This window comes from Johnsonella ignava ATCC 51276 (genome assembly GCF_000235445.1).
Taxonomy (GTDB): Bacteria; Bacillota; Clostridia; order Lachnospirales; family Lachnospiraceae; genus Johnsonella; species Johnsonella ignava.
In genome coordinates this window covers 87,128-202,470 of the sequence record NZ_JH378832.1, presented here as the reverse complement: position 1 = coordinate 202,470, position 115,343 = coordinate 87,128, and the positions used below count along the sequence as shown (strand labels likewise).

The 115,343-nt window shown below is 36.6% G+C and carries 87 protein-coding genes (2 of these 87 running past the window's edge); 78 read left to right on the top strand and 9 right to left on the bottom strand.

Going from position 1 to position 115,343, the window contains the following annotated elements:
* The 19 genes from HMPREF9333_RS06740 to HMPREF9333_RS06655 all read left to right on the top strand — a co-directional run.
* Positions 1 to 542, top strand: the 3' portion of a protein-coding gene (locus HMPREF9333_RS06740; RefSeq protein WP_005540855.1) for a response regulator. Its footprint begins 1,072 nt before the window's first position; only the last 542 of its 1,614 coding nucleotides appear in the window; the start codon falls outside the window, past its left edge; its stop codon occupies positions 540 to 542.
* 5 nt (positions 543 to 547) lie between these two features.
* On the top strand, positions 548 to 2,455 hold the full coding sequence (locus HMPREF9333_RS06735) for a sensor histidine kinase (protein WP_005540854.1): 1,908 nt from the start codon (positions 548 to 550) through the stop codon (positions 2,453 to 2,455).
* Positions 2,456 to 2,458: 3 nt separating this feature from the next.
* Positions 2,459 to 3,460, top strand: coding sequence for a sugar ABC transporter substrate-binding protein (locus HMPREF9333_RS06730; RefSeq protein ID WP_005540852.1), 1,002 nt, complete (start codon positions 2,459 to 2,461; stop codon positions 3,458 to 3,460).
* A 15-nt stretch (positions 3,461 to 3,475) separates the two neighbouring features.
* A complete protein-coding gene (locus tag HMPREF9333_RS06725; RefSeq protein WP_005540850.1) occupies positions 3,476 to 4,546 on the top strand; it encodes a galactose ABC transporter substrate-binding protein in 1,071 nt (356 codons plus the stop codon).
* Positions 4,547 to 4,739: 193 nt separating this feature from the next.
* Positions 4,740 to 5,837, top strand: a complete 1,098-nt coding sequence (locus tag HMPREF9333_RS06720; protein WP_169311758.1) for a substrate-binding domain-containing protein — start codon at positions 4,740 to 4,742, stop codon at positions 5,835 to 5,837.
* Positions 5,838 to 5,862: 25 nt separating this feature from the next.
* Positions 5,863 to 7,521 carry a putative manganese-dependent inorganic diphosphatase gene (locus HMPREF9333_RS06715; protein WP_005540838.1) on the top strand — a complete coding sequence of 553 codons (1,659 nt, stop codon included), beginning with the start codon at positions 5,863 to 5,865 and terminating at the stop codon, positions 7,519 to 7,521.
* Positions 7,522 to 7,559: 38 nt separating this feature from the next.
* Complete coding sequence (locus tag HMPREF9333_RS06710) at positions 7,560 to 8,123, top strand: shikimate kinase (protein ID WP_005540836.1); 564 nt, start codon at positions 7,560 to 7,562, stop codon at positions 8,121 to 8,123.
* A 15-nt stretch (positions 8,124 to 8,138) separates the two neighbouring features.
* Positions 8,139 to 8,657 carry a QueT transporter family protein gene (locus HMPREF9333_RS06705; protein WP_005540834.1) on the top strand — a complete coding sequence of 173 codons (519 nt, stop codon included), beginning with the start codon at positions 8,139 to 8,141 and terminating at the stop codon, positions 8,655 to 8,657.
* A gap of 158 nt (positions 8,658 to 8,815) precedes the next feature.
* A complete protein-coding gene (gene murC, locus HMPREF9333_RS06700; protein WP_005540832.1) occupies positions 8,816 to 10,195 on the top strand; it encodes a UDP-N-acetylmuramate--L-alanine ligase in 1,380 nt (459 codons plus the stop codon).
* Between the two features lie 232 nt (positions 10,196 to 10,427).
* Positions 10,428 to 11,576, top strand: a complete 1,149-nt coding sequence (locus tag HMPREF9333_RS06695; protein WP_005540830.1) for a DnaD domain-containing protein — start codon at positions 10,428 to 10,430, stop codon at positions 11,574 to 11,576.
* 155 nt (positions 11,577 to 11,731) lie between these two features.
* Positions 11,732 to 12,712 (top strand): ATP-binding protein, encoded by a 981-nt coding sequence (locus HMPREF9333_RS06690; protein ID WP_005540828.1) that lies wholly within the window; start codon positions 11,732 to 11,734, stop codon positions 12,710 to 12,712.
* A gap of 82 nt (positions 12,713 to 12,794) precedes the next feature.
* Positions 12,795 to 14,009, top strand: coding sequence for a ribose-phosphate pyrophosphokinase (locus HMPREF9333_RS06685; RefSeq protein ID WP_005540826.1), 1,215 nt, complete (start codon positions 12,795 to 12,797; stop codon positions 14,007 to 14,009).
* A gap of 78 nt (positions 14,010 to 14,087) precedes the next feature.
* Positions 14,088 to 14,804 (top strand): LytR/AlgR family response regulator transcription factor, encoded by a 717-nt coding sequence (locus HMPREF9333_RS06680; protein ID WP_005540825.1) that lies wholly within the window; start codon positions 14,088 to 14,090, stop codon positions 14,802 to 14,804.
* A gap of 21 nt (positions 14,805 to 14,825) precedes the next feature.
* On the top strand, positions 14,826 to 15,659 hold the full coding sequence (locus tag HMPREF9333_RS06675; protein ID WP_005540823.1) for a hypothetical protein: 834 nt from the start codon (positions 14,826 to 14,828) through the stop codon (positions 15,657 to 15,659).
* Position 15,660: 1 nt separating this feature from the next.
* Positions 15,661 to 15,822 (top strand): hypothetical protein, encoded by a 162-nt coding sequence (locus HMPREF9333_RS12910; RefSeq protein ID WP_005540821.1) that lies wholly within the window; start codon positions 15,661 to 15,663, stop codon positions 15,820 to 15,822.
* 105 nt (positions 15,823 to 15,927) lie between these two features.
* The gene (locus tag HMPREF9333_RS06670; RefSeq protein WP_040882465.1) at positions 15,928 to 18,087 is read left to right on the top strand and encodes a Cna B-type domain-containing protein; all 2,160 of its coding nucleotides are present in this window, start codon (positions 15,928 to 15,930) and stop codon (positions 18,085 to 18,087) included.
* A gap of 281 nt (positions 18,088 to 18,368) precedes the next feature.
* The gene (proS, locus tag HMPREF9333_RS06665; RefSeq protein ID WP_005540816.1) at positions 18,369 to 19,808 is read left to right on the top strand and encodes a proline--tRNA ligase; all 1,440 of its coding nucleotides are present in this window, start codon (positions 18,369 to 18,371) and stop codon (positions 19,806 to 19,808) included.
* A gap of 254 nt (positions 19,809 to 20,062) precedes the next feature.
* Positions 20,063 to 21,298 (top strand): CCA tRNA nucleotidyltransferase, encoded by a 1,236-nt coding sequence (locus HMPREF9333_RS06660; RefSeq protein WP_005540814.1) that lies wholly within the window; start codon positions 20,063 to 20,065, stop codon positions 21,296 to 21,298.
* 52 nt (positions 21,299 to 21,350) lie between these two features.
* Positions 21,351 to 23,087, top strand: a complete 1,737-nt coding sequence (locus HMPREF9333_RS06655; protein WP_005540813.1) for a phospho-sugar mutase — start codon at positions 21,351 to 21,353, stop codon at positions 23,085 to 23,087.
* Positions 23,088 to 23,245: 158 nt separating this feature from the next.
* Here HMPREF9333_RS06655 and HMPREF9333_RS06650 read toward each other — a convergent pair whose 3' ends face one another.
* Positions 23,246 to 24,349 (bottom strand): putative ABC transporter permease, encoded by a 1,104-nt coding sequence (locus HMPREF9333_RS06650; RefSeq protein ID WP_005540810.1) that lies wholly within the window; start codon positions 24,347 to 24,349, stop codon positions 23,246 to 23,248.
* A 525-nt stretch (positions 24,350 to 24,874) separates the two neighbouring features.
* Between HMPREF9333_RS06650 and mreB the strand changes: the two genes are divergently transcribed.
* The 4 genes from mreB to HMPREF9333_RS06630 all read left to right on the top strand — a co-directional run bounded on the left by mreB (position 24,875) and on the right by HMPREF9333_RS06630 (position 30,019).
* A complete protein-coding gene (mreB, locus tag HMPREF9333_RS06645) occupies positions 24,875 to 25,891 on the top strand; it encodes a rod shape-determining protein (protein ID WP_005540809.1) in 1,017 nt (338 codons plus the stop codon).
* Between the two features lie 111 nt (positions 25,892 to 26,002).
* Positions 26,003 to 28,360 carry an SF1B family DNA helicase RecD2 gene (gene recD2 / locus HMPREF9333_RS06640; RefSeq protein ID WP_005540808.1) on the top strand — a complete coding sequence of 786 codons (2,358 nt, stop codon included), beginning with the start codon at positions 26,003 to 26,005 and terminating at the stop codon, positions 28,358 to 28,360.
* Positions 28,361 to 28,535: 175 nt separating this feature from the next.
* Entirely contained in the window at positions 28,536 to 29,294 is a 759-nt protein-coding gene (locus HMPREF9333_RS06635) for a ComF family protein (RefSeq protein ID WP_408611221.1), read from the top strand.
* A gap of 179 nt (positions 29,295 to 29,473) precedes the next feature.
* Positions 29,474 to 30,019, top strand: coding sequence for a prolyl-tRNA synthetase associated domain-containing protein (locus tag HMPREF9333_RS06630; RefSeq protein ID WP_005540803.1), 546 nt, complete (start codon positions 29,474 to 29,476; stop codon positions 30,017 to 30,019).
* 124 nt (positions 30,020 to 30,143) lie between these two features.
* Here HMPREF9333_RS06630 and HMPREF9333_RS06625 read toward each other — a convergent pair whose 3' ends face one another.
* Complete coding sequence (locus HMPREF9333_RS06625; protein ID WP_005540801.1) at positions 30,144 to 30,917, bottom strand: SanA/YdcF family protein; 774 nt, start codon at positions 30,915 to 30,917, stop codon at positions 30,144 to 30,146.
* Positions 30,918 to 31,041: 124 nt separating this feature from the next.
* Complete coding sequence (locus HMPREF9333_RS06620) at positions 31,042 to 31,446, bottom strand: PH domain-containing protein (RefSeq protein ID WP_005540799.1); 405 nt, start codon at positions 31,444 to 31,446, stop codon at positions 31,042 to 31,044.
* Positions 31,447 to 31,738: 292 nt separating this feature from the next.
* On the opposite strand from HMPREF9333_RS06620, the gene HMPREF9333_RS06615 reads away from it, so the two are divergent.
* From HMPREF9333_RS06615 to HMPREF9333_RS06570, 10 genes are all read left to right on the top strand, one after another.
* Positions 31,739 to 32,416, top strand: coding sequence for a TIGR00266 family protein (locus HMPREF9333_RS06615; RefSeq protein WP_005540790.1), 678 nt, complete (start codon positions 31,739 to 31,741; stop codon positions 32,414 to 32,416).
* A gap of 835 nt (positions 32,417 to 33,251) precedes the next feature.
* Positions 33,252 to 34,574, top strand: coding sequence for a replication-associated recombination protein A (locus HMPREF9333_RS06610; RefSeq protein WP_005540788.1), 1,323 nt, complete (start codon positions 33,252 to 33,254; stop codon positions 34,572 to 34,574).
* A gap of 25 nt (positions 34,575 to 34,599) precedes the next feature.
* Positions 34,600 to 36,150, top strand: coding sequence for a transcription termination factor Rho (gene rho / locus HMPREF9333_RS06605; RefSeq protein ID WP_005540786.1), 1,551 nt, complete (start codon positions 34,600 to 34,602; stop codon positions 36,148 to 36,150).
* A gap of 166 nt (positions 36,151 to 36,316) precedes the next feature.
* Entirely contained in the window at positions 36,317 to 38,344 is a 2,028-nt protein-coding gene (locus HMPREF9333_RS06600; RefSeq protein ID WP_005540785.1) for an O-antigen ligase family protein, read from the top strand.
* A gap of 55 nt (positions 38,345 to 38,399) precedes the next feature.
* Entirely contained in the window at positions 38,400 to 39,827 is a 1,428-nt protein-coding gene (locus HMPREF9333_RS06595) for an exopolysaccharide biosynthesis polyprenyl glycosylphosphotransferase (RefSeq protein WP_005540783.1), read from the top strand.
* 22 nt (positions 39,828 to 39,849) lie between these two features.
* Positions 39,850 to 40,953, top strand: coding sequence for a UDP-galactopyranose mutase (glf, locus tag HMPREF9333_RS06590; RefSeq protein ID WP_005540781.1), 1,104 nt, complete (start codon positions 39,850 to 39,852; stop codon positions 40,951 to 40,953).
* A 72-nt stretch (positions 40,954 to 41,025) separates the two neighbouring features.
* Positions 41,026 to 41,916 carry a glucose-1-phosphate thymidylyltransferase RfbA gene (gene rfbA, locus HMPREF9333_RS06585; protein ID WP_005540780.1) on the top strand — a complete coding sequence of 297 codons (891 nt, stop codon included), beginning with the start codon at positions 41,026 to 41,028 and terminating at the stop codon, positions 41,914 to 41,916.
* 78 nt (positions 41,917 to 41,994) lie between these two features.
* Positions 41,995 to 43,020 (top strand): dTDP-glucose 4,6-dehydratase, encoded by a 1,026-nt coding sequence (gene rfbB, locus HMPREF9333_RS06580; protein ID WP_040882462.1) that lies wholly within the window; start codon positions 41,995 to 41,997, stop codon positions 43,018 to 43,020.
* A gap of 117 nt (positions 43,021 to 43,137) precedes the next feature.
* On the top strand, positions 43,138 to 44,073 hold the full coding sequence (locus HMPREF9333_RS06575; protein WP_040882461.1) for a sugar phosphate nucleotidyltransferase: 936 nt from the start codon (positions 43,138 to 43,140) through the stop codon (positions 44,071 to 44,073).
* Positions 44,066 to 44,887: a glycosyltransferase gene (locus tag HMPREF9333_RS06570; protein ID WP_005540777.1), complete on the top strand. Its 822-nt coding sequence runs from the start codon at positions 44,066 to 44,068 to the stop codon at positions 44,885 to 44,887. The genes HMPREF9333_RS06575 and HMPREF9333_RS06570 overlap by 8 nt, the downstream gene beginning before the upstream one ends.
* Positions 44,888 to 45,084: 197 nt before the next feature.
* Here the strand turns inward: HMPREF9333_RS06570 and HMPREF9333_RS06565 are convergent, their stop codons facing one another.
* From HMPREF9333_RS06565 to HMPREF9333_RS06555, 3 genes are all read right to left on the bottom strand, one after another.
* On the bottom strand, positions 45,085 to 46,794 hold the full coding sequence (locus tag HMPREF9333_RS06565) for a glycoside hydrolase family 25 protein (protein WP_005540776.1): 1,710 nt from the start codon (positions 46,792 to 46,794) through the stop codon (positions 45,085 to 45,087).
* A 153-nt stretch (positions 46,795 to 46,947) separates the two neighbouring features.
* Entirely contained in the window at positions 46,948 to 48,042 is a 1,095-nt protein-coding gene (locus HMPREF9333_RS06560; RefSeq protein WP_005540774.1) for a cell wall-binding protein, read from the bottom strand.
* Positions 48,043 to 48,218: 176 nt separating this feature from the next.
* On the bottom strand, positions 48,219 to 50,024 hold the full coding sequence (locus tag HMPREF9333_RS06555) for a sugar phosphate nucleotidyltransferase (RefSeq protein ID WP_005540768.1): 1,806 nt from the start codon (positions 50,022 to 50,024) through the stop codon (positions 48,219 to 48,221).
* Positions 50,025 to 50,518: 494 nt separating this feature from the next.
* Here HMPREF9333_RS06555 and HMPREF9333_RS06550 point away from each other — a divergent pair, with 494 nt between their 5' ends.
* From HMPREF9333_RS06550 to HMPREF9333_RS06455, 20 genes are all read left to right on the top strand, one after another.
* Complete coding sequence (locus HMPREF9333_RS06550; RefSeq protein ID WP_005540767.1) at positions 50,519 to 52,108, top strand: hypothetical protein; 1,590 nt, start codon at positions 50,519 to 50,521, stop codon at positions 52,106 to 52,108.
* Between the two features lie 287 nt (positions 52,109 to 52,395).
* Positions 52,396 to 53,022: an NUDIX hydrolase gene (locus HMPREF9333_RS06545; protein ID WP_005540765.1), complete on the top strand. Its 627-nt coding sequence runs from the start codon at positions 52,396 to 52,398 to the stop codon at positions 53,020 to 53,022.
* Positions 53,023 to 53,262: 240 nt separating this feature from the next.
* On the top strand, positions 53,263 to 55,296 hold the full coding sequence (locus HMPREF9333_RS06540) for a sodium-translocating pyrophosphatase (protein WP_005540764.1): 2,034 nt from the start codon (positions 53,263 to 53,265) through the stop codon (positions 55,294 to 55,296).
* Positions 55,297 to 55,633: 337 nt separating this feature from the next.
* Positions 55,634 to 57,157 carry a hemoblobin-interacting domain-containing protein gene (locus HMPREF9333_RS06535; RefSeq protein WP_005540762.1) on the top strand — a complete coding sequence of 508 codons (1,524 nt, stop codon included), beginning with the start codon at positions 55,634 to 55,636 and terminating at the stop codon, positions 57,155 to 57,157.
* A gap of 130 nt (positions 57,158 to 57,287) precedes the next feature.
* Positions 57,288 to 58,520, top strand: coding sequence for an FMN-binding protein (locus HMPREF9333_RS06530; protein ID WP_005540760.1), 1,233 nt, complete (start codon positions 57,288 to 57,290; stop codon positions 58,518 to 58,520).
* A gap of 325 nt (positions 58,521 to 58,845) precedes the next feature.
* Positions 58,846 to 59,508 carry a response regulator transcription factor gene (locus HMPREF9333_RS06525; RefSeq protein ID WP_005540758.1) on the top strand — a complete coding sequence of 221 codons (663 nt, stop codon included), beginning with the start codon at positions 58,846 to 58,848 and terminating at the stop codon, positions 59,506 to 59,508.
* Positions 59,505 to 60,512 carry a sensor histidine kinase gene (locus HMPREF9333_RS06520; protein WP_005540753.1) on the top strand — a complete coding sequence of 336 codons (1,008 nt, stop codon included), beginning with the start codon at positions 59,505 to 59,507 and terminating at the stop codon, positions 60,510 to 60,512. The genes HMPREF9333_RS06525 and HMPREF9333_RS06520 overlap by 4 nt, the downstream gene beginning before the upstream one ends.
* Before the next feature lie 172 nt (positions 60,513 to 60,684).
* Positions 60,685 to 61,212 (top strand): VanZ family protein, encoded by a 528-nt coding sequence (locus tag HMPREF9333_RS12250; protein WP_005540752.1) that lies wholly within the window; start codon positions 60,685 to 60,687, stop codon positions 61,210 to 61,212.
* A gap of 156 nt (positions 61,213 to 61,368) precedes the next feature.
* Entirely contained in the window at positions 61,369 to 62,130 is a 762-nt protein-coding gene (locus HMPREF9333_RS06510; RefSeq protein WP_005540751.1) for an ABC transporter ATP-binding protein, read from the top strand.
* The gene (locus HMPREF9333_RS06505; protein WP_005540750.1) at positions 62,123 to 64,111 is read left to right on the top strand and encodes an FtsX-like permease family protein; all 1,989 of its coding nucleotides are present in this window, start codon (positions 62,123 to 62,125) and stop codon (positions 64,109 to 64,111) included. Before HMPREF9333_RS06510 ends, HMPREF9333_RS06505 begins: the two co-directional genes overlap by 8 nt.
* A 365-nt stretch (positions 64,112 to 64,476) precedes the next feature.
* A complete protein-coding gene (gene thiS, locus HMPREF9333_RS06500; RefSeq protein ID WP_005540749.1) occupies positions 64,477 to 64,677 on the top strand; it encodes a sulfur carrier protein ThiS in 201 nt (66 codons plus the stop codon).
* Positions 64,678 to 64,688: 11 nt separating this feature from the next.
* A complete protein-coding gene (gene thiF, locus HMPREF9333_RS06495) occupies positions 64,689 to 65,375 on the top strand; it encodes a sulfur carrier protein ThiS adenylyltransferase ThiF (RefSeq protein WP_005540747.1) in 687 nt (228 codons plus the stop codon).
* A gap of 178 nt (positions 65,376 to 65,553) precedes the next feature.
* Entirely contained in the window at positions 65,554 to 66,381 is an 828-nt protein-coding gene (locus tag HMPREF9333_RS06490; RefSeq protein ID WP_005540746.1) for a thiazole synthase, read from the top strand.
* 136 nt (positions 66,382 to 66,517) lie between these two features.
* Entirely contained in the window at positions 66,518 to 67,753 is a 1,236-nt protein-coding gene (gene thiH / locus HMPREF9333_RS06485; RefSeq protein ID WP_005540745.1) for a 2-iminoacetate synthase ThiH, read from the top strand.
* A gap of 2 nt (positions 67,754 to 67,755) precedes the next feature.
* Positions 67,756 to 68,484 (top strand): thiamine phosphate synthase, encoded by a 729-nt coding sequence (locus HMPREF9333_RS06480; RefSeq protein ID WP_005540744.1) that lies wholly within the window; start codon positions 67,756 to 67,758, stop codon positions 68,482 to 68,484.
* Between the two features lie 396 nt (positions 68,485 to 68,880).
* Entirely contained in the window at positions 68,881 to 70,380 is a 1,500-nt protein-coding gene (locus tag HMPREF9333_RS06475) for a DUF2828 family protein (protein ID WP_005540743.1), read from the top strand.
* A 308-nt stretch (positions 70,381 to 70,688) separates the two neighbouring features.
* Positions 70,689 to 71,579 carry a fructose bisphosphate aldolase gene (locus tag HMPREF9333_RS06470; RefSeq protein ID WP_005540742.1) on the top strand — a complete coding sequence of 297 codons (891 nt, stop codon included), beginning with the start codon at positions 70,689 to 70,691 and terminating at the stop codon, positions 71,577 to 71,579.
* Between the two features lie 237 nt (positions 71,580 to 71,816).
* On the top strand, positions 71,817 to 73,955 hold the full coding sequence (locus HMPREF9333_RS06465) for a hypothetical protein (protein WP_005540741.1): 2,139 nt from the start codon (positions 71,817 to 71,819) through the stop codon (positions 73,953 to 73,955).
* A gap of 589 nt (positions 73,956 to 74,544) precedes the next feature.
* Positions 74,545 to 75,687: a hypothetical protein gene (locus HMPREF9333_RS13300; protein ID WP_040882458.1), complete on the top strand. Its 1,143-nt coding sequence runs from the start codon at positions 74,545 to 74,547 to the stop codon at positions 75,685 to 75,687.
* Between the two features lie 50 nt (positions 75,688 to 75,737).
* Positions 75,738 to 76,073, top strand: coding sequence for a hypothetical protein (locus HMPREF9333_RS06455; protein WP_005540736.1), 336 nt, complete (start codon positions 75,738 to 75,740; stop codon positions 76,071 to 76,073).
* A 264-nt stretch (positions 76,074 to 76,337) separates the two neighbouring features.
* Here HMPREF9333_RS06455 and HMPREF9333_RS06450 read toward each other — a convergent pair whose 3' ends face one another.
* Positions 76,338 to 77,483 carry a PTS transporter subunit IIC gene (locus HMPREF9333_RS06450; protein WP_083816602.1) on the bottom strand — a complete coding sequence of 382 codons (1,146 nt, stop codon included), beginning with the start codon at positions 77,481 to 77,483 and terminating at the stop codon, positions 76,338 to 76,340.
* Between the two features lie 485 nt (positions 77,484 to 77,968).
* On the opposite strand from HMPREF9333_RS06450, the gene HMPREF9333_RS06445 reads away from it, so the two are divergent.
* From HMPREF9333_RS06445 to HMPREF9333_RS06345, 21 genes are all read left to right on the top strand, one after another.
* Complete coding sequence (locus HMPREF9333_RS06445; protein WP_005540732.1) at positions 77,969 to 79,330, top strand: MATE family efflux transporter; 1,362 nt, start codon at positions 77,969 to 77,971, stop codon at positions 79,328 to 79,330.
* Positions 79,331 to 79,655: 325 nt separating this feature from the next.
* Positions 79,656 to 80,258, top strand: coding sequence for a TetR/AcrR family transcriptional regulator (locus HMPREF9333_RS06440; protein WP_005540729.1), 603 nt, complete (start codon positions 79,656 to 79,658; stop codon positions 80,256 to 80,258).
* Positions 80,259 to 80,292: 34 nt separating this feature from the next.
* Entirely contained in the window at positions 80,293 to 82,761 is a 2,469-nt protein-coding gene (locus tag HMPREF9333_RS06435; protein ID WP_005540722.1) for a PEP/pyruvate-binding domain-containing protein, read from the top strand.
* Position 82,762: 1 nt separating this feature from the next.
* Positions 82,763 to 84,109: an MATE family efflux transporter gene (locus HMPREF9333_RS06430; protein ID WP_040882456.1), complete on the top strand. Its 1,347-nt coding sequence runs from the start codon at positions 82,763 to 82,765 to the stop codon at positions 84,107 to 84,109.
* A gap of 273 nt (positions 84,110 to 84,382) precedes the next feature.
* Positions 84,383 to 86,098: an ABC transporter ATP-binding protein gene (locus tag HMPREF9333_RS06425; RefSeq protein WP_040882455.1), complete on the top strand. Its 1,716-nt coding sequence runs from the start codon at positions 84,383 to 84,385 to the stop codon at positions 86,096 to 86,098.
* Positions 86,099 to 87,847: an ABC transporter ATP-binding protein gene (locus tag HMPREF9333_RS06420; protein WP_005540716.1), complete on the top strand. Its 1,749-nt coding sequence runs from the start codon at positions 86,099 to 86,101 to the stop codon at positions 87,845 to 87,847.
* Between the two features lie 131 nt (positions 87,848 to 87,978).
* A complete protein-coding gene (locus HMPREF9333_RS06415; protein ID WP_005540714.1) occupies positions 87,979 to 88,950 on the top strand; it encodes a helix-turn-helix domain-containing protein in 972 nt (323 codons plus the stop codon).
* A 137-nt stretch (positions 88,951 to 89,087) separates the two neighbouring features.
* Positions 89,088 to 90,500 (top strand): extracellular solute-binding protein, encoded by a 1,413-nt coding sequence (locus HMPREF9333_RS06410; protein ID WP_005540712.1) that lies wholly within the window; start codon positions 89,088 to 89,090, stop codon positions 90,498 to 90,500.
* A 19-nt stretch (positions 90,501 to 90,519) separates the two neighbouring features.
* Positions 90,520 to 92,133 carry a helix-turn-helix transcriptional regulator gene (locus HMPREF9333_RS06405; RefSeq protein ID WP_005540703.1) on the top strand — a complete coding sequence of 538 codons (1,614 nt, stop codon included), beginning with the start codon at positions 90,520 to 90,522 and terminating at the stop codon, positions 92,131 to 92,133.
* A gap of 216 nt (positions 92,134 to 92,349) precedes the next feature.
* Positions 92,350 to 93,039 carry an AIM24 family protein gene (locus tag HMPREF9333_RS06400; protein WP_005540702.1) on the top strand — a complete coding sequence of 230 codons (690 nt, stop codon included), beginning with the start codon at positions 92,350 to 92,352 and terminating at the stop codon, positions 93,037 to 93,039.
* A gap of 147 nt (positions 93,040 to 93,186) precedes the next feature.
* A complete protein-coding gene (locus tag HMPREF9333_RS12565; protein WP_005540701.1) occupies positions 93,187 to 94,416 on the top strand; it encodes a HEAT repeat domain-containing protein in 1,230 nt (409 codons plus the stop codon).
* Positions 94,417 to 94,448: 32 nt separating this feature from the next.
* Entirely contained in the window at positions 94,449 to 95,720 is a 1,272-nt protein-coding gene (locus tag HMPREF9333_RS12240; protein WP_050798117.1) for a YARHG domain-containing protein, read from the top strand.
* A 41-nt stretch (positions 95,721 to 95,761) separates the two neighbouring features.
* On the top strand, positions 95,762 to 96,919 hold the full coding sequence (locus tag HMPREF9333_RS06385) for a hypothetical protein (RefSeq protein WP_005540699.1): 1,158 nt from the start codon (positions 95,762 to 95,764) through the stop codon (positions 96,917 to 96,919).
* A gap of 281 nt (positions 96,920 to 97,200) precedes the next feature.
* Complete coding sequence (locus tag HMPREF9333_RS06380; protein ID WP_005540695.1) at positions 97,201 to 98,574, top strand: SPFH domain-containing protein; 1,374 nt, start codon at positions 97,201 to 97,203, stop codon at positions 98,572 to 98,574.
* 372 nt (positions 98,575 to 98,946) lie between these two features.
* Complete coding sequence (locus HMPREF9333_RS06375; protein WP_005540692.1) at positions 98,947 to 99,309, top strand: hypothetical protein; 363 nt, start codon at positions 98,947 to 98,949, stop codon at positions 99,307 to 99,309.
* A gap of 392 nt (positions 99,310 to 99,701) precedes the next feature.
* Entirely contained in the window at positions 99,702 to 100,916 is a 1,215-nt protein-coding gene (locus HMPREF9333_RS06370; RefSeq protein ID WP_005540690.1) for an RNA-splicing ligase RtcB, read from the top strand.
* A gap of 236 nt (positions 100,917 to 101,152) precedes the next feature.
* Positions 101,153 to 102,226 (top strand): DUF5722 domain-containing protein, encoded by a 1,074-nt coding sequence (locus HMPREF9333_RS06365; RefSeq protein ID WP_005540688.1) that lies wholly within the window; start codon positions 101,153 to 101,155, stop codon positions 102,224 to 102,226.
* A 428-nt stretch (positions 102,227 to 102,654) separates the two neighbouring features.
* Complete coding sequence (locus HMPREF9333_RS06360) at positions 102,655 to 103,485, top strand: GIY-YIG nuclease family protein (RefSeq protein ID WP_005540686.1); 831 nt, start codon at positions 102,655 to 102,657, stop codon at positions 103,483 to 103,485.
* 342 nt (positions 103,486 to 103,827) lie between these two features.
* Complete coding sequence (locus tag HMPREF9333_RS06355) at positions 103,828 to 104,418, top strand: MptD family putative ECF transporter S component (protein WP_005540684.1); 591 nt, start codon at positions 103,828 to 103,830, stop codon at positions 104,416 to 104,418.
* The gene (locus HMPREF9333_RS06350; protein WP_005540682.1) at positions 104,415 to 105,146 is read left to right on the top strand and encodes an energy-coupling factor transporter transmembrane component T; all 732 of its coding nucleotides are present in this window, start codon (positions 104,415 to 104,417) and stop codon (positions 105,144 to 105,146) included. Before HMPREF9333_RS06355 ends, HMPREF9333_RS06350 begins: the two co-directional genes overlap by 4 nt.
* Before the next feature lie 99 nt (positions 105,147 to 105,245).
* On the top strand, positions 105,246 to 106,679 hold the full coding sequence (locus HMPREF9333_RS06345; protein ID WP_005540680.1) for an ATP-binding cassette domain-containing protein: 1,434 nt from the start codon (positions 105,246 to 105,248) through the stop codon (positions 106,677 to 106,679).
* A gap of 128 nt (positions 106,680 to 106,807) precedes the next feature.
* On the opposite strand, the gene lepB is transcribed toward HMPREF9333_RS06345, so the two are convergent.
* The gene (gene lepB / locus HMPREF9333_RS06340) at positions 106,808 to 107,410 is read right to left on the bottom strand and encodes a signal peptidase I (RefSeq protein ID WP_005540678.1); all 603 of its coding nucleotides are present in this window, start codon (positions 107,408 to 107,410) and stop codon (positions 106,808 to 106,810) included.
* A 422-nt stretch (positions 107,411 to 107,832) separates the two neighbouring features.
* On the opposite strand from lepB, the gene glgB reads away from it, so the two are divergent.
* The 3 genes from glgB to malQ all read left to right on the top strand — a co-directional run bounded on the left by glgB (position 107,833) and on the right by malQ (position 112,973).
* Positions 107,833 to 110,352, top strand: coding sequence for a 1,4-alpha-glucan branching protein GlgB (gene glgB / locus HMPREF9333_RS06335; protein WP_005540676.1), 2,520 nt, complete (start codon positions 107,833 to 107,835; stop codon positions 110,350 to 110,352).
* On the top strand, positions 110,349 to 111,287 hold the full coding sequence (locus HMPREF9333_RS06330; RefSeq protein ID WP_005540674.1) for a mechanosensitive ion channel family protein: 939 nt from the start codon (positions 110,349 to 110,351) through the stop codon (positions 111,285 to 111,287). Before glgB ends, HMPREF9333_RS06330 begins: the two co-directional genes overlap by 4 nt.
* A 174-nt stretch (positions 111,288 to 111,461) precedes the next feature.
* Positions 111,462 to 112,973, top strand: coding sequence for a 4-alpha-glucanotransferase (gene malQ, locus HMPREF9333_RS06325; protein ID WP_277352362.1), 1,512 nt, complete (start codon positions 111,462 to 111,464; stop codon positions 112,971 to 112,973).
* A gap of 217 nt (positions 112,974 to 113,190) precedes the next feature.
* On the opposite strand, the gene HMPREF9333_RS06320 is transcribed toward malQ, so the two are convergent.
* Positions 113,191 to 114,372 carry a hypothetical protein gene (locus HMPREF9333_RS06320; RefSeq protein WP_005540671.1) on the bottom strand — a complete coding sequence of 394 codons (1,182 nt, stop codon included), beginning with the start codon at positions 114,370 to 114,372 and terminating at the stop codon, positions 113,191 to 113,193.
* Positions 114,373 to 114,741: 369 nt separating this feature from the next.
* Here HMPREF9333_RS06320 and HMPREF9333_RS06315 point away from each other — a divergent pair, with 369 nt between their 5' ends.
* Positions 114,742 to 115,343: the 5' portion of an ABC transporter substrate-binding protein gene (locus HMPREF9333_RS06315; protein WP_005540669.1), read on the top strand. The gene runs 565 nt beyond the window's last position; only the first 602 of its 1,167 coding nucleotides appear in the window; the start codon lies at positions 114,742 to 114,744; the stop codon falls past the right edge of the window.

The following is a 115,343-nucleotide window of genomic DNA, read 5'->3' as shown; positions in this document are numbered from 1 at the left end:
GCCAGTATCATGCATATATGCTTAGTGTGGCAAATTGTATAGTACAGCTTATGCAGCAGTATGAGATTAATTTTGATGTTGTAAATTCACAAGATTCAGGTGAATATACCGATATACTTGAAATAATTAAAAATATGGAAGAATTTAAAATATGGTTTAAATCTATAAGTATAAAAATCCATGAATATATGCGTGAAAAGCGTGAGAATACTACAAAGAGGGTTATTGAAGAGGCAAAACGCTATATACAGGCAAACTTTACAAACCCCGATCTCTCACTTGAAATGATATGCAAAGAGCTGCATATGAGCACGGCATATTTTTCAACCATATTTAAAAAGGAAACCGGACAAAGTTATATAGGCTATCTTACCGAGCTTAGACTTAAACTTGCTATGGATCTTTTGAAAAATACAGATAAAAAAACCTACGTTATTGCAGGTGAGGTGGGATATCCGGAACAGAACTATTTCAGTTATGTATTTAAAAGAAAATTTGGAATGAGTCCTACTAAATTCAGGTCAGGAGATAAGAAAGCTTAATAATTATGACAGACGGCATGAATGCCGGGAATGATAAAGAAAATAATATAAAGAAAAAAAAAGAAAATTCAAATTCTCTAAATAAAGGAATATCTACCGGCAAAAAAAAATATAATATAATCAGCAAAAATTTCCTATATAGGCAAGGTATAAGACTTGTGCTGTTATTGTACAGTTTACTGGTAACCAACGCTTCTGTGGGGGCAACTATTTTTTTCGTTTCAAAAAGAATGGCTGAAGCCTCACAAAAAGAGGTGAATGAAGGCAATATGAATGTATTAAACCAGGCTGGGAGTTTATTTGATATATATCTAAGAGATGTAATGAAGCTGTCAAATACGATATATTACAATGTATTTAAAAACTCCAATGAAAATGTTGATATACATAATATGCTTAATTTATTATATGACAGTTACAGGGGAAAGATTGAAAATATTGCGATTTTTTCTCTTGACGGTAATCTTATGTATGCCGCACCTGCCGCAAGGATGAAAACAGGATATGATGTAAAAGATCAGGAATGGTTTACAAATACATTTAAAGACACTGAAAACAATCATTTTTCACTGCCGCATCTGCAGCAGATATTCGAATCCGGTGATTACCGATACAAGTGGGTGGTATCAATGTCAAGGATTATTGAGCTGACAAGGGATGGAAAAAGTGAGCAGGCGGTTTTATTGATTGATATGAAATATGATGAGCTTGTGGGAAACTTGTCAGATATAAGCTTTGGCAGCAAGGGATATGTATATATGATTGATAATAAGGGGGAAGTCATATGGCATCCTAAGATGGGACTGCTATACTCAGGCAGGCTGTTTGAATACAATGCTGAAGCGGCTCAATGCAGCGACGGGGTTAATAAATACAAGGATAAGTCGGGACGCATATTATATGTAAAGACCATAGGCTATACAGGTTGGAGGATAGCAGGTGTCGGCTATTCTGTGGAAAGTATTTTTAACAGTCCATATACAGGTCCGTTTATTTCTGTAATAATATTTGCGGAGTTTTTTGCAATAACACTTATATATACATTTATGTTTGACAAAATAAGTGATCCTATAAGTCGGCTTCAGGAAGCGGTGCAGACTATTGAAGAAGGAAACTTTAACCAAAAAGTACCTGTCGGCGGTGTTTATGAGATAGAGAGCCTCGGCAAGGCAGTTGAAAACATGAGGATCCGTATAAATCAGCTTATTGAAGATAAGCGGATAGAGAACCAAAAAAGGGTTGAAGCGGAAGAGATGAGGGTACAGGCGGAATTTGATGTTCTTCAGGCACAGATTAATCCTCACTTTTTATATAATACACTAAGTATAGTTATATGGCTTATAGAAGCAGGTAAGACAGAAGATGCTAAAAAAGTTGTAACGGCAGTCGGTAATTTTTTTAGGATATTTTTAAGCACTGACAGGAAATTTATACCTGTAAGTGAGGAGATAGACTATGTAAAAAATTATATTTTAATACAGCAGATGAGATTTAAGGATAAGTTTGTATATGAATTTGATATAGATGAAAATGTTAATCAAATGTCAACCCTAAAGCTTATTCTTCAGCCGATAGTTGAAAATTCGATTTACCATGGTATGGAATATATGGATGATGAGGACGGTCGTATACTGATTAAGGCATATATAAAGGATGATAAGGTATATTTCAGCGTTAAGGACAATGGAGCGGGTATGACTAAGGAGAGGATCGCAGAGATAATGTCTGCCGATATGACAAGAGTTTCAAAACCACGTGGTTCAGGAATAGGATTTAAAAATGTGAGAAACCGTATATTAAAACAATATGGCAGTGAAGGCGGTGTGGAAGTAATATCCGAGCCTGATGAGGGCACTGAAATTATCATTTATTTTCCTGCTGAGATATATACAAAAAAGGATGTCGAGGCTTAGTAAATGGATAAAAAAATAAATAGCAGAACAGTAAATAATGCAAATAATAAGATGTTTGTTGTCATGGCTATGTATTTTACACTGCTGGCATTGTTTTTAATTATGTCAATGACCAATTTTTTTGTACGTGATGAAGATACCGATACAGTGTGCAGAATGACTGTGATAATTTGTGAAGGTGAAGATGAATATTATACCAGATTTAAAAAGGGAGTAGAAAAAGCTGCCGAGGATGAGAGAATAGATGTAAATTTCAGCAGTATATATAAAGACTCCGGATTGGAACAGCTTAAATCTCTTATAATAAAGGAATCTGACCTCGGAGCGGATATTATAATGGTTCCGGGTATAGACTGTGCCGAACTTTTAAATTTAAGCAATACATCAGGGAAAAAAATACCTGTTGTTATGCCTGATTCAGTATATGATGAAGGGGGAGGCTATGTCGGTGTAAATTATCGGAGTGCCATAGACAGCCTTGTTGAAAGAATAAAAGAATCGCAAGACACATCAGTGCCTGTATATATTATTCCCGGAAAAAATTATATCAAGAAGCTTTGCGATATACTTAAAGAGGATTTAGAGCGGGCAGGCTTTAATGTTGTTTTTAAGCAGGATGAAGCTGATGAAAATTTTTACAGCAGTTTTTTTGACACTGAGTGCAGCAGATGGTATCAGCCTCCTGCCGTAATAGCTCTGTCAAGAAGCGGATTTACTGAAATGGCGTATATGGCTTCAATGAAAGAGACGGAAAATTTGAGGCTATACGGTATAGGTACAACAACTTATATCTTAAACAAGATGGAGCAGGACTATGTTTTGGGCATAGTTACATGGAATGAATATGATGAGGGGTATGTCGCAGTGAACAACTCATACAAAGCGATATTTTCAAAAGATAAGAAGGGACTTAAAATCGAAGATAAAACCATACCTAGTTATTTTATAGATAAGGATATATTAAAATCAGGCAAATATACAAAGATGCTTTATCCGATTAATTAAATTATAGGGGTAACTATGCAGGAAGAAAATAATAAATTCAGTTTGCTGAAAAAAATATCATTAAGAACCTGTCTTATCATAGGGATAGCACTTGAGCTTATAGCTATGGTTGCTATAGCTAACTCCAGTTCTTTTACCCGAAAGGCGGTTAAAGATGATGCGGTTTTTATAGGCATAAGTGTTTACAGCGGTGATGATACTTTTGTTAATTCAATATGCACTGAGATAGACTCATTGCTTAATGAAAGTCAGTACAAAGGTATAAGGGTAAGGTATGAAATGGTAGATGCCGGGCAAAGTCAGCTTATACAAAACAGGCAGGTTGAAAAATTTGTATCTTTAAAATATAATGCAATATGTGTAAATCCGGTCGAAAGAACAGAGGTCTCAACGATAATTGACAGAGCGGTGGAGGCGGATATACCGCTTATATTTTTTAATCGTGAACCTGTAAAAAGTGATATAAACAGAAGTAAAAATATATATTATGTAGGTAGCGATTCAAAAGATGCGGCTATACAGCAGGCGGGTATGATATCGCAGCTATATGCCTCAGATCCGGCTTCACTTGATTTAAATAATGACGGCATGGTAACTTATGTAATACTTGAGGGAGAGGCAAATCATCAGGATACTCTTATAAGGACGGAGTGGGTTATAAAAAATTTGCAGGATAAAAATGTTCCTGTACATAAAATTGCCGCCGCTTCTGCAAACTGGGATAGAAATCAGGCCTCAGTAATTATGGAAGACTGGCTGACAAAATATGCCGATAATATTGAACTTGTTATAGCCAATAATGACGATATGGCACTTGGAGCCGCTGATGCCATAGAAAGATGCCATGATACAAGGGGAGTGAAGATATTCGGTATGGATGGAAGTAATGAGGCAATTAAGGCGGTTGATGAGGGAAAAATTTACGGAACTGTGAAATGTGATTTTAGTGAATATGCCAGACTTATACTTGATATTGCAGTTGATAATGCAGTACAAGGAAATATCTCAAATGAAAGCTCTAAAAAACTTATACAAGATAAATATGCCTATATAAAATATTCTGCATATAATAAAGCTTCACCCTGATTCTATAAGCAGAACAGGGTGGTTTTATCGTCAGGTGTGTGTTATTATATTAGTTAAATATTTTGACTGATATGCTTTATGGGCTTTTTACATGCTGACAGCAGACCTTTTGCAAATATGCAGGTATGCTGTTTTAAGCTGTATACACATAAATAAAATATTGATACAGATAAATGAGGAAGGAAAAACAGGGATGAAGATTAAAAAAAGAATTATGGCATTAACAGCCATACTGATTGCAGCCAATATTCTGGCAGGCTGTTCCGGAAAAGGAGATAAAGGCTCAGGAGCATCTTCCAAAGCACAGCAGGAAAACGGAGGCTCGGCAGCTGCACAGGACAGTCTGCAGGAGGGAATAAAAGCCGGGGAGCTTAAGATAGGTATATCTATGTATAATATAGAAAATGCTTTCAGTGCATCATATAAAGAAAAACTTCAGAAAAGTTTTGAGGATATAGGCTGTAAAGCGGAAAATATAATTATTAAGGATGCGGCAGGAAGTCGGGACGAACAGACAAATAATGTGAATGAATTTATAAGTTCCGGATTTGATGCAATTATAATAGAACCGGTAAAACCTTCTGAGACTGAAAATTATGTAAAACAAGCCGATGCTGCAGGGATCCCTGTTATAATCATAAATCGGGAACCGTCATATGCGGAAGAAGGCAGATGGGCAACTGAGGGCATAAGGGCGGCATATGTAGGCGGTGATGTGGAAGAAGCAGGGAAAATGCTCGGCAACATGATAGCGGCATATAGCAATAAAGGTGATATAAATGGGGACGGTACAGTAAGCTATGTACTTTTACAAGGCGATGCTGATATAATAGATACAGGATTAAAAAGTGATGACTGTGTTAAGGCGATCGCAGATGCGGGTCTTGGAAGAGAAGAACTTTTTAAAATAGGTGTAAACTATAATCGTGCCGCTGCAAAACAGGCTATTATAGATGTAATTGCAAAATTCGGGGATAAGGCGGAAGTGGTATTTTGTGCCGATACAGAGGCTGCACTTGGGGCTGTTGAGGGTGCACAGGAAGCAGGAAGAAGCCCCGGAGAAAATATTTATATAGTTGCTGTAAATACTACTAAAGAAACATGCAGCAGCATCTCTTCAGGAAAGCTTGGCGGAACTTTATATGAAAACAGTACGCTTCAGGCACAGACGGCGGCAGAATCAAGCATTTCACTTATAAACAAAAAAGCGGTTGAAGCAAGAAATGCATTTGGATATACTGAGGTTACAAAGGATAATGTAAGCGAGATTCTTGAGCAGCTTAAGAATTGATTATATATAAGGGAAATTAAAGTAAGTGGAAAAGAAGACTATAATTATAGGTCATAAAAATCCTGATACCGACTCAATATGTTCGGCAATAGTTTATGCCTATTTTAAAGAACAAACTGAAAAAAAAACATTTGAACCTGCAAGAGCAGGTGAGCTCAATGAGGAAACCGGCTTTGTGCTTAATTATTTCGGAGCTGAGGTTCCAAGGCTTATAAAAAATGTAAAAACTCAGGTGAAGGACATAGAATTTCGCCGGACAAAGGGTGTTGACAGGGGCATTTCAATAAAAAGAGCATGGAACCTGATGAAAGAGCTTGATGTGCCGACTCTGCCGGTAGTAAACAGCAAGGGAGGGCTTGAAGGTATAATAACCGTAAAGGACATAGCAAGCTCATATATGAATATATACGATAATTCAACCTTGTCAAAAGCCAATACAAAATATGAAAATATACTCGATACCCTTGAGGCTGAGCTTATAACAGGAGATGCACAGAAATACTTTAACAAAGGAAAAGTTCTTATAGCCGCAGCCAATCCTGATATTATGGAGCAGTATATATCAGAGGGGGATCTTGTAATACTAGGAAATCGTTATGAATCACAGCTTTGTGCCATTGAAATGGGTGCGGCATGTATAGTTGTATGTGCAGGTGCCGATGCTTCAAAAACGATAAAAAAACTTGCACAGGCAAACAATACAACAGTGATGACAACGCCTAATGATACCTTTGCGGCGGCAGGTCTTATAAACCAGTCAATGCCTATAAGCTTTTTTATGACTTCTGAAAATCTTATAACCTTTTCAGAAGATGATTATCTTGATGATATAAAGGAAATAATGGCAAGTGTAAGACACAGGTATTTTCCTGTACTTGATAAAACCGGTAAATACAAGGGAATGATATCAAGGCGTAATTTGCTTGGGGCAAAAGGAAAAAATATAATTCTTGTAGATCATAATGAAAAGATCCAGGCGGCAGAAGGCGTTGAAAGTGCCAATATACTTGAAATAATAGATCATCACAGACTTGGCACTATAAGTACCGCAGGACCTGTATATTTTAGAAACCAGCCTCTTGGCTGTACATCAACTATAATATATCAGATGTTTAAGGAAAAGAATATTGATGTACCGCCTCAGATGGCAGGTCTTATGTGTTCGGCTATAATATCGGATACACTTTTATTTCGCTCACCTACATGTACTGATATTGATAAAGAGGCAGGTCTCAGTCTTGCAAAAAAAGCAGGCATAAATATAGAAGAATATGCAAATAAGATGTTTGCAGCAGCAAGCAATCTAAAAAACAAGACTGATGAGCAGATATTTAAACAGGATTATAAGAGATTTACTCTTGGGAAGATAAATATAGGTATAGGTCAGATAAGTTCACTTAATGAGGATGAACTTTCAGATATAAAAGACAGGCTTGTACCTTACATGAGCGATATACTTAAGGATATTGAGGAAGATATGATATTTCTTATGCTTACCAATATACTTGAGCAAAAAACAAGGCTTATATGTGTAGGAAACGGTGCGGGTAAGCTTGCATGCGAATCATTCAGAGTCGCAGCTGAGAGTCTTACAGAGAATGAAGTTCTTGAACTGCCCGGTGTTGTATCAAGAAAAAAACAGCTCGTACCGGCACTTACATCTGGTGCACAGGCAATGCTTTGATAAAGTTTTAAAATATATTGAAAGTAAATTATAACAATATGGATGAAAATATAAAATCTGTTCAGAAATTTGGTCAATCTGTAGAAACTGATCGCTCAAAACTTCCAAGAAATATAACTCTTATAGGTATGCCGGCATCGGGAAAAAGCTCTGTCGGTGTGGTTCTTGCAAAAAGACTTGGAATGAAATTTGTAGATGTTGATATTATAATACAGGAAAAATATAATAAGCTGCTTAAGGAGCTTATTGAAGAATACGGTGATGACGGTTTTAGGAAGATAGAAGAACAGGTAAATGCAGAGCTTGATATAAGCGGTTATGTAATTGCACCCGGCGGAAGCGTTATATATGGTGAGTCTGCCATGAAAAATCTAAAAAAAATAAGCACCGTGGTATATCTTGAACTTCCATACGGTGCATTAAAATCAAGACTTGGAGATCTCAGGGCGAGAGGTGTGAGCTTTGCACCTGGACAGACCTTAAAAAGCCTTTATTATGAAAGGCTTCCTTATTATGAGAGATATGCCGACATCACTGTAAATGAGGTTAAAAAGAGCATAAAAAAGGTTGTTGAAGAGATAACCTGTAAGCTTTTAACATAAATTTTGGAGAGAAATATGTTTGAAAATAATAGTAAAAATCCTGCACTCTGGATAGCGTATGCGGCTATGACGGCAGGTATTTATACAGCACTTACACTTGTATTTGCACCTATAAGTTTCGGGCCGGTGCAGTTTAGAATAAGCGAAGTCCTGTGCGTACTGCCTATATTCTTTCCGGCAGCTGTGCCGGGACTTTTTATAGGCTGCTTTATAGCAAATTTTCTTGCAGGTGCAGTGGCTGCCGATATTGTATTTGGAAGCCTTGCGACACTTATAGGTGCCGCAGGTACCTATATGCTTAGAGAAAAAAAATATATTGCCAGCCTCCCCCCTGTAATTGCCAATATACTTATAATACCGTTTGTGCTAAAATATGCTTATGGAATGAATGATTTTATACCATTTATGATGCTGACGGTAGGTGCCGGAGAGTTTATCGCAGTATGCGTACTTGGCAATATGCTGAGCTTTACACTTTCAAAATATAAAAAATTTATATTTACGGCAGAACATTCAAATTCCAAGAGGCTGTAAGAAAGTTAAATTTCAGAAAAACACCGGAAGTACTAAAACAGTGTTTTGAAGTACTAAAACAGTGTTTTTCTGAACAAATAATATAATCACAAATATCTGAGGCAAGTTAAGGAGATTTTTAAATATTTCATATACCAGGGAATATAACTTAAATTATTATGTATAGAATAGATTTTAACAAACCGGAGCATATTCATTTTATAGGAATAGGCGGAATAAGCATGAGCGGACTTGCAAAAATTCTTATTAAAAGGGGATTTAAAATAAGCGGTTCCGACACCTTGCCGGGCAGTATATGCACTGAGCTTGAAGGTGAAGGTGCATATATATGTTACGGGCATAAAGCAGAAAATATAACCGCTGATACAGGCTGTGTAGTATTTACTGCGGCTATAAAAGAAGATAATCCCGAATATGGAAGAGCCATTAGTTTGAATATACCGCTTTTAAGCAGGGCTGAGCTTCTTGCTCAACTTATGGAAAATTATAAATATTCTATTGCAGTAAGCGGGACTCACGGTAAAACAAGCGTAACTTCAATGTTAAGCTATATTTTGGTAAAGGCGGGGCTTGATCCTACTATATCACTTGGAGGGATGCTTGATCTTATAGGAGGCAATATACATATAGGAGCAGGAGAGATATTTTTAACAGAGGCATGTGAATATAAAAACAGCTTTCTTGAATTAAAGCCGTATATAGGAATTATTTTAAATATAGAAGAAGATCATCTTGATTTTTTTGATAATATAGATGATATAAGAAACTCGTTTAAAATCTTTATAAATAACATATCCGATAACGGCATCCTGGTTATAAACTCTGAAATTAAGGATATAGATGAGCTGACTGCCGGATTTAAAGGCAGTGTAGTGCTTTACGGAGGCAAAGAAAGTGATATTTATGCGGATAATATAGATTTTGATTCTCACGGCATTGCTTCATATAACATTACGGCTTTTAAAGATGAACTTGGACATGTACAGCTAGGTGTGATGGGCAGGCATAATGTTGATAATTCACTTGCCGCCGCTGCCGCATCATTAAAACTTGGTATAGGGATTGAGGATATTTTAAAAGGCTTGCAGGAATATAGAGGTGTAGGCAGGAGGCTTGAATTTAAGGGGTGTATAGGAGGCAATATAAATATATTTGACGACTACGCACATCATCCGCAGGAGATAATGGCGTCGCTCAGTGCGATTTCAAAATATCCGCATAAAAGACTTGTATGTGTATTTCAGCCGCATACTTACAGCAGGACAAAGGCTTTTTTAAATGACTTTGCAAATTCTTTAGCAATGGCGGATCTTGTAATACTTTCAGATATATATGCAGCCAGAGAAAAGGATAATAAGGAAGTAAGCTCGGAAGATATAGTTAATTTATTACTTAAAAAAGGTGTTGAAGCATATTATATAAATTCATTTGATAACATAGAAAATTTTTTACTTACAAATCTTCTTCCGGAAGATTTGTGCATAACTATGGGTGCAGGAGATATTGTTAAGGTGGCTGAACACCTTACAGGAAATTAAACTATCAACATTTCCACATCATCAACACACAAAAGAATCCACAATGTCGATAATATTGTGGATTCTTTTGTGCTTCACAACTATTTTATTTTGCTTTAAGCTATGGTATTATTTACATAGACATAGGCAAAAATTAATTCAGAAAATGATGATTTAGTCATTGTTTGCTGAGGATTTGCAATTTATGCAAAGCCTGTACTACTTGGGATAATACTGCGGAAGAAGGCATGATATGAAGATATTTTTTAACAGTCTTGATGTAGGTGATGTTACGCTTATATCAAATACTTTTATTAATAAATATATGGTAAAAGCTAATGGTGAATATATAAAGGTTTACCTTTATTTGTCATGTCATGCAAAAGAGGAACTTAATATAGATGCTATGGCTGAAGTTCTCTGTCTTACTTTTAAAGACATTATAAGGGCAGTTGACTACTGGAAAAAAGAGGGGCTTATAAGGGTATATGAGGATACCTGTAATAACTGCGGTATGTATTTGCCTGATAATGAATCTGAAGCTGAGAGCAAAAATATTGAGCATGATATTAAGGAAATACGGGGAATAAAAAATGCCGTATCACTTTCTAAGAATGATGTAATAGGGTATGATTATGATATGGCTGACAATAATATATCTGACAATGATATATCTGAGGGGGTTATATCCGGGAGTGATATATCCGAAATACCTGACAAGTCAAAGGTCAATCTTATAGACCTTGAAAATGATAAAGATTTCGCAACCCTGATTTACTGTGCACAGAAATACCTTGCAAAACCTTTTTCCTCTGCCGATACTTTAAGTATGGCATATATGTATGATGTGCTAAATATGTCCTCAGAGCTTATAACCTATCTTATAGAGATATGTGTGCAAAACAGGAAAACTTCGATGAGGTATATAGAAACGGTAGCATTGAACTGGAAATCAAAGGGCATAGACAGTATAGAAAAAGCAAAGAGTGAAAACATCGCTTTTAACAGGAGCATAAATCTTATAATGAAATCATTTGGCATAAAGGGAAGGGCTTTGGGAAGAATTGAACAGGAATATGTTGATAAATGGTTTAATGAGTGGAAATTTACAGCGGATAAAATTGTTGCCGCCTGTGATAAGACAATGGAACTTATACAGACTCCGAGCTTTAAATATGCCGACAAAATACTTTCAGGATGGCTGCATGAGGAGGCAGGTTATTCAGATGATACTGAAAGTTCACATGATATTTATGCTGTTAAAAAAGCTAAGTCTTTAAAGCCTGTAAAGTATAAAAACTGGACCTGTGCAAAAACAGGTTTTAATAATTTTGAGCAGAGAAATGATGACCTTGACAGTGCAGTGCTTGACAGGCTTAATCTTAAACTTAACCGTAATTAATTCGGTTTTTTATCTAAAAAGTTTTACGGTAATGCTGATTAAATGTTTTTTAAGTACTGAAATTGCAGGTATTTTTCACCATTATGAATATTATTTTCTTTAACATTTGTGATTTTATTTGGATATAATTGTTTTACGGCTTGTAAGGAGGTACTATGTCAATTAGCAATTCACAGTACAATGCTATAATGCGGGAATATGAAAAAATACGTTCTGATGCGAGATGGGATTTGCAAAAGAGAAAGGCTCAGGTATATAAAAAAATACCTTATATGAAAGAGCTTGATTCAAGACCTGCAGCTTTAGCACTTGAAAAGTATAAAAGTATAATGCGTGGAGGCGATGCCGATGAACTTGATAAATTTTCAGCAGAAATTGATGATATAAAAAATAAAAAACAGCTTCTCCTTAAGAAAAACGGTTTTCCCGAAGATTATATGCAGATGCACTACATATGCGGTGAATGTCTTGATACGGGCTTTAAGGAAGGGAAAAAATGCCGCTGCTTTAAGAAGAAGATAAATAAACTTCTTTATTCACAGTCCAATATGGATAATATATTGAAAAAGGAAAATTTTAATACCTTTTCATTTGAATATTTTGATGATAAAAACATAATACCGGGTGTAGGAATGACACAGAAGCAGTATATGAGTAAGGTGTTTGATATATGCAAAAAATTTTCCGATAATTTTCCGGACTCAGGTGAAAATATATTATTTACGGGAAGTACGGGGGTAGGAAAGACTTTTCTTTCACACTGCATCGCAAAGGAGCTTCTTGACAGAAATTATAGTGTCATCTATATGAGTGCAACTGATTTTTTTGACAGAGCGGGTAAGGCTAAGTTTGATACCGAACCTGAAAATGATGAGCAGCAGCTTAATGAAGATTTCTCACAGACTGATATGCTTATAATAGATGATCTTGGAACTGAGCTTGTAAATAACTTTACTATATCACATTTTTTTTATATAATTAATCGTAGAATGAGTCTTGGGAAGTCTACTGTTATATCTACAAACCTGTCAATGAAGATGCTCAGGGATACATACAGTGAAAGGATAACATCAAGGATATCAGGCTTATATACTGTACTTCCGCTGTATGGAAGTGATTTAAGGAGGAAACTGTAACTTAAAAAAGCCATGAGGTAAATATGTACCGGAGGCTGTATAATAATAATTAATAATAGCAGTTTATAAAACAGGAGAAATTATGCCAAATACTGAACTTAATGATGAGAGTATATTTTATACAAACTCAGACGGTAAAATTGAGACAATACCGGTAGGACCGCTCGGTCTTGTTCCTCTTAAAGGTTGTGATATGCTTGCAAAAAAAGTGGATAAATATCTTGTGCAGTGGAGAAATGAAAAAGAGAGCGAACATAAATCCAATATAATCTTTACAGGTTATGAAAGAGACAGCTATATAGTTCCGTCTACCATAAGCAGGTTCGGCTCAGGTGAGGCAAAGGGTACTATTGATGCTTCTATAAGAGGCGGAGATTTATATCTTATGGTTGATGTATGCAATTACAGCCTTACATATTCACTTTTCGGTATGACAAACCATATGTCTCCTGATGACCATTTTCAGGATCTAAAAAGGATTATAGGTGCTGTAGGCGGAAAGGCAAGAAGAATCAATGTAATTATGCCGTTTTTATATGAGGGCAGACAGCTTCTCAGACTTGCAAGGGAATCACTTGATTGTGCAACGGCACTTCAGGAACTGGCAAGGATGGGGGTGGATAATCTGATTACATTTGAGGCACATGATCCCAGAGTGCAGAATGCTATACCTTTTAAAGGTTTTGAAACAGTACAGCCTATATATCAATTTATAAAGGCGCTTCTTAAATCTCAGCCTGATATTGCAGTTGACAGTACACATATGATGGTTATAAGCCCTGATGAGGGCGGTATGAAAAGGGCGGTTCATTTTTCAAATATGCTGGGACTTGATATGGGTATGTTTTATACAAGACGTGATTATTCGATATTTGTAGAAGGTGTAAACCCTGTGATAGATATTGAATTTTTAGGCAGCTGCGTAGAGGGCAAGGATATGCTTATAATAGATGATATGATTTCATCAGGCAGGACAGTGCTTGAGGCGGCAAAGCAGTTAAAGGCGAGAAAGGCAGGCAGGATATTTATATGTTCTACTTTCGGATTGTTTACAAACGGCTTTGCAAAGTTTGATGAGTATTATGAAAAGGGGCTGATAGACAGACTTTTTACAACCAATCTTGTATATCAGTCGGCTGAACTTCTTTCAAAGCCCTACTATGTAAATGTTGATATGAGTAAATATATAGCTCTTATAATAGACAATTTAAATCATGATGCTTCACTTAGTGCTCTTCTTACTCCTGCTGACCGTTTAAATAAACTGCTTGATGAACATAAGAAAAAAATAGGTTAAAAAATTTTATAATATTTTGACATATTCTAAGATTTATATTAAAATATGTATAACTATATACATAAGGAGTATTCATAGATGAGAATCATAATTTGTGATGATAATCCTCATGATATACATACTTACTCAATAATTGTAAAGAATGTGCTTAAGCAGGCTGATATAGATGCTGAGCTCCTTCTTTATGAAAGTCCTAAAAAGTTGCTGTTTGATATGGAAGACAGCCTTTTTGAAGCTCAGGTGCTGATACTTGATATCAATATGCCTGAACTGGATGGAATGGAGGTTGCTAAAAAGCTTAGAGCGGCAGGATATAAAGGTGAGATCGTTTTTCTTACATTTTCCACATCACATATGCTCGGAGCTTTTGATGTAAGAGCATTTAATTATATCGTAAAAGGCGAAACCAAGGAGTCGAAAGTGCAGACAATACTTCAGGAAGTATTTGAAACGGCAATTGACAAGGAAAAGGAATATATGCTTTTTACCGGTATCGGTGAGTATAGGAATATTGCTTTATCAAGTATAAAATATTTTGAGATTAACGGCAAGATAATAACAGTGTATTACGGGCATAAGAAATTTGAATTTATATCAACTATCGGAAAGCTTGAAAATACTCTTTACGGGAAGGGATTTATAAGAATACACCGTTCTTACCTTGCCTCTGAAAAATCTATAAAAAGTTTTTCATATACGGAAGCCGTATTATATGACGGAGTAACAATACCTGTTGGAAGGAAATATTACTCAAAATTAAAGGAAGCCATGTCAGGTGGTGTCAAGGTTGGTTAGATGCAATAGAGGAGCGATTATATGATTGTTAAGAAAAGTAATTATAGTTGGATTTTGATATTTGCCTTTATACTATGTATGTATGCGGCATTTGAAGTAAATGCGCAGACCTGTGATGAAGGCGAGCATAAGTTTAAAGTAACCCTTGTACATAAAGCCGGTGAACATACGCCCGGAGAAAGGGTATACACCTGTGAAATATGTGGATACAGTTATAGTGAAGAAATATCGCCTACCGGGCATGTATGGAGCGAGTGGGTAGTTGATAAAGAACCTACTTTGAATCTTCCCGGGCATAGATACAGATATTGTATAAAATATTCACATAAAGCCCATTATCAGGAAGAGGAGATACCCCCACTTGCTGATTCGACTCAGAAAGATATTTTGACAGGAAATAAGACGGTTAAAAATGCAAAGCCGGGTATAGGCTCAGGCGGCATTAAGAACAAGTCTGAGAGAGGATTGTCGGTTCCAAAAGGGAAAAAGAGTGCAAATTCACCTCCCTTTTTGATTAAAAAAGATACAAAAACTTCAGATAAAATGCCTCCGGATTCAGAGGAGAACAGCGTGCCGTCTTCTGAAGAATATACTACAAAAGAAGATACAGATAAAATGCTCTTTAAAGATCCAGTTTTAGCAGCTTCGGATATTGAGAGAAATAACCCTCTCGCTTTTATCTTGAGCACATTGCCGGGAAATATAAATATCATAGATGTTATGGCTTCGATTACAGCCATAGGCACAGCATTCTGGTATGTGATAGTATTAGAGCCGCTGTACAATGCACTTAAGTGGATTAAAAAGAAAAAGGCACAGGCGGATAGGCGGATAGAAAAATCACAGGAGAGATAATATGCCGCTTAGAAATAAATTGGAGATAATAATAGTAGGGATATTCCTGCTGTCAGGATTAGTTATATATCTTTATGCAAGTCATAAGGTAAAGGATGTTGAAAGTGATTTAAGTATAAGAAAAAAAGAAGATATACTTGGAAAGCTTGAAGATGATGAATAGGCATATCATAGGATGGTCAGTCTGTTTTAAGTATATACCGAAGTGCTAAGAGGTTGGATTAAAAAGTATATCAGGTATATATTATTTTATAGATGGGTAGATATTATGAAAAAAAATTTTTTGAAATATATTCTGTTTTCGTGGGCGGCATTGTTGCTGTTTTTGTTCGCTTTTCGTCCTGATGCAGCTGGTGCAAGGCAGGTTTTCGGGAAAAATTTAAGACAGGTAAATGCTCCCGTTCCGGTGCATATTAAAAATGGAGATTTTGAAAGCCCCTTAGTAACAGGGACATTTAGGGATGTACCTGCTGCAAATTCAGAAGGCAGCGGTGAGAAAATAAGCGGCTGGGAGATTTTAAATTACCAGACAACTAATGGTATAAATGATAAGACTGTAAGGCTTTTTAAAGATAACATAAACCATAGTGAGTATGGTCCGGGGAAACAATATACTCAGCTTGGTGGAGATGTACAGGCTTATTTGTTCCAAAAATTTGATACCGCTCCGGGAAACAGACTTTGTTACAGCTTTTACTATAGAAAAAAAAGTACAGATGTCGCAGGCAGGCTCGCTTTTTTTATAGGAAACTCTTATAACAGGGAAAATCTGTTACCGATTGAAGTTATAGATGTTGAAAACAGTGATTCATGGGATTTATACAGAGGAGTTTATGAAGTCCCGCAAGGGCAGTATAAGACTGAGATTGGTTTTGCACCTGCACAGGGCGGGCAAAATGGTGTAAGCTTTATAGACTCGGTATCAGTAAAGACCGGTGCCTGTATAGTGATGAAAAAGGAGTCGGATAAAGATTCTTCCGGATATGTTATGCCGGGGGATATAATTGAATACAGCCTGTACTTTAAAAATTTTGGTCAAATAGCGGCTGCTGAACTTAATATAGAGGACAGTATTGACCCGCATCTTGAATTCCTTGGCATTACCGATATAGAAAGTCCTGTTTTGCTTAATACATATTTTAATAGAGAAAAATCATCATTATTTATAACCGCAGCGGCTGAGACTTCACTTGAAGGGATTGATGAAAATAATGCCGGACCGATTGTAAAAATCTCATATAAAGTAAAGGTTAAGGATAGTGCAGGTGCTTCAGGTTATGCTATACAGAGCCAGGCTACGGCATCATATACAGACGCCGGATATTCAAACTATTCAGGCAGCATCAAGGCTTACAGTGATATACATGTGCTTGCGGTTCCCCATGCTGTTGCGACATCGTCAGTAACTGTTTCCAAAAGGTGGCTTAATACTGATGGCAATATACCTGAAAGCATTGAGGTAATGCTTTATAAGGACGGTGTACCGTTTGGAGATCCTGTTGTGCTTTCTGAATTAAATGCATGGACCTATACATGGTACGGGCTTGATACCGAAGATGTATATAAAGGTGATGATGGCAGTGCAAGGGTCGGATCGCTTAGGACGGCAGTATCCTCAAGCTCTGTGTTTACAGCAACCCCATCAGGTTCAGTTAAAAGAGCGACAGCCTCATCTGCATCGTCAAGCTATGATGATCTGGAGATTTATCCTGAAGGAAAAGCACACCGAAAAGTAAAATATACTGTAAAGGAGCTTGATGTACCGAAAAACTTCACTGCTTCTGAAAAGGAAGTACTGAGTAATTTCTGGATTATAGAAAATAAATATACAAGACCTGCAAAAGATCCTTTGGAAAATGAGCTTGACGGCAAAAATAAAAATCCAAACATACCTCCTAAGGATCCCTCATACAGCCCTGATAAAAACGGAAGTAATTCAAAAACAGGATCATCAGATAATCAAAACGGTCAAAGCCGGTATTTAAAGAGTTATTATGCTACAAAGACATTGCCGAAAAATAATAATTCTGAAAATATTTTAAAAGGAACAACAGGTGTGTCTATCACTAAAAATGTATTAAGTGATCCTGAAAAAACAGAGTCGGGAGCTGATATAGAGTATGAGCTTGTTCTAAAAAACAGAGGAAATGAAACAGTTTACGGTATATGGATAAGAGATTATGTACCTGATTTTACACATTTTTCATCAGCAGACGAGTCCGGTGTATACGGCTGCGTAAATGGAAGAGAATTTGTGTCATGGTTTATAGAAAAGCTTGAACCGGGTCAAGAGATCAGACTTGAATTTAAAGCTGCAAAAGACTACTGTGTTGCAGGAAGCATAACTGATAAACTATATTATGAGATTTTAAATACACACAAAGAACCTTATATGAACCGGGATAAAGATCCTGCATTTAAGTTTTAATGCTTTACAGTATGGTGTACTCAGATATATGGGTTTTTATTTAGCGAAACATTTTATTTAGGGAAACACTGTTCGGTGTTTCCCTAAATACTTTAGCCGTCAATACATTAAATAGATAAAAATATCGTTCCAATTATACATATATAGGTATAGTTTTACAAAAATATATCAAACATAGTTTGCAACCTTGGATTAATTGTGTTATTATGTCGTCATATATACTTGAAATGCGGCAATATATAAAATATCAGTATATAAATAAAAGTAGGAGAAATAAATAAATGGCAGATGATAAAAAATTTGTACAGGAAATCACTTCCATGGAGGAAGATTTTGCACAGTGGTATACCGACATTGTAAAAAAAGCGGACCTCATTGACTATTCAAGTGTAAAGGGATGTATGATAATACGACCGGCAGGTTTTGCTATATGGGAACTTATACAGGCTGAACTTGACAGAAGATTTAAAGAGACCGAAGTGTCAAATTGCTATATGCCCTTATTCATTCCCGAAAGTCTGCTTGAGGTTGAAAAGGATCATGTTGAGGGCTTTGCACCTGAAGTCGCATGGGTAACTCATGGAGGCATGGAGCCGCTTGCTGAAAGAATGTGCGTAAGACCTACTTCGGAAACCCTGTTTTGCGATTATTACAATAAGATAGTGCAATCCTACAGAGATCTTCCTCAGGTACTTAATCAGTGGTGCTCGGTAGTAAGATGGGAAAAGACTACAAGACCGTTTTTAAGATCAAGAGAGTTTTTATGGCAGGAGGGGCATACAGCACATGCAACTCAGGAGGAAGCACAGGAGAGAACTATACAGATGCTTAATGTATATGCCGATTTCTGTGAAGAATGTCTTGCCATTCCTGTTATAAGAGGGCAGAAAACTGAAAAAGAACGATTTGCCGGAGCAAAGGACACATATACTATAGAATCTCTTATGCATGATGGCAAGGCTCTCCAGTCAGGTACAAGCCATAATTTTGGGGACGGATTTGCAAGAGCTTTTAAAATACAGTATACCGATAAAGATAATAAGCTTAAATATGTACATCAAACTTCATGGGGATTTACTACCAGGATGGTAGGCGGTATTATAATGGTGCATGGTGATAATTCAGGTCTTAAGCTGCCTCCTGCAGTAGCTCCCGTTCAGGTAAATATAATTCCTGTTGCCATGCATAAAGAAGGCGTTCTTGAAGAGGCTAAAAAGCTTTTATCAAAACTTAAATCTGCCGGTATAAGAGTTAAGCTTGATGACAGCGACAGGAGCCCGGGATTTAAGTTTTCAGAATCTGAAATGAGGGGTATACCGGTAAGACTTGAAATAGGTCCTAAGGATATTGAGAAGAATCAGTGTATAGTTGTAAGGCGGGATAATTTTGAAAAGCAGCCTGTAGGACTTGATAATATAGATGTGGATATTAAAAGAATCCTTGAAAATATTCAGAAGAATATGTATGAGACGGCATTAAAACACAGGGATTCTCATACCTACACCGCTTTAAATATGGAAGAATTTGAAGAAATTATAAATACAAAACCCGGATTTATAAAGGCAATGTACTGCGGAAATCAGGATTGTGAGGATGAAATAAAGGATCGTACCGGAGCGACTGCGAGGTGTATACCTTTTAAACAGGAAGAAATATCAAAAGTATGTGTATGCTGTAAAAAACCTGCAAAGCAGATGATTTACTGGGGCAGGGCATATTAATTAACATATAAAGAAATGCTGATTTCAAGCTTTAAAAGCCGTGGCATACTGGCTGTATGTTGCGGCTTTTAAAATTATTAAAATTAAAAGTTTTTGCCGAATTTGTAGACCGTTTAGGTTTGAGGATTAATAATTATTAAGCTGAAAGCCTTATAAAAGATTTGTTTGTTTTGAATAAAAGTGTTTAAGCAAAGTTTTTAATAAAAAGTATGCTCCGGTTTTGTAGAATTATAAATTTAAACGGGAAGATAAATATGATGCATATAGAACTGAATGAAGATGTAAAATATATAATAAACAGATTAAAAAAAGCAGGCTTTGAAGCCTATGCGGTAGGCGGCTGTATAAGAGACAGTATCATGGGGCTCTCTCCCGGAGACTGGGATATAACCACAAATGCAAAGCCTTATGAAATTAAAAAGTATTTTAAAAGAAGTATAGATACCGGCATAGAGCACGGAACGGTAACACTGCTTATAAATAAAAATGCATATGAGGTTACCACATATAGAGTTGACGGCAAATACAGCGACGGCAGGCATCCTGACGGAGTGATGTTTTGCAGCAGTCTTACAGAGGACTTAAAAAGACGTGATTTCACTATAAATGCAATGGCATATAATGATGATGAAGGTCTTATAGACAGCTTCGGAGGTAGTGAGGACATTAAAAAAAGGACAGTAAGATGTGTCGGAGACCCTAATGAGAGATTTCTTGAGGACGGACTTAGAATGCTCAGGGCGGTAAGGTTTTGTGCAGTGCTTGATTTTAAAATGGAGAAAAATACTTATGAAGCAATAAAGCTTCTGCATAAAAGGCTTTCAAGTGTCAGCAGTGAAAGGATATTTATAGAGCTTGACAAGATACTGCGTTCAAAGCATCCTGAGTATATCCGGTTTATATTTGAAAGCGGACTGTATAAATATTGCTTTAGAGAGTTTGATAAAATGGATATATCCGATATGGAGCTTTTAGTATATGCAGGGGATATTCCAAATAAAAGGTATATACGCTGGGCTGCATTTATGAGAAATCTTGATGTCGGCACTATAAAAGCGATTCTCAGGGGGTTAAAGGCGGATAATGATTGTATAAATAAGACCTCGGTATTGGCACAATTTATAAAAGAAGATATTCCCGACAGTAAAAGCGGGCTTAAACGGCTGCTTTTAAAAATTGGAAAAGAGCTGCTTGAAGCGGTAATTATAATTAAAAGCTCAAAATTGGCAAAATATGATGATAAGCTAGGCTACCTTGATGCTAAGCAGCTTGAAAAAATAAAAAATAATTTAAATGAAATATATAAATACAATGAACCTTATAGCATAGATATGCTGGATATAGACGGCAGTACGCTTATAAATCTGGGAATTAAGGAAGGACCGCAGATAGGAATAATACTAAAAAAACTTCTTGAACAAGTCATAGAAAGACCGGAGATTAATTCGAGGGATATACTTTTAGGTTGTGTAAAAGATATAATGTCTTGAAATTTTAAGATTAAAGTGTTATTCTTTGCTTAAAAAGGAGGATTATAAATATATGAGGGATTACAGAAGTTTTTACAATGAATGGCTTTCAGATCCGTATTTTGATGATGAAACAAAATCGGAACTAAGTGCCATTAAAGACAATGATGATGAAATAAAAGACAGGTTTTATACTGAACTTGAATTTGGAACCGCAGGATTAAGAGGTGTTATAGGTGCAGGTACAAACCGTATAAATAAATATATAATAAGGCGTGCAACACAGGGACTTGCGGATTATATAATTAAGCAGGGGAAAAAGGATAATTCTGTGGCGATAGCCTTTGATTCAAGACGTATGTCGCCCGAATTTGCCACGGAGGCTGCACTTACATTGGCAGCAAACGGTATAAAGGCTTATAGATTTGAATCTTTAAGACCTACACCTGAACTTTCATTTGCAGTAAGGTATCTGAAATGTATTGCCGGAATAAATATAACTGCAAGTCATAATCCTCCTGAATATAACGGTTATAAGGTGTACTGGCAGGACGGTGCACAGTTTACTCCGCCTCATGATACAGGGGTGGCAGAATGTGTTGCGGCAGTTAAAAAGCTTTCTGATGTTAAGACAATTGATCTTAAAAAGGCTGTAGAAAAGGGGCTTTATGAAGAGATAGGAAAGGCTGTTGATGATGCATATATAAACAACGTAAAGGCACAGGTGCTTAGCAGTGAGGCAATAAAAAAGGAGGGAGATAAAATCAAAATTGTTTATACTCCGCTCCATGGAACGGGAAATATACCTGTAAGGAGAGTACTTGATGAGTTAGGGTTTAAAAATGTATATGTAGTTAAGGAGCAGGAACTTCCGGACAGTGAATTTTCTACGGTAAGCTACCCGAATCCTGAGGATGAGGCGGTGTTTGAGCTTGCACTTAAACTTGCAAAAAAAGAAGATGCCGATCTCATGCTTGCAACCGATCCTGATGCCGATAGACTAGGTGTATATGTAAAGGATACAAAATCGGGTGAATATAAGGTGCTTACAGGAAATATGTCAGGCTCACTGTTATGTGAGTATATACTTGCAAGAAGAAAAGAGCAGGGGCTTATTCCTGAAAATGCGGAAGTAGTAAAGTCAATAGTTACGACAAAACTTGCCGATGCGGTTGCAAAAAATTACGGCTGCAGGCTGGTTGAGGTTCTTACAGGATTTAAATGGATAGGCAGACATATACTTGAAAATGAAGAAAATAAAAAGGGCAGTTATATGTTCGGCTTTGAAGAAAGCTATGGCTGTCTTATAGGTACATATGCCAGAGATAAAGATGCGATTTCGGCTTCGGCGGCACTCTGTGAGGCGGCGGCATACTATAAGACAAAGGGAAAAAGCCTGTGGGATGTTATGCTTGATATGTATGAGCATTACGGATATTATAAAGACTGTGTCGAATCACTTTCACTTTCAGGTATAGAGGGGAGAAAAAAAATTGACGGTATAATGCAGGATTTTAGGGAAAATGTACCTGATGAGATGGGAAGTGCAAAGGTAAACTTTGTTCGTGATTATAAAAAAGGGATAATCACGAACAGATTAACGAAGGATACTATGTCTTCAAATCTGCCGAAGTCGGATGTGGTATATTATGACTGTGAAGACGGCACATGGGTGTGTGCACGTCCTTCAGGAACCGAACCTAAGATAAAATTTTATTTCGGAGTCAAGGCAGGCACCTATGAAGATATGCTTGAAAGGACTGAAAAACTTAAAAAGGATATAGAATTAAAAATATCAAATATAAAGTAGTGAATATATTAGATATACAGTATTGAAATATTCAGTTTTATAACTATAAGGCAGTAATATATTAAATATAAAGTTATAAAACGGTTGAGCAAATAAAATTGTTAAAATAAGGCGGCAATTACAGCTTTTTTGAAGGCTGGACTTGCCGCCGGAATAAACTAATGAATATTGCCTTTTGAAGAGCCGTTATTATTTTGAGATTTTTTATTTGAACCGGCTTCGTCCGAACCGGTTTTGTTCTGTTTTGAATCTTTTAAAGCAGCCTTTTTTCTTTTATACCTGCCTGAAAATATATCTCCTTCTTTTAATTCAAAAAACTCTTCAAGGAATTTTGATGTAGCATCCGGATTTCCCTTAAGCATACCACGTCTGAAAAACGTAATAATCCTGTTTGAGGACGGAAGCTTAGGTTTAAATGAATTAAGTTTTAAAAGCAGAGGTGTATAATCCGAATTACCGTCAGTATTCATATTTTCATCATTTTTAATAAGCGGGAGACGTTCCTCTATATCTTCCTTAAGCTTTGCTATAAGACGCTGTGTTTTATATTTCATACCTGCTATGCGTTCATTTGTATCTTCTCCTATATTCTTGATTTTTTCAGTCATTACATTTAATTTTTCGCCGGTTTCGTAAATATGGTTTTTAGTATTCTCAACAACATTGCCGCTTAATGTATAAAATTTTGTCTGTATCTCCTCAAGTTCATTTTTTATTTTTGACAGTGCAGTGATTGCTCTTGCGAAATCAAGTGCGGCATGTGTTGATACTGCAAAATCGCTTATAAATATAACAGAAACAATATAATCAATTGTAATTATTGAAGTATGTTTTATATGCAGCACCAGATTATAAAAAAAGGGATGAATATAATTAATAAAAACTACGGTTAAAAATCCCCAAAAAAGTGTCGAAGAAAGGCATATATAACCTTTATAATTATATTTTTTATCTGAATAATCCCAATATTTTACTTTAAACAGTTTTTCCATAGTCTGCCCGGTTATAAGTTCAAGCAGCGTTGCCCCTAAAGCTCCTGCGATGTATGTAAGCAGGTAGCTGTGCTTAAAAGGAGCTGAGAAAAAAAGTACGGATACAGCACCGCTTCCGTAAAGAGGAAGAAGAGGAGATCTTAAAAAACCCCGGTTTACAGGTCTTTTTTCACAAATTGACACATATGTAGATTCAAAACACCATCCAAGGAATGAATACAAATAAAAAAGCATTAATAATTCATAGTAATTATATATATAGAGTTTCATATATACCTCTCAATTTATCATTTCATGATTTAAAAACTGTATGGATTTAAAATTTAAAAATTAATATGCCTTAGATATTATACTATGAAAATTCGGATTAAAAAAGAAAAAGTAAAAAAATAAGAATGATATTATATTTAAAAAAATAATAAGTAATTAAAAGCTAAAAACAAAGAAGACGAAGCCGCATATTTAGCAAACTTCGTCCTCTGGAATGGTAGGTCTATAAAAAGGAAAAATTTTAGGGGGACCGGACAGCCATAAACTGTCCGGCATGAGTATGAAAAAGCTTTGCAGTTTCGGTATTTCTGAAACCGTCTTTCCGTTAGCTGACTTATCAACTAACGTGCTTATATGATACAATACAAATGTGTCGAAAATATGGTCGGATAATTAAAAAAATATAAAGAAGAATAAAAAAACTTTACAATAAATCTTATGGAATTTATAAGAGTAGTAGTTTATAATAATGAGATGAAAAAGCCATAAGCACAAGGTTATAAAATAATGTATGGAGGAAAGATTATGTTTGGATTAACGTCAAATGACATAGGTATAGATCTTGGAACTGCAAGTATACTGGTATATATTAAGGGTAAAGGCGTGGTTCTTAAAGAACCAAGCGTAGTTGCAATAGACAGAAATACAAATGAGATAAGGGCATTTGGTGAAGAAGCAAGGCTTATGATAGGAAGGACTCCCGGCAATGTAGTTGCGGTAAGACCTTTGCGTCAAGGAGTTATATCGGATTACACGGTTACTGAAAAGATGCTGAAATATTTTATACATAAGGCGGTAGGGAAAAGAACATTAAGAAAACCCAGAGTAGCTATATGTATACCCTCAGGTGCAACCGAGGTCGAAAAGAAGGCTGTTGAGGATGCAACAGAACAGGCCGGAGCGATAGTGCTCGGAACTATTGAGGAGCCTGTTGCCGCAGCTATGGGTGCAGGTCTTGAGATACAAAAAGCGTTTGGAAATATGATAGTTGATATAGGCGGAGGTACATCCGATATAGCCGTAATTTCACTTGGCGGTACTGTTGTAAGTACTTCAATAAAGGTTGCAGGTGATGATTTTGATGAGGCGATTGTACGGTATATGAGAAAGAAACATAATCTCCTTATAGGTGAGAGAACTGCCGAGGAGATCAAGATAAATATAGGTTCAGCTTATAAGAGACCTGAGCTTCTTACTATGGAGGTAAGGGGAAGAAATCTTGTAACCGGACTGCCTAAAACCATAGCGGTAACTTCTGACGAAACTCTTGATGCACTTGATGAGACCGCACAGCAGATAGTTGAGGTGGTACATTCAGTTCTTGAAAGAACACCGCCTGAACTGGCGGCAGATATATTTGACAGAGGAATACTCCTTACGGGAGGGGGTTCACTGCTTTCAGGACTTGATCAGCTTATAGAAGAAAAGACAGGTATACATACAGTTATTGCAGAAGATCCGCTTACTGCCGTAGCAATAGGTACAGGAAAGTATATTGATTATATAATAGGCGAGGAAGGGAAACCTAAAAAAAGGTTTTAATAGCAGGTTGATTCATAAAACTTATAAAATTGCTTGATAAATTCATGCGTAAAATCAATTCATTTATTTTAATGAAGGAATGATTTTTCTCCAGGAAAGGCTTTTAAAGATATGATATCCGGAATCATACAAAAAATAATGTATCGCAGTACAAGGGACGGATATTCAGTGATTGAAGTAGCTTCTCCAGAAGGTGATTATACACTTGTAGGCTACTTTGACATAATAAGAGAGGGCTGTCTTATAGAGGCTGAATGCAAAAATGAGGTTCATCCGGTTTATGGTGAACAGTTTTTTGTACATAGTCATATAATAAAGGAACCTGACAGCCCTGCAGGTATTAAGGCTTATCTTGCATCAGGTGCGATAAAGGGTATAGGTGAAGTGCTTGCCGACAGAATAGTAAAAAAATTTAAAGAGGATACATTTAGGATAATTGAAGAAGAACCTGAGAGGTTGTCTGAGATTAAAGGGATAAGTGAAAATATAGCTTTAAGTATATCTGCACAGTTTTCATCTGAAAAAGATATAAGGCAGGCAATGATTTTTCTCCACAAACATGGAGTCGGGACCAAAACTGCCGTTAAGATTTATAATTTTTATAAAAATGAAATTTACGATATTATCTCTCAAAACCCGTATAAGATAGCCGAGGATATAAAGGGAGTCAGTTTTAAAACTGTTGATGCGATTGCAGTCAGTTCAGGTATAGCTTCAGACAGTACATATAGGATAAAGAGTGCGGTAGAATATATATTATCAAAGGCATTGCAGTCAGGTCATACATATCTTCCCGTTGAAACCCTTTTAAAGAATATTTATGAGCTTACAGATCTTGATTGTATATCTGCTGAAAGCCATTTTGCAGGTATGCAGATGGAAAACCGGATAGTAATAAAAAATCTCAACGGATGCAGCTGTGTGTATCTAAGCAGGATTTACCATATGGAATCAAATATGGCATTGATGCTACATGATATTAATAGTGCAGGAAGCTTTAGAGCAGATATAAAAGCAAAAGAAACAGGAAAAGAAACAGAAACCGATACAGATAAAACAGAGGAAACTAAAGCAAAGAAAATAACAGGCAAAAAAGCCGGAAGTGGTGAAGTAGACTTAAAGACGGAAAAAGAAATATCCGATATAGAAAGTGAAACAGGCATAGTGCTTGACAGGCTTCAAAGACAGGCAGTGTATGGAGCTTACTGTCATAGGCTTCTTGTGATAACCGGAGGTCCGGGAACCGGAAAGACTACGGTAATAAATAGTATAATTAAATTATTTGAAAAAAAGGGACTTGAATTTCTGCTTGCAGCTCCGACAGGAAGGGCTGCAAAACGTATGAGTGAGGCTTGTGATCATGAGGCAAAGACTATACACAGGCTGCTTGAGATAAATGTTGCCGGGGCGGACAAAACTGATAATGATGATGTTTATGAGGATATGTATTTTGAAAAAAATGAAAATGAGCCGCTTGAAGCTGATGCCGTAATAATTGATGAGGTAAGCATGGTTGACATATATCTTATGTATGCGCTTTTAAAAGCTGTTACACCCGGGACAAGGCTTATACTTGTCGGAGATGTAAACCAGCTGCCCTCAGTAGGTCCCGGGAATATACTTAAAGATATTATAAATTCGCAGTGTTTCCATACTATAAGGCTTAATAATATTTACAGGCAGCTGGAAAAAAGCGATATAGTTACAAATGCTCATAAGATTATAAATTCCGCTTATATAGAACTTAAAAGAAAAAGCAGGGATTTTTTATTTATAGAAAGACATGGCTCTGAGGCTGTTATATCTGCCATGATTACCCTTATAACTAAAAAACTTCCGGACTATGTAGCGGCGGATATGCTTCAGATACAGGTTTTAACACCTATGAGGCGTGGGGAATTGGGTTCGGTAAGATTAAATTCACTTCTTCAGAGATATCTTAATCCGCCCTCATATGATAAAAACGAGAAAAAAACCGTTGACTGCATATTCAGAGAGGGTGATAAGATAATACAGGTAAAAAATAATTACAGGCTTGAGTGGCGGATATATTCAAAAGACGGAAGGATAGTTGAAAAAGGGAGCGGAGTATATAACGGTGATATAGGCACTATAAGCAGAATAGACGAGTTCAGTGAGGTTTTATGTGTTGAATTTGATGATAAAAAGACTGTTGATTACAATTTTGATATGCTTGACGAAATTGAACATGCCTATGCACTTACTATACATAAATCTCAGGGAAGTGAATATCCTGCAGTTATAATTCCCGTATTTAATGCAGCTGCACTGCTTATGACAAGAAATATACTCTACACCGGAGTAACGAGAGCAAGAAAATGTGTAGTAATGGTAGGAGAAAATAAATATTTTTATGAAATGGCTGCAAATAATTCTGAGATAAAACGCTGCTCAGGGCTTGAGATAATGCTTAGGCAGTACTGCATGTTAAGGGAAAACACCGATTAGGAGTTTTTGTGTATAGAATAATCGTGTAAAAACAAATTAAAAATGTAAAAAATAAATTTAAAAAGTAAATTTAAAATTAAATAATGACATAAGAATATAAAAATAAGAACACCGGGATAAAAATATCAAAAGTAAGAATACGGTTAATAAAATCAAAATAAAAGGAGGATTTAATATAGCAATTAAAAAAATAATAAATATTATAAATACCGCACGGCTAAAAAAAGCACTTATAGAATCCGTATATCCTCCAAGATGCCCGGTATGTCATGAAATAGTTGATGAAAAGGGATACAGTATATGTAAAAAATGTCTGCCGCTTATGTCATTTGTAAAAGAACCGGTATGTCTTAAATGCGGAAAACAGTTATATGATGAAAGTATTGATTTATGCACTGACTGTAAAACTTATCCTAAAAGTTTTGAATACGGTATGGCACTTCTTAATTATGATGATATAAGTGCAGAGTCGATGATAAAGATAAAATATAAGAATAAAAGAGAATATATAAAAACCTATGCAAGACTTATAGCATTAAGATATGGTGATAAAATTAAAAATACGGGAGCGGATGCCCTTATACCGGTGCCTGTACATAAAAACAGACTTGCAGCAAGGGGATATAATCAGTCTGCAATACTTGCAGAGTTTATTTCATCTGAAACAGGCATAAAAATGGCAGATAATATACTTTTTAGAATAAAGGATACTAAAGCGCAAAAGGAACTGGATCCGGCTTCAAGACTTAAAAACCTTTCAGAAGCTTTTGTATGCGGAGATATTCCGGGAAATCTCCATAATTTTATAATAGTGGACGATATATATACTACCGGAAGCACAGCAGAAGCATGTACAAGGATATTAAAATCCGCCGGTGCAGATAAGGTATATTGTATAAGTATATGTATAGGCGGTACGGATTTTCAGCTTTAAAATCTGTGTAGGAACAATGAAATAAGGCAACAGTCCGGAGGGCTCTTTATTACGGATTATTACGATACAGTCCGGATTAGTTCGCTTAGTACGGCGTTAAGATTGTCCGAAATGGATTTTTATGCTATACTGTCTGCATGTGTGCAGCAGTTCACCATAAATACTAAAGGAGAAGAAATATGGAAGTATATCATGGAAGACCTCAAGATGACAGCCAAAGAACAGAGGCTGAATTAAAAACGTATGATTTTCTTGACAAACTGGGTATTAAATATGACAGAGTGGATCATGAACATGCAGAAACTATGGAAGCATGTGCAGATATAGAGAAAGCTCTTGAAACTGAAGTATGCAAAAATCTTTTTTTATGCAACAGGCAGAAGACAGTATATTATCTTCTTCTTATGCCGGGTAGTAAACCTTTTAAGACAAAGGAGCTTTCAAGCCAGATAAATGCTGCCAGACTTTCCTTTGCTTCAGGTGAAGATATGGAAAAGATACTGGGGGTAACTCCGGGTTCTGTTACAGTCCTCGGTCTTATAAATGACAGTGCCAGATCGGTGCAGCTTCTTATTGATAAAGATCTTACAAAACAGGAATATATAGGATGCCATCCATGTATGAATACATCCACGCTTAAAATAAAGACGGATGATATTTTAAAAAAGATACTTCCGGCATTAAAGCATAGACCTACATATGTAAGACTTACCGGTAAGGATTAATATTATATATAGTATCAGGCGGAATTTAAAGCTTAAAGCTCTAAAATAAACTAAGATCACCATTGCAGTAATTGCGTTGGTGATCTTTTTTAAAAATTTATTTAACAACTTTGAATTCTTGATATTAGTGGTCATTTGTAATATTTCCGTCCCCGGACAGCGGGATTTTATCGCCAAGATATGAAGGTTTCGGTTTAAATATGCAGTAAATAACATCTTTTACCCGTGCAGCTGTTTCACGGATATTGTTTCGCAGAGTCTGGTCGGGGTATATATGTCTGTCTGCGGCTACTCCGTAGGCTTCAATTCCCATAGCTCTGGCATCATATACAGCCCTGTACAGATGGTACTCCTGTGTTACTATAATCATCTTTTTTGCACCAAATATATAATCGGCTCTGTACATGCTTTCGTAAGTTGAAAAGCCGGCATGATCCATAAAAATACACTGTGATGGGATATCATTTTCTATGGCATAATTTTTCATTATATTTACTTCATCATAATCAGCCTTTCCATGGTCTCCGCTTACTATCATGTTTTGTGCCGCACCTGTGCCGTATACCGAGATCGCCTCATCCATCCGGTCTTTTAACATAGCCGACATATGCCCGCCGGGATGTACATAGCAGCCAAGCACCAGTACGCAGTCAGCCTTTGAAATCTTTGAGATATCTTTTGTATCCAGTATATATTTTTTTGTTGAGCTGATAACGATAAAATTGCATAGCGCTATAAAAAGAACAAGTAAGACTGAAGCTGCGGCGGCAAGTTTAAAAAGGTTGATAATTGCCCTTACAAGCTTAGGAGCAGTCTTTAAATTCTGTTTTTTATGCGAGGTATGTTTTTGCTTTGCCGTATCGGCTTGAGTTTGAACTGATTTGTTTTTAAATAACATATATAACCTCAATAATTATATAAAATAAATTTTCTCCATAAAAAATAAATACTATAATTTTATTTATTTTTCAAAACGGAATATACTTTATATATTTTAAATTCATATAATGGTATCAATAAGGCTAATCAGGTATACCGTCTCCGTCAATATCTACAGATACGTCATTGCCGCTTATAATCTCCCTGTTGACAACTCTTTTAAGCTCTCTTTGTATTTCGACATTTTTTGATATAAGTTCTTTTACAACTTTAGGCTTTTTAACATTTTTAAGCACGAAATCACCTAGAGATTTATCAGAGGAATTAATGGCTATAGTACCTATACCAAATATTTTTTGCATAAAACTGCGTCTTAGCTGTACATCAAGTATCCTGTAAAGACGTACTTCATTTTCAACGGAATTAAACAGACCAGTCTCAATAAAAAGTCTTTCTTCAGTAAGTGAGTAAACGGTAAAGCTTAAAGGCATACCAAATATATTGCGTTTCCTTTCTCTCCATATAATATCCATTTGAACATCTTTCATAGCTGTCTCCTTAAAATGCATTTCCTTTCCATATTATACACCGTTTAAATAAATTGTGCCACAATATAAGAAAAAAGTTGATTTTTGTACAGGAACACTTAATCAGGGGTTCCATAAGGGAGCGTTGTTTAAATTATTTTTTCTAAACTCCATCTGCAGTATATATATTTTTGAGCCCGGTTTTATTTACAGAAAATAATTGTCAAAAGTACGGATTTGGTATATTATATAAAGCGTATATATAATAAAACAAATATGATAATACAAATTTTCCGTATAAGGAGGTAACGAAATGAAGTACGAGATACAGGGAGGTAATTTTCCGGTTGCAATATGTTCATGTGAACCGGGAGAAAAGATGATCTGTGAAGGCGGTGCCATGAGCTGGATGTCTCCAAACATGGTTATGAACACTACAACTAATGGAGGTTTAGGCAAGGCATTTGGAAGGATGTTCTCAGGTGAGTCTATGTTTATGAATACATATGAAGCACAGGGCGGACCGGGTATGATTGCTTTTGCTTCAAGTTTTCCGGGTGAGATAAGAGCTATTAATATAGAGCCGGGAAGAGATGTTGTAGCACAAAAAAGAGCATTTCTTGCATGTGAACCGGGAGTTGAGCTGTCAATATTTTTCCAGAAGAAGATAGGTGCAGGATTTTTCGGCGGTGAAGGTTTCATCATGCAGAAGCTGTCAGGGCAGGGAATTGCATTTATAGAGATAGACGGAAGTGCAGTTGAGTATGAGCTTGCGGCAGGACAGACAATTGTAGTCGATACGGGTTATGTAGCTCTTATGGATGCAACATGCTCAATGGACGTAAAGACTGTTCCGGGAGTAAAGAATATACTTCTCGGAGGCGAGGGATTATTTAATACACATGTAACAGGACCGGGAAGAGTTATAGTACAGACCATGCCTTTAAGCAAGATGGCGGCATCACTTATGCTCTATGCGGGAAGAAAGTAATTTAAAATAAAGTGCGGAATAATAAATAATCAAATAAAATCCGGTATATTAAAAATTAAATAACCGACTTGATTTAAAGCCTATATCACATTAAAATATCTGATATGATTAGGTTTTAGCCTGTCGGTTTATTTACAATAAATACAACTCGGGCAGTTATAAATTTTACAATAAATACAACCTGAAATATTCACGGATTATATAATAAATACAACCGGAATATTTATAGATTTTACAGTAAATACACCGGGACATTTGCAGATTTTATAATAAAACTTAGAATATTCGTCAGATTATGTATAATATAATCAGTTAAAGTTAAGGCGGCAAAGATTTAATCGGAGTTTCTTAACTGTAATAAAAAACGTATGAGGTACGGAGTCAGTTCGATAAAACAGGCTTCATCAGAGTTCTGTTTAAAAACCGGTCATAATTTAATGATGACATTCGGTATCTAATCAGCTAAAAATATAGATCATTGATATGTATATACTGTGTTCACAGATATATAATCAATTGCATATACAGCATATAATCGATATAATTAATAAAGATATGAAATATAGAATATAAAAATAGAAAATAGTAGGATTGCATATACGGCAATATATTAATATTTAAAATACAGCAATATATTAAAAGTTAAAAATACAGTAAAAACAGCCTCTCGCAAAATCTTCTGTCTGTCAGGGATATATGTAGGAGACCTTTTCTAGGAATTCCTTTGCGTAACTGTTTGCTGAATCCTTTATCGCAGAATCTGCTGCGTATCTTGTGGGAGCCGGCTCCCTTATAGTGCTGTTCTTTTATATAATAAAGGATATTTTGGAACATAATGGATCTATTTGACTACCTAAAAGAAAAAAATCAAAACAATACTGCTCCGCTAGCAGTAAGGATGAGACCCGATACACTTGATGAAGTGGCAGGTCAGAAGCATATTCTTGCTAAAAACAAACTGTTATACAGGGCTATAAAATCAGACAGATTAAGCTCGGTGATATTCTATGGACCGCCGGGTACCGGAAAGACAACAATAGCTAAAGTCATAGCAAATACATCAAATTCTATTTTCAGACAGATAAATGCAGCCGGTGCCGGTAAAAAGGAAATGGAAGAAGTGGTGAAGGAAGCCGGGGAGGCACTCGGTATGTACAAGAAAAAGACCATATTATTTATTGATGAAATACACCGTTTTAATAAATCACAGCAAGATTATCTGCTGCCGTTTGTAGAGGACGGCACAATCACACTTATAGGGGCTACTACTGAAAATCCATATTTTGAAGTTAATCCCGCCCTTATCTCAAGATCTGTTGTTTTTGAGCTTAAACCCCTAAATAAAGAAGATATAGTAAAACTGCTTAAGAGGGCGGTGTCGGACGATAAAAAAGGTATGGGAAAATACAATGTTAAGATAGATGATGAGGCTATTGAGTTTTTGGCAGAAGCGGCAGCCGGAGATGCAAGAGCTGCACTTAACGCACTTGAAACAGGTATATTGACTACCGATATGGATGAAAGCGGTGTGATCAGGATAGATGCGGATACGGCTTCTGAATGTATACAAAAGAAAAAGATCAATTATGACAAATCAGGTGATAACCATTACGATACGATATCTGCATTTATAAAGAGCATGCGTGGCTCGGATCCGGATGCAGCCGTATACTATCTGGCAAGAATGTTATATGCAGGAGAGGATATAAAGTTCATAGCAAGGAGAATTATGATATGTGCAAGCGAGGATGTGGGAAATGCAGATCCTGTTGCACTGCAGACCGCAGTCAGTGCAGCACTTGCAGTTGAAAGGATAGGTATGCCGGAAGCGGCTATAATACTTGCACATGCCGCAATCTATACAGCATGTGCTCCTAAAAGTAATTCCATTGTCAAAGCAATTTCAGATGCACACACGGCACTTGGTTCCACCTTAGGTCTTGAGGTTCCGTCCCATCTAAGAGACGGGCATTATCAAGGTGCAAAGCAGCTTGGCAGAGGTGAGGGATATAAATATCCGCATGATTATAAAAATAATTATGTAAATCAGCAATACTTACCTGAAGGAATGAAAAATTCTAAATTCTATAAGCCTTCAAATAACGGGTATGAAAATAATATTATTGAAATTATGAAAAATATGAAAGAAGAGGGATAAAATGTTTAATCGATCTATTGAAATCATGAAAGAAAAACTCAGCACATTATCGTTAATACAGTTAAAAGAGATAGCAAAGGAAGAAAAGATAAAGGGGTCAAGTACCCTTAAAAAAGCTGAGCTTATAGAGCTTTTATGTGAACATGCAGTGCGTATGGAGGCTGAAAAGGAAAAGGAGGAACAGCAGTCTGAGCAGCTTCAAAGAGAAGAAAATGAAAAACAGTTAAAAGCAGAAAAAATTGAAACTGCACAGGAAAGGTATGACACGTCCTATAATCCCAATTATAGAAAAAAACCTGCATTTTCCTATGAAGGAACGGGCGATAAAACCATTAAATTTAACAAAAATTTTGAAAGACGTATCTCGCCGCAGGATGGCGGCATAACCGGTACTTCATCATCTGCAGACAGGGCACATGTAAATATAAAGGAGCTTGATTCAGGTATAAAATCGGAGGGAATACTTGAGGTAATGCCTGACGGCTTCGGATTTATAAGATGTGAAAATTTTCTTCCGGGAGAAAATGACATTTATGTTGCACCGTCTCAGATAAAAAGATTTAAACTTAAAACGGGCGATATAATAAGCGGCTCACAGAGAGTAAAATCACCTACTGAAAAATTTGCAGCACTTTTATATGTATCAAGTGTAAATGGTTATGCTATTGATAAAGTAGAAAAAAGACCGAATTTTGAGGATCTTACACCGATTTTCCCGGATAAGAGGATAAGGCTTGAATCCGTAACCGCTGCAAGAGAAAAATCCTATACCGCTATGAGGGTTATGGATCTGCTTTCACCGATAGGAAAGGGACAAAGAGGTATGATTGTATCACCTCCAAAGGCAGGAAAAACTACACTTCTTAAAGAGGTTGCAAAGGCTGTTCTTAAAAATGAGCCTGATACGCATATAATAATCCTTCTTATAGATGAAAGACCTGAGGAAGTTACGGACATAAAAGAAGCCATAATAGGTTCGCAGGTTGAGGTAATACATTCAACATTTGATGAGCTTCCGGAGAGGCATAAAAGAGTTTCAGAGATGGTAATTGAACGGGCAAAAAGGCTTGTTGAGCATGGCAGAGATGTACTTATACTGCTTGATTCGATAACAAGGCTTGCAAGAGCATATAATCTTACTGTTACACCAAGCGGCAGGACACTTTCAGGAGGACTTGATCCTGCAGCACTTCATATGCCTAAAAGATTTTTCGGTGCAGCACGAAATATGCGTGAGGGAGGAAGTCTTACAATACTCGCTACTGCACTTGTAGACACGGGAAGCCGTATGGATGATGTTGTTTATGAGGAATTTAAAGGTACCGGAAACATGGAGCTTGTACTTGACCGAAAGCTTTCTGAAAAAAGACTTTTTCCTGCCATAGATATATTAAAGAGCGGAACCAGAAGGGATGATCTGCTTCTTACAGCCCAGGAACAGGAGGCTGTAGATATAATAAGAAAGGCTACCAGTTCACTCAGGCCTGAAGATGCGATTGAGAAGATACTTGACCTTTTTACAAGAACGGCAAGCAATGAGGAATTTGTAGAAAAAGTTATAAAGGAAAAATTATAATAAAAAACTATTATAATTAGTATTATAAAAAATTATTACAAAAATCAAAAAGCATAATAATGTGAAAATTTTTGAATCATGCTTATAGCAAATCTATGCATATATAAGCATGATTTCTTATGAGAAAATTAAATTTTGTTGAATATATGCCTCTAAAAGGCAAAATATGGTAGAATGTATAATAATAAATCAGATTGACGGGGGTTTTATGTCAAGATACAAAAAGAGAAAAAATATGTATGAGAAACCGGCTGTATCATTTAAAAGATGGGTGGCCGGCATGTGGCTTATTGCAGTTATAGTTTTTGTGCCTCTTGTATTCCATAATTACTATTATGATATACTGCCTTTTAAATATCATTTTTTAATTGGAGCACACTGTCTTACATTTTTTTTATTCACGGCATATACTTTTTTAAGTGATAATAATAAAAAACATGAATTTGACGACTTGCCGAGCCTTGTAAGTTATATAATAAAAAGTATTAAGAATCTGAATTTTACCAATGTTGTCAATTTTGTTAAGTCTGCAAATTTTGCTGAAAAAGCGATGCTTGTCTTTATAGCTGTGTATACTATATCAACACTGACTTCAGATAGATATGTACTCCAGTCATTTATGGGCAATGAAGGCAGATATAACGGACTGCTTTTGATGAGTATGTATGTGATAATGTATTTTATGCTTAAAAAGCATATAAAATTCAGCAGACATATAATAACGGCATTTTTAAGTGCAGGGCTTTTTATATGCATTTTCGGCATAACCGATTATTTTAATATGGATATACTAAGGTTTAAAGTTGATATAGAACCTATAGACAGAAATAACTTTACATCAACCATAGGTAATATAAATACCTATACCACATATGTAGGTCAGTTTATAGCGGTTTCAGGAACTTTGTTTATGCTAAGCCCGGCAGATTTTGACAGGACTGAAGGGAAAGTGAGTATAGGCAGACTGCTGTTTTACTATATATGTATGGCGGTAGGATTTATGGCGCTTGCTATGGGAAAATCGGATAACGGTTATCTCACACTTGCAGCCTTTTTCGGTATTCTGCCTTTTGTTGCATGGAGAAATAGAAGAGGGTTCAGGCGTTATATTATAACTCTTGCAACATATTTTTCGGTTATAAAAATAATAGGGGTTCTGAATAAAAGTTATGCAGATACTGTTATAGGCATTGACGGAATTTATCAATATATAGCGGAATTTAAATATATGAATTTTGTCGTGCTGTTTTTATGTGCAGCCGCTTTAGTTATATGTGTGATTGATTATAAAACCTCAGCATATGATAAGAAGCTGCCTGTTATTTTAAGACAGATTTGGCTGGCATTTTTAGTAATTGTAACAGGCTGCGTGATATACCTTTTTTATAAAGCAAATACAGATCCTGATGCTGTAAATAAATTCGGTTCGGTTAAAAACTATCTTATATTTAATGACAACTGGGGTACAAACAGGGGATATATATGGAGAGTGGCTATTGAAGAATATCTGAAGCTGCCGCCTGTACAGAAGATATTCGGCACAGGACCTGAAACTTTCGGTATTTATATGAAAGCACTCAGATATGAAGATATGGTAGTTAGAACAAGACAGTATTTTGATAATGCACATAATGAGTATATACAGTTTTTATTTACAATAGGACCGTTTGGAGTTTTATCTTATATAATCATGACTTTAGGAACTGCATACTTATGTATAAAGGCTTGGGCTAAAGGTCTTGTGAAGGAGGAACAGGGCGTACATCTTGTAGCGGCGGCATTTCTTATAATATGCTATGCGGCACAGGCGACAGTAAATTTATATGTACCTATAACCTCATGTATAGTGTGGGGGTTTATGACAATGTCGGCAGGTATGCTTAAGGATGTTAAATTTAAAACTGCACAAAGCAGTGATACTAAGGATGTAAAAAGTTCTCAAATATATGAGACTAAGTCTGATAAGGATGTTAAAGCACAAAGTCAGGGCAATGGAAAAAAGTCTGATGACCAAACTGCCGGGTTTGAGAGCGGTGAAATAAAGTCTGAAAAAGGTTCTGAGAGTAGTGAACCCGGGTCTGATAAAAACTCTGAAAGCGGCGAGGGCAATCCTGAAAAAGGTTCTGAAAGCGGCAAGGTAAAGCCCGGGAAAAAGTCCGGAAATACAAAGGCAAGGCACAGAAAGAAAGCCTGAAAACATCGGATTTTACTGCCGACATGCTTAAAAGATATCTTATATGGAGAAAGAGATGAATAAACGAGAACGCTATAAAAGAGTTGTAAAATTCAGCTCTGCCGCTGTAATATTATTTATAGAGATATTTATGTATGGGGTAATATGGACAAGGCATTTCAACAAAATAATACGGTTTCCGTACTGGCGGCGTGGAAACTGGCTTATATTAGTTATGTATGCGGTTTGGCTTATTTTTTTTCTGAGAACCTATGGAGGTCTGAGGATCGGTTATTTAAAGAGAGGGAACCTTATTTATTCAAATATACTGTCAATAGTTTTTGTAAATGTTATAGCCTATTTTCAGCTTGCCCTTATTGATAAGAAATTTCATAATCCTTCAATGTTTCTTATGCTTACCGGAGCGGATATACTTGCTATAATTATCTGGGTTTTCGTGTTTCAGTGGATCTATTCGATACTTTTTCCTCCAAGGAGTCTGTTGGTAATATATGGTGAAAAACCTGTATTTCATATACTTGAAAAGATCAATTCAAGAGATGACAAATATGTAATAGGCGGAGCGGTAAATATAGACAAGGGAATAGACAGGATTATGAAGATCGTGCCTGATTATGAGGGAGTTATAATAGGTGATATTCCTTCTCATGAAAGAAATCTTATACTTAAGCGTTGCTTTGCGGACGGTGTAAGAACATACATGGCACCTAAGATAAGCGATATACTTATAAGAAGCTCTGAGGAGCTTAATCTGTTTGATACCACACTTATACTTTCAAGAAATCTGGGACCTCAGATAGATCAGGAGATTGTAAAAAGAGCGCTTGACATTTTAATAGGAAGTATTATGTGTATATGTACACTGCCGCTATTTATACTTATTTCGGCATGCATAAAACTGGAAGACGGCGGAAGTATATTTTACAGACAGAAAAGGCTTACAAAGGGCGGCAGGATTTTTGACATACTTAAATTCAGAACCATGCGTGAAGATGCGGAAAAAGACGGGATTGCAAGGCTTTCAGACAAGGGTGATGAAAGAATTACAAAAGTCGGCAGAATACTAAGGGCTACAAGGCTTGATGAGCTTCCTCAGCTTATAAATATATTACATGGAGAGATGAGTCTTGTGGGACCCAGACCTGAAAGACCTGAGATTGCGGCAGAGTATGAAAAAGAAATGCCGGAATTTGCTTACAGGCTTAAAATGAAAGCGGGGCTTACAGGTTATGCACAGATATACGGTAAGTATAACACCACGCCCTATGATAAACTGAAACTTGATTTAACCTATATAAGAAATTACAGTATATTTCTTGATTTAAAGCTTATAATTATGACACCAAAGGTACTTTTTTTAAAGGAATCCACCGAGGGTATAGAATCAGGTGCTATTACGGCAGCACATGCAGACAGTGCGGCACTTAAGGAAGAGGTTTACGGCAAGATGCAGGACCTTGAAACAAGATTTAATATAAAATAAATTTAAGTATATGGAGGCAGGCATGAAATATGATTTTCTGATAGCCGGTGCAGGGCTTTTCGGTGCAGTATTTGCAAATGAGGCGACAAAGGCGGGTAAAAGATGTCTGGTTGTTGAAAAGAGGTCTCATATAGGCGGAAATATCTATACAAAGAATATTGAGGGCATAAATGTGCATCAGTACGGTGCACATATATTTCATACTTCTGATAAAAAAGTATGGGATTATATAAACCGGTTTGCGCAGTTTAATCACTATATAAACTCTCCTGTGGCGATATATAAGGATGAGCTGTACAATCTTCCCTTTAACATGAATACATTCAGCAAACTGTGGAATATAAAAACACCTAAAGAAGCCTATGATATAATATCCGCTCAGATAAAAGGGCTTGATATAAAAACACCTGCAAATCTTGAGGAACAGGCACTTTCGCTTGTGGGAACCGATGTGTATGAGAAGCTTATAAAGGGATATACAAAAAAACAGTGGGGCAGGGATTGCAGGGAACTTCCGGCTTTTATAATAAAAAGACTGCCGCTTAGATTTACCTATGACAACAACTACTTTAATGACCCGTATCAGGGTATACCTGTTGGAGGTTATACAGCTATTATAGAAAAGCTGCTTGAAAAAACCGAAGTTAAGTTAAATACTGCATATAGGGAATTTATGGGACTGCATTCCGATGAAGTTGATAAGGTGATTTATACAGGTATGATAGATGAATTTTTTGATTTTAAGCTGGGTATGCTTGAATATAGGAGCCTGAGATTTGAAAATGAGATTCTTGATACTGATAATTTTCAGGGCTGCGCAGTTGTAAATTATACCGATGAAAATGTGCCTTATACAAGGATAATAGAGCATAAGCACTTTGAATATGCAAATACTTTGCGTACTGTAATATCAAGAGAATACCCGTGTGAATGGAAAGAGGGGATAGAGCCTTATTATCCGGTAAATGATGATAAAAATAATGCCTTGTACCATGAGTATGAAAAGCTTTCAAAAGCACAGGATAAGGTTTATTTTGGAGGCAGGTTGGCACAGTACAGATATTATGATATGGATAAGGTTGTGGCAGCGGCACTTGAGCTTGCAGAAAGTATTTTAAAAAATTAAGGTATTAATTTGTATCAGAATATTATATAAAAAATATATAAAAGAATTAATGAAAGGGTTAGTTATTTATAAATGAAAGGAATAATACTTGCAGGAGGCAGCGGTACTAGACTGTATCCGCTTACAAAGGTTACTTCAAAGCAGCTGCTGCCGGTTTATGATAAACCTATGATTTATTATCCTATGTCTGTTCTTATGAGTGCAGGTATAAGGGAAATACTTATAATATCAACCCCTGAGGATACTCCCAGATTTAAGGAACTCTTTGGAGACGGAAAACAGTTCGGGCTTGAGCTGTCATACGAAGTTCAGCCGCATCCGGACGGTCTGGCACAGGCATTTATAATAGGAAGTGAGTTTATAGGCAGCGACAGAGTTGCCATGATACTTGGAGATAATATATTTCATGGAAATGGATTAAAGGAAAAGCTGCTTGATGCCGCTTCAAAGGAAAAAGGAGCTACCGTATTCGGATATTATGTATCCGATCCTGAAAGGTTCGGCATAGTGGAGTTTGATAAGAACGGCAGAGCCGTATCTATTGAAGAAAAGCCCAAAAAACCTAAAAGCAACTACTGTGTTACAGGCTTGTATTTTTATGACAATGATGTTGTAAAATATGCAAAAGCACTTAAGCCGTCAAAACGTGGAGAACTTGAGATCACGGATCTTAACAGGATTTATCTTGAAAAAGGCATGCTTGATGTAAAGCTGCTTTCACAGGGCTTTACGTGGCTTGATACAGGTACACATGCTTCACTTGTCGAAGCGACCAATTTTGTGTATACTATTGAGACACACCAGCACAGAAAAATTGCCTGTCTTGAGGAGATAGCATATTTAAACGGCTGGATAGACAGAGCTCAGGTGGAGCAGGCATATAAGGAGTATATTAAAAACCAGTATGGTGAATATCTGAAAGCACTGCTTGAGGGTAAGTATATAGACGGAAGCAGTCTTTAAAATAATATACCCGTTTAGATCTTTACATATGTTTTTATGTCATATATAAATAATAAAATAAAAAGGACAAAATCATTTATGAATATAGTTGTTACAGGCGGTGCCGGATTTATAGGAGGAAATTTTGTACAGTATATGGTAAATAAATATCCTCAGGATATGATAATAAACCTTGATCTTTTAACCTATGCCGGGAATCTTGAAACCCTGAAATCGGTTGAAAATTGCACCAACTATAAATTTATAAAAGGTGATATAGCCGACAGGAAATTTATATTTGAGCTTTTTGATGAGTTAAAACCCGATATTATAGTAAACTTTGCGGCTGAAAGCCATGTTGACAGATCAATAGAAGATCCTGAGATTTTTGTAAGAACCAATGTTGTAGGTACAACTACTCTGCTTGATGCATGCAGAACCTATGGTATAAAGCGTTACCATCAGGTATCTACAGATGAAGTATATGGTGATCTTCCTCTTAACAGGCCCGATCTGTTTTTTACAGAAGAAACTCCTCTTAATGCTTCAAGTCCTTACTCGGCGGCAAAGGCGGCAGCCGATATGTTTGTACTTGCTTATCACAGAACCTATAAGCTGCCGGTTACTGTATCAAGATGTTCAAACAACTACGGACCGTATCATTTTCCTGAGAAGCTTATACCTTTGATTATAAGCAGAGCACTGAACGATGAGGAACTGCCTGTATACGGTAAGGGGGAAAATGTAAGGGACTGGCTCTATGTTGAAGATCATTGTCATGCCATAGACCTTATATTAAAAAAAGGCAGAGAGGGTGAGGTTTATAATATAGGCGGGCATAATGAAAGAACAAATCTTGATGTTGTAAAGACTGTGCTTAAGGTTTTAAATAAGCCTGAAGAACTTATAAGATTTGTAGCCGACCGTCCGGGACATGATATGAGATATGCCATAGATCCGACTAAAATGGAAAAGCAGCTGGGTTGGAAACCAAAATATGATTTTGATACAGGTATAGTAAAAACCGTTGAATGGTATCTTAATAATGAAGCATGGTGGAAAAATATAATAAACGGTGAGTATATCGGGTATTTTGATAAAATGTATAAAGGCAGAGTAGTATAATGATAAACAGGTGCTGCTGTATATTTTATTTATTTCAGCCGGTATGATTTAAAATGCAATTATATATTTTATGTTTTGCGGGTACACTGTTTAAATTTATTTAAATGGAGGGATAGTATGAAAACATGTCTGACAGTTATGGCTGCAGGTATTGGAAGTCGTTTTGGGAAAGGTATAAAACAGCTTGAACCTGTAGGACCTGACGGTGAGATTATAATGGATTATTCAATCTATGATGCTATAAAAGCAGGATTTGATAAGGTTGTTTTTATAATCAGAAAAGATCTGTATGAGGATTTTAGAAATGTAATAGGAAAGCGTATAGAAAAAAAGATTGAAGTGGAATACGCTTTTCAGGAGCTTGATATGCTGCCGCAAAAATATAAGGGTGTATGGGAGGACAGAAGTAAGCCTTGGGGCACCGGTCATGCAGTGCTCTGTGCTTCTAATTATATACAGGAACCTTTTATGGTAATAAATGCCGATGATTATTACGGCAGAGAATCATTTTTTAAGATGCACGATTATATTACCGCCAATATGGATTTAAAAGAAAAAAAAGATGGAAAACCCGGTGATAATCCGGGATTTATAAGGATATGTATGGCAGGTTTTGAGCTTGTAAATACATTAAGCGAAAATGGCGGCGTTACACGTGGTATATGCAGTATAAAGGACGGATTTATGTATGAGGTTGATGAAAGCTTTGATGTCAGACTCTGCGATGGCATTATAAAGGCGAAGGACAGGCTGGGAGTTGAGAAAGAGGTCGATATAAACAGCTATGTTTCTATGAATATGTGGGGATTTACACCTGAGATTTTTGAAATTTTAAATGAAAATTTTAATCTGTTTCTTGAAAATCTTTCTAAGACCGATATTAAATCTGAATATCTCCTGCCTGATGTGGTAAGCAGGCTTGTGCATGAAAATAAAGCTAAGGTGGCTGTTGTAAGAACCTCCGATAAGTGGTTCGGGGTTACTTATAAAGAAGATATAGAATATGTTGTAAAATCGATAAAATCACTTATAAAACAGGGTTTATATGAATGACGGCAAAGTTTCGGTGCTGATGTCGGTATATGACGGTGAAACCGTATCCAACTTAAATACTGCACTTAAGAGTATAAAAAAACAAAGTTATATACCTGATGAGGTGATTATAGTTAAAGACGGGGCACTAAAAAAGGAGCTTGATGATGCCGTTTCGGATTTTGCCGCTTCTTTTGAAAATGTTAATATCGTCCCGTTAAAAAAAAACCGGGGGCTTGGTATCGCACTTGCCGCAGGGCTTCGTGCCTGTTCATATGAATTTGTCGCAAGGATGGACAGTGATGATATATCACTTTTTGAAAGGTTTAAAATACAAAGAGAGTTTCTGCTTAAACATAAAGATATATCTGCACTGGGAAGTGATATTTCGGAATTTATTGATGAAGGTCATATTCTCAGGACTAAGAGGATGCCTGCAACATATGAACAGCTGTACAGATATGGCAGGTTCAGAAATCCGCTTAATCATATGAGTGTTATGTTTAGAAGAGCTGATATTTTAAAAGTCGGCGGATATATACATTTTCCGGGACTTGAAGATTATCATCTGTGGTGCAGGCTGCTTGCAGGCGGTTTTAAAATTGCAAACACTAAAACGGTACTTATATACGCAAGGCTTGGAAACAGTCTGGATTTTTCAAAAAGGCGTGGAGGGATTAAGTATTTTATGCAGTATTTAAGGCTTAGATTTTTCCAGCTAAGTATAGGTTACACTAATTTGTTTGAATTTATAGGGGGGAGCTTTTTAAGCTCGGTGATATGCCTCATACCCGCAACCTTTAGGAACGTGGTTTATAAGGTTTTAAGGAAATGATAATTTAAAAGGTTATAAAAAGCTCCTGACCTTAAAAAGCTTCTGAGTTTAAATGACTTCCAGATTAAATTTAAATAACTCCTAAACCGGATATTTTCGGAATAGGAGTTATTTTTTACTTTATTAGGATTAAGTCCTCAGGACTGTTTTGTTTAAAAATGTAGAGGTTTATAACCTGGGTGAAAAGCTTTTTAATATTACGGCTGTCCGGGTGATTTAGTATCTACATTTGCATTTGTACAACCGTCAGGGCAATTTTCGTCATCAGTAACCGTATCCTTGTTTTTAGACTTTTTGCTCCCTTTTTTATTTTTAGATTTATGTGCAGCCTTTGTTTGGGCAGGACTTGTCTCGGTAGCAGCCTCAAAAGCGGCTGAACTTTCTATGCGCTGTTCATAAACCATATCAACTGACTTTGATTTGTCAATATTTTTTGAGGATATCTTAGTACCCTCAGGACTTTGTGAGGTACCTATCGGAGGTCCCATAACTCCGTTTTCATCAATTACAAAGATTGAACCTTCATGGACTATATTTGTATTTTTCAGCATATGCCCGTCAGTATCAAGGTAGTATCGGTTGTCGTTTACCACTATATAACCTGTCTGCATAGCTCCGGAAGAGTTGAGATAGTACCACTGTGAGTCGTGTAAAACCCATCCTGTCTGCATAACGCCGGATGCATCGAAATAATAATATATATTATTATCTTTTACCCATCCTGTCTGCATAGAACCGTTGTCGGAGGAAAGCAGGTACCATAGCTTATCCTTATTAAGCCAACCTGTTTGAAGAACACCGTCCTTATCAAAGAAATACCATGTATCGCCAACCTTAAACCATGAAGTAACGGTTTTACCGGTGGAAGGATCGTAGTAAAACTTTTTGCCGTCTACAACCGACCAGCCTGTAATCGCATTGCCGTTTTTATCAATATAGATTTTCTGACCTTTTTCATCAGTTATAAGAGTATCTTTTTGCAGAACATAGTCTCTGTAATAATAGGTTTTGCCTGCGATTGTTCTGGTAGTGTCCTTTGGTATTACTGAAGAAAAATCCTTATACTGGAAATCTATATCTACATTGCCTTTTATTCCATTTACACTGCCTGTTTCAGTTGCCTGCCACATAACGGGTTTTGAATATGCATGTCTTTTATTATACCTTGCAACCCATATATCTATACCTGCAAGTGCATCTAAATCCAGTTTATTTGCTATCCAGTAATCATTGGCATATATTATAGGATAATAGCCTGCAGCCCTGATTTTGTTTGTAAATGTAAGTATGATAGCGGTAATCTGTGATTTAGGAAGCTTTCCAAGAGTTGCTTCATCCTCTGCATCAAATGCTACAGGGTAGGATATAGGATAGTCCTTTATAAGATTAAGCACAAGATCTGCTTCGGCTTCAGCCTGTTTTGTATTTGTGGCATAGGAATATATATACGCACCGAGTGCTATTCCCTCCTTATGGGCTGAAGAAGCGTTATAGTCAAATGTGGGATCAGGTCTGCCCTGGCTTCTTGTTCCAAGCATTACAAATTTAACATCATCTGCCGCTACTGCTTTCCAGTCAATTTTTCCCTGCCAGTGTGATACATCTATACCTCTTGCAACAACACCGTTTAAAGTCGACCCGTCGATAAGCTTGTAAACTCCGGGACTTTGCATACCCCACTGTTTTGCAGATACATCAGTGTGTGGATATAAAGCCCATGTAAATGTAAAAGCTGCTGTAAGGGCTGAAAATACAGCCGATTTAAGTCCGAAATACCTTTTTTTGTTTACGGATCCGGCGTTTCTGTCAGTATATTCTGCCCATGATTTAGAGTTTCCGCAGGAGTGTTTTGCTCCGATAGAAACTCCTGTTTTATCTGATTCAGTACATAACGGTAGCTTTTTCATAATATAAAATATCGATCTCCTGAAATAATAATTAAAGAAAGTAATAAACAGACTTTATCATAATGATGTAATTTAATCAAGTCTTGATTAAAAAAATGTTAATATTATTTTAATATTCAATTACATTTATAAAAATTGTACTGTTTTGATATTTTATTGAGGACCACCTGTTTGCCCTGCCTGAAGACCGTTTCCTGTACTTGAAGAGGATGAACTTTTTGATGATGAGTCAGGGCTTTGGTTTGAACCGGAATTTTGGTCTGAACCGGGGTTTTGTGCAGAGCCTGATGATGACGATGACGGAGCGTTAGGGTCGTTGCTCTGGCTGCTGCTCTTTGCAGATGTACCATAGTTGTTATTTGATTCGCCGGGTGCCGATGAGGCATTATATACCTGTGCATTGCCTACATTTACAGTATCTGCGATTCCTTTTGCATCAAATGTGTAGATATATCCGTCTATATTTAGGGATTGACCCACGACCATCTTGCCGTCCGTATTCAGGTAATAGTATTTATTGTTCGCTTTTACCCAGCCTTTTTGCATATGACCGCTTGCATTAAAGAAATACCAGTATCCGTCTATTTGCTTCCAGTTATATGTCATCTTTCCGAGATGTTTTTCATCTTTGGGTTCCATATAATATTTATTTGTACCGTCATTTAGCCAGCCTGTCCTTAAAACACCCTTTGCATCAAGGTAGTAATATGAATTTGAAATCTGCTGCCAGCCTGAAAGCATCTTTCCGTCAGAAGCAAGGTAATACCAGTTATCCCCCAGTTTAAGCCAGCCGAAAGCACATCTTCCGTCAGCTTTAAAGTAATACCAGTGCTTGTCAATCTGCCTCCATCCGGTAGCCATCTCGCCGCCTCCACGCATATAATAATAATTGTTTTCTATACGCAGCCAGCTTCCCTGTACCAGGGTTCCGTTATCAAGACTGTAGTACCATTTGTTATTTTCTTTAAGCCAGCCCACATTCATTAGACCGTTTGATTTAAAAAAGTACCATTTATTGTTAATTTTTTTCCAGCCGGTACTCATAAGGCCTGATGCAAGATCCATATAGTAGTAGCCGTCTGTGGTTTTTATCCAGCCTTTGTGTTTACTGCCGTCATTGTCTATGTATATCCAGCTGTTGCCTGAGGTCTGCCAGCCGTTTGCTGCATAGGATACATTATCCGCCGCAAAGATCAGCATGCCTGCGGCAGCTATCCCTGCCATAAACAGTTTAGTTTTTAATTTCATGAAGTGTACCCTCCTGATTTGTTTATATTTATGCCGGAGTTGCCGGCAAAGTATTTTTTATTAAGGAATACTATTATATCATTCTATAAGATGTAATAAAAGTACAGAGATTATAAAAAATTATTACGAAATTAATACGAAACTGCACCGTCATATATGAATTTACGGGATATTTATTATTCTACAAATAAATTCTGTTTAAGTATTGCATAATAATCTTTTGCATATCTATACATTTTAAGAGAGTATTCTCCGAAAAAATCTCCCTGCTTTGTTTTATAGACTGTCCAGATACTCCATAAAAAGCCTCCGAGTGCCATATATGAATAAAGTATATATATTTCCTCTGATACCGGTTTTCTGCCCAGGTACATCTCAAGAAGCCTGTCGCTTTGTTTTTGGCTGTAATATGAATATATACAGCACATGGCTATATCGATCAGGGGATCAGCCATACCTGCATATTCCCAGTCTATAAGTTTAGGAAGTGCGGTTTCAGGTAGAAATATAAAATTATCGGCTATGGCATCTACATGTGCCAATACGGATGTACGATTAAGTGTATTAAGTTTTGAGGTTATCTTAAGCATATTAGCTTTTACTTCCATGTAATCCTCAAATATCATGTCTCCTGTGCCGTAGCAGAGCTTTTCATAATATTCTATTTTATCGGAAATATTAAATGAATGATTTACCTTTACTCCCGATTGATGTAATTTTCTTAAAACCTCCATACATTTTTCCATATCGGCATTATCTGAGGCATCCGCATTTTTTGAGTTCTCGTAATATTTTGAAATTTTATATCCGCTTTTGCTGTCTATGTAAATTACATCATCTGAGATATTAAGCGGTTTTACAGCCTGATATGAGTCATACTCCTCACTTCTGTTTATAAGCGCTTCAGTTCCCGCTCCCGGTATACGGCATATATAATGTATGCCTTCTATTGAAAACAGAAATGAATTATTGGTCATGCCTGCTTTAAGACATCTTATTTCTTTAATATTGTTTTCAGATACATTAAAAACCTCAGATATAACGGAAAGTGCCTTGTTATCGCTGTTTGTCCGATATGAGACATCAAAATGTCTGAGCTCCTCAAGGTTTTCAAATTCATAAGTCTGTCCGTCCGGCTGTTTATTTGCAAAAAAAGGCGGCAGTCTGCGGCTGAACTCCTTAGGATAATTTATCATATCATATACCACCTGTTCCCAGTAAAAATCATTGGTTTCAGCTTTTTTATAGTAGCGTTCAAGCTCAGGTATAAATACCTCTGAAAATTCTCGGCTCAGATAGGCAGGACCGTACATAAAATAGGAAGAATTTCCCCCTATGCTTACATGTTCTATATAACCTTTTTTATCTATTCCAAGACACCATTCTCCTGTTTCAAGGTCAGTATAAGAGCATGCATACCAGGCTCCGGGCTCATAAGCGTGGTACATATTTTCTTTAAGCCAGTTATCTGAAGCCAGCAGATAGGTGTTTTTGCCATAAAAAAGCTCTCTGGCATGCCATACTGTGGCAAGTGTATTTTTTGTTGTATACTCGGGATTAAAAAGCAGCTTTACATTATACTTATCCTGCAGGTAGTCAAATTTTTCTTTTAAATAGCCTACTACTATGGTGATGTCATATATGCCGGCTTCATGCAGCTGTTTTATCTGTCTTTCAATCATAGGTTCACCAAAGACTTTAAGAAGTCCTTTTGGGGTGTCATAGGTAAGCGGAACAAATCTGGAGCCGAAACCTGCCGCAGCGATTACAGCACAGTCAACCTTAAATTCCTTAAGAAATTCAAGACCGCTTTCAGTGATTTTACAGGTGTTTTCGCATCTGATAAGATAATTCTTATTAACGGCTGCCAAAACTTCTTTATTTATGCTGCCGAGTGAGAGTGAAAGTTTTGCAGCGAGTCCTCTTTGTGTAATACAGGGATTTTCAAGATATTCCCTGCATATATATGCCGTTCTGTTCATAAAAGTCCCCTTATAGCATTTTATTAAACAATGTTTACCTTGTATTCTATTTTATTTATGAAGATAATGCAAGAGTTTTATAGTTTAACCGGTGTAAGTATATAACTGCAGATATAAAAGATTAAACATTTATGGTATTGAACATAAATCACAAGACTTGAAATAAAAAGGAAGAAACCCACCTGAATTTTTCTGGTGAGGTAATGTAAAAGCGGCTGTATACGGTTTTAAATACATTCGGAATATGTGTAGATTCAATCGTAATATTTTCGTAAGGAATTTTATATAGAAAATATATAGTATTTTTTAAAATATTGGGATATACTATGCACGTAGTTGAGAGCTGTACTACATAGAATCTTCATACCTTTATTAAAATATGAAGTATAAAAAATGATTGAAAAAAATATCATTAAGTAGTATTATAGCCTCCGACGCAATTAGAATTTCAGTTTTAAAAAACTCAAATGAAAGAAAAAGGAGACGCATTGATTATGAGGAAACAGACAAAAATTGCAGCTGTATTTTCAGCAGCGGCACTTCTTGCTGTAGGTGCAGCCATGACTTCTTTCGCAGCTACAGGCTGGCAGGAAGAAAACGGTTCATGGGTGTATTATAATAAATATGGCGAGAAAGTTACACAGCAGTGGGCTAAATCAGGAGACAAGTGGTTCTACCTTGATGACAACGGAAATATGCTTACAGACGCTATCGTAGACGATAACGGAAGCCTTTTCTACGTTGATGCAAACGGAGTTATGGTAACAAATCGTTGGGTTGAGGTAGATAACTCAAATGATGACAGCGAGGATGCACCGCCGACAGTATGGTATTACTTCCAGAACAACGGTAAGGCTTATAAGGCAAACTCAGAGTCATCAAAGACGTCATTTAAGACAATCAACGGCAAGAAATATGCTTTTGATGCTGACGGTAGGATGCTTTTCGGATGGGTAAACGAGTCATCTGAGAGAGTAACTGATGATGAGGGCTGGAAAGAGGCTGATTACTATCTTGGACAGCCTGATGACGGTGCTCAGCAGCACAATGCATGGGGACTTATCCATGTAGTTGATAATGAGGAAGATGAGCCTGATCAGGATTACTGGTTCTACTTCGGTTCAAACGGAAAGAAGTATAAGAGAGGCGAAAACACAACAGGCATCTATGAGAAGACTATAAACGGAAAGAAATATTCTTTCAATGAGAGCGGAAAGATGCTCAGTGAGTGGGTAACCTCAGAAACAGGTTTAGTTGCTACAAAGGCTACTGCAGGTCAGACCGGTAAGTTTAAAAACTTCAGAAGCAAGGAAGACGGAGCTAGATATACAAAGGCATGGTTCAGAGTTACACCTAGCAAATACCTCAATGAAGAAGATTCAGATGACGGTGATGGTGTAGTTCACTGGTATTATGCAGACGGTAAGGGCGGTCTTTATCACAATGCTATCAAGAGCATAAACGGAAAGAAGTATGCATTTAATGAGCAGGGCGAGATGATTGGCGGTCTTGTATACCTTACATTTAACGGTAATGATATAGCAAGTGTTGAAGAGCTTGATGATACAACTAAAGTAGATAGGTATACCAAGATAGGTGCTGTCAGAGGAACCGGAAAAGATGGTGTTTACTACTTCGGTGAAGAAGATAAAGACGGTTCTCTTAAGTCAGGTAATGTAAATGTTACAGTTGACGGAGAAGCTTATCAGTTTAAGTTCATTTCTTCAGGCGGAAATAAAGGTAAGGGCTTAGACGGTAAGAAAGATAAGGGCTATTTCATAAACGGTCGCAAGATTAAAGCTGACAGTGATGATAAGTATAAGGCTTATGTAATAGGTGCCGGCGATAGAGTGGAAGAAGAACTTAATTCTACTTACTTAGTTGATGAGTCTGTTAAGGTGTATAAGAATGGCGAGCTTAAGACAACCGGCTCAAAAGATCACCTTGCTCCAGCATATCAGAATATGAATATTGTGGTTGTTACAACCTCAGGTGCTCTTGCAAGCGGAACCAAGAAAGACGGTAATGATATAAATCTTGTTATCAAGGGTCAGAAGCTTGTAGGTGCTTATAGAAACGAATAGTCTACAGTTTTACCGGTTAATAAAGATATTTTAATCTCGAGATGAAATGCTAATTGCGGCAGGGGGGCTTTTATGCCCCCCTGTTTATGTTGTGTATTTATTTTCTGATGTATTTCCGGCAGCTGAGAGTCCCTGCTCCGGCAGTGGTAAGGCAGTGGTAATTATACAGCTAGAACTAAGGGTTTACAACGTAAGGTAAAATCTAAGAAACGATGTAAAATCTGAGAAAATGGAACTATATGATATTGAACTATATTACAGGGTAAAAAATATTTTGGGGGTTGTTTATGGATAAAGATAAGCCGGGACCGACGTGTCAAAAAGTGTCAAAGGAAACAGGGCTCAGTCGTGTACCTGAAACAAAGCCTCTTGGGCAAATAAAGCGTACTAAGAGGGAACTTGCTTATGAGGGAACTGTAATTAAGGTGTATAAAGATTATATGGAGACGGGTTCACATAAGGCGGTATGGGATTATATACACCATGACGGTGCAGCCGCTGTTGTTCCTGTAACTGATAAAGGCAGGATAATTATGGTCAGACAGTATAGAAATGCACTTGACAGATATACACTTGAACTTCCTGCAGGAAAGCTTGACAGTCCACATGAGGAAAAAAGATTTTGTGCTTTTAGAGAGCTTGAGGAAGAAACCGGTATGAAAGTGGATTCACCTGAGGATCTTGAATTTCTTATAAAGGTAAATACTACTGTTGCTTTTTGTGATGAAGAAATAGATATTTTTATAGCAAAAAATTTAAAAAAAAGCCGGCAAAAGCTTGATGAGGATGAGTTTATAAATATTGAAGAATGGGAGCTTTCCGATTTACTCAGTCTTATATATAAGGGGAAAATATCCGACGGTAAGACAGTGGCAGGAATATGTGCCTATGCACTGCATTTAAATAAAATATGATCTTGCCGGATTTTAATTATATTAAATGATATTATGGCATTTAGATATTTTGCAGCTATATTTCTAATAAAATAAATTTTATATTGGCAAAATTTCAGCATGCGAACCATATAATTGTAAAAAATTTATAATTCTATGACAAAAGCTTTATAATTCCATATTGCAAGCAGCATATTTTTTAGGTATAATATCCTGGTCGACATAAATTTCAGAATTTAAATTTTCAGGGAGGACCAAGGAATGGAAAGTCTTATTTATTTAGTTCCGGCAGCAGCGGTGGCAGCACTTTTATTTGCATTATACCTTGCATCAAAAGTCGGAAAAGAAGATGTAGGAACTGAGAGGATGAAGGAAATATCCTCTGCTATAGCTGAAGGGGCTAGAGCCTTTTTAAGTGCCGAATACAGAATTCTTGCAGTATTTGGTGTGGTTTTATTTGTTTTGATAGGTATAGGTATAGGCAACTGGTTTACGGCAATAAGCTTTGTACTGGGGGCACTTTTTTCAACAGCTGCAGGCTATTGCGGTATGACGGTAGCAACTAAGGCTAATGTAAGGACTGCAAATGCGGCAAAAAGCGGAGGTATAAACAAAGCGCTTTCAATCGCTTTTTCAGGCGGTGCGGTTATGGGAATGTGTGTTGCAGGTCTTGGAACACTTGGTGTAAGCTTAGTATATATAGCAACAAAAAATGTAGACATACTGTTCGGTTTCGGACTTGGTGCTTCATCCATAGCGCTTTTTGCGAGAGTCGGAGGCGGTATATATACAAAGGCTGCCGATGTAGGTGCGGATCTTGTAGGTAAAGTTGAAAGCGGAATCCCTGAAGATGATCCCAGAAACCCGGCTGTTATAGCTGATAATGTAGGCGACAATGTAGGTGATGTCGCAGGTATGGGTGCCGATCTTTTTGAATCCTATGTAGGTTCTTTAGTTTCCGCTCTGACACTTGGTCTTGCAGCTGCAGAAACTATGAAGGTTGCTGAAGGCTTTAAATCTGAATTTGCAGTGGTTATATATCCGCTTTTAATAGCAGCCACAGGTCTTATAGCTTCAATAATTGGAACATTTTTTGTAAAGACAGATGAAAAATCAAATCCTCAGAAAGCTCTTACAAAAGGAAGCTATGTAGCATCAGCCATAGTAATAATAGGCGCACTTGTTTTCAGCGGCTTTATATTTGGGCATATGAAGGCTGCAATTGCAGTGCTGGCAGGTCTTGTAGTAGGTGTAATTATAGGAAATGTAACTGAATTTTATACATCTGCCGATTATAACCCTGTTAAAAAGATAGCTGATCAGTCCGAAACAGGTTCGGCTACAACAATTATAAGCGGACTTGCGGTGGGTATGAGATCGACTGCAATCCCTATACTCCTTATATGTTTAGGAATCTTTGTTGCTTTTCATGCTTTCGGTCTTTACGGTATAGCGCTTGCAGCGGTAGGAATGCTTTCAACTACAGGTATCACCGTAGCAGTTGATGCGTATGGTCCTATTGCAGACAATGCCGGAGGTATAGCCGAGATGGCGGAGCTTGATGATTCTGTGAGAGATATAACTGATAAACTTGACTCTGTTGGAAATACTACAGCTGCTATGGGAAAAGGATTTGCTATAGGTTCGGCAGCACTGACAGCACTTGCATTGTTTGTGTCATACTCACAGTCGGTAAAACTCGAAACTATAGATATATTAAGTACAAATGTGGTTATAGGTATGTTTATAGGAGGTATGCTTACTTTCCTGTTTACAGCCTTTACTATGGAATCAGTTTCAAAAGCTGCCTATAAGATGATAGAGGAAGTAAGACGTCAGTTCCGTGAAAATCCCGGCATTATGAAAGGTGAAGCAAAACCCGATTATACTTCATGTGTAGGTATATCTACAACTGCAGCGCTTCACGAGATGCTTGTACCGGGTATTATGGCAGTTGCGGCACCGATAATCGTAGGTGTTATTATAGGAGCGGATGCTCTTGGAGGCTTGCTGGCAGGTGCTCTCCTGACAGGTGTTCTTATGGCTATATTTATGTCAAATGCCGGAGGTGCATGGGACAATGCAAAAAAATATATAGAAACAGGACATCATGGCGGAAAAGGAAGCGATGCACATAAGGCGGCAGTAGTGGGAGATACCGTAGGAGATCCTTTTAAGGATACATCAGGACCTTCCATAAATATACTTATAAAACTTATGACAATAGTTTCATTAGTGTTTGCACCGCTGTTCAGTAAGTTTGGCGGAAAGCTTCTTGAATTATTTATGAAGTAACTTTTAGAATAATAAATTGAGCAGAATAAGATAACATACTGTATATGATTATATAGTATGTTATTTTATTTGGAGATTTATAATATGTCTTATTTATATTCAATTACTTGACAATTAATAAATTTAATGACATAATAGTACTCACGTTAGAGGAACCTAACATATGGCTGTAGAGCATACAATTATCTGTATTCGGTAAATAGTATGCAGGTCGTTGTATAAAATTTATTATATATAGCTTATTGCGGTATCCGACTGACCGGGGCTTTTATATGGTACAAGAGTATCAGGTATTATAAGAGTCTTAAAATCAAGAAAGGGAGTATATAAATATATTATGAAAAAAAGAATATTGTGCGGTATCGTGCCGGCAGTTTTAGCAGCAGGTATTATAACGGCATGCTCGTCCGGTACTTCAAATACTGTATCTTCAGAAAATTCATCGGCTTCGAAATCAGGAAGCGGCTCAAAGGAAGCGGATAAAAGTTCTGACACCTCATCAGCTTCGCAGGACTATGTATATGCAAAGATAGCTGTACCTTATGCCGATTTCTACTACGGGGAGCTTAATGATATAGAACCTGAAAAGAATCCGGAAAAGCTTGAACCGCAGCTTGATAAAGAGGATGCAGTTGAAAAAGCTGGCTTTAGAAAAGAAGGCTTTTATGATACGGTAAGCTCTCCTACTAAAGGAAAAGTTGAATACTTTAAGGGGGTAGATACCAAAGTAGAAGGAGATAAGTCTGAGTATTACGGTCCTAAGGAAGTAAATATAGCGATTTCAAAAAATCTGTATGAGGAAGCTCAAAAAGCTGTACAGGATAAAAAGGAATCAAAAAATAAGCTTTTAGAATTTGTGTCCGAAATTAAAGAAGTGAATGAAAAAGCACCTGTAGAATATAAGGTTATAAATTCTGACGGAACTTTAAGTAAAACAATAGGAAAGACCGAGAAAAATGCTTCTGCTAAAGCAGAGATTACAACTACCTCATCTTATGGAAATTATGAGCTTTCCATAAAAGATGTTGAAATAGATCCTGAAATTATGCAGGGTGCCATTATCGAGACATCGGACGGTGAGAGATACGGTCTTAAGCATCTTGATAATTTATGGACACATGCCGATGAGATAGCATTTGCAGCAAAGGAGTTTAAAGACAATCATGATGCTCTTAAAGGATATGAACGTTTTAAGGATATACCCGGAAAGACCATTACAAAGATAACCTATATGCTTGCCGATACTGATGATATTGAGATAGAGACTTCACTTTTCTGTAAGGAGCTTACACCTGATAGCTATAAACTTAGCGGTGATGAAAAAGTAAGTTACAATAAAGAGGGTACCTCTATAAATTATAAACTTGAGACCGGCGATCAGAAGTATGCTTTTGAAAGAGCTGTTTACAGAAAGAAGGATGTTTCTGCCGAGATTGATTCTAAAAAAGAGGGAACTCTGGTACTTCCGAAGGAATGTACTCCCGGTAAGTATCAGCTTATATTCTCAAATGATAAATATGCCGATCTTTCATATACCTGCCTTTTGGAGTCGGGCTTAAAGGCTGATGATTTCAGTTTCAGCGATAATAAACTCTCTCTTAAGGAAAATTCTCAGGGAATTAATATTTCAACCTATATCAAGTCTATAAATTATGCAAAGGTTGGAGATGTTGAGTATAAGGGCGGCAAAGGAAGAAAATTTGGCGAAACCGTCTTTAATGAGGATGGAAGCATCAAACTTGATGCGGAGTACAAGTCGGATTCAGGTGCAGAGAAGGTATTTGCATCTGCTCAAAAGTATAAGGTAACACTTAAAGCTGACGGTTATCCTGATGTTGAGTTTGAAGCAGAGGCTAAATAAAAGCCTTATAAATTGAATATAATATAATTTAATTATACCGGTCGGGCTGCATATACTTTTCAGTTATGTGCAGCCCGAATTGATATTATAAATAAAGCAAGAAAATGAAAGGATTTCAGTATTTGATTTTATGAAGCTTATTTTATGCCTGATTTGTTTGACATGGTTTTTTACAGCATTTAATAAACAGATTAAAAAACATGCATCAATATTTTATATTATTACCGTGCTTATCTCGGCACTTACTATATTTGTGCCTCACGACATGCTGCCGGCACCTGTAGTCATGTTTATAAATAAAATACTTGTAAGAGGAGTGTTTCAGGGAGCGATTTTTATAATTGTAATGTATGTAGCCGTACTTCCGTCGAAATCGCAGCTCCGGATAAAATTAAGCAAAGTAAGGGGTGAGATGGCAATAATAGCCGCTTTGTTTACTTTAATACATAATATATCTTACGGAAAAAGGTATTTTATGCTTTTATTTACGGATATATCGGCTTTAAAGCCCTATGAAGCGGCTGCGGCAGTGCTCTCAATATGTATGATAATACTTCTTGTACCCCTTACAGTTACTTCGTTTTATACAGTAAGAAAAAAGATGTCGGGAAAGAACTGGAAAAAGCTCCAGAGACTTTCCTATATATTTTATGCACTTTTATATTTACATATAGTTCTTATATTTTCAAGAGGGCTTTTTACAAAAAAACTTACATATCTTGTTGACATATATATTTATACCTTGATTTTCGGTATATATGCAGCTTTGAGAGTAATAAAATATATTAAAAAGAAAGCGAATGCCAAGGTATTAAAGGGAGAAGCCGATATTAAAAACTTTAATGCACCTGCGTATATAAAAAATAAGACTGTTCTCAGTACGGCAGTATTTTCAGCTTTAATGCTTGGGGTATGTATATACTCAACTTATATATACGGCAGTGCCGGTATTAATAGTGATGTACGTACAAAAAACGAAAAAACTGCCGAAGATTCGGATGCAGGCAAGGCTAAGGCTCAAAATAAAGTAAGTGAAAATACCGGCAGTGATCAAAAGGATATGCCGGATCAGGAAGATATACAAAGCACAGCTAAAGGTTTTAAGGATGGTGAATATGAGGGAAGTGCCATAGGCTACAATGGGAAACTTATTGTAAGTGTGGTTGTTGAGGGGGGAGCGATAAAGGATATAAAGATAGTCAAACATGTTGATGATGAAGAATATTTTTATGATGCAAGAGACAAGGTTATACAGTCAATTCTTGAAAAACAGAGTACGGATGTTGATTCGGTAAGCGGTGCGACAACAAGTGCAGATGCCATAATAAAAGCGGTAAAGAGAGCACTGGGTGAAATTAAATAATAATTCATATAAAAAAGCCGATATGGTTATGTTATATCAATATAAAAGATTATTGCAATCAGGGTGCTCATCCGGAGATATCTCATTAGCCGCTGGAATAACATAAGAATGTGCTTTGCCAATTGAGAACTTCCATGCTGTTAAGCGTAAACAATATTATGATGCTTTGGATAAGGCGGCATAGCCAAATATCTTTGTGCTAAATGTGCCAATCATTATTGACAATATCACTATTTACATTCATCCTTTATAGGGGCATAATAAAAGAAGAAATAAATTCTATAATAATACCCTTTTGCATTTACTTAGGAGGAATAAAAATAAAGTGAAAATATTTATTATTGAGGACGATAAAGTCCTCCGTACAGAACTTATAAAGCTGCTGGGCTCATATGGATATGAGTGTGATTACAGTGAAAACTGGCAAAACATTACACAATGTGTTTTAAAGGCGGCACCTGATTTAATACTTCTTGATATCAACCTGCCACAGTTTGACGGTTTTTTTATTTGCCGTGAGATTAGAAAGCAGTCGGAAGTACCAATCATTGTAGTAACCAGTCGTAACACCGATATGGATGAACTGATGAGCATGAATCTTGGGGCGGACGATTTTGTTACCAAGCCTTATAATACTCAAATACTGCTTGCACGTATCGCTTCTATTTTAAAGCGCAGCACTGCCACTACCGTTTCCGACTCTATTGAGTACAAAGGTGTGAATTTTTTACAGGCTAAAGGCGTGGTGTCTTATTGTAACAGTAGTGTAGAACTCACTAAGAATGAAATAAAGATTTTGTCTGTTCTTTATAAAAATGCCGGCAGAATTGTTTCCCGTGATGAGCTTATGGATGAATTGTGGAAATCTGACGAATTTGTAGACGACAATACTTTGACTGTTAATGTGAACCGTCTGCGCAAAAAACTTGAAGATATTGGTGTAAAAGATTTCATTTCTACCAAGCGAGGTATGGGGTATCTGATATGAAACTGTCTACATTTTTAAAAGACAAATGGATTTTTTTATTATCACAAACGATAATAATACTATTTCTTGCATTGCTTTTGAATGCAATTAATATTGACGCTGCTGCAAACATCTTTATATGTCTGTGCATTATTGCTATTACCACCGGCTGTCTTGCTCTGGAATACATTAAAAAAAACAGTTTTTATACACAGTTGTATAATAATCTGGATAGTTTAGAAAAAAAGTTTTATATTTCCTCCGTCATAACTGAACCCGGATTTGCTGAAGGTGCAATTCTAACAGATGTTATAAGACAAGCGAGTAAATCTATGAGCGATGAGTTGTCAATATATCGCCATATGAATAATGAATATAGAGAATATGTTGAAACATGGATTCATGAAATAAAACTCCCCATATCCTGTATTAATCTGATTTGTGAAAATAATAAGGGAGAGATGGCTTTCTCCGTAAAAGATGAACTTTCAAGAATTGAGGGGTATGTGGAACAGGCACTTTACTATGCACGAAGTACCAATGTTGAGAAAGATTATATTATTCGGGAAATTAATCTTGATACTATGGTAAAAGGAGTTCTCAAAAAATACTCAAAGCAGCTTATCGGTGTGAAGGCGGAACCATCTTTTGATAACCTTTCGCATACGGTGTATGGCGATCCGAAATGGCTTGAATTCGTTCTTGGTCAGCTTATTACTAACAGCATAAAATACAAAAAAAATACTCTCAAGCTTAAATTTTCTGCAGTGGAGGAGAAAGACAGTATCCTGTTTTTTCTTGAAGATAATGGTATCGGTATTCCTGAAAATGAATTAACACGCATATTTGATAAAGGCTTTACAGGAACAAATGGAAGAAACTATGCAAAGTCAACAGGCATAGGTTTATATTTGTGTAAACAACTCTGTAATAAAATGCATCTCTCAATTTCTGCTTTTTCTAAAAATGGAACCGTGATATCTATTAAGTTTCCAAAAGATTCACGATTACTGCTGGAAAATTGATATCACTTATTATTATATGTTCTTATGATATGTACCCTCTTTACCGGACAAAACGGTAAGGAGGGTATTTTTATCTTACATTTTTGTTCGTTTTATGTAAGAGAAATCAATGGCGGTTGCTATCCCATATTCTTATAATATACCCATAAAACAAAAAGAAAAGGAGTAAAAAATGAACATTATACATTTTGAAAATAAAAAACTTAATATACTGGCAGCTCTTGTACTTCCTATTTATGTGATGGGAGTTTTATACTTTACTATGCTTTGGCACTCACATGGTTTTTTAAGATACTATAAGCTACATGTAAATCTGATTCCGCTTTTTTGGCTGTGGGAACCGATTTTTACAGGTAAAAATTTTTACCTTGACCAGGTTGCCCTGAATCTAATCATGTTTGCTCCTATTGGTATCTTGATTCCAATGTTATTACGTTCCTGTAAATTAAAAACAATTTTTATTATTGCAATAATCTCATCACTTACGATTGAGTTTATTCAGCCGTTCTTTGGTAGATGCACTGATATTGATGACCTGATTTTAAATACTTTAGGTGCCGTAATTGGATTTATAATGTTGAAACTCTTTACTGTCATCAGCTCCGATAAGAGGCATGATGTACAGCATATAGCATTTCCGGTCTTAAAACAGCGGCAAAAAGTGCGTACATCAGCAGCAGGCGGCAAGTATGCAGTGTAAAGCTTTATATAGGTATAATAAATAAAATTTTGGAGGTAATTATGAAAAAAACTACTGATATTATTCTATTCTTTTTTATTTTTATTACTACGCCCGGATATTTGCAATTGCCTCAATTATCAGTACAATAATTATAAAAAAGAAATGGAGAAAAATATGAAAACGATATTAAAGGTCGAACATCTTGAAAAATACTATGGTGGAAAAGGAAATATTACTCGTGCCATTGATGATATAAGCTTTGAAGTGGAAGAAGGGGAGTATATCGGTATTATGGGTGCATCAGGCAGTGGAAAAACCACTCTGTTAAATTGTATATCCACAATTGACAGTGCTACAGCCGGACGTATCTATCTTGATGGAAGTGATATAACAACTATTAAACCCTCGCAACTTTCTAAGTTCCGCCGTGAAAAGCTTGGTTTTATATTTCAGGATTTCAACTTACTTGATACTCTTACAGCATCGGAAAATATTGCTCTTGCACTTACCATATTGCATACTCCGGCAAATAAAATCGATTCCGAAATTCAAAATATGGCAAAACTTTTAAATATAACCGATGTACTTTCCAAGTATCCTTATCAGATGTCGGGAGGACAGAAACAACGTGTAGCCTCCGCCCGTGCCATTGTTACCAATCCTTCTATGGTTTTGGCGGACGAACCTACCGGTAATCTGGACTCAAAGTCAGCACGTATGCTTCTGGAAAGTTTTCGTAAGCTTAATGAGGAGATTAAGGCAACAATTATGATGGTAACACATGATGCATTTACAGCAAGCTATTGCAAAAGGATTCTTTTTATAAAAGATGGAAAGATATTTAATGAAATAATCCGTGGTAAAGATAGCCGAAAGGAATTTTTTGACCGCATTATGGAAGTTATCTCTCTTTTAGGAGGAGACTTGAATGCTTAGTAAACTTGCTTTCAAAAATGCTTTAAAAAGTATCAAAGACTATGGGGTATATTTATTTACACTGGTTCTTGGTGTCGGAATATTTTATATGTTTAACTCAATCTATGCGCAGAAGGAGATTATAACAGTTACCGAAGCAACCGAGACAGCTATGAGAGCATTACAAAAAATATTGTCCTATCTCTCTGTTTTTGTATCCGTTATTCTGGGTTTACTGATAGTATATGCCAATAACTTCTTTATCAAGAGGAGAAAAAAAGAGTTTGGAATATACATGACACTTGGTATGGACAAAGGCGGTATTTCTATTATTCTTATGTTGGAAACATCAATTATGGCACTGATGGCATTGGTTGTAGGACTGATACTTGGTGTATTCGGTTCTCAAATGATGTCGATTTTTACTGCAAAATTATTTGAGGCAGACTTGTCTTCATACAGGTTTATTTTTTCTTATAATGCTGCAGTTAAGAGCATAATTTATTTCGGAATAATATTTCTTACAGTTATTCTCTTTAATACATTTTCCATTAGTAAGCTTAAGTTGATTGATCTGATTTATGGTGGAAGAAAAAATGAAATGCCGAGAATAAAGAGTATGAAAATTTCTACAGCAGTATTTGTTTTTTCACTACTCTGCCTTGTAGCAGCATATACAATTATTCTTAAAAACGGAATCATCAAAATCAATTTATGGTTCTTACTATCAATTATTTTGGGGATTTTGGGCACTGTTTTGTTTTTTATGTCTTTGTCAGGATTTATTGTCCTGTTCATGCAATACAATAAAGGGTTTTATTACAAAAATATTAATATTTTTGTTTTGCGCCAGTTTTCGAGTAAAATTAATACAAATTTTATCTCAATATCGGTTATCTGCCTGCTGCTGTTTCTTGTTATCAGTATTTTCTCCAGCGGATACAGCATGCAAAGCCTTTTATCCAATGAGATTCGCACATCATTTCCCTATGATTATAGTTTAGTAGATTATAATTATAATGATGATGAAAATATAGGAACAATTTCCGGTCGACTGCCGTCTGATATAGCAGACAGTAAGCTGGTGGCAAATAGCTATGAATATAGTATAGGTAAAATGAAAAATGGAAAAGCACTATACGGAGACTATAGCCTTGATTTTCCTAAAACACTGTTCAAATATGAAGAAACTCCTTTGCAGTTTATAAGTATTTCAGACTACAATGCACTAAGACAAATGAAGGGAATGAGCAAAGTTGTATTAACGGAGCAAAATTATCTTATAATATATGATCGTGAAATGGCTCGAGATGTGGCAGAACAATTTTATGATAAAAGTATAGAACTTAACTTTGCCGGAAATACTCTTGTACCATTATCTCCCGCTGAAAATTTTGTCTTGTCAAATATCGAATACGCAAGTATAACTTTTGTAGTTGCAGATTCTTTCCTCGGCAAGATGGATGTAGGAAAAAAAGTATTGAATATAAATTGTGTAAACAAAGAGGCGGCAAGGGAATTTGGTGTTTTACTTGATAATTATAATGTTGAATCAGATCAAGTAAGAGCTTTTATATATTACAGCAGCAGGCAACAGCTATACGACGCTTCTGTTGTTTCAAAAGTGAGTATATCATTTCTAGCCATCTACCTCGGTGCCGTTTTCATGATTACCTGTGCGGCAATACTTGCTATACAGCAGCTCTCTGAAGTAGCTGACAATATTAAGCGATATGATCTTCTGAACAAGCTCGGAGTGGAGCAGGGCATGCTGAACCATGCACTATTTGTACAAATACTCAGTTATTTTTTATTACCACTTTTGCTTGCTGCAGTCCATTCGGTGATCGGTCTTATAGTTGTTAATAAAGTGATTAAGCTTTTTGGAAAAATAGATATTGGTTTCAGTTTATCAGCAACAGCAATCTTTATATTACTAATCTACGGACTGTACTTCCTGTTAACATACATTGGAAGTAAAGGTATTGTGAATAAAAGATAATCAGTATCATCTGTTATACAATTCTGCATTAACAAGGTATTAGATATATTATATAAAACTGAGAAAGAATTTTAAGTAAGATTAAAATATTCCAATATAATTAATAATACCGACTGAACTGTTAGATGATTTTGTATATAATTTTAATTAAAATAAAATTTGACAAGTACAGATATATAATTTAAAATATGTATCGGAATAAATCTGCGGCGTTAAAAAGCCGGTATGCTTAAGTCAGGCAGATATGGTTCATAAAGGGGGGCACCACCTAGGGTACCGTTCTTTGTGGACCTTTTTTATTTTTATATTTTATAAAAATGTATATTAAAAACAGTTGAAAATATTGACCGGATAGGAGGATTATTATGGAAATTACAGTTAATGGGGAAAAATATGATGTAAGGAGAGGTATAAGCCTTTTTGAGTATATCTCTGAAAGCGGATATGATATGGCAAGGACGGCGGTTGAGCTAAATAAAAATATAGTTCCTAAATCAGGATATAAAAATTGTATCCTTAGTGAATATGATATGCTTGAGGTTGTAACCTTTGTAGGAGGTGGATAAAACAAAAAAATATGAAAGACAGTGAAGATAAGGATAAAATTCAAAAAAATAATAGTTTAAATGAAATCCCCACATATAATGAGATCTATGCTTCGCTTTGCAAAAGGCATACTAAGGCTGTGCAGGATAGGATATCATCAGGGAGAGTGGCAGTAGTGGGACTTGGAGGACTCGGTTCAGTTATAGCCACAGCCTTGGCAAGGGCAGGTGTGGGACATCTGCATCTGATTGATTTTGACAGAGTGGATTTAAGCAATTTAAATCGTCAGCAATATAGATTATGTGATATTGGGAAATATAAAACAGAGGCGCTTTTAGAGATATTAGAGGAGATAAATCCTTACCTTGATATAAAAATTGACAGCATAAAAATAGATAAATGCAATATCAAATATATATTTGAAAATGATAATATAGTATGTGAAGCCTTTGATGATGCAGTGTCAAAAGCATTATTTGTTGACGGATTCTTTACATATTATAAGAGCGGGGTTCTTATATCATCGTCAGGTATGGCAGGGCTTGGAAGCGGAAATGATATAATAACAAGAAAAATAAATGACAGATTTTATATATGCGGAGACGGTAAAAACGGGCTTGAGAGCGGACAGCAGTTATTTGCACCGCATGTAGGAATATGTGCATGTCATCAGGCAAATATGGTGCTTAGGCTTTTAACAGGTATGACCGGGGCGTAGTGTATAAAATACAATGAATAAAGCATAAAAAACAAGGTTGTAGTATATCAGGATAAAATATAAAAATAAAATGACATAGGTGTCAAAAGATAATAAATTCTATTGCAAGCAAGCTTGCATCGAATTTTTATACTTTTGACACTTGTATCATAAAATATAATTTTAAGAGGAGACTAATATGAATACGAAAGAAGAAGCATGTGCAGGAGTAAAGGACGGCTCTGTGCAAAAAAAGAATGCTGATGATTTTTTAGAACTTGGAGGGAGACGTTTTAATTCAAGATTTATACTTGGATCAGGAAAGTATTCACTTGATTTGATAGAGGCTGCTGTAAGATGCGGCGGTGCAGAGATTATCACGCTTGCACTCAGAAGGGCAAATGCAGGAGGAAAAGCGAATATACTTGAGTATATTCCTAAGGATATTACATTGCTGCCGAATACATCAGGTGCAAGAAATGCAGATGAGGCGGTGCGTATAGCCAGACTTTCAAGGGAAATAGGCTGTGGAGATTTTGTAAAAATAGAGATTATGAGAGATTCAAAATATCTGCTGCCCGATAATGCCGAAACCGTAAAAGCTTCTGCCATACTGGCTGATGAGGGCTTTATAGTGCTTCCGTATATGTATCCTGATCTTAATACCGCAAGAGACCTTGTGGAGGCAGGTGCTGCCGCAATTATGCCGCTGGGGGCTCCTATAGGTTCAAATAAAGGATTATGCACAAAGGAATTTATAAAGATAATAATAGATGAGGTCGATTTGCCTGTGATAGTAGATGCAGGCATAGGCAGACCCTCTCAGGCGTGTGAGGCTATGGAGATGGGGGCTGCGGCAGTTATGGCAAATACTGCCATAGCAACTGCCGGTGATATACTTATGATGGCTGAGGCATTTAAAAAAGGTATAGAAGCCGGAAGAAGTGCCTATCTTGCAGGTATCGGCAGAGTCAGAGAGCATGGCGGTGAAGCTTCATCACCTCTTACCGGTTTTTTGCATGAGTAGATATGCGTATTATTAATTGTATAAATGCAAATAACATTTAAAGGAACATATGTATTAATTAAATGAGCTATTATATTAATTAGAGGAATTTATATATTAATTTGAGTAATGTACTATATATTAATCGGAGGAAATTATGGCTAAAAACGATAACGGCAATAATAATGAAAAAGTCAATGTAAGTATATTAAATGATACCATACTTGAGCATCAGAAACAGGCGAGAACCGATCATATGCAATATCTTGACGATATGGAAATCATCAATTCCGATATTCAGGACAGGGTAATAGAGAGAATGAAAGCATATACTCCTGAAAACTTTACAAAATCCGATGTTTTAAAGGCACTAAGCCATGACATATGTACACCGTCTGATTTTGAAGCTCTGCTTTCACCGGCTGCCGGCTTTTTTTTAGAAGATATTGCTAAAAAGGCAAGGAAGGCAAAGGAAAGGTATTTCGGAAATTCAATAAATATATTTACGCCTTTATATCTTGCAAACTATTGTGAAAACTACTGCATATACTGCGGTTTTAACTGTTATAATAAGATAAACAGGGCAAAGCTTAATCCTGATCAGATTAAAAAGGAGATGGAGCATATAGCGGCTTCAGGTCTTGAGGAGGTACTACTTCTTACAGGAGAGAGCAGAAAAGCCTCTGATGTTGAATATATAGGTCAGGCATGCAGGATTGCCCGTCAATATTTTAAGGTAGTGGGACTTGAAGTGTATCCGCTTAATTCAGATGAATATAATTATTTGCACAGATGCGGTGCTGATTATGTAACGGTATTTCAGGAAACATATAATTCGGATAAATATGAGACTTTACATCTTAAAGGGCATAAAAGAGTATTTCCATACCGTTTTAATACACAGGAGAGAGCGGTTATAGGCGGTATGAGAGGCGTAGGTTTTGCGGCACTTTTAGGGCTTGATGATTTTAGAAAGGATGCGCTTGCCACAGGCTATCATGCCTACCTTATACAAAAAAAATATCCGCATGCCGAGATAGCACTTTCATGTCCAAGGCTCAGACCTATAATCAACAATGATAAAATAAATCCTATGGACGTACATGAGGCACAGCTTTTGCAGGTTGTATGTGCATACAGAATATTTATGCCATTTGCCAGTATTACCATATCTACAAGAGAATGTGCAAGGGTTCGTGATAATATGATTAAAATTGCCGCAACCAAGATATCGGCAGGTGTTTCAGTCGGAATAGGGGAGCATCTGGGAGATGAAACAAAAAAGGGTGATGAACAGTTTGAGATTTCAGATACCAGAAGTGTTGATGAGGTGTATAATGCCATTATAGAACTTCGACTCTGGCCTGTAATGAGCGACTATATATATGTGTAACTATGAGTGAGATAGTATGTATTACAAACAGGCATCTATATAAAAATAAAGAGGGCTGTATAAGGTTGTACGGGGATATTGATTCCGGGGATACACATAGCATACTTAAAAATACTTTATATAAATCTGAAGAGGATATTTTAACTTACAACCTGCTTTCAAGAGTCAGACTCTGGATCAAATGCAGGGTTGACAAAATTATTCTGCGTGAAAAGGATTTGGAAGTTTCCGGGTATATAGAGCTTGCAGAAAAAGTATTAAAATTATGCAAGGGAACTGATACCGAATGTATACTCCATAATTTCGCAGATGCTGCGGCTGTATTTGACTGCAAAAGGATACATTTTCCCCTTGATATGCTTTACAGGCAGCCGCAGAGCCGGCTTGAGGGCTATGAGATGATGGGAGTTTCATTACATTCGGCTGATGAGATTAAAGACTTGGAAGATTATATAAATAAAGTACATATTAAAAAAGAGAATGTTTATATAAATGCCGGGCATATTTTTGAGACGAAGTGCAAGGAAGGTCTAAGTGCAAGGGGAGTTGATTTTTTAAGAGATATATGTGAAAAAAGCCCTTGGAAAGTTTATGCCATAGGAGGTATAAATAAGGATAATTGGAAAGTTGCCCTTGATGCAGGGGCATATGGTGTATGTCTTATGTCATCAGCTATGCAGTATGAAGAAAATACTTTTTTAAAATTATGTGATGATATACACAAATATTAAATATAATTTTCTTTTGACAGAGTATTAAACTCCGATATTGATGACCGGCGAAATACTGAGTAGTTAATAACTGTAAAAGTTGCGTACGGCAATGTTCGCAACTTTTTTTTCGTGATAAATATCGTCATAGGGTATAGAATAACACCATAACAAAGATGCAAACAGCAATTTTAAAGCAAATCTTATTGACAGTTATAAACTTAACTGGAAAAGTTTGTCGGAAGCGATTTCCGACGTGCTAATAAAAGCATCTTGTAAAAGGCACATACAGCAATTTAAATAGCTAATGGCTAAGCAAATGCGTAACAACAGTTATGCATTTCGGGTTCGAATCCCGTTTCACAAAAGGTGCCTTGTTTTAAATTATAAATAAATATAAAGAAAAGGAGAAAAATCATGTTAGACCACATCAAACAGGAAGGTAATATGACTTTAACGGAAAATGGTGCAGCTACATATCTGACAAGCGGTTCAGATTGTTTAGATTTATTTGCAACTGTCGGAGCTTTAAGACATGCTTCCGATGAAGAAATAATATCAAGATTTATATGTGCATATACTGAAAATCCCGTATTGGCAATGAAGCTCCTTTTCTTTGCGAGAGATATAAGGGGCGGACTTGGTGAAAGGAGAGTATTTCGTACGATTTTTGCATGGCTTGCTAAAAATGAGCCTGATTCAGTAAAGAAAAATATAAAGTATGTAGCAGATTACGGTCGCTTTGACGATTTATTGGCACTTATAGATACGCCCTGCGAAAAAGAAATGTTTGAGTTTTTAAAAAGCTGTTTAGACAGTGATTTAGTTAATATAAATGAGGGTGAAAATATATCACTTCTTGCCAAGTGGCTGCCGTCTATAAATACTTCGGACAAAAGAGTGGTGTATAAAGCCAAAAAGCTTGCAAAAGCTTTTGGAATGAATAGCGCAGATTACAGGAAAGTATTAAGCAGATTGAGGGCAAAAATTCAGATCATAGAAAATAATCTTCGCAAGATGGACTATTCATTTGATTATGAAAAGCAGCCCTCCCGTGCGATGTACAAGTATAAGAAAGCTTTTTTAAGAAATGATGAGGACAGATACAGTGCTTTTCTTAGCAAGGTTGTTTCGGGGGAAGCAAAGCTGCATGCCGATAATATATCGCCCTATGAGCTGGTTGAGCCTTATCTTATAGAAGACTGGCGTAGATGGAAATGCGACGGGAGAGTTTATATGAAAACAATTTCAGAGGCTGAAAAGGCGATCCTTAATACAACATGGAATTCTATACCTGATTTTGGTAAAGATGAAAATGCGATTGCAGTTATTGACACATCGGCTTCTATGTATTATCAGAGAAGTCCGCTTCCCGCTGCCGTAGCTTTATCATTAGGCTTATATTTTGCAGAACGCAATAAAGGTATATTTAAAAATCATTTTATTGAATTTTCTAATAAAGCACAGCTTATTGAAATAAAAGGGGAAACATTTGCAGATCGTCTCAGATATATTGCAACCTTTTGCAAAGTGGCAAGTACTAATCTGGAATCTGTATTTAATCTTATTTTGAATGCGGCAAAAAAATATAATGTAAGTCAGGATGAAATGCCTAAAAAGCTTGTTATCATTTCGGATATGGAGTTTAATTCCTGTGTAGAAAATCCTGATAAAATAAATTTTTATCAGGCTAAACAAAGGTATGAAGGAAGCGGTTACAAACTTCCTGAGATAATATTCTGGAATGTTGCAAGCAGAAACCGTCAGCAGCCTGTTACTATGAATGAGCAGGGCGTTGTACTGGTTTCGGGAGCGACACCGAGGATATTTTCAATGGTTGCAGGCGGTAAAACTTCTCCTTATACATTTATGCTTGAAGTTTTAAACAGTGAGAGGTATATGAAAATAGCAGCATAAAATATACAGGTTTAAACCTGGATTTTTAAAGGTACTGAAAGCAAACCTTACAGAAGTGTTGTGAATACGATATTTCTGTAAGGTATTTTGTTGTTCTGCAAATATTTTTTAAAGTTTTGTGCAATTCATAGGGTATATTATGTATTTTTTGACAAAAATATTGTTACAATAAAAACATTTAAAAATTTAATAATATATACTCTTATCAAGTTATTAAAAAAGGTGTATAATAGACCTGAAACGACACTTTAAGTGAAGGTTTAAGCGTTGGATATTATCCGGCGTTCACCAGGAAAGGAGAGATTACTATGAATCACGAACAACTTGAACGTATGAACAAAGGAAAGGGTTTTATCGCCGCATTGGATCAAAGTGGCGGTTCAACACCAAAGGCACTTAAGGCATATGGTGTTGATGAGAGTTCCTATAGCAGTGAAGATGAAATGTTTGATCTTGTACATGCTATGAGAACAAGGATTATTACCAATCAGGCTTTCAGCAGCGAAAAAGTGCTTGCAGCCATACTTTTTGAACAAACTATGGATCGTAAGATAGAGGGCGAATATACCGCCGACTATCTGTGGAATGTTAAAAAAATAGTTCCTATACTTAAGATAGACAAGGGGCTTGCAGAAGAAAAAAATCATGTAAAGCTTATGAAGCCTATTCCGGGACTTGATGAACTGCTTGAGCATGCTGTAAAAGAGCGTCATATTTTTGGAACAAAAGAGCGTTCCGTTATACTTGATTACGATGAGCAGGGTATAAAGGAAGTTATAGACCAGCAATTTGAACTTGGACTTAAAGTTTTCAGCCATGGACTTGTACCTATATTAGAACCTGAGGTTGACATCAATAACCCGAAAAAGGCGGAGTCTGAGGAATTTATGAAAAAGTGCATTAAGGAACATCTTGCAAAACTTGCACCTGACGTAAGAATAATCTTTAAGGTAACTATACCTACAAAGGCTAATCTTTATGAAGATATCATGGCTGATCCTCATGTGGTTCGTGTAGTTGCACTTTCAGGCGGATATTCAAGGGATAAGGCGAATGAACTTCTTGCCGAAAACCGTGGACTTATAGCAAGCTTTTCAAGAGCTTTGGCAGACGGATTATCAGCCAAGCAAAGTGATTCGGAATTTACAGAAATGCTTAAAGGTTCAATTGAGAGTATTTATAAGGCATCAATCAGCTGATATATTTTTATAATTTGATTTTTAATATATAAGAGGGCAGAGTATTTGTAAAAACAGATAGTTACTCTATAAAATGCCTCTCAAGAAATGAATTGATGAACAGATATCAGATTTTTCCGCTGTTCATCAATTCATTTAAGCAGGTAAAAACTATATCCATACTTATAAATCATCATTATCAAAATTCATTCACTATAGAAATGTGCTGTATAAAAATTTATTATAAATGAGGGTTATATGAATTCGACAAATAACGGTCTAGGTAAAGTTAAATTTCCACTGATAATTGTGGCACTTTTGCTTATTGTTTTGACATCTGCAGTGCTTTTCGGTGTCCGTACTTTTTCTTTAAGGTATGAGGGTACTAAAGAAGAGACTTTGTCAGAAACTAAAAAAGAAAAAAAGTTTCAAAAAAAGAAGAAAAAGAAGGTTGAAAAAGACGGCACCCTTACAGAGATAAGTTCACTCGGAGATACGGCACCGGCTTCCAATCTTTTGGGAAACTGCTATGTTATTACTGACGGAACAAAGATTTTTTTTAAAAATCAATATGACGGCTCCGAGATTTACTCATATTCAGGTTCAGGAAGTGTAGGGAGTTTAAATCGTATAAGCAGTCATACAGCGGGGCAAATGTATTACTACAAAGACTATATATACTATACTGATTGGATAGATGATAAAAATGTGCCAGGATCTGTAGCTATTTACAGGGCAAAAGCGGATGGAAGTGCAGAGGAAATGCTTATGCCTTTTGACACAGACAGTTTTTATCTGATACTTGAGGCTCTTGCCGACGGAAAGCTTTATTTTACATTCAACAAAGAAGCCGCAGACGGTAAGAGTATCTATCAAATGGATTTAGAGACTCTCAATGTGCAGCTTTTATACACCATACCTGTGGATATGTCTACAGAATTCTCACTTGTAAATGCTACAAAGAATGGTCTGTATTTTAAGGACAAGGAAGGACTTAAAAAACTGAATCTTGAAAATAAGAAAATTGAGCTTGTAATCAAGGGCTTTGATGCAATGTACTATACTATATATAAAGGATACGTGTACTATACTCAGTCTAAAAAGGGTAAGTATGATAAAAATATTGTAAGAAGAGTGTTTTTAGACGGAAGTGATGATGAGCTTATCTATACTGCAAAAGAATCATGGATTTATGATATCACTGTCTGTGTACTTAATGATAAACTTTTTATATTAACCGACTCCGAACCGGATACTTCCGATCCGCAGGGTAATATATATGCATGTGAGCTTGACGGAAGTAAGTTTGGTATAATATCGGATAAGGCAAACTTGTTTGGGATGACAGACAATGCGATATACTACGGTTTTTCCGATGAATCTAAAATTACGGAAACAAACACTGTATGTAAGAGATTTGAAGCTACACGTTCCGCTCCTACTTATAAAAGAGACGTAAGCGGTGAGGGAAAGATTTCCGATGAGTATTTATTTTTAGATCCCGAGGCTCTTAATAAAGCTTGGGTAACTTGTAAAAACTACACTAATTTTTACAATCCTCAATCCCAAGGCTTATATAAAATAGACTACCTTTACTATGATGAGAATGGAGAGCTTTATAAAAACTCTTGGAAGAATATAGATGGTAAAGACTATTATTTCGGAGAGGACGGCAGAATGTATTCACAGGAGTTTACACCTGACGGTTACTTTGTAGGTGTGGACGGTACGGTGAGTAATTTTATTGCTCCGTTTAAGTTTGTATATAGTGAATATCCTAATGCGGGAATGCACATTAGTACAGATAAGTACAATGAGGATAATACCGAAGGCTTTTATAAGGGTGATAAAACTTCAACTGTTATAGACAGAGGTCAGGTGTATGAACTTACAAATACAAATATATTTGCTACAACCTCATTTTCTGAAGAAGAAGCAGCACAAATGGAAGCCGGATACAGCATGTATATAAAAGGAAATTCTTTGTTTTGTACCGTAACGGGAAAAGAGGAGTATAATGAAGACTTTCAGGGAGAATGTATAGGGCTTAAGCAATCAAAATTTCCTGATATAGAGTTTAAGCTTGTTAAGAATGCAGAGAGCGGCAGGTATGTTCTTAAAGTAAAAAGAGGTATCGATTCAAAAGTAATTCCTCTTTCATTTATGATATACTCAGGTTCCGTATATGTAATGAAGGATGCCAAGCTTGACATATATAAAGCAGATGCACTAAGCGAGCCGCCTGTTGAGACTACTTTTGCAGATTATAATACTTCGTTCAGAGAAGTTATTGCGGAAAGTGGAGAAAATCCTGATGAATTTTATTTTAAAGGTAATATAGTGTATTTTGATGGCAATAATACCTACTCAATAACTAAGCTGAATATGTATAATTAAAAACTCAAATTTTTCACATTACTAAGGTGCGATGAATATTTACAAATGTACCCTTATAGTTAAAGAGGCTGTAAAATAAGTTTCTAATCAAACAAGTGCCTGAACCGGAAGATATCGGTTCAGGCACTTGTTCACTTTGATATTCCTGTTTTCATAAAATTGGCAGTTTTCATATAAAAGCACACATTTCCCCCCGCTCTGCTCTAAAAATTAAATAAGTTTTATTAGGTTCGGCTGCTTTTTATAGTTTAACAGTACTTTAAAAAGGCAATTAATTGCATATTATTCATTGAATACTATTTAATATTGGAAGCAAAAAGTATTCAATGAATAATATATTTTTTTGATTTTTCGGTGTACTATTAATAAAAGTAAATAACAAAACTTAAGCTGGCATAGACTTCTAAAGATATGGGGAGATTGGATAAAGCTAAAAAGCCATTTTTAAGAAAAAAGTTATAACTTTAAGAATGACAGAAAGGGGATATACTATGTGAAATAAGAGGTTAGGTTATTGAGAGTTTTGCAGTGTTTTTTAATAAAGGCGTTACAATTTTAGTTATATTGAAGTAGAAGGGAAATTATATTTATGAAAATCAAGGGCTTAATCAGTAAGAGTCTTGCGATATTAGGTATTGCTTCAGGGCTTTTGTTTATCAACTCTCAGCAGGCACATGCAACTATTATTGATGCGGATTATAAACCGGAACTTGAGTATCAGTATGGACAACTTGTAGATGAGCCGACAGGATACAATTTATCAATACAAGGTTCGGGTTTTTCAGGACAACCTATAGGAGAAAGCAGTTTGAATTTTGATGCTGATACAAATGGTGCTTTGAAAATTACAGGCTCTGCTGAACCGATTGGCAGGTATGAGCTTGATTTGACATCATCACCTATTGATGTATCGACTCCTACGGAATTTATAAATTTATATGTACATATTAAGGCGAATATATATCTTCCGTATGAGATAACATATGTAGATGAATCGGGTAATGTATTGCTTACAGAGAGTGGAAAGGAGTATGAAGATAATAAATGGGAGAATGTACAGAGTGAATTTATCGCTTCGGCAACATCAAGCAATGCAGGTAAAAGGTATCGTTTAAAGGCAGCACAATCCTATCCTGAAACGCAATTTAAGCAGGGTACGCCTCCACAAGTATTTGTAGGTTTGGACGTTGCAACGTCAGAAAACGGGTCGACATTAAAAAAAGTAAAATATACTTTAGTATGTGAGCAGATAGGTAACTCAGGCGGCGGCAATTCCGGTGGCGGTAACTCAGGCGGCGGTAACTCAGGCGGCGGCAGTTCAGGCGGCGGCAGTTCAGGCGGCGGCTCAAGCGGCGGCGGCAGTTCAAGAATAGGGGGTTCTTCAGTACTTCCCAAGACAGGTTGGATATACAATGAGAAAGAGGATGCATGGTACTATTATAGCGGATATACAAGAAATACGTTAAAGAAAGGCTGGCATCTTGATCCACAGGATAAGCATTGGTATTATCTTGACCTTGAAGACGGAAAGATGTTCAAGGGTTGGCATTTAATATCGGATAAGTGGTACTTCTTTAATCCGAATACACCAAAGTGGACATGGGAACAGCACAGTGATGGTGAATGGTATTATAAGAATCTTGAAAACTCAAGACCGCTGGGTTCTATGTATGCTAATGAAAAAACACCTGACGGATACAAAGTAAATCAAGACGGGCAGTATGAGCAGTAATAAAATAACATAGACATTAATTATATAACTTTTAGAGAGGGGGAGCAGTTATGAAAGGTATAAAGATAGCTATAATGTCGGTAATTTTTTCTGTTATATTTATAGCAAATGCATATGCCGGAATGTGGAGATATGAAGTTAATACCGACAGATGGTGGTATTCTTATGATGACGGTACATGGGCGGCAAATGAGTGGGTTTGGATAGACGACAACTATGACGGAATAGCGGAGTGCTATTGCTTTAATCGTGAGGGGTATTTGCTTATGGGCGGATGGACTCCCGATGCTTATTATGTAAACGATTATGGTGCCTGGACAGTTGGAGGCATAGTACAAACCAAAGCAATGTGGCATGACTACTATGATTACGATTGGTATAATTAGCCTGTATAGGCAAGGCGGCAAACAGATCGTAAATATAAATTTATAAAGTAAAGTCAGCCGTACCGGGACATTAAAGTTATAGACTGTGGTTTATTATCTTTGTCCCGGTGCGGCGGTTTTTATGCCTTAATTCATACTTCTATACTTTTTTAAAGTTTATAACTGGTATATAAAGATATATAAGTCAGGTATGTTAAATTAAACTGCTTTAATAAAACGGCGGTCATTTTACTTAACGCTCACTGAAATAGAGGGCGTTATTTTTTAGTTAAGTTTCATATCTCCGGTCTTTACCCAGCCAAGTTTTTTAAAGGCTATATTAAGTAAAGGACAGATAAGTGCCGGAAGTAAAAAGGAAATCATGATAAGACCTGTCCAGTCAAAGGCGGTAATTGAGGCTTTGCTTCCTTCCTCTATATGCTGAAGCCAGCCGGTATATACACCGATTTGCCCTACCAGTCCGCAGGTTCCCATGCCTGATGAAATAGCGGCTCCATCCATGCGAAGATGAAATATACAGGTTGCTATGGGACCGGTAATCATTGAAGTAAGACAGGGAGCGATCCAGATACGGGGATTTTTTACAATATTGCCCATCTGGAGCATTGAGGTACCGATTCCCTGAGAAAGCAGACCGCCCCATTTATTTTCCGGGAATGAGGCAATGGCAAATCCTACCATCTGAGCACAGCATCCGGCAAGTGCAGCCCCCCCTGCCAGCCCGGTCAGCCCAAGTGCGGCACAAATGGCAGCGGAGGAGATTGGAAGTGTCAGAGCCATACCGACTATTAAAGAGACAAAAATCCCCATCCAGAAGGGCTGCAATTCAGTTGCCCACATAATTACATTGCCAAGCTTCATTGCAGCTTTGCCAATTGGCGGTGCCCACAGAGCGGATAAAAGAACGCCTATTGAAATGGTAACCAGGGGAGTAACTAAAATATCAATCTTTGTTTCCTTTGAAACTGCTTTGCCGGCTTCTGCAGAGCAGACGGCAATAAAGAGTACAGCTAAAGGACCTCCTGCACCTCCAAGTGCATTTGAGGCAAAACCTACCGTAACCAGTGAAAAAAGCACCAGAGGAGGACAGTGAAGAGCATAGCCTATCGCAACTGCCATTGCAGGACCGCTCATAGCCCCTGCCAGCCCGCCTACTGTGTATTCAGTACCTGCTATTACGGCGACAGGGACGGTTAAAGGTTTGATAGAAAAGCTGGAACCGAGAGTATTTATGATAGTGCCTATTAAAAGAGAGCAAAACAGTCCCTGTGCCATAGCACCCAAAGCATCGACACCGTAACGTTTAGCAGAGATTTCTATATCCTTTCGTTTTAAAAATGCCAGAAAGCCTTTCCATACTTTACCACCGGTTTCTTTTTGTATATTTTCTTTTGTTTTCCGAGTATTCATATTTATTACAATTCTCCTTATAAAACCTGCCGTTTTAATGCTGAGGCTGATGTATTTAAAAAAAACTACAAAGTACATCAGATTTAAATTAAAATAATCACTGTCTTTTATAACTTTCATTCTTAATGCAACAGCCCCGCTTGGTAAAGTATTCTACATCTTTAAGTCTAATTTGTAAATATACCCTAACAACAAAAAGTATTTTCTGCAGGTAATGAATATACATTTTTGTAATTATCTTTGTTATGCTGTCGATTATAGTACGAAAATAAGTTTAGGCTTATGAAATTATAAAATTCTGTATAAATCCGTTATCAGGAAATGAGTGATACAAGTCTGCAATTATGGCAAAAAGATATGTACTGTTTAATCTTTAACTTAAGGTTATGTGATTAAGCTATTGTAATTGAATGAGTTATTTGCAATAATATAATGGGTATTAAAGCTATCAACCTGAAAATATACTACAGTCAGGAGTTATATTTATGAGCAATAATATAAATATGTCAAATAAATCATCGGTTACTGATATACCGTTTTTTAGAGAAACTATGATAATTGCTGTACCGGTCGCATTGCAGTCAATGCTTCAGTCTTCTTTCTCAATGATTGACCAGATTATGGTCGGACAGCTTGGGGAAGCACAGATAGCGGCAGTTGAAGTAGGCAGCAGGCCGGCGTTTATATTTTCATTTGTAAGCGGTGCGGTTGCAACAGTATGCAGCATAATGGTTTCACAGTATATTGGAAAAAAGGATGAAAAATCACAACAGAGGGGGATTACTACCAACCTTGCTATAACAACCGCTATTGCACTGATATTTGCATTAGTCTGTGCGGCATTTGCCGGCGGTATATCCGGAATTTTTTCAAAGGACCGTACTGTAATTGATTCTGCCGGAGTTTATATGAGAACTCTTGCACCGGTATATATCATGTCCGGAATTGCCACGATTTTTGCCGTACCGATAAGGTGCAAAAATCATGCAAAAATTCCGCTTTATATAAGTGCTTTGGCAGCACTTATAAATACATTTCTGAACTGGGTATTGATTTTCGGAAAAATGGGATTTTATCCAATGGGAATCAGAGGGGCGGCAATCGCTACGGTTATTTCACAGACCGTCAACATGCTGCTTATGCTGGCAGCTTTTTTAAAAGTAAACGGTAAAATCAAATTTGAATTAATAAGAGGAAAGGATAACTGGAAACAATACTTGTTTATGCTTCTTCCGGTAGTGCTTAATGAATTTTTATGGACTGTAGGTCAAAGTGTAAATACATTTATATATGGGCATCTGGGTACTGACGAGCTTGCTGCAATGTCTTTGACGGGACCCGTTCAGGGACTTATGATTGGTGCTTTAAGCGGAGTGGCGCAGGCTGCCGGAATTCTTATAGGGAAAAGGCTTGGTAAGGGGGATTACGAGTCGGCATATAAAAAATCTAAAAGGCTGTGTATCTATGGGTTTGCCGGTTCTGTCTTTCTTTCTGTAATTCTCATCATATTTAGAGGTTTTTATATACGCCTTTTTAATGTAAATTCTGATGTACAGAGCATTGCTTTACAATTATTCCTTGCATTTGCGATTCTTGCACCTGTTAAAGTCGGAAATATGGTGCTTGGCGGAGGTGTGATACGCAGCGGCGGGCGGACAAAATATATATTGATGATAGATATAATAGGTACATGGCTCATAGGAGTTCCTCTTGGCTTATTGACGGGAATTATATTTAAAATGCCTATTGTCTGGGTATATTTTATACTGTCTCAGGAAGAAGTTTTTAGATTGTTGCTGTCAGTTCATATGTTCCGCAGCAAAAAATGGATGGAAACACTTAAATAGAAAATGAAAAGGTAAGAACAGATAATTATATATTTGTAAAAGCGGGATAATTAAATAATAGGAATTAATATTAAAATTTTAGAAAAGTAAAGGGCTGTAAAACCTGTACTTTTCTTTTTTTATATTTAAAATTCTGAATTAATAAATACAGATAATCTACACAAATTAATAAATAGAAATTTATACATAAAAAACAAACGGCAGTCAATGAATAAAATTAAAAATATTCATTGACTCTGAATAAAAGCTTTATTATAATGGCAGTGAATATAATTAATAAAATTCATACTGATATTATAAATTAAAAAGACACGGGGAGGTTTTTATGCCAAGGGCATTTACAGAGGCAAAAAGAAGTGAGATAAAAGAAAAAATAATGGAAACAGCCCTTGAGCTGTTTCATGATAAAGGGGTTAAGTCTTTAAGTATAGGCGAATTAACGAAAAGGGTGGGGATTGCACAAGGAAGCTTTTATAATTTCTGGAAAGATAAGGATTCACTTATTATAGAGCTTATTACTTACAGATGGCTTCAAAAACTTGATAATATTGAAAAAGAGTTTTGCAATTCCCTTGAAGATCCGGCAGGATTTTTATCGGATATAATATACAGCTATTCTATGGATATTATGATTAAAATTAAAACTCAGCCTATCTATAAGGAGGCATTTAAAATATTTAGAGAAAAAGGCAGGGATAAAGTAAATAAAATTGAAAATTTTTATGCTGAATTTTTAAGTAAGCTTATAAATTACTGGAAAGAAAATTCGGCTGTTAAGACAGTAAATAAACAGGGGCTGGTAAATTTATTTACAGGGAGCTTTATACTGTGCTCAAATTACGGTTATTTTGATGAGGAATATTTTGATGAAATACTGAGAATATATGTTGATTCAGCAGTAAATAAATATATTGAAGCGGCAATTTAATTGCAGCTATTTTAAATTTAAAGGAGTATTAGCTATGATTCTGGATTTTAAAGATATAAAAAAAGAGGATGTATCAAGTGCAGGGGGCAAGGGAGCTAATCTGGGAGAGATGATATCCGCCGGAATCAATGTTCCGGATGGCTTTGTAATTACAGTAGATATCTATAAGGAATTTATAAAGGAAAATAATATTGAAAAATTTATTTTTGAAAGACTTGAGGAGGCAGGGGAAGATGAGAATAAACTTTTAGCGGCTGCAGGTGATTTTAGAAAAAAAATTAAAGATGGAAAGTTTCCGTTAAAAACGGAAGATAAAATCAGGAAGAAATATTTAAGTCTTGGAGAAAATATAAGAGTTGCAGTGCGATCATCAGCTACGGCGGAAGATTTGCCAAAAGCCAGTTTTGCCGGTCAGCAGGAAAGTTATTTAAACGTAAGAGGGGTAGAGGATGTGCTTGATAAGATAAGAAGCTGTTATGCATCACTTTGGGGAAACAGAGCAGTAATTTACCGGCTTCATCAGGGATATGATCAAAATTCAGTTGCTATTGCGGCAGTTGTTCAGGAAATGGTGGAAAGTGAAAAGGCGGGGGTTTTGTTTACGGTCAATCCGGTTAATAAAAATAAAGATGAAGTACAGATAAATGCAAGTTACGGTTTAGGAGAAAGTATTGTAAGCGGCAGAGTAACAGCTGACAGTTATATTGTAAATAAATCGGGAAAAATTGTTGATATAAATATCGGAAGTAAGGAAATACAGATTGTTTATGCGGATAAAGATACCAGACAGGAGACTGTAAGCAGTGAAAAAAGGTCGGAGAGGGCATTAAATGATAATGAAATAAAAGCCCTTTTAAAAGCCGGATTAGAGATAGAAAATCATTACTGTATGCCTATGGATATTGAATGGGCCATAAAGGGTGAAAAAATATATATATTACAGGCAAGAGCCATAACCGGTTTGGAAAATGATGTTCAGGAGAAAGTGATCGAAAACTATATAAAGAACACAAGGCTCACGGGAATTATGAAAAAGAATATGGCTTTTCAGTTTGAAAAAATGCCGTTTGCATACAGGTCGCTGGATTTTGATTATATGATAGCGATTAACGATCAGAAAGCGAGGATATTTGCGGAAATCGGTATTGAATTAAATTCCAATCCCGGGATAGATGAAGATGGTATTCAAACACTTCCGGGGAATAAAAAGGGAATTAATAAAAATATATTACATATTTTCAGAACATTGAGATCGTTTAAAAACTTTGAATATTGCTATAAAGTATGCAATGAATTTATGGATAAATATAAAAAGGAAATAGAGAAAATAAGGTCATTAAGCTTTGAAAATATGAGTATACAGGAATGTGAAAAATTTATGGCTGTCAGCTATGAGCTGACAAAAAATCTTGCGTATGACAGATTCAAATATGCATTATTCCCATCAATGTTTATGTTTAATAAATTTACAAAACTTATAAAAAAGATAAACAGGTCGTATTCTGCATTTGATTTTTATTGGGAACTGAACAATAAGACTGCCGTTATAAGCAGTGATATAGCAGACATGGCTTATAAAATAAATAAAAACGGCAGGTTAAAGGAGGCTGTATTATCAGGTGCAGACTTTGAAGTTTTAAGTGCAGACTTTCCTGAATTTAAAAGTCTTGCGGATGAGTTTATAAAAAAGAACGGCTTTAAATCGGATTATAATTGCTACTGCATTGAAGCAAAAACATTTATTGAGGATCCTGACAGGATTATAAATATTTTAAGACCGATTTTAAATGCGGATGACAGCAGTGATTTTAATAATAAAAATAAAGATTTTGCCGCCTTAATGAAAAAAATTGAAAATATCTGCGGTAATAAGTATACTGCCATAGAAAAAGATATTCACTATTTCAGGTATTTTCATATTGTTCGTGAGGAATCGCAATATATGTGGGAATGTTTGTTTTATTATGTCAGAAAGTGTATTATAAGAATTAACAGGCTTCTTTTAAACAGTACAGATTATAAGCATGGAGTTGCAAATCTTTTTCATCATGAACTGCTTAATGTTCTTAAAGAGGGCTGTTTAGATGAGTTTTATAAAGAAAAGATTATAAGAAGAAATGAAAAGTTTCCTCTTGCCATTAAGGTCTGGGAAGCTTCAAAACTGCTCGTTTTTGAGACGGGAGGAGATGTTCTAAAAGGTGTGGGTGCCAGTGCCGGAAGTGTGGCAGGAAAGGTTTGTATTATTTGCAGCCCTAAAGAGTTTTATAAGATGAAAAAAGGGGATATACTTGTATGTCATCTTACAGATCCGGAATGGACACCTTTATTTAAACTGGCAAGTGCTGTGGTTGCAGATACAGGAGCCGCTTTAAGCCATGCCGCAATTGTTGCCAGAGAATTTAATATACCGGCAGTACTTGGTGTGGGTTTTGCAACTGAAAAATTTAAGGACGGGGACATGATAAGGGTGGACGGTGATAAAGGTGAGGTCAGAAGGTGCTGATATGGAATTAAAGGAGGCAAGACGTTTAAAAATTTTAACAGAACCTGTATTTTTGCTGCTGGTTAAAACCTCTATTCCGACTATAATAGGGATGCTTGTAAATGTTATTTACAATTTAACAGATACGTTTTTTGTAGGTATATTGAATAATCGTTCTATGACTGCTGCGATCGGCGTTATATTCAGCTTTGTAAGTATTATTCAGGCAGTAGGATTTTGGTTCGGATATGGCAGCGGCAATGCCATGTCAAAAAAAATCGGAGAAAAAGACTATAAAGAAGCTGAAATAATTTCTTCACTAGGTATTATTTTTGCAGTCGCAAGCGGAATTATAATTGCAGTTTTATCAAAAATCTTTATAATTCCGCTTGTAAATTTAATAGGAGGAAATGCATCTGAAAATTTAATGATTTTTTCTGTCAAGTATTTAGATATAATTATTGTAAGTATTCCATTCGGTTTATATTCTATAACAGTTTATAATCAGCTTAGACTTTGCGGCAACGTAAAGGATGGCATGACAGGTCTGCTTGCAGGAATGTTTAGCAATATGATTTTGGATCCTATACTTATGTTTAAATTAAAAATGGGATTTATAGGTGCCGGATATGCAACGCTTATAGGGCAGATTATAGGCTGTATAGTTCTTACTGTACTTAGTAATGGAAATATCCCTATAAGTATAAGTAAGGCAAAATGTAATAAAGAGCGTATTTATCATATTTTGGCAGGCGGATTGCCTAATTTTTCAAGACAGGCGATTACAAGTGCCGCATTGATACTGCTGAATGTAACTGCAGCCAGGTATAAGGAAAGCATTATAGCAGCTTTGACAGTCAGCTCAAAGGTCATAGCACTTGCATATATGATTATGATTGGCTGGGGGCAGGGTTTTCAGCCTATTTGTGCGATGAATTACGGTGCAAAGAAATATGAAAGGGTAAAAAAATCATTTATTATTACAGTTTTTTGCGGAACTGTTTTTCTGATATTTTCTGCCATTATACTATATATATTTTCTGAACAATGTATAGGAACTATGACCAGGGATAAAGAGGTAATTGAGATCGGGGCAAGGATACTTCGGCTTCAATGTTTTACATTACCGTTTATAGGTTTTTTTGCGGTAAGCAGCATGCTTATGCAGAATATAGGGCAGTATTTTTTGGCACTTATTATATCCGTATCTCGTCAGGGATTATTTTATATACCCCTTTTATTTATTCTTCCGGCGGTATATGGAGAATTCGGAATTTACCTGGCACAGCCGGTTTCTGATTTTTTATCGTTTATTCTGGCAATTATTATAGTAGGAAACTACTACTTTAAAATCATCAAAAGAAGCTGAGAGATAATGATTTATCAGATGATGATATTATTACTGTGAATATAAAATACCGGTTAAATAACTTTTGATATATTTGACCTGTTTGGAGCAAAAAAAAGTCTATCGGGTTATAAGAGAAAAGTTAGTATTGCTGTAAAATAGCCGTAAAAGATATGCATTTATTATATTTGGAATATTATCAGTTTTTTTATTTTTGACAATAAATGTTAGGATTATATAATATCAATATATATAATGCTTATTAAAGTAATATATGCTTAGGAGGCAAAAATGATGAATATATTAAAAAAGCATTCAGGGCAAATCTTAACATCGGTATTTGTCGCAGTACTTGGTGTATTTTGCGGAGTTGTCCCTTATTTTGCTATGGCAAAGATTGTCGAATATATAGCAGAGGGAAACAAAAATTTTGCAATATATAAAACCCCGGTTTTAATAATTTTATGCGGGCTTTTGGGAAGTGTTATTTTTCATGAAATTTCAACATTAACTTCTCATAATCTTGCATTTCGTATTATTGAAGATGAGAGGAAAAAGCTTGCCAGAAAAATAAGCCGTTTGTCAATGGGAGAGGTTGAAAAACGAAGCAGCGGTGAATGGACGCAATTTATGGTGGAAACTCTTGATAAAATGGAACGACCGATCGCTCATGTAATTCCTGAGGTAATAGCCAATCTTATAATTCCGGTTGTATTGGTTATAATTATTTTTATACTTGACTGGAGAATTGGTCTGGCAAATCTTGCAACCATTCCCATAGGTATGCTGTTTTCTTTTTTAATGATGGCAGGATATGAGGAAAAATCACGTAATTACCAACGTGCGGCAAAGAATATGAATACAACGGCAGTTGAATATATAAGAGGGATTCAGGTTATAAAGGCGTTTAACAAATCTGCATCCTCTTATGGAAAATTTGTAGATGCTGTAAATAAAAATAAAGACGGTATGCTGAACTGGTATCTGAGTGTCTGCTTTTACATGACTGCAGCTATGGAAACTTTTCCGTCAACACTGTTATTTGTTCTTCCGGTGTCATTATTTTTATATATGAAAGGAGGTATTTCTGTAGGGGATTTAATAATGTGCGTGCTTTTGTCCTATGCTTCGTATAAACCTCTTATTAAAGTAATGAGTCATATGGATACAATGGCAAATGTAAGAGTTGTAATTGATGAAATCAGAAGTGTTATGGATTTACCTGAACTTGAGAGGGGAAAGGATATTCAGAAAATATCTTCTTATGATATAAATTTTGAGAATGTAGGTTTCGGCTATAACAGCGAAAAGAGGGTGTTTGATAATCTGTCATTTAATGCTGCCGAAAAACAGCTTACAGCTATTGTGGGATATTCAGGCGGGGGAAAATCCACTATTGCAAAACTGATTGCAGGATATTGGAATGTCGATCAAGGTAAAATCTGTATAGGAGGCGTAAATGTCAAAGATATTTCTATTGAACAGAATATGGATCTTGTAACCTATGTTTCACAGGAAAATTACCTTTTTAGAAAGAGTATTTTAGAAAATATGAGATTTGCAAAACCGGATGCAAGTATTGAAGAAATCGAGGAGGCATGCAAAAAGGCAAGCTGCCATGACTTTATTATGAGTTTGCCTGACGGATATAATACCGTTATAGGGGAAGCCGGAAGCAGCCTTTCAGGCGGAGAAAGGCAGAGAGTTACAATTGCGAGGGCACTGCTTAAAGACAGTCCTATAGTTCTTTTGGATGAGGCGACTGCATATTCCGATCCTGATAATGAAGCTGAGATACAGAAATCAATTGATGCACTTGTTCAAAATAAAACAGTAATAATGATTGCCCATAGGCTTTCTACAATCATTAATGCAAATAAAATTATCGTTCTGGCTGATGGAAGGATAGAAGCTGAAGGGACACATTCCGAACTTCTTAATACAAGCAAAACCTACGCAAAAATGTGGGCTTCACATATAAGCGTTTATAAAATGGCGGAGGCAAAGTAGATGATAGAGCTGATTAAGAAATTATATATTATAGCAGGTAAAGAATCTTCAAGAATCAGTAAAATGCTGTTTTTTGAAGTTCTTAAAAGTGTTTTTGAAGGTACCGGAGTTGGTGCGGTAATGTTTTTGCTGCTTAGGGTATTTCAAAATATATTTGATCACAGAGCAGTTGTTATGCAGGATATTTATGTTTTATCCGGAGTAGCATTATTAGGCGTTTCAGGGAAGATTCTATGTGCATATATGGCAGATCGCAATAAATTTATTGCTTCATACAACATGGGAGCGCAGAACCGCCTGTATATAGGGGATAAATTAAAAAGGACAAATATGGGGTATTTCGGAAGCAACCGTCTCGGAAATATTTCAGGCGGCTTAACGACAGTGATCGGTGAGCTTGAAACGGTAGGCATAAATATTATTGAAACACTTTTTGTCGGTGTTATACAGACTGTAATTATGGCTCTTTTTATTTTTCCTTTTGATGCCGTTACAGGTATTATTATATTGATTACATTATTAGCCGGCATGCTTAGTAATGTTATTTTTCAAAAAAAAGCGGACGAGATGACTAGAAAACTGCAATCATTAAAAATCAATTTAAACGCAACAACTTTGGAATATGTAAAAGGAATTAGCGTCATTAAGTCTTTTGGAAAAGGTAAGGAAATGATAGCTGAACTTGACGGTGATATTTTGAAAAATCGAAAAGGTTTTATAAACGTTGAAAAAACTGTTGCTCCTGCGGCTCTTATCTTTCTTGCCATCTTTAAGCTTGGTGTATGTGCTATTATCTTTTCGGCGGTTATGCGATTGTGCTTAGGAACAATTATGCCGTATAAGGCAGTGATGCTTATTGTCTCAAGTTTTATGGTTTTCAGCGGTTTTGAGATGGCAGGCAGTATGCAGCATGTAAGAGGCGTTGCCGTTCAGAACTTAGATGCAATAACAAAGCTGCGCAAGCTTCCTACAATCCCGGAGGGAGATATAACATCACTTGAGACTGCAAGGGCAGATGTAAAAAATGTTAAATTCTCTTATGAGAAACAGCCCCTGTTTGACGGGATAAGCGTTGTTATACCGGAAGGAAAAACAACGGCAATAGTAGGAGGTTCAGGTAGCGGAAAAACGACTCTCTGCAATTTAATATCAAGATTTTGGGATGTAGATGGCGGAGAGATTTTAATTGATAACAAAAATATAAAGGAATTCAAGTATGACAGCCTTTTATCTGAATTTACCTTTGTTTTCCAGGATGTATATCTGTTTGATGACACCGTGAAAAATAATATTAAATTCGGCAATCCGGATGCCGGGGATAATGAAGTGATTGAGGTTGCAAAACAGGCTCAGTGCCATGATTTTATTATGAAGCTGCCTCAGGGATATGACACTGTTTTGCAGGAGGGAGGCTCTGATTTATCAGGAGGTGAGCGCCAGAGAATTTCAATTGCAAGAGCCATGTTAAAACCCAGCAAGATAGTAATACTTGATGAAGCGACATCAAGCGTTGATCCTGAAAACGAGGAGCAGCTTATGCTTGCACTGAATAATCTGTTAAAGGGAAAAACTGTACTTGTAATAGCACATAAACTTGAAACAATTCAGGGAGCGGATCAGATTATTGTAATGGACAGGGGTAAAATAGAGAATGTAGGCACACATAAGGAGCTGCTGAAAAAATCCGATATTTACAAGAAATTTATTTCTCAAAGAGAAAAAGCGATTAAATGGGCAATTGAGAAGTAAAATCTTATTTAAAATAATATATGGCAAAAAACGGGAAATGTATTTTGTATGAAATGTAAATCAAGTAAAATTAAGCTGTGAAACAGCAGTAAGATATAAAACTTAAGTAAAAAACGGGGAAGATATTTTGTATGAAATCAGATAAAAATAATGTTATAGATACCGTTTATAAAGACTATGTTTTTTCGGAGAAGAAAAGTATAGACGGTGTTAAAATTTATCGCTTCAGCAATGAAACCGGAACTGGAGAGATGCAGTGTTATAACCTTCTTGAAGGGATTCAGCTGTCTTATAATAACTTAAATATGGAAACATCTTATCAAAGAATAAAACCTAAACAGGGAGTGCTACAGATAGATCATTGCCTTGAAGGCTGTTATGAGGTTAAGCTTGAAAATAATAAACGTGCTTTTATGGGAAAAGGTGATTTAAGTATTACAGAAGTTGGAAAGCTGCCTTTTGAGAGCTCTTGTATACCTACGAAAAAATATGTCGGGTTGTCTCTTTTTATAGATATTGATATAGCACAGGGAACTATTATGAAGTATTTTCCTTACAGTAATATAAATTTGTTTGATATACGGGATAGATTATGCAAAAACGGAACGGCTTTAGTTATTCGTTCCCGTTATGAAATTAATCATATAATCAGTGAATTATATAAAGTGGATGAGAGGATAAGGCTGCCTTATTCGATAATTAAAACTATGGAATTGCTGTTGTTCCTTAGTCTGGTGGAAAGTAAAGATACACATAATCTGTCCTCGTTTTCAGAACCTGTATATAGAGCAACTCAGGAATGTTACAAGGCTCTTGTTGAGAATCCTTTTGAGAGATATTCTATTTTTGAGCTTGCAAGAAAATATGCAATTTCGGAGTCAAGCCTGAAAAGATGTTTTTCTTATATTACAGGTACTTCCATAGGGAATTTTATTAAAAATACCTGTATTGAGGCGGCATCTGAGCTTTTGATTCATAAACCCGATATGTCTGTAGGTGAGATAGCCGATTTAGCAGGATATTTAAATCAAGGCAAGTTTTCCTGTGCATTTAAGAAGTATTTTGGAGAGACACCGCAGCAATATAGAAATAAATATATTTGATTACCTATGCGTTTTTACATAGATGACATATAAAAATTTAACCTTAGAGCTTAGATACATATTTGACCTACTGTACCTTTTCTTGTTATAATACTGATATAGTCTTTTAGGAGTAAGTATAAACAGGGAGGGGAAGTATGAGTTTACGGGTTAGGTTTTTACTTGCTACAGTTCTATTGGCAGCGATATTGTCGGGCTGCAGCATTTTTTCAAAGAAAAAGGAGCCGGTGGTTCTTACAATGTGGCATGTATATGGAGGACAGACGGATTCACCGCTGAACAGAACCATAGACAGATTTAATGAAACACTTGGCAGACAGGAAGGAATTAGAATACAGGTTACAAGCGTATCAAACACGAACACAATTCATCAGGCTGTGCTTGCTGCAGCTAAGAAAGAACCGGGGGCGGCTGAACTTCCGGATATGTTTGTTTCCTATCCGAAGACGGTGTTATCTTTACCTGATCGGAGTATATTGGTGGATTATGGAGAGTATTTTAGTGAAGAGGAGCTCCGGGGCTATATACCTGAGTTTATAGATGAAGGCAGGATAGATGGTAAGCTGCTGGTATTTCCGGCAGCAAAGTCTACAGAAATTCTTTTTATAAATAAAACTCTTTTTGATCGTTTTGCAGTACAAACAGGGGTGGATGAAAAGGAACTTGCCACATGGGAAGGACTGTTTTGTGTAGCAAAGTTGTATACAAAATGGACTGATGAACAGACACCGGACATTCCTAATGACGGAAAGAGCTTTTTTGTTCATGATTACCACTTCAATTATTTTCAAGTGGGCTGTGAATCACTTGGCGAATCTTTCTTTACAGATTTGGATGAGGGAGAGCGTATTGCTTTTGGTCCTAAGTTTAGGCAAATATGGGAACCTTATGCGGATGCGGCGATTTCCGGAGGAGTATGGCTTAGAGATGGATATGCCACAGAGCCGCTGCGTACCGGGGGAGCTATTGTAAGTGTAGCTTCTTCGGCAAGTGTTTTATATTATGAGGACATTGTAACTTATGAAAATAATGTTTCGGAGCCTATTGAAGTTAGAGCGTATCCGGTGCCGGTTTTTGAGGGAGGAGAAAAGCTGGTAATGCAGCGAGGGGCAGGTTTTTGTACTGTGAAGTCCGTGCCTGAGAAAGAAAAAGCGGCGGCAGTTTTTTTAAAATGGCTTACTGAACCTGAGAATAATATAGAATTTGTAACAAATGCCGGTTATATGCCGGTTACGAAAGCGGCATTTGAACAGCTTCCTGAGGCTGCCGGAAAACTTGACAATCCGAAATACAGAAGTCTTTATGAGGCGCTGGAGAAGACACAGGCGGATTACCGTTTTTATGTTGCACCGCAGTTTAATAATTATCTGGATCTTGAGATGCTCTTTGAAAAAAGTACTAGACTTGAGCTTTTAAGAATGAAGCAGGAGTATCAGGAAGAGGCAGGACAGGGCAATTACGCTGCATCAGGTAGTGATGATAAGGCTGAGGCGGAGAAAAAAAGCTGCGTAGAAAAGGCTTATTTGAACTTAAAGCAGGTAATGGAGTAGTTGGAGGCGTAAGGGAAGAATGGAACGCAAAAATAATGAGGAGAGACTGCCCTTTCGTAAACTTCTGAAAGAGATGAGCACACAGAGCAGATCAATGCGAAGCAGGCTGATGATGTATATGTGTTCTCTGGTATTGGCAGGAAGCGGTGTACTTCTTTTGATGCTTATAGCAACAGGAGTCTTTTCAGCCGGCGGTATAGGCATAGAGCAGAGCCTGAAAGTTCAGCTTCAAAGCCGGAAAAGCGATATGAAGGCAAAACTTGATGTCTTTGCCGGTAACGGCATTGATCTTTCAAAGAAAATATCATCAGCTTTAGAACAGAGTATTCTTACCTATCCATATGATATACATGATCTTGAAGATGATAAGGAAAAGCTGGAAGAAATGCAGCTTAATATATATCCTCTGCTTGAAAGCGAGCTTAAGGTTACACGTGCAAGCGGTGTTTTTGCAGTATTTGATGCAACGGTGAATTCAAATGCACCGGGGGCGGAAAATTCACGCAGCGGACTGTATTTAAGACTGGCAAATGTAAGCAGCAGTTCCGCTCCTGAGAATGACATATTTCTTTTCAGAGGGAATCCGAATGTTGCAATGCAGAAACAAATTCAGATCCATAATCGCTGGAATATGGAATTTAACACTGAGCGCCTGGACTGGTACCGTACACAGCTTTTTAATGGAAAAACAAAAGAGAAATCAGAGGATTATCTTTGGATTGAAAGGCATTCTCTTGACGGAACATGGGAAAACAGTATATTTTTAAGTGTGCCTGTAGTCGGAAACTCAGATTCATGTTATGGGTTGTGCGGTCTTGAGTTTAGCAGCCTTTTATTTCGTTTGTGTTACCCTGTAGTTGAGAGCAAATATGGAGATATGGTAACGGTTTTTGCTCCTTTAGATAAAGAACACTTACTTGTTCAGTACGGTCTTATAGGAGAACAGGGAAATGTTTATATAAATGATAGCGAAGAGCTTAGTATTGAGACAGAAAAAGGTTTTAATATTTATAAAAACGGTAAAAAGCGTTATATTGGAATACATCAGCCGATACGGGGGGCAAAGGACAGTTGTGGCAGGCAGTGGGTAATTGCGGTACTTTTTTCATATGACAGCTATAATGCATATGCGGGTAATGAGAAGCTGCTGCTTATTACGATCCTGTCTATATTTATCTTAATTATGCTTTTAAATTCATATGTTATATCACGCCGTTTTGTAATGCCTATTGAGCAGAGCATAGAAAATCTTAAGGCGGACAATTTTCATGAGCGGCAGATAAAATCCGGTATTACAGAGATTGACTTACTTGCGGAGTTTCTTAAAAATAAGGAAGAAAGGTACAGACAGGACGGAAGGAGCGCACCTGTACTTCCTCCGGATATAGAGGAGCTTTTTAATCGCTTTATTGAACGTTCTAAAACACTTACTGCATCCGAACGTAATATTTTAAACTATTACATTGAGGGGCATGAGATTGCGGATGTGCCTGCTCTGGCTTGTATAAGTATAAATACGGTGCGAAAGCATAATCGAAGCATTTATGAGAAATTAGGGGTTAATTCCAAAGACGAGTTACAGCTTTATTTAGATTTGTTAAGGCGCTGTGAAAGAATAGATGAATTGTCATAGCTTATTAAAAAAATATATACAAATAGAAAAAAATCAAAAACATATCAGTTGATTCTATGACTGATATGTTTTTTTATATACTGAAATATGTATTATTCAATGGATAATATTTGAGGATTTTTCTAAAAAGTATTCAATGGATAATTTTTTTTTACGCAAAAAAATGATATGAATAATAAGCGGAGAAGCACTTAAAAAGAAAGGGGAGAAATTATTATGCGTTATCAGATTGAAGGCGGAAATTTACCGGCAGCTGTGATTCAGCTGGATCCGGGAGAAAAGATTGTAAGCGAACTTGGAGGACGTACATGGGCAAAAGGACCTATACTTACGGAAACTAAGGCGCCGGGTGGAGTAGGAAAAAGTTTGGGGCGAATGTTTTCAGGAGAATCGCTGTTTATGAGTTTTTATACAGCTCAGGGACCGGCAGAGATAGGTTTTGCGTCTTCATTTGCCGGAAGTATTGTTGTCAGGGAGTTGGCACAGGGAGAAAGTCTTATATGTCAGAAATCGGCTTTTTTGTGTGCAAGCGCTGAAGTGGAATTGTCGATTTACTTCCAGAAAAAACTTGGAGCCGGCTTTTTTGGAGGTGAGGGATTTATAATGCAGAAAGTAACAGGTCCGGGTATTGTATTTCTTGAGCTGGACGGATATGTAAAAGAATATAATCTTATGCCGGGAGAAGAAATTGTATGTGATACCGGTCTGGTTGCACTGATGGATGCAAGCTGTACTATGGATATTCGTGTAGTTAAAGGGCTTAAAAATAAGCTTTTTGGAGGAGAAGGTTTGATAGACACGGTGGTAATCGGTCCCGGAAGGGCGTATATTCAGACAATGTCTCTTCCAAGATTAGGAGGGCTTTTATCGCCGTTTATACTTTTAGATAAAGTAAACAAAAAATAAAGAGTAATAAATAGTGGAAAAACAGAAAAATAAAAAATTTAAAAAATAATTTATTTATAAAGAGAGGAGAAAGGACAGTTTTAAAGAATGTATAAAATATAAGTATTATATTAAAAATATTGGATTTACGGCTATCCTAAAAAAATTATGAAAAAAAGAAATTTATACCGTCCGGCAATTATGCTGGCAGCATGTATACTTTTAGCAGGAATGACCTCATGCAGTAAGAAGGAGGATACTCCGACAGTGCAGGCAGAATCATCAAAAGATAAAAGCAGTGCGGATAAAACATTAAATGAGGCAAAAAAAGAGAGTGAAGAAGAGCTTGATTATGCAAATATGAGTGCGGAGGATCTGGTAAAGGATTTCATTGACAAGAAAGAGTTAAGCGATGAGGATTGGTTATGGTTGGTATCTACATATAGGTATGTACCGATAAATGATAAGTTGGAACTTGAGGGCAATATCACATCAAAGGCTTTTAGTATTTTAGATGAAAAAAATATATCCTACGGCAGCAGTAAAGAAGGCATTAAAAAACTTGTGAAAAGCGAGTATCCTCAGCTTAGAGGTAAGGGATATGAATTTATGGGTACACTTTTTGGTCTTTCTTATGAAGAGCTGAGCCTGGCTAAGGAAGGTATAAAGACGGAGAAAGACCCCTTTGTACTTAAATATCTTATAGCAGCCGTGGGAAATAACGGTACCGATCCTGAAGTCGGAGCATTTCTTCTTGATATGGCAAAACATGAAAATGCAGGAGTCAGGGCGGCAGCTGCAACATGGATAGGAACCTCATCAAATAAGGGTATGGAAGGCGCAGTGGAAACATTAATTGAACTTATGAAAGATAAAGATCTTGAAGTGGCAGGAAGTGCATGCGGCAGCTGCGGGGCTTTGCATGATGATAGTTTTGTAGAACCCATTAAAGAGATTTTAAATGATGATACTAAATATGAGTTACATGAAGATTGTATTTACTCTTTGGCAGAGATGTGGCTGGATTATCCGGTGCATCAGTATACCAGCGAGCCGGCTTATCGTGCCACATTAGAATACTTTAAAAAAACACCTAGAACCGACGATGTCCCGTATTGGGGAACAATTACAGATATCAGTCATATTGCCGAATCAAATTTTGAAGCATGGAAAAATAAGGCAAGTTATTATAATGCTGAAGAGATAGTTGCCGTTATGAAGGAAATACTTCAGGATCCGAAAGTAAACTGGATAGGACGTTCAGGAGCCATAGATGTGATTTTGGCACATGGAGGAAAAGAAGCATTTGAATCACTGGAACCTATAATTAACGGGCTTAGCGATGAAGATGCCCGTTTTGTTCAGGAAAGTTACCAGAGAAAAAAGCTTGACAATTAAAATGCTTTTTTTAAGAAAGGACTGTTATTAAGATGACGTGTATAAGATTTGGAGAATATCGCAGATCTCTGGTTTTAGTGAGTCTGCTGTGTATAATATGCTGCTTTTCAGGATGCAATGTAAGATCGTATACACAGACTCAGCAGAGTAAAGATGCAGATGAAACTCACAAAGCTAAAAAGCGTTTAAATGATAAAGAGGAGTCTGATAAAGATGGGGAAGACAATAAAGCTCAAAAGGGTCATAGTTTGTTAAAAAAAGAAAAAAGCGGAAAATCACCTTCAGAAACAGCAGATAAGGATGCTTCAGCTGAGGGAGATGGTGCCGGAAAATATAATGCGGATTTAAAACGGTTTGTGAAAGACTTTAAAATGGATTATAAGGCATATAATTCTCATGAGGAATATCAGGGATACGCACAGCCGGATAAGGATTATTTAAAACTGATTTACACAGGAAATATTGCCAACATACTAATTATGGATAATGATTATGTTTTTCCGGATAGTTCTGCCGCAGTTTTAGGGGATAATGAAATTCAGAGTAAGGAAAGCTTTCAGATTCGTCGTGGAATAAATGAGATATATGCAAGACATGGCAGAATATTTACTAATGAAGGGCAAAAACACTATTTTGAAAGTAGAAGTTGGTATAATCCAAGCATACCTGCTCAGCAGTTTAATGAGAATGTTTTTAATTCTTATGAGAAAGAAAACATAAGGAAACTTCAAAAAGAACTTGATCAAAGAGGTGAGTGGAAAGATGCTGCTGATATTGAAGGTAAAGCGATTGCGTTTTTAAGAGAAGCGGGGATAAATGGCTTCCTGTGGGAACGATTCGGTTCAGTGGATGATAACCGTTTCAATATCAATATGATTGTGTATCAGATGGACGATAAAAGTATTTCATATAATCAGATTCGGCAGGAGCTTGAAAAAAGGAATATTGAGATAGATACGGATATCTCTTATATAAGCAGAACAAATCTCGATAAACTTGCCCGCCGTGCAACAGGTTACGGACTGGCTGATAAGGTATGGGGTGCAGATGAGGCTTACAATAAAGGCAGTTATATCGATACATTAGATGCATATTATTTAATTCATGGAGATACAAATTATATTGTATTTGCAGGAGAGATGATAGATGTGGATAGAGATAGTGTCTGTATCCTCTGCAATGATTTTTACAGTTATAATCCGAAACCTTATGTCGTTACTTTGAAACGAATGGATGATGGTGATTTTCGCTTTATAAGTATTCAGAATCTTTATGAAGATGTGGGAGATTCTCCCGGCTACTAAAATTAATTTTGAATAATAATAAAAAAGCAGGAAGGTAAAATATGGTGGGAGAAAATTATACCGGGCAGCATGAGACGACTGATGCTTTGCGTACGGAAACAGAGCGGGCAACCGATAAAAAATGCCCGAAGTGTGCAGGAGTAATGGCTTTTATGCCGGGAAGTCAGATACTTCTTTGTCCATATTGCGGGCATAAGGAAGAAATTGCCGCAGTAAGTCAGAGTTTTACAGCACAGGAACTGGATTTTAACCTTGCTGAGGATGATGCTCCGACAGATTGGGGTACTGAAACAAAGACTGTGCACTGCCAGTCATGCGGTGCAGATACTATATATGACACAAATCAGATTTCGGGTGAATGTCCCTATTGCGGTTCAAATCAGGTTATGCCTGTTGCCCAGCAAAATACAATGTCTCCCGGAGGGATTGTGCCTTTTAAGTTGGATGCCGGACGGGCGGCACAGCTTTTTAAGAGCTGGATTGAAAAAAAGTTTTTTTGTCCTAAACTTGCGAAAGAGAGTGCCAAGCCAAAAGCATTTAAAGGACTTTATGTTCCGTTTTGGACTTTTGACACAAACACACATAGCAACTATAGCGGAGAGTACGGTCTTGACCGTAAAACAGAGGATAAGGATGGGAATACCCGGATTGAGACCGACTGGTTTAATACTCGTGGCGCTTATCACCATAAAATAGACGATATGCTTATATGTGCTTCACAGAAACAGGACGGAGGTATGATTGCAGGGCTGGAACCTTTTCAGACTTTGGAAGCTCAGGAATACAGACCTGAGTACATGGCAGGCTTTATGGCGGAGAGATATACCGTTAAAATGAAAAATGCATGGGAAAAGGCAAAACAGAAAATAGCCTCCTTGATTCATGGAGAGGTGGACACAAAGATAAGAGATGAGAATAAGGCGGATCATACGAGAAATATTCAGATACAAACGGAATATGCAGATATAACTTATAAATATCTGCTTCTTCCGGTATGGATATCCTCTTTCCGTTACGGTGATAAGATATATAACTTTATGGTAAACGGACAGACCGGCAAGGTTAGCGGAAACATCCCTATATCATGGATAAAAGTTTTGTTAGTTACCGTTGCCGTCATTGCCGTTATTGCACTTATTTTCTGGTTGACACGCCACAATGCAGGAGCGGCTGATTTAGGAATTTCGGTTTTAATATAGGAGAAATAGATTGAAAATGTGAAAAATACTTTTTATCACTATTTGTGCCGAAGATTGGCGGCAGAATATAGATTAATATAAAGAAAATAATTATCAGGGAATACAGCTGAAACGGTTTTGTAAAAAATCATCAGTTATGGTATGGCTATTCAGCCGGGAAGCTTTGCTTCGGAATTAAGCTATGGGGGAAGCGTATTCGAAGCAGGCTAAGGGGAAATTGCAGGGGAAAACTATAAGGAATGAACCAAATATATTTAAATTTTTGAAACGGAGGAAGAAGCATGGGACTGTTACAGGTTGGAGTCGGAGCATTAAGTTCGGTTCTGGCGGATCAGTGGCGTGAATATTTTTACTGCCCGTCCATGGATGTAAATGTGCTTGTAAAGAAGGGTGAAAATAGAAAGTCAAATAGAAGTTTTAATACAAAAGGAAGCAGCAATATTATCTCAAATGGCTCTATTATAGCTGTTAATGAAGGGCAGTGTATGATTATAGTAGAGCAGGGAGCTATTGTAGAAGTCTGTGCACAGGCGGGAGAATTTGTCTTTGACAAATCAACCGAGCCCAGCATCTTTTATGGAGGATTGGGTGAAGGCGTAAAAAAGAGCTTTGATACCTTTATGAAAAGGGTTACGATGGGAGGAGATACCGGAAAGGATCAACGTGTTTACTTTTTTAACACCAAGGATATTATAGGAAATAAATACGGTACAGCCAATCCGGTGCCGTTTCGTGCGGTGGATGAGAAGATAGGTCTGGATATGGAGATCAGTCTTCGCTGTCATGGAGAGTATTCCTATAAAATGGTTGATCCGATAGCATTTTATAAGAATGTATGCGCTAATGTTGAAGATGAATATACCAGAGATCAGATTGACTCTCAGTTAAAATCTGAGATACTGACCGCACTGCAACCTGCATTCGGAAGGATAGCTGATATGGGTATACGCTATTATCAGATCACTACACATACAAAGGAGCTTACAGAGGCGGTAAATGCTGAAATTTCCGCTGACTGGGCAGAACACTACGGACTTGCGATTGCAAAATTTAATGTAAGTTCCGTAACGGCACCTGAGGAACAGGCGGAAATGATCCGTGAACTGCAAAGAAATGCAGTATTTCGTGATCCTGGTATGGGAGCGGCACATATGGTCGGTTCTACCGCATCGGCTATGCAGTCGGCAGCAAAAAATACTTCTACGGGACCTATGATGGCATTTGCAGGTATGAATATGGCAAATGCGGCAGGCGGTGTGGGAGGAGTACAGGGACTCTACGGAATGGCACAGCAGCAACAGATGCAACAGCAAATGCAGCCACAACAGATGCAACAGCAGCAGCCGGCGACAGCGGTACCTGGTTCAGGTGAAACTTCCGGTTGGAGTTGTAGCTGCGGAGTAAGCGGGAATAAGGGTAAGTTTTGCATGGAATGTGGCAAACCGAAGCCTGAGGATAGGGTAAGCTGGACATGCAGTTGCGGGACAGGCGGAAATAAGGGCAAGTTTTGTATGGAATGCGGAAAACCGAAGCCGGCAGGCATCCCGCAGTATAAGTGTGATAAGTGCGGTTGGGAACCTAAGGATCCGACACATCCGCCTAAGTTTTGTCCGGAGTGTGGAGACCCGTTTGATGATGGAGATGTTGTAGGATAGGATTTAAATAGATTTATATGTGTACTTTGTTGAATTAACTGTATTTATATAATACTTTATAAGTGGACATGGGAAATACATAGTGATGGTGAATGGTATTATAAGAATCTTGAAAGCTCAAGACCGCTAGGTTCGATGTATGCTAATGAAAAAACTCCTGATGGATATACGGTAAATAAAGACGGACAATATATTATGAATTGTACCTTACTTCCGGATGAATATAGTACATCAATCAATTCAGACTGCATTATGCAAGGAGCTACCGGGTAATGGCAGATGACATAATATTTTAAACTTCTTAAAATGTATATGTACAATCTATAAAAGAAAGCTTCAAAAAAACGGCACTGTAAATAGGAGGGCGGTTCATTGAATAATAAAAAATTGTTGAATTGTTTGGTTGACTGTTCAACGGATACAGAGATTTCATTTGTTGCCTGTTGTGAGGAATGTAAAAAAATAAAGTTAAACTTTACAAAAAAATTTTCAAAAGCAGGTGCCTGCCCTGAATCGGAGAAAAAGATAGCATTTTATCGCATTCTTTATCAAAGAGAACGAGAGCGGTTGAAAGAAAAAATGTTAAAGGCTTTAGAGGAACATTTCAATATTTGTCCGATCTGCCAGCGTATAGTGTGTGATGATTGCTTTCTAATATGTGATGATATTGACATGTGTAAGAGTTGCGCAGAAATGCTTGAAGAAGAGGGTAATAATATTACAGAATCTTTATAAAAAATAGTGAGAAACGCAATGAGGGTATTTCAGAAGTATAAAATGTATCAGAAATAGATGCATTAAATACTTCTGAGATGCCCTTATTTTTGACTAACGACATTGGTATTTGATTTAAGGCATTTGTATAAGAAAAAATATAGATTTTATTAATACAGTTACGACATAAAGGCAGGTATATGGTGTGCCGGTGGAATCTGCCAAGTTCGCAGTCTTTTTTTCGTGTGTAATATATAAAACTATGTTATAGTAAATTTGTCCGATATTAGGCGATACATATATTCATGCTATTATGGTAATAAATGTATCTTTTAAACGATATATATTTTTTATACTTTTGACACTTGTATCATAATATAAATACACGAAAACCAATAAACAGGAGGAAAAATATGGAAGGCTTTGAAATAAAAGGAAAATTCAATACTGCCGTCTGTTATGCAAGTGTAATTGAAGATGAGGCTATAGGGCAGATAAGACGTATGTGTGATTACCCTATGAGCCAAAATTCACAGATACGTATTATGCCTGACGTGCATGTAGGCAGAGGTTGTACCATAGGTACTACAATGACAATTACCGACAGGGTGGTTCCAAATATAGTGGGAGTTGATATAGGATGCGGTATGTATACTGTCAATTTGGGAAAGATAGAAATTGATTTTGAAGAATTTGATAAAGCGGTAAGTATAGTTCCTTCAGGCAAGGCTGTCTGGGAGGGGCGGGATGAAAGATTTGATCTTCAGGAGCTTGTATGTTACAGGCAGCTTAAACAGACAAAAAGAATTGAACGCTCAATAGGAACATTGGGCGGGGGCAATCATTTTATAGAAGTAGATCAGGCTTCTGACGGTACAAAATATCTTGTAATACATTCAGGCAGTCGTAATCTTGGAAAACAGGTTGCTGAAATTTACCAACAGCTTGCGGTAGATCTTGACAAAGGTATAGGAGAATATCTTGATGCAAGAGAAGAAATTATAAGAACTTATAAAGAGCAGGGACGCAGGGATGAGATACAGAAGGCATTGGAGAAGCTAAAATGGGATAAAGAAAATACGGATCCTGTTATGCCTAAGGACCTGTGCTATCTTACAGGCAAATATCTTGAAAGGTATCTGCATGATGTAAAGATATGTCAGGCATTTGCACGCAGAAACAGAGAGAAGATGGCAGAGGTTATATTAAAAAAAGCCCGGATAACTCCTTTGGAAAGCTTTCATACTATACATAATTATATAGATACTGATGAAATGATATTAAGGAAAGGTGCGATAGCCGCTCATGCAGGTGAAAAGGTTCTGATACCTATAAATATGAGGGATGGCAGTATACTTGCTGTAGGAAAGGGTAATCCTGACTGGAACTACTCAGCTCCGCACGGTGCCGGAAGACTTATGTCAAGAAGTGCTGCAAAAGAGAAGCTAAGTCTTGAAGAATATAAAAGCAGTATGGAAGGGGTATATACGAGTTCAATAAATGAAAAAACGCTTGATGAGGCTCCTATGGCATATAAATCCATTGATGATATTATAGGTATGGTAAGTATGTCTGTTGATATATTAGATATAATGAAGCCGGTCTATAATTTTAAGGCATCAGAATAAATGTCTGCCATATAAATGTCTGCTATATTTACGGCTATGGGTAAGAAGGTCATTTTTAAATGGATTTTACGATTTTGATCTAAGCATTTTATACTGCTAACTGTCGAACTCCCGTATACAGGAATTACTTGTTCCTTATGTGTATATTTAATATTAATAAAAAGGTAAGTTGTAATATAAATGTAAAAGTATTACAATAAATATGTAACTTATTAATTATTACATAAGGAGGATACATGATTATTAAAGATAGAGCAAAAAAGATGTTTTCAGCAGCTCTCGGTATATATATGGCTTTTGCAGCTATATCTCCGGTATATGCCTTTTATCAGACCCCTTCAAATAAAAAGGGTCTTGCTGTAAGCGGTATTGCAGTTGATGAATGTCGTGATCTTGGAGTAACGCAAATAATATGGAACAATCCTATAAATCATTTTTATGAGAATTTATATCAGGCAAATAAAGATGCGGGAATTACAAATACCGTTATCATGCTTAATCCGTGGCAGACTGAAAATCCGGCGCTGCTTCCGGTATCAAAGCCGGCAGGAGGTGCGGTATTTTATGGATTCAATGTTTCAGGAGATGAGGCTAAGACTGCGTTAAAGGCGGTTGCACAAAGATTTGCACATCAGTACAAGGATCTGGTTTCAAACTGGATTATAGGGAATGAGATAAATAACGGCAGAACATGGAATTATCTCCCGACCACCGATATAAATGCGTATACACAGCAATACTGTGAAGGATTTAGGATATGGTATGATGCTATAAAGGCAGAAAATCCGGATGCAAGAGTATTTATACCTTTTGATCACAGATGGAAGTGGTATTCTGATCAGGGTGCAGGTATATACCAGGCTAAAGATATGATGCCTATAATAAACAGTTACTTAAAGGATACCGATTACGGCATTGCATGGCATGCCTATCCTCAGGGGCTTGTAGATCCTGATTTTAGAGATGATCCTGACGTGAAAGACACGCCGGATTCACCTATTATAAACATGAAGAATCTGCATGTGCTTACAGATTTCTTTAAACAGGAGGAATATCTTTCGCCTGAAAAAAAGGTAAGACATATAATACTTTCTGAACAGGGATTTAATGCAACAAGTGAAGCACTTCAGGCTGAGGTTATAAGTGAGGCTTACAAGCGAGCAAAGGAAAATCCTTATATAGAGGGATTTTATCTGAGCAGGCAAAATGATGTCGGTGAAATGTTTCAGGGAAAAGCTATGAAATTCGGCTTAAAGGATGCATCAGGTCGTAAAAGAGCGTCTTATGATGTATATAAGAATTTAGATTAGGCACTTTATATTGTAATTATGACTGTATGCTGTAAATGCCTAATTTTATCGACCGCAATCATACCGGTTTTAAACGGTGGGATTGCGGTCGATTTTTAATGTACTGGGCTAACGCTGTTCCACAAAATTGGTTTGATTTTATTCACAGTTAAGAATATAATATTGGCAGTTGTTGCTAATATATAATTTGAATAACGAATAGAATATAAATTTATCTAAGGAAATTTCAGAGATGTAGGACATATCTAAGCGTCGGATGCATGTACTTTCCTCCGAAAATAGGGTTGATGGAGTCGTTAGACTTAGATATTTTTAGGCTATTTTTACGAAATGCAAGGGAGTTAGAGGACTCAAGAATTTAAGAGAGAAAAATATATTAAACAGAAAAGCGAGAATAAATAGGATTTCAATGGAGGAGAACTCGGAGAATGTATGGAAAAGCTATTGAACTATTTCTTGTAAATGGATCTGCGGATAGTTTGACTACAGCGGAATTGTCAAACTGGAATGGAAAAGCTATTAAAATTCCAAGAATAGAGATTTCAGGATGTGATCGGGATGATATTAAGGGTGTTGGTGTATACTTCTTGATCTGTCAGGAGGATGATGGAACCGATTCTGTATATATCGGCGAGGCAGAAAATGTGCTTGACAGATTGTCGCAGCACCTTAGAGATTATCAGTCCGGCAAAGAAAACTATTATTGGAATACGGCGGTTGTTTTTGTTGGTAGAGACTTGAATAAAGCTTTAATTCGATATTTAGAAAATCGTTTTGTTGAGATTGCAAAGGAATGCGGTAGATATTCAATCCTGACGAAGAACACATATAAGAATACTGTATTAAAAGAAGCTCAGATTGCCACTATGGAGGAGTTCATTGATAATGTGAAGGTCCTCATTAACACGCTTGGGTATAAGGTGCTTGTACCGGTTCCGAAAGCTACAGATGATACGATTTATCTTTATTGCAAAGGTACAGAGTCAAATGCGAAGGGGTTTGTAAGTACAGGCGGATTTACGGTATTGACAGGCTCTAAAATATCAGCTCACACTGTACGCTCTTTGGAGACAAGGGGAAAGACCTATTATAATTTGAGAAATACTCTAATAAAAGAAAATGTCATAAAGGATGGTGTATTCCAGAGGGATTATGAGTTTAGTGCACCATTAGCGGCTTCAGCCGTAATTCTTGGTCGCACATCTAATGGTAATGTCGATTGGAAGACAGAGAATGGGACGAAATTAAAAGATTTGTAAGGGGTGTTTAGATTGAAGTACACCACAAAGAAGATTTTGTAACTTATATTTACAGAAACTACTTACATAAACTCAAGAACTTATCTTGACAATAAATTCGTCAGTATTATATAATTAACCCATATTTGGTTAGCGTCAGCTAACACCGAAGAAGCTAATGATTAAGCCGTTGTTTAATTATACAGCTCTACATGGATTTGCGAAAAATATTTTCTTATGTTTAATGCATTTCATAGGAATTGTTAAAAAAATGTATGAAGCAGGAAGTCCATTTTTTTAGACAATGGGCAGTTCACATTTAGAGGTTTTTTAAGGTCTTAAAAACAAGGGGGAATATAAATTATGTTAAACAAATCAAGATTCAGTGTAAAAGATTTAGTAAATGCCGGCATGTTTTCGGCATTGATTATAGGAGTATTCTGGTGTTGCGGTATGATAGGATTTATCCCTGTACTTATGCCGTTTGTACCGTTTTTAGGGGCTTTTTGTTCGGCACCTGTATTTATGCTCTACACCTCAAGGATAGATAAGCCGGGTATGATAGGCATACTTGGATGTTTATTTATGCTTGTATTTTCGCTTTCCGGTCATGGGCTTTTTGTTATACCTGTGGTGATAGTGCTTTCAATTATAAGCGAGATTATCCTGTATACAGGCAAGTATAAGAGTATAATACATGCAAGGCTGGCTTATACGGTGTTTATGGCAAGTTCGGCAGGACCGCTTGTTCCGATATATATATCAAGAGAATCTTACAGGCAGTATCTTATTGCAAGTAATTACGGTGCGGATTTCGCCGATAAAATGCTGGCGGTTATGCCTATGTGGTCATTTTTTCCGATAGTGCTTGCAGGTTGTTTGGGTGCTTATTTGGGAACCGGATTGGGAGTAAAATGTTTAAATAAACATTTTAAGAAGGCGGGAATGATTTGAGCGAGCGAGAGTTTGTAAATAAAAATTTTAAACATATTATTAATATTGATTTCAGGACAAAGCTGCTTATGACTATGTTTCTGTCATTGACAGTTCTGTCGGGGAAAGTACAGTATAGATATCCTATATTCTTATTTGCAATATCCGTGGTTCCCTACCTGCTTCTTTTAGATATAAGGGAATATGGCAAATGTATAAAGGGTTTGGTATTAACATCTGCAGCATGGGCTGTATCGGAATTTCTTCCTAAAAATACGGATAGTTTTTTACAGGGAATATTATATATGGCTGCGGCTATTGTTATACGTATGCTTCCCGGAATTATGGCAGGATACTATACATTTATTTCCACAAGTATGTCCGATATGACGGAGTCTTTAAGGAGGATGCACATGCCGGATGCTTTTATAATACCGGTTTCTGTAATGTTCAGGTTTTTTTATTCAATAAGAGAAGATTATAAAAATATAAATGAGGCGATGAAAATGCACGGTCTGACATTTATTAAAAATATTACCGATCCTGCAAGGATACTTGAGTATAAGCTTGTGCCGCTTCTTGTATGTTCGATGAGGACTGCCGATGATGTTGCCGTATGTGCTATGACAAGGGGGATGGTTCCGGGCAGTAAAAGAAGCAGTATTTCAAATGCGAGACTTAAGGTACTTGATTATATAATTATGTTTTTGTTTGCAGGCATATTTATTTATTTTGTTATTTTTAACTGACAAAGTATTGATTTGTAGGCAAAATACGGTTTCATTATAATATACTGTATAAAAATAAAGGAAGGAGCTGTGCCTTTGCTGCCGGCATAAATATATGATATGCTTGAATTAAAAGGAATTAGCCTCAGTTATGAGAAGGTTTGCATATTATCAGGTATAAATGCGGAGTTTAAACATGGAGAGGTAAATGTAATTACAGGAAATTCAGGCTGCGGCAAAAGCAGCCTTATAAAGCTCATAAACGGTATAGTTCCGTATATTGATAAAGCTGAGGTTTCAGGAGATATAATTCTTGAGGGTATATCCCTGCAGGATAAAAATATAGTTGACAGGAGTAGACATATATCAAGTGTTTTTCAAAATCCGAAGACACAGTTTTATGCACTGGATACTACTGATGAGATGGCATTTGCACTTGAAAACAGGGGGGTTTTCAAAGAGGAGATATTTAATAAAATTATGTTTTACAGCGGGCTTTTAGGTACCCGAAATCTTATGGGAAGAAATATATTCAGGCTTTCAGGCGGAGAGAAACAGATGATCGCAATAACTGCCGTCTCATGCATGGAACAGCAGGTCTATCTGTTTGATGAACCGTCATCATCACTTGATATTAAAGCAATGGAAAATCTTAAAGAGGCAATACTTAAATTAAAGGAGCTTGATAAGATAATCATTATTGCAGAACACAGACTGTCGTATCTTAGAGATATAATTGATAATCTCTTTATAATAAAAGACGGGAATATGGTAAAGTTTGAATCAGGCGGTATAAATGATGATATATGTGCCGAATACGGCTTAAGAATGTTAAAAAAAGTAAAAAAGGAAGAATTATCAAAAGAATCGACTTCAGTCGCAGATCTGTTTGCTAATGAAAGTAAAAATATATCAGCCGGCTATGATAAAAATCTGTGTAATGACACGGATGTTTTATATTGCAGAGATTTTAAGTACAGATACGGAGATCATGAAGTATTTAATTTTGATATATATTTTAAAAAGGGAGTACACTTTATAATAGGTTCAAACGGTGTGGGAAAGACAAGCTTTATACGTTGTTTATGCGGTTTATCAAGAGGTTTTAAGGGAAAGATTTATTATGGGAGGCATAGAGTAAGGAGACCCCCTGATATAATATCACTTGTTATGCAGGATGTTAATTACCAGCTTTTTACGGAAAGTGTATGGGATGAAATTTCAATTGTGTCTGACGATGATGTAAAAAAAGAAAGCATACTTAAGGATTTCGGTCTTTCAGATAAAAAAGATCTCCATCCGCAAAGCCTTTCAGGAGGTGAAAAACAGCGTCTTGCGATCGCACTCTGTGCCGCCTCAAAAAAGCCGGTAGTTATACTTGACGAGCCGACAAGCGGACTATGCAGAAACAGTATGTACAAAACCGCAGATTTTATAAATGCTATGAGAGATGATGGAAAAACGGTTATAGTTATATCTCATGATTATGAGTTTATAAAATACTGCCGGGGAAATATAGTTGAATTTAAAGGCAGAGAAATAAAAGCTCTCTAAAAGTATATCTGATAAAGCTTAGATACATTTTAGGGAGCTTTTGTTTTTTAGCCTTTATTTTGAGTATTTGTTTTTGAACCTCTGTTTTTTGAGCTTCCGGTTTTTGAGCTTTTATAATTTTATTTAAGCTATTTAAGCAGTTGTATATTCGGGAAATATCTTAAAACCACTTTTGCGATTATCTTGTCTTTATGAACATAAGTATTTATCCACCGCCTTGCATCTTTTGAGCTGTTTCTATTGTCTCCCAGACAGAAGTACCCGCCGTCAGGCACTTCAAAATGCATAGGTGCTTCAGGCAGCATGGCTTCTTTTATATAAGGCTCATCAAGCGGAGTTTTTGAGTTATTTAGATATACCTTGCCGTTAATTATATCCACGGTATCACCCGGGATGCCTATAATCCTCTTTACATAATAAACTTTCTCATCATCGGGGAATTTAAATATAACTATATCTCCTCTTTGAGGGTCTGAAAACAGGTAAGCCATTCTAAGTCCTATAATCCTGTCATTGGTCATTATAGTATTTTCCATGGAAGCTGAAGGGACTCTTGAATTTGCAATTATAAAATTATTAAGTACAAGAGCTATAATAGCCGCTATGACTATAACGCTTATCCAGCTTAAAATCTCTGACAACAAGTTAAAATCCTTTTTTCCGGAATTCTGAGAAAAATTTACAGAATTGAAATCATTCTGATTTGGAATATTTTGTTCTTTATAATCCATTATAATACACTACCCCTTTTTCTATTCTATAATTTAATTTTTAAATGTTGATTCCGACGACACTTCTAAGTTATCTCTATGTATTAATGCAGTACAGTATATAGTATATAAAAACATTATAATTAAATCTGCTTATGTAAAGACATAAATATCAGCCGGATTTAACTGATACTGTTCTGTATCTAAAAATATCAACGCTACCTAGTTTAAGCCAGATAGGCAATATGTGCAATAGGAATTTTCAATATTTATGAAAATTATTAGCTTTTTAATCCGAAAAATGTTAGAATTATATGTAATCTTTTATAAGTGGTTATACACAACTTAAGACTTTATAAATAAATACTTAAACTTAAGGATATGTATACAAATTTATATAAAGCGTTCCGGGTAATCCGGTACCAAGTATTCAGGAGGAAGACATGGAGAATTTATTGTACAAACTTATAGACTGGGCGGCGATTGAGGATATAGAATACTCTGAATCATCAGATCCGCATGACGTTCTCGGGGCACATCAGACAGAAGCCGGATTACTTATACAGGCATTTATACCGGATGCCGAATCTGTTGAGGTTGAATTTATTGCCGTCAAAAGCACTTATGATATGGAAAAGCTCAATGATAAAGGTTTTTTTGCAGTGCTTATTGATCGAAAGGATATTCCGGAATATAAATTTAATATAGTATATAAAGACGGTAATACTCAGAGTATATATGATGCTTACAGATATACCGGTATTTATACCGAAGACGATCTTTCAAGATTTGAAAGAGGTGTGCATTATGATATATATGAAAAGATGGGAGCACACTGTATCACTATAGAGGGTGTTGAAGGAGTATACTTTTCAGTATGGGCACCCGGAGCTATGAGAGTATCGGTTGTAGGTGATTTTAACTGCTGGGACGGCAGGCGGCATCAGATGCGGCGAATAGGAGATTCAGGGATATATGAGATATTTATACCTGAGGTACAGGAGGGATTTATATATAAGTATGAGATAAAAACCAGGCGTGGTGAGCCTATGCTTAAATCAGATCCTTATGCAAATTATTCACAGCTTAGACCTGAAAGTGCAAGCATTGTAGTAAATATAAACGGATATAACTGGACTGATGAGGACTGGATGGATTCACGTGATATTTACCAGAGCAACGGCAAAAATTATGACGGCAATCCTATGAATATATATGAGGTTCATCTGGGTTCATGGATAAGAAAGGAACCTCAGATTGATGATGACGGAAAGCCTGTGCCGGGCAGCGAGTTTTATAATTACAGAGATCTTGCACCGAGACTTGCGGAATATGTAAAAGATATGAATTATACACATATAGAGCTTATGCCTGTTATGGAGCATCCGCTTGATGAAAGCTGGGGATATCAGGTTACGGGTTATTACGCACCTACTTCAAGATACGGCAATCCTCAGGACTTTATGTATTTTATGAATTATATGCACAATGAGGGTATAGGTGTGATACTTGATTGGGTACCGGCACATTTCCCTAAAGATCTCCACGGTCTTGGAGCATTTGACGGAACACATGTATATGAGCATGCGGATCCGAGGCAGGGAGAACATCCTCATTGGGGTACTTATATATATAATTACGGAAGACCTCAGGTAACTAATTTTCTTATAGCAAATGCACTTTTTTGGGCAAAATGTTACCATGCCGACGGTATAAGAGCTGATGCTGTGGCTTCAATGCTTTATCTTGATTACGGCAAAAATGATGGGGAATGGGTTGCAAATAAGTACGGAGGACATGAAAATCTTGAGGCGATTGAATTTTTAAAACATTTAAATTCAATAATGAAGATAAGACATAATGATGTACTTATGATTGCTGAGGAGTCCACTTCATGGCCCAAGATAAGCGGTGATTTAAGAGATGGGGGGCTCGGCTTTGACTTTAAGTGGAATATGGGCTGGATGAATGATTTCCTGCATTATATGCAGGTGGATCCATATTTTAAGAGTCATCATTACGGGGCATTAACTTTTTCAATGCTGTACCAATACAGTGAAAACTTTATACTGGTACTGAGTCATGATGAGGTCGTACACGGAAAAGGTACACTTGCAGGCAAGATGCCGGGAAAGACGCAGGAGGAGAAAAACGCAAATTTAAGAGTCGCATATGGCTATATGATGACACATCCGGGAAAAAAATTGATTTTTATGGGACAGGAATTTGCACCTTTAAATGAATGGAATGAGATGCATGAGCTTCCGTGGGGCATACTGAAATATCCGGTACATAAATATATGCAGGAATATGTTAAACAGCTTAATTTATTTTATGTAGAACATGAAGCACTTTGGAAGCTTGACTGCGAGCCTGAAGGATTTGAGTGGATGACATGCAATTCTTATAAGGAAAATGTAGTAGCCTTTGTAAGACACAGTGAATATTATCAGGATGACATACTTGTAGTATGTAATTTTACACCGCAGTCATATCCAAGCTTTGATATAGATGTTCCGTACCACGGTATATATACTGAGGAGTTTAATTCGGATTATGAAGGTTTTGGAGGCGGAGGAATGTTAAATACAAAAGCCCTCACTTCAAAAGCAAGGCAGCATAATAAAAATCAAAAAAATGATAAAGGCACGGATATAAATACAGGTGATAGAGATAAAGATACGGGATTATCTGTAAAAGATGACGAATTTGATAAATCTGAGGCTGCACAGGAGAGGGAAATTATAAGCATACAGCTGCCTCCTTTGAGTATGGTGGCTTTTTCAGTAAAAAAGGTTGATTCCAAAAAGGGAAAAAAGGATGTAAAAAACAGTGCTAAAAAGGCAGCTGTAAAAGCACATAAAAAGGAACAATCAAGGCTTGAAGACGAGGGCATGCTCCAAAAAACTTCAAAAAAAAGAAATATAACAATTGTTAAATCTGATGCCGGAGATAATATATGATAAATATACCGCATTTAATGCAGCATTTAAGTAATGCGGGTTTTACCTGCTTTCAGGCGGCAGGCTCCGAAACTATTGCGACTGATGTGCAGGAGGCGGTAAATAAGGATCTGGAAAAAATGCAGCCTGATGTTGTAGCGGATACTCTAAAAAATATGACACCTGTATTTTTGGGATTTTTATACCAGCTGCTTGTGATAATAATTATAGCCTTAGCAGGGAAAAAGCTGATATCAATATTATGCAGTATGCTTAAACATTCGCTTAACAGACTAAACATGGAAGAGGGGGCGAAAAAATTTATAATTTCGCTTGTAAAAGCTCTTTTGCATCTTGTTGTAGTGTTTATAATTGCGGAAAGACTTGGTATAAGTTCAAGTTCACTTGCTGCGATACTCGGCTCTGCCGGTATAGCGATAGGGCTTGCACTTCAGGGGAGTTTAAGCAATTTTGCCGGAGGCATGGTTGTGCTTTTTATGAAACCGTTTAAAGTCGGTGATTATATAAGCGGTGCAGGCGTTGAGGGCAGTGTGAGTATGATAGGGATTATCTATACAACAATTATAACTGCCGATAATAAAAAAATAACAGTTCCGAATGCAAGTTTGTCAAATGCGGTAGTAACGAATATTACTGCATTTGACAGGCGCCGCCTTGATATAAGCATAGGTATAAGCTATGAATCGGATTTGGAAACTGCAAAAAAATGCATAAAGGATATATATGCAAATGATAAACGTATATATAACGAACCTGAGGTTTTGGTATTTGTAGAATCCTTTGAAAGTTCATGTATAATGCTCGGAAGCAGGGCGTGGTGTCAAACTTCCGAATATCTTGAGGTAAGATGGCATATACTTGAGCAGATAAAAAATAAATTTGATGAAAACGGTATTGAGATACCATATAATAAGATTGATGTAAAGGTTATATGATGATACAGAAGTAAATGCCTGTTACAGAATATCTGATAGAAATTTTATTAAAGATAAGAATTTTATTATAAGATAAAAAATCAAGATAAAAATTTAAGATAAAAATTTTATCTAAAACAGAAATTAATAAAAATAGAGATTGAAGGAGAAAATCCGTCTACGGTACTTAGATGTATAAGGCGGCAAAATAAAATATTAATGAAAAGAGCATGCGGAGTACTGCTTCCTATATCAAGTCTTCCCGGAAATTACGGTATAGGGGGATTTTCAGAGGAGGCTTATGATTTTATTGACAGGTTAAAAAAAGCGGGACAGAGTTTGTGGCAGATATTACCCCTTTCGCCTACGGGACATGGTAATTCTCCCTATCAAAGCTGTAGTGCGTTTGCCGGGAATATGAATTATATATCACTTGACGAGCTTGTAAAGGACGGGCTTTTGGATAAATCTGAGCTTGATGATATAGATTGGGGAGATGATAATGAAAGAGTGGATTATGAAAAAATCTGGCTTAACCGTGAAAAGATTTTAAAAAAAGCATTTTTAAAACAGAAAGACCTCAACATTAAAACAGATATAAAAAAACTTTCTAAGGAAACACGGAATTATTGTCTCTATCAGGCGCTAAAAGAGGATAATGATAATGCTGCATGGTATGAATGGGAATCCGGGCTTAAACTTGCTAAGGAAAGGGAGCTTAAGGCGGCAAAAATAAAGCTTAAAGATGAAATAGAATTTTATGAATGGATACAGATTGTATTTGAAAAGCAGTGGAAAAAACTTAAAGAATATGCCAATGATGCAGGGATTCAAATTATAGGAGATATACCTATTTATGTTGCACTTGATTCTGCCGATGTATGGCTTAATCCGGAACTTTTTTTGTTTAATGAGGATAAAGAGCCTGAGCTTGTGGCAGGCTGTCCGCCCGATTACTTTTCGCCTGAAGGTCAGCTTTGGGGAAATCCTTTATATAACTGGAAAGTACATAAAAAGACAGATTTTGCATGGTGGAAAAGCCGTATGGAATATGCCTTAAGTCTTTATGACTATGTAAGGGTTGACCATTTTAGAGGCTTTGATGAATTTTATGCAATACCTGCGGAAAATAAAAATGCACTTGAAGGAGAATGGCTAAAAGGACCGGGTATAGAGATATTCAATTCTCTGGCTGCATATTTCGGGAAAAAACATACAGTTTTACCTATTATAGCGGAAGACCTGGGACTTATGACTGACAGCGTTATAAAGCTTGTAAAGGATTCGGGATTTCCGGGTATGAAGGTGCTTGAGTTTGCATATGATTCAGATGACAAAAATATGTACCTGCCGCATAATTATATAAGAAACTGTGTGGCTTATACAGGTACTCATGATAATGCACCTTTACAGGAATGGCTTGGCAATCTTTCTGAAGAAACAAGACTTTTTATGATAAGATATCAGGGCGGAGAACATACGCCGGAAAAGGATCTTCACTGGGATTGTATAAGGACACTGCTTGCTTCAATAGCCGATACAGTTATAATTCCTATGCAGGATTACCTCGGACTTGGTGATAATGCCCGTATAAATACCCCGGGAACCGCTTCAGGCAACTGGCAGTGGAGACTTAAGAGTGAAGATTTTGATGAGGGGCTTATATGGCACTGCAATATGCTTGCAGGAATCTATTCAAGAAAATAATTTGATTATAAAGAATTTTTATTATATAAAACACCGGATATGCAGTTAAAACATATCCGGTGTTTTATAATTAAAGTTTTTATAAACAAGTTTTTAAAAGCCGTTTTTTATTAATATATTCTTATTGAGTTATTTTTATTAAAGCTATTTTTATTAAAGTTACCTTCACTAGGCTGCAATCTGATCATATTATTTTGCAGCTTTAATTGAAACTGTATTATTGTGCAGTTTCTCCGGGACCATGTGTTGCCGTCTTTCCGGTTGCTTTTTCGGAAGATTTAGACTCTTCAGCGGTTTTGCTTTGTGAAGCTTTTGAAGAGCTGCCGGAGCCGCTTTTAGATGAAGCGGCGGAGGACTGGTCTTTAGAAGAGCTGCTTTTTTGCGAAGCAGAAGTTGTATTCTTTGCAGAGCCGCTTTTTTGTGAAGCGGAAGCTGAACTTTTTGCAGAGCCGCTTTTTTGCGAAGCAGAAGTTGAGCTTTTTGTGCCTGCCGAGGTGGATTTTGAACTGCTTTTTGAAGTTTTTGATGAACTGTCTTTTGCAGACGATGCTGAAGTAGAAGACTTTTTGGTCTGACTGCTTTTTGCAGATGTAGTTGAGCGGGCAGTACTTTCATTGCGTGCTTTTGTGTTTTCAGTATGTGAAGAGTTCTCAGAACTTTTTTTACCGTCAGCTGCTTTGGAATGGTCGCTGTCAGTCGTGTCGTCTTCATTTGAGGCACTTTCAGTTTCACGTTTAGGATGCCTGTCAACACGGCTGAAATTGGCAACACTCTGGTTACCCACCTTATCAACTACATGTATCTCAAGGCTGTCGGTATCATAGGGGAATATAACTGATGAATCCTCTTTATTTACAGATTCAGGTCTTATATTATTGCCGTTAGCATCTATGCCGTAAAGTTTATCAAAATCAATGCCTGATTGGTCATCCTCTAACGTTAAGCTTACCTTTGAATCCTCAGTTTCTTCAGGTTCAAGTATAAGCGGCGGAGTAGTATCTATTGAATCAATCTGGTCATAAACGATTTTCCTCATACCGTTTAAGTTTATAGCTTCAACAGAAAGACCTCCATTTGAACTGACTACCGCCTCATATATAGTTTTAAGTCCCTCTTTGTGCATTTCCATAGGGATTTCCTTGTCATCAAGCTTTACCACAAATGATTTAAGCGGGTATATGCTGGTTTGTGTGATAGTGATCCCGACAGTCTTAAAATCAGGGTTGCTGTTTATCTCTAAAGTGAATTCCGGCATTGTTGTAACTGCAAAAAAAATGATAGTATTCAACAATATAAAAGGAATAAGAGTAAAAAGAAAAAAATTTCTTCTTGCCCGGGATTTCATAGACTGCTGTTTCATATATGATTGATGATCGTTTTGTGTCGTATTATCTGACATAATATCCTCCTGGATAAATTTCGTACAGTTCAGTATAAGCTTATGTAGCAGTTTTACAGGCTTTATAGTTCACAATATGTCAGACTGCTTTTTAGCAGCTTTTAGATTAAAAAGTATACATATATAGTGTTTAACTGAACTGAAGCTAAAAGTAACGTCCCTTAGCATACCAAAGTTATAAAAAACTGGCAAGAGTATTATAACAGATTTTTATATATTTTTGGTATATAATATATATATTTTGTAGAGCTCTATATTGCTTCATTTTTGCTATATATTGGATAAATATAAAAAATATGCTATAATTATATGCGATTAGGGGACCCCTATGATAAATTGAACTATAATGTAATTGAGGAGGAGTAAAAGATGAAAATTAAGACTAAATTGGGAAAGGGGCTGTCAGTTTTTATTGCCGTATTAGTGTTTGCAGCAGCTCTTGCAGCATGTAGTACAAGTGAAAACAACCAGTCAACAGGGCAAAGCACATCGGTTTCTCAGGACTCAAAGACCTCTGATAAAGCCGGAGGCGAAAGCGAAAGCACGCAGCCTTCAACTGAATCAGTTAAAAAGGGTGCTGACACTGAAAATAAAGCGCAGGCAAAACAGCCTGAAGAACTGCCTGAGGTTGATGCAAATTATAAAAGTGCGGATATAAAGGTCGGAGTATTAAAGGGACCTACAAGCCTCGGGATGCTTAAACTGATGGACGGTGCGGAAAATGATGCTCTTGCAAATAAATATACCGTTATACTGTCTTCAAATGTTGAGGAAGCAGGTCCTAAGCTTTTAAACGGAGAGGTTGATATAATGGCTGCTCCTGTAAATATGGGTGCGGTTCTGGCAAATAAATCAGGCGGGAAAGTTCAGATGCTTGCTATAAATACATTAGGAGTTTTATATATAGGTGCAAAGGGGGAAGATATAAAGAGCGTTGCGGATCTTAAAGGAAAGACAATATATACTTCCGG

Bases quoted from the DNA above. Each gene is read 5' to 3' on its own strand.
- HMPREF9333_RS06735 (WP_005540854.1), top strand. From the start codon at position 548: ATGACAGACGGCATGAATGCCGGGAATGATAAAGAAAATAATATAAAG.
- HMPREF9333_RS06730 (WP_005540852.1), top strand. From the start codon at position 2,459: ATGGATAAAAAAATAAATAGCAGAACAGTAAATAATGCAAATAATAAG.
- HMPREF9333_RS06725 (WP_005540850.1), top strand. From the start codon at position 3,476: ATGCAGGAAGAAAATAATAAATTCAGTTTGCTGAAAAAAATATCATTA.
- HMPREF9333_RS06720 (WP_169311758.1), top strand. From the start codon at position 4,740: ATGAAGATTAAAAAAAGAATTATGGCATTAACAGCCATACTGATTGCA.
- HMPREF9333_RS06710 (WP_005540836.1), top strand. From the start codon at position 7,560: ATGGATGAAAATATAAAATCTGTTCAGAAATTTGGTCAATCTGTAGAA.
- HMPREF9333_RS06705 (WP_005540834.1), top strand. From the start codon at position 8,139: ATGTTTGAAAATAATAGTAAAAATCCTGCACTCTGGATAGCGTATGCG.
- murC (WP_005540832.1), top strand. From the start codon at position 8,816: ATGTATAGAATAGATTTTAACAAACCGGAGCATATTCATTTTATAGGA.
- HMPREF9333_RS06695 (WP_005540830.1), top strand. From the start codon at position 10,428: ATGAAGATATTTTTTAACAGTCTTGATGTAGGTGATGTTACGCTTATA.
- HMPREF9333_RS06690 (WP_005540828.1), top strand. From the start codon at position 11,732: ATGTCAATTAGCAATTCACAGTACAATGCTATAATGCGGGAATATGAA.
- HMPREF9333_RS06685 (WP_005540826.1), top strand. From the start codon at position 12,795: ATGCCAAATACTGAACTTAATGATGAGAGTATATTTTATACAAACTCA.
- HMPREF9333_RS06680 (WP_005540825.1), top strand. From the start codon at position 14,088: ATGAGAATCATAATTTGTGATGATAATCCTCATGATATACATACTTAC.
- HMPREF9333_RS06675 (WP_005540823.1), top strand. From the start codon at position 14,826: ATGATTGTTAAGAAAAGTAATTATAGTTGGATTTTGATATTTGCCTTT.
- HMPREF9333_RS12910 (WP_005540821.1), top strand. From the start codon at position 15,661: ATGCCGCTTAGAAATAAATTGGAGATAATAATAGTAGGGATATTCCTG.
- HMPREF9333_RS06670 (WP_040882465.1), top strand. From the start codon at position 15,928: ATGAAAAAAAATTTTTTGAAATATATTCTGTTTTCGTGGGCGGCATTG.
- proS (WP_005540816.1), top strand. From the start codon at position 18,369: ATGGCAGATGATAAAAAATTTGTACAGGAAATCACTTCCATGGAGGAA.
- HMPREF9333_RS06660 (WP_005540814.1), top strand. From the start codon at position 20,063: ATGATGCATATAGAACTGAATGAAGATGTAAAATATATAATAAACAGA.
- HMPREF9333_RS06655 (WP_005540813.1), top strand. From the start codon at position 21,351: ATGAGGGATTACAGAAGTTTTTACAATGAATGGCTTTCAGATCCGTAT.
- HMPREF9333_RS06650 (WP_005540810.1), bottom strand. From the start codon at position 24,349: ATGAAACTCTATATATATAATTACTATGAATTATTAATGCTTTTTTAT.
- mreB (WP_005540809.1), top strand. From the start codon at position 24,875: ATGTTTGGATTAACGTCAAATGACATAGGTATAGATCTTGGAACTGCA.
- recD2 (WP_005540808.1), top strand. From the start codon at position 26,003: ATGATATCCGGAATCATACAAAAAATAATGTATCGCAGTACAAGGGAC.
- HMPREF9333_RS06630 (WP_005540803.1), top strand. From the start codon at position 29,474: ATGGAAGTATATCATGGAAGACCTCAAGATGACAGCCAAAGAACAGAG.
- HMPREF9333_RS06625 (WP_005540801.1), bottom strand. From the start codon at position 30,917: ATGTTATTTAAAAACAAATCAGTTCAAACTCAAGCCGATACGGCAAAG.
- HMPREF9333_RS06620 (WP_005540799.1), bottom strand. From the start codon at position 31,446: ATGAAAGATGTTCAAATGGATATTATATGGAGAGAAAGGAAACGCAAT.
- HMPREF9333_RS06615 (WP_005540790.1), top strand. From the start codon at position 31,739: ATGAAGTACGAGATACAGGGAGGTAATTTTCCGGTTGCAATATGTTCA.
- HMPREF9333_RS06610 (WP_005540788.1), top strand. From the start codon at position 33,252: ATGGATCTATTTGACTACCTAAAAGAAAAAAATCAAAACAATACTGCT.
- rho (WP_005540786.1), top strand. From the start codon at position 34,600: ATGAAAGAAAAACTCAGCACATTATCGTTAATACAGTTAAAAGAGATA.
- HMPREF9333_RS06600 (WP_005540785.1), top strand. From the start codon at position 36,317: ATGGTAGAATGTATAATAATAAATCAGATTGACGGGGGTTTTATGTCA.
- HMPREF9333_RS06595 (WP_005540783.1), top strand. From the start codon at position 38,400: ATGAATAAACGAGAACGCTATAAAAGAGTTGTAAAATTCAGCTCTGCC.
- glf (WP_005540781.1), top strand. From the start codon at position 39,850: ATGAAATATGATTTTCTGATAGCCGGTGCAGGGCTTTTCGGTGCAGTA.
- rfbA (WP_005540780.1), top strand. From the start codon at position 41,026: ATGAAAGGAATAATACTTGCAGGAGGCAGCGGTACTAGACTGTATCCG.
- rfbB (WP_040882462.1), top strand. From the start codon at position 41,995: ATGAATATAGTTGTTACAGGCGGTGCCGGATTTATAGGAGGAAATTTT.
- HMPREF9333_RS06575 (WP_040882461.1), top strand. From the start codon at position 43,138: ATGAAAACATGTCTGACAGTTATGGCTGCAGGTATTGGAAGTCGTTTT.
- HMPREF9333_RS06570 (WP_005540777.1), top strand. From the start codon at position 44,066: ATGAATGACGGCAAAGTTTCGGTGCTGATGTCGGTATATGACGGTGAA.
- HMPREF9333_RS06565 (WP_005540776.1), bottom strand. From the start codon at position 46,794: ATGAAAAAGCTACCGTTATGTACTGAATCAGATAAAACAGGAGTTTCT.
- HMPREF9333_RS06560 (WP_005540774.1), bottom strand. From the start codon at position 48,042: ATGAAATTAAAAACTAAACTGTTTATGGCAGGGATAGCTGCCGCAGGC.
- HMPREF9333_RS06555 (WP_005540768.1), bottom strand. From the start codon at position 50,024: ATGAACAGAACGGCATATATATGCAGGGAATATCTTGAAAATCCCTGT.
- HMPREF9333_RS06550 (WP_005540767.1), top strand. From the start codon at position 50,519: ATGAGGAAACAGACAAAAATTGCAGCTGTATTTTCAGCAGCGGCACTT.
- HMPREF9333_RS06545 (WP_005540765.1), top strand. From the start codon at position 52,396: ATGGATAAAGATAAGCCGGGACCGACGTGTCAAAAAGTGTCAAAGGAA.
- HMPREF9333_RS06540 (WP_005540764.1), top strand. From the start codon at position 53,263: ATGGAAAGTCTTATTTATTTAGTTCCGGCAGCAGCGGTGGCAGCACTT.
- HMPREF9333_RS06535 (WP_005540762.1), top strand. From the start codon at position 55,634: ATGAAAAAAAGAATATTGTGCGGTATCGTGCCGGCAGTTTTAGCAGCA.
- HMPREF9333_RS06530 (WP_005540760.1), top strand. From the start codon at position 57,288: ATGAAGCTTATTTTATGCCTGATTTGTTTGACATGGTTTTTTACAGCA.
- HMPREF9333_RS06520 (WP_005540753.1), top strand. From the start codon at position 59,505: ATGAAACTGTCTACATTTTTAAAAGACAAATGGATTTTTTTATTATCA.
- HMPREF9333_RS12250 (WP_005540752.1), top strand. From the start codon at position 60,685: ATGAACATTATACATTTTGAAAATAAAAAACTTAATATACTGGCAGCT.
- HMPREF9333_RS06510 (WP_005540751.1), top strand. From the start codon at position 61,369: ATGAAAACGATATTAAAGGTCGAACATCTTGAAAAATACTATGGTGGA.
- HMPREF9333_RS06505 (WP_005540750.1), top strand. From the start codon at position 62,123: ATGCTTAGTAAACTTGCTTTCAAAAATGCTTTAAAAAGTATCAAAGAC.
- thiS (WP_005540749.1), top strand. From the start codon at position 64,477: ATGGAAATTACAGTTAATGGGGAAAAATATGATGTAAGGAGAGGTATA.
- thiF (WP_005540747.1), top strand. From the start codon at position 64,689: ATGAAAGACAGTGAAGATAAGGATAAAATTCAAAAAAATAATAGTTTA.
- HMPREF9333_RS06490 (WP_005540746.1), top strand. From the start codon at position 65,554: ATGAATACGAAAGAAGAAGCATGTGCAGGAGTAAAGGACGGCTCTGTG.
- thiH (WP_005540745.1), top strand. From the start codon at position 66,518: ATGGCTAAAAACGATAACGGCAATAATAATGAAAAAGTCAATGTAAGT.
- HMPREF9333_RS06480 (WP_005540744.1), top strand. From the start codon at position 67,756: ATGAGTGAGATAGTATGTATTACAAACAGGCATCTATATAAAAATAAA.
- HMPREF9333_RS06475 (WP_005540743.1), top strand. From the start codon at position 68,881: ATGTTAGACCACATCAAACAGGAAGGTAATATGACTTTAACGGAAAAT.
- HMPREF9333_RS06470 (WP_005540742.1), top strand. From the start codon at position 70,689: ATGAATCACGAACAACTTGAACGTATGAACAAAGGAAAGGGTTTTATC.
- HMPREF9333_RS06465 (WP_005540741.1), top strand. From the start codon at position 71,817: ATGAATTCGACAAATAACGGTCTAGGTAAAGTTAAATTTCCACTGATA.
- HMPREF9333_RS13300 (WP_040882458.1), top strand. From the start codon at position 74,545: ATGAAAATCAAGGGCTTAATCAGTAAGAGTCTTGCGATATTAGGTATT.
- HMPREF9333_RS06455 (WP_005540736.1), top strand. From the start codon at position 75,738: ATGAAAGGTATAAAGATAGCTATAATGTCGGTAATTTTTTCTGTTATA.
- HMPREF9333_RS06450 (WP_083816602.1), bottom strand. From the start codon at position 77,483: ATGAATACTCGGAAAACAAAAGAAAATATACAAAAAGAAACCGGTGGT.
- HMPREF9333_RS06445 (WP_005540732.1), top strand. From the start codon at position 77,969: ATGAGCAATAATATAAATATGTCAAATAAATCATCGGTTACTGATATA.
- HMPREF9333_RS06440 (WP_005540729.1), top strand. From the start codon at position 79,656: ATGCCAAGGGCATTTACAGAGGCAAAAAGAAGTGAGATAAAAGAAAAA.
- HMPREF9333_RS06435 (WP_005540722.1), top strand. From the start codon at position 80,293: ATGATTCTGGATTTTAAAGATATAAAAAAAGAGGATGTATCAAGTGCA.
- HMPREF9333_RS06430 (WP_040882456.1), top strand. From the start codon at position 82,763: ATGGAATTAAAGGAGGCAAGACGTTTAAAAATTTTAACAGAACCTGTA.
- HMPREF9333_RS06425 (WP_040882455.1), top strand. From the start codon at position 84,383: ATGAATATATTAAAAAAGCATTCAGGGCAAATCTTAACATCGGTATTT.
- HMPREF9333_RS06420 (WP_005540716.1), top strand. From the start codon at position 86,099: ATGATAGAGCTGATTAAGAAATTATATATTATAGCAGGTAAAGAATCT.
- HMPREF9333_RS06415 (WP_005540714.1), top strand. From the start codon at position 87,979: ATGAAATCAGATAAAAATAATGTTATAGATACCGTTTATAAAGACTAT.
- HMPREF9333_RS06410 (WP_005540712.1), top strand. From the start codon at position 89,088: ATGAGTTTACGGGTTAGGTTTTTACTTGCTACAGTTCTATTGGCAGCG.
- HMPREF9333_RS06405 (WP_005540703.1), top strand. From the start codon at position 90,520: ATGGAACGCAAAAATAATGAGGAGAGACTGCCCTTTCGTAAACTTCTG.
- HMPREF9333_RS06400 (WP_005540702.1), top strand. From the start codon at position 92,350: ATGCGTTATCAGATTGAAGGCGGAAATTTACCGGCAGCTGTGATTCAG.
- HMPREF9333_RS12565 (WP_005540701.1), top strand. From the start codon at position 93,187: ATGAAAAAAAGAAATTTATACCGTCCGGCAATTATGCTGGCAGCATGT.
- HMPREF9333_RS12240 (WP_050798117.1), top strand. From the start codon at position 94,449: ATGACGTGTATAAGATTTGGAGAATATCGCAGATCTCTGGTTTTAGTG.
- HMPREF9333_RS06385 (WP_005540699.1), top strand. From the start codon at position 95,762: ATGGTGGGAGAAAATTATACCGGGCAGCATGAGACGACTGATGCTTTG.
- HMPREF9333_RS06380 (WP_005540695.1), top strand. From the start codon at position 97,201: ATGGGACTGTTACAGGTTGGAGTCGGAGCATTAAGTTCGGTTCTGGCG.
- HMPREF9333_RS06370 (WP_005540690.1), top strand. From the start codon at position 99,702: ATGGAAGGCTTTGAAATAAAAGGAAAATTCAATACTGCCGTCTGTTAT.
- HMPREF9333_RS06365 (WP_005540688.1), top strand. From the start codon at position 101,153: ATGATTATTAAAGATAGAGCAAAAAAGATGTTTTCAGCAGCTCTCGGT.
- HMPREF9333_RS06360 (WP_005540686.1), top strand. From the start codon at position 102,655: ATGTATGGAAAAGCTATTGAACTATTTCTTGTAAATGGATCTGCGGAT.
- HMPREF9333_RS06355 (WP_005540684.1), top strand. From the start codon at position 103,828: ATGTTAAACAAATCAAGATTCAGTGTAAAAGATTTAGTAAATGCCGGC.
- HMPREF9333_RS06345 (WP_005540680.1), top strand. From the start codon at position 105,246: ATGCTTGAATTAAAAGGAATTAGCCTCAGTTATGAGAAGGTTTGCATA.
- lepB (WP_005540678.1), bottom strand. From the start codon at position 107,410: ATGGATTATAAAGAACAAAATATTCCAAATCAGAATGATTTCAATTCT.
- glgB (WP_005540676.1), top strand. From the start codon at position 107,833: ATGGAGAATTTATTGTACAAACTTATAGACTGGGCGGCGATTGAGGAT.
- HMPREF9333_RS06330 (WP_005540674.1), top strand. From the start codon at position 110,349: ATGATAAATATACCGCATTTAATGCAGCATTTAAGTAATGCGGGTTTT.
- HMPREF9333_RS06320 (WP_005540671.1), bottom strand. From the start codon at position 114,372: ATGTCAGATAATACGACACAAAACGATCATCAATCATATATGAAACAG.